At 58.6% G+C, this 85,353-nt stretch carries 74 protein-coding genes and 2 tRNA genes (1 of these 76 running past the window's edge); 12 read left to right on the top strand and 64 right to left on the bottom strand.

Features of this window, described 5'->3' with window-relative positions; translation table 11 throughout:
* Nucleotides 1-241: 241 nt before the first annotated feature.
* On the top strand, nt 242-1,480 hold the full coding sequence (locus ACTQV4_RS02500) for a DUF4368 domain-containing protein (protein WP_441569237.1): 1,239 nt from the start codon (nt 242-244) through the stop codon (nt 1,478-1,480).
* Nucleotides 1,481-1,708: 228 nt separating this feature from the next.
* Here the strand turns inward: ACTQV4_RS02500 and ileS are convergent, their stop codons facing one another.
* Nucleotides 1,709-4,486 (bottom strand): isoleucine--tRNA ligase, encoded by a 2,778-nt coding sequence (ileS, locus tag ACTQV4_RS02495; RefSeq protein ID WP_441569236.1) that lies wholly within the window; start codon nt 4,484-4,486, stop codon nt 1,709-1,711.
* 510 nt (nt 4,487-4,996) lie between these two features.
* Here ileS and ACTQV4_RS02490 point away from each other — a divergent pair.
* A complete protein-coding gene (locus tag ACTQV4_RS02490) occupies nt 4,997-6,085 on the top strand; it encodes an iron-containing alcohol dehydrogenase family protein (RefSeq protein WP_441569234.1) in 1,089 nt (362 codons plus the stop codon).
* 130 nt (nt 6,086-6,215) lie between these two features.
* Here ACTQV4_RS02490 and ACTQV4_RS02485 read toward each other — a convergent pair whose 3' ends face one another.
* Both ACTQV4_RS02485 and ftsH read right to left on the bottom strand, forming a co-directional pair.
* Entirely contained in the window at nt 6,216-6,668 is a 453-nt protein-coding gene (locus ACTQV4_RS02485) for a DUF523 domain-containing protein (RefSeq protein WP_441569233.1), read from the bottom strand.
* 75 nt (nt 6,669-6,743) lie between these two features.
* On the bottom strand, nt 6,744-8,636 hold the full coding sequence (ftsH, locus tag ACTQV4_RS02480) for an ATP-dependent zinc metalloprotease FtsH (protein ID WP_195838531.1): 1,893 nt from the start codon (nt 8,634-8,636) through the stop codon (nt 6,744-6,746).
* A gap of 92 nt (nt 8,637-8,728) precedes the next feature.
* Here ftsH and ACTQV4_RS02475 point away from each other — a divergent pair, with 92 nt between their 5' ends.
* Nucleotides 8,729-9,214, top strand: a complete 486-nt coding sequence (locus tag ACTQV4_RS02475; RefSeq protein WP_441569232.1) for a cob(I)yrinic acid a,c-diamide adenosyltransferase — start codon at nt 8,729-8,731, stop codon at nt 9,212-9,214.
* 85 nt (nt 9,215-9,299) lie between these two features.
* Here ACTQV4_RS02475 and ACTQV4_RS02470 read toward each other — a convergent pair whose 3' ends face one another.
* The 4 genes from ACTQV4_RS02470 to thyA form a co-directional block, all read right to left on the bottom strand.
* On the bottom strand, nt 9,300-10,649 hold the full coding sequence (locus ACTQV4_RS02470; protein ID WP_441569231.1) for an MATE family efflux transporter: 1,350 nt from the start codon (nt 10,647-10,649) through the stop codon (nt 9,300-9,302).
* 126 nt (nt 10,650-10,775) lie between these two features.
* On the bottom strand, nt 10,776-11,690 hold the full coding sequence (locus ACTQV4_RS02465; protein WP_441569230.1) for a TrmH family RNA methyltransferase: 915 nt from the start codon (nt 11,688-11,690) through the stop codon (nt 10,776-10,778).
* A 109-nt stretch (nt 11,691-11,799) separates the two neighbouring features.
* Nucleotides 11,800-12,318 carry a dihydrofolate reductase gene (locus ACTQV4_RS02460; protein ID WP_441569229.1) on the bottom strand — a complete coding sequence of 173 codons (519 nt, stop codon included), beginning with the start codon at nt 12,316-12,318 and terminating at the stop codon, nt 11,800-11,802.
* Between the two features lie 9 nt (nt 12,319-12,327).
* Nucleotides 12,328-13,176 (bottom strand): thymidylate synthase, encoded by an 849-nt coding sequence (thyA, locus tag ACTQV4_RS02455; protein ID WP_154515464.1) that lies wholly within the window; start codon nt 13,174-13,176, stop codon nt 12,328-12,330.
* 216 nt (nt 13,177-13,392) lie between these two features.
* On the opposite strand from thyA, the gene ACTQV4_RS02450 reads away from it, so the two are divergent.
* Complete coding sequence (locus ACTQV4_RS02450) at nt 13,393-14,157, top strand: NifB/NifX family molybdenum-iron cluster-binding protein (RefSeq protein ID WP_154515461.1); 765 nt, start codon at nt 13,393-13,395, stop codon at nt 14,155-14,157.
* Between the two features lie 116 nt (nt 14,158-14,273).
* On the opposite strand, the gene ffh is transcribed toward ACTQV4_RS02450, so the two are convergent.
* The 27 genes from ffh to ACTQV4_RS02315 form a co-directional block, all read right to left on the bottom strand.
* Nucleotides 14,274-15,767 carry a signal recognition particle protein gene (gene ffh / locus ACTQV4_RS02445; RefSeq protein WP_441041149.1) on the bottom strand — a complete coding sequence of 498 codons (1,494 nt, stop codon included), beginning with the start codon at nt 15,765-15,767 and terminating at the stop codon, nt 14,274-14,276.
* Nucleotides 15,768-15,777: 10 nt separating this feature from the next.
* A complete protein-coding gene (gene ftsY, locus ACTQV4_RS02440; protein WP_271807278.1) occupies nt 15,778-16,695 on the bottom strand; it encodes a signal recognition particle-docking protein FtsY in 918 nt (305 codons plus the stop codon).
* Nucleotides 16,695-20,231: a chromosome segregation protein SMC gene (gene smc, locus ACTQV4_RS02435; RefSeq protein WP_441569228.1), complete on the bottom strand. Its 3,537-nt coding sequence runs from the start codon at nt 20,229-20,231 to the stop codon at nt 16,695-16,697. Before smc ends, ftsY begins: the two co-directional genes overlap by 1 nt.
* A 10-nt stretch (nt 20,232-20,241) precedes the next feature.
* Entirely contained in the window at nt 20,242-20,967 is a 726-nt protein-coding gene (rnc, locus tag ACTQV4_RS02430; RefSeq protein WP_154515455.1) for a ribonuclease III, read from the bottom strand.
* Nucleotides 20,968-20,970: 3 nt separating this feature from the next.
* Nucleotides 20,971-21,213: an acyl carrier protein gene (locus ACTQV4_RS02425; RefSeq protein WP_441569227.1), complete on the bottom strand. Its 243-nt coding sequence runs from the start codon at nt 21,211-21,213 to the stop codon at nt 20,971-20,973.
* 117 nt (nt 21,214-21,330) lie between these two features.
* Nucleotides 21,331-22,347, bottom strand: a complete 1,017-nt coding sequence (gene plsX, locus ACTQV4_RS02420; protein WP_154515449.1) for a phosphate acyltransferase PlsX — start codon at nt 22,345-22,347, stop codon at nt 21,331-21,333.
* 88 nt (nt 22,348-22,435) lie between these two features.
* Entirely contained in the window at nt 22,436-22,615 is a 180-nt protein-coding gene (gene rpmF, locus ACTQV4_RS02415) for a 50S ribosomal protein L32 (protein ID WP_022094017.1), read from the bottom strand.
* Nucleotides 22,616-22,679: 64 nt separating this feature from the next.
* The gene (locus tag ACTQV4_RS02410) at nt 22,680-23,234 is read right to left on the bottom strand and encodes a YceD family protein (protein ID WP_441569226.1); all 555 of its coding nucleotides are present in this window, start codon (nt 23,232-23,234) and stop codon (nt 22,680-22,682) included.
* On the bottom strand, nt 23,234-23,731 hold the full coding sequence (locus tag ACTQV4_RS02405) for an ATPase (RefSeq protein ID WP_154515443.1): 498 nt from the start codon (nt 23,729-23,731) through the stop codon (nt 23,234-23,236). The genes ACTQV4_RS02410 and ACTQV4_RS02405 overlap by 1 nt, the downstream gene beginning before the upstream one ends.
* A 68-nt stretch (nt 23,732-23,799) precedes the next feature.
* The gene (coaD, locus tag ACTQV4_RS02400) at nt 23,800-24,297 is read right to left on the bottom strand and encodes a pantetheine-phosphate adenylyltransferase (protein WP_154515440.1); all 498 of its coding nucleotides are present in this window, start codon (nt 24,295-24,297) and stop codon (nt 23,800-23,802) included.
* A complete protein-coding gene (rsmD, locus tag ACTQV4_RS02395; protein ID WP_441569225.1) occupies nt 24,290-24,934 on the bottom strand; it encodes a 16S rRNA (guanine(966)-N(2))-methyltransferase RsmD in 645 nt (214 codons plus the stop codon). Before rsmD ends, coaD begins: the two co-directional genes overlap by 8 nt.
* Nucleotides 24,931-27,108 carry an ATP-dependent DNA helicase RecG gene (gene recG, locus ACTQV4_RS02390; protein ID WP_441569224.1) on the bottom strand — a complete coding sequence of 726 codons (2,178 nt, stop codon included), beginning with the start codon at nt 27,106-27,108 and terminating at the stop codon, nt 24,931-24,933. Before recG ends, rsmD begins: the two co-directional genes overlap by 4 nt.
* A gap of 10 nt (nt 27,109-27,118) precedes the next feature.
* Entirely contained in the window at nt 27,119-28,780 is a 1,662-nt protein-coding gene (locus ACTQV4_RS02385) for a DAK2 domain-containing protein (protein ID WP_427728121.1), read from the bottom strand.
* A gap of 27 nt (nt 28,781-28,807) precedes the next feature.
* Nucleotides 28,808-29,197: an Asp23/Gls24 family envelope stress response protein gene (locus ACTQV4_RS02380; protein WP_187361832.1), complete on the bottom strand. Its 390-nt coding sequence runs from the start codon at nt 29,195-29,197 to the stop codon at nt 28,808-28,810.
* Between the two features lie 161 nt (nt 29,198-29,358).
* Nucleotides 29,359-29,433 (bottom strand) — tRNA-Asn (locus ACTQV4_RS02375).
* Nucleotides 29,434-29,466: 33 nt separating this feature from the next.
* A tRNA-Asn gene (locus ACTQV4_RS02370) sits at nt 29,467-29,541 on the bottom strand.
* A gap of 342 nt (nt 29,542-29,883) precedes the next feature.
* Nucleotides 29,884-31,227, bottom strand: coding sequence for an RNA polymerase sigma factor RpoD (rpoD, locus tag ACTQV4_RS02365; RefSeq protein WP_370450567.1), 1,344 nt, complete (start codon nt 31,225-31,227; stop codon nt 29,884-29,886).
* A gap of 110 nt (nt 31,228-31,337) precedes the next feature.
* The gene (gene dnaG / locus ACTQV4_RS02360) at nt 31,338-33,446 is read right to left on the bottom strand and encodes a DNA primase (RefSeq protein WP_441560406.1); all 2,109 of its coding nucleotides are present in this window, start codon (nt 33,444-33,446) and stop codon (nt 31,338-31,340) included.
* Nucleotides 33,439-34,446 (bottom strand): riboflavin biosynthesis protein RibF, encoded by a 1,008-nt coding sequence (gene ribF / locus ACTQV4_RS02355; RefSeq protein WP_441560407.1) that lies wholly within the window; start codon nt 34,444-34,446, stop codon nt 33,439-33,441. The genes dnaG and ribF overlap by 8 nt, the downstream gene beginning before the upstream one ends.
* Nucleotides 34,443-35,375 carry a tRNA pseudouridine(55) synthase TruB gene (truB, locus tag ACTQV4_RS02350; protein WP_441538344.1) on the bottom strand — a complete coding sequence of 311 codons (933 nt, stop codon included), beginning with the start codon at nt 35,373-35,375 and terminating at the stop codon, nt 34,443-34,445. The genes ribF and truB overlap by 4 nt, the downstream gene beginning before the upstream one ends.
* Nucleotides 35,376-35,390: 15 nt before the next feature.
* Nucleotides 35,391-36,434, bottom strand: a complete 1,044-nt coding sequence (locus tag ACTQV4_RS02345; RefSeq protein ID WP_427719632.1) for a DHH family phosphoesterase — start codon at nt 36,432-36,434, stop codon at nt 35,391-35,393.
* Nucleotides 36,427-36,837: a 30S ribosome-binding factor RbfA gene (gene rbfA, locus ACTQV4_RS02340; protein ID WP_006234038.1), complete on the bottom strand. Its 411-nt coding sequence runs from the start codon at nt 36,835-36,837 to the stop codon at nt 36,427-36,429. The genes ACTQV4_RS02345 and rbfA overlap by 8 nt, the downstream gene beginning before the upstream one ends.
* A gap of 11 nt (nt 36,838-36,848) precedes the next feature.
* Nucleotides 36,849-39,524 carry a translation initiation factor IF-2 gene (infB, locus tag ACTQV4_RS02335; protein ID WP_441033496.1) on the bottom strand — a complete coding sequence of 892 codons (2,676 nt, stop codon included), beginning with the start codon at nt 39,522-39,524 and terminating at the stop codon, nt 36,849-36,851.
* Nucleotides 39,525-39,615: 91 nt separating this feature from the next.
* Nucleotides 39,616-40,863: a transcription termination factor NusA gene (gene nusA, locus ACTQV4_RS02330; protein WP_441569223.1), complete on the bottom strand. Its 1,248-nt coding sequence runs from the start codon at nt 40,861-40,863 to the stop codon at nt 39,616-39,618.
* A gap of 1 nt (nt 40,864) precedes the next feature.
* The gene (gene rimP, locus ACTQV4_RS02325) at nt 40,865-41,359 is read right to left on the bottom strand and encodes a ribosome maturation factor RimP (protein ID WP_427747320.1); all 495 of its coding nucleotides are present in this window, start codon (nt 41,357-41,359) and stop codon (nt 40,865-40,867) included.
* A 256-nt stretch (nt 41,360-41,615) separates the two neighbouring features.
* Nucleotides 41,616-44,192, bottom strand: a complete 2,577-nt coding sequence (gene leuS / locus ACTQV4_RS02320; protein WP_441569222.1) for a leucine--tRNA ligase — start codon at nt 44,190-44,192, stop codon at nt 41,616-41,618.
* A 259-nt stretch (nt 44,193-44,451) separates the two neighbouring features.
* Complete coding sequence (locus tag ACTQV4_RS02315; protein ID WP_154515410.1) at nt 44,452-45,963, bottom strand: IMP dehydrogenase; 1,512 nt, start codon at nt 45,961-45,963, stop codon at nt 44,452-44,454.
* Nucleotides 45,964-46,156: 193 nt separating this feature from the next.
* On the opposite strand from ACTQV4_RS02315, the gene ACTQV4_RS02310 reads away from it, so the two are divergent.
* Nucleotides 46,157-46,501 (top strand): winged helix-turn-helix domain-containing protein, encoded by a 345-nt coding sequence (locus ACTQV4_RS02310; RefSeq protein ID WP_441569221.1) that lies wholly within the window; start codon nt 46,157-46,159, stop codon nt 46,499-46,501.
* Between the two features lie 104 nt (nt 46,502-46,605).
* Here the strand turns inward: ACTQV4_RS02310 and ACTQV4_RS02305 are convergent, their stop codons facing one another.
* The 12 genes from ACTQV4_RS02305 to ACTQV4_RS02250 form a co-directional block, all read right to left on the bottom strand.
* Complete coding sequence (locus tag ACTQV4_RS02305; RefSeq protein ID WP_441569220.1) at nt 46,606-47,595, bottom strand: PLP-dependent transferase; 990 nt, start codon at nt 47,593-47,595, stop codon at nt 46,606-46,608.
* A 96-nt stretch (nt 47,596-47,691) separates the two neighbouring features.
* Nucleotides 47,692-47,805 (bottom strand): hypothetical protein, encoded by a 114-nt coding sequence (locus ACTQV4_RS02300; RefSeq protein WP_441569219.1) that lies wholly within the window; start codon nt 47,803-47,805, stop codon nt 47,692-47,694.
* A gap of 186 nt (nt 47,806-47,991) precedes the next feature.
* Nucleotides 47,992-48,219: a hypothetical protein gene (locus ACTQV4_RS02295; RefSeq protein WP_441560417.1), complete on the bottom strand. Its 228-nt coding sequence runs from the start codon at nt 48,217-48,219 to the stop codon at nt 47,992-47,994.
* Entirely contained in the window at nt 48,216-48,755 is a 540-nt protein-coding gene (locus tag ACTQV4_RS02290; RefSeq protein ID WP_441569218.1) for a hypothetical protein, read from the bottom strand. Before ACTQV4_RS02290 ends, ACTQV4_RS02295 begins: the two co-directional genes overlap by 4 nt.
* Entirely contained in the window at nt 48,733-49,317 is a 585-nt protein-coding gene (locus tag ACTQV4_RS02285; RefSeq protein ID WP_441569217.1) for a hypothetical protein, read from the bottom strand. The genes ACTQV4_RS02290 and ACTQV4_RS02285 overlap by 23 nt, the downstream gene beginning before the upstream one ends.
* A 157-nt stretch (nt 49,318-49,474) precedes the next feature.
* Nucleotides 49,475-49,927 (bottom strand): hypothetical protein, encoded by a 453-nt coding sequence (locus ACTQV4_RS02280; RefSeq protein ID WP_441569216.1) that lies wholly within the window; start codon nt 49,925-49,927, stop codon nt 49,475-49,477.
* Complete coding sequence (locus ACTQV4_RS02275) at nt 49,924-50,313, bottom strand: helix-turn-helix transcriptional regulator (protein ID WP_441569215.1); 390 nt, start codon at nt 50,311-50,313, stop codon at nt 49,924-49,926. The genes ACTQV4_RS02280 and ACTQV4_RS02275 overlap by 4 nt, the downstream gene beginning before the upstream one ends.
* A 33-nt stretch (nt 50,314-50,346) precedes the next feature.
* A complete protein-coding gene (locus tag ACTQV4_RS02270; RefSeq protein ID WP_441560427.1) occupies nt 50,347-50,760 on the bottom strand; it encodes a hypothetical protein in 414 nt (137 codons plus the stop codon).
* Between the two features lie 916 nt (nt 50,761-51,676).
* Entirely contained in the window at nt 51,677-52,576 is a 900-nt protein-coding gene (locus ACTQV4_RS02265; RefSeq protein ID WP_441569214.1) for a hypothetical protein, read from the bottom strand.
* Entirely contained in the window at nt 52,569-53,075 is a 507-nt protein-coding gene (locus ACTQV4_RS02260) for a hypothetical protein (RefSeq protein WP_441569213.1), read from the bottom strand. Before ACTQV4_RS02260 ends, ACTQV4_RS02265 begins: the two co-directional genes overlap by 8 nt.
* A gap of 641 nt (nt 53,076-53,716) precedes the next feature.
* Nucleotides 53,717-55,528: a UvrD-helicase domain-containing protein gene (locus ACTQV4_RS02255; RefSeq protein ID WP_441569212.1), complete on the bottom strand. Its 1,812-nt coding sequence runs from the start codon at nt 55,526-55,528 to the stop codon at nt 53,717-53,719.
* 5 nt (nt 55,529-55,533) lie between these two features.
* Nucleotides 55,534-57,255: an ATP-dependent nuclease gene (locus tag ACTQV4_RS02250; RefSeq protein ID WP_441569211.1), complete on the bottom strand. Its 1,722-nt coding sequence runs from the start codon at nt 57,253-57,255 to the stop codon at nt 55,534-55,536.
* Between the two features lie 313 nt (nt 57,256-57,568).
* Between ACTQV4_RS02250 and ACTQV4_RS02245 the strand changes: the two genes are divergently transcribed.
* The 3 genes from ACTQV4_RS02245 (at nt 57,569) to ACTQV4_RS02235 (ending at nt 59,232) form a co-directional block, all read left to right on the top strand.
* Nucleotides 57,569-58,411 (top strand): hypothetical protein, encoded by an 843-nt coding sequence (locus ACTQV4_RS02245; protein ID WP_441569210.1) that lies wholly within the window; start codon nt 57,569-57,571, stop codon nt 58,409-58,411.
* Between the two features lie 3 nt (nt 58,412-58,414).
* On the top strand, nt 58,415-58,870 hold the full coding sequence (locus tag ACTQV4_RS02240) for a transglutaminase domain-containing protein (protein WP_441569209.1): 456 nt from the start codon (nt 58,415-58,417) through the stop codon (nt 58,868-58,870).
* A gap of 164 nt (nt 58,871-59,034) precedes the next feature.
* Nucleotides 59,035-59,232 (top strand): hypothetical protein, encoded by a 198-nt coding sequence (locus tag ACTQV4_RS02235; RefSeq protein WP_368144376.1) that lies wholly within the window; start codon nt 59,035-59,037, stop codon nt 59,230-59,232.
* 70 nt (nt 59,233-59,302) lie between these two features.
* Here the strand turns inward: ACTQV4_RS02235 and ACTQV4_RS02230 are convergent, their stop codons facing one another.
* The 17 genes from ACTQV4_RS02230 to ACTQV4_RS02150 form a co-directional block, all read right to left on the bottom strand.
* Nucleotides 59,303-60,757 carry a sugar nucleotide-binding protein gene (locus ACTQV4_RS02230; protein WP_441569208.1) on the bottom strand — a complete coding sequence of 485 codons (1,455 nt, stop codon included), beginning with the start codon at nt 60,755-60,757 and terminating at the stop codon, nt 59,303-59,305.
* 16 nt (nt 60,758-60,773) lie between these two features.
* Nucleotides 60,774-61,796: a dTDP-glucose 4,6-dehydratase gene (gene rfbB, locus ACTQV4_RS02225; RefSeq protein WP_441569207.1), complete on the bottom strand. Its 1,023-nt coding sequence runs from the start codon at nt 61,794-61,796 to the stop codon at nt 60,774-60,776.
* A gap of 19 nt (nt 61,797-61,815) precedes the next feature.
* Nucleotides 61,816-62,715 (bottom strand): glucose-1-phosphate thymidylyltransferase RfbA, encoded by a 900-nt coding sequence (rfbA, locus tag ACTQV4_RS02220; protein WP_441569235.1) that lies wholly within the window; start codon nt 62,713-62,715, stop codon nt 61,816-61,818.
* A 255-nt stretch (nt 62,716-62,970) separates the two neighbouring features.
* Nucleotides 62,971-64,425, bottom strand: a complete 1,455-nt coding sequence (locus ACTQV4_RS02215; RefSeq protein WP_441569206.1) for a lipopolysaccharide biosynthesis protein — start codon at nt 64,423-64,425, stop codon at nt 62,971-62,973.
* A 240-nt stretch (nt 64,426-64,665) separates the two neighbouring features.
* Nucleotides 64,666-65,463, bottom strand: a complete 798-nt coding sequence (locus tag ACTQV4_RS02210; protein ID WP_441569205.1) for a glycosyltransferase family 32 protein — start codon at nt 65,461-65,463, stop codon at nt 64,666-64,668.
* Nucleotides 65,464-65,476: 13 nt separating this feature from the next.
* Nucleotides 65,477-66,472, bottom strand: coding sequence for a DUF6625 family protein (locus ACTQV4_RS02205; RefSeq protein WP_441569204.1), 996 nt, complete (start codon nt 66,470-66,472; stop codon nt 65,477-65,479).
* Complete coding sequence (locus tag ACTQV4_RS02200; RefSeq protein WP_441569203.1) at nt 66,469-67,686, bottom strand: hypothetical protein; 1,218 nt, start codon at nt 67,684-67,686, stop codon at nt 66,469-66,471. Before ACTQV4_RS02200 ends, ACTQV4_RS02205 begins: the two co-directional genes overlap by 4 nt.
* Nucleotides 67,687-67,846: 160 nt before the next feature.
* A complete protein-coding gene (locus ACTQV4_RS02195) occupies nt 67,847-68,860 on the bottom strand; it encodes a glycosyltransferase family 2 protein (protein ID WP_441569202.1) in 1,014 nt (337 codons plus the stop codon).
* A 19-nt stretch (nt 68,861-68,879) separates the two neighbouring features.
* Nucleotides 68,880-69,956 carry a glycosyltransferase family 4 protein gene (locus ACTQV4_RS02190; protein ID WP_441569201.1) on the bottom strand — a complete coding sequence of 359 codons (1,077 nt, stop codon included), beginning with the start codon at nt 69,954-69,956 and terminating at the stop codon, nt 68,880-68,882.
* Nucleotides 69,949-70,521, bottom strand: a complete 573-nt coding sequence (locus tag ACTQV4_RS02185) for an acyltransferase (RefSeq protein ID WP_441569200.1) — start codon at nt 70,519-70,521, stop codon at nt 69,949-69,951. The genes ACTQV4_RS02190 and ACTQV4_RS02185 overlap by 8 nt, the downstream gene beginning before the upstream one ends.
* Nucleotides 70,522-71,667, bottom strand: coding sequence for a radical SAM protein (locus ACTQV4_RS02180; protein WP_441569199.1), 1,146 nt, complete (start codon nt 71,665-71,667; stop codon nt 70,522-70,524).
* A 5-nt stretch (nt 71,668-71,672) separates the two neighbouring features.
* Nucleotides 71,673-72,968 carry a glycosyltransferase family 4 protein gene (locus ACTQV4_RS02175; protein ID WP_441569198.1) on the bottom strand — a complete coding sequence of 432 codons (1,296 nt, stop codon included), beginning with the start codon at nt 72,966-72,968 and terminating at the stop codon, nt 71,673-71,675.
* Complete coding sequence (locus ACTQV4_RS02170; protein WP_441569197.1) at nt 72,965-74,089, bottom strand: glycosyltransferase family 4 protein; 1,125 nt, start codon at nt 74,087-74,089, stop codon at nt 72,965-72,967. Before ACTQV4_RS02170 ends, ACTQV4_RS02175 begins: the two co-directional genes overlap by 4 nt.
* Complete coding sequence (locus ACTQV4_RS02165; protein WP_441569196.1) at nt 74,090-74,839, bottom strand: sugar transferase; 750 nt, start codon at nt 74,837-74,839, stop codon at nt 74,090-74,092.
* A gap of 81 nt (nt 74,840-74,920) precedes the next feature.
* On the bottom strand, nt 74,921-75,511 hold the full coding sequence (locus tag ACTQV4_RS02160; protein WP_441569195.1) for a hypothetical protein: 591 nt from the start codon (nt 75,509-75,511) through the stop codon (nt 74,921-74,923).
* A 325-nt stretch (nt 75,512-75,836) separates the two neighbouring features.
* Nucleotides 75,837-77,600 (bottom strand): threonine--tRNA ligase, encoded by a 1,764-nt coding sequence (gene thrS / locus ACTQV4_RS02155; RefSeq protein ID WP_035138071.1) that lies wholly within the window; start codon nt 77,598-77,600, stop codon nt 75,837-75,839.
* A gap of 259 nt (nt 77,601-77,859) precedes the next feature.
* Nucleotides 77,860-78,291, bottom strand: coding sequence for a double zinc ribbon domain-containing protein (locus tag ACTQV4_RS02150; RefSeq protein WP_006234085.1), 432 nt, complete (start codon nt 78,289-78,291; stop codon nt 77,860-77,862).
* Nucleotides 78,292-79,088: 797 nt separating this feature from the next.
* Here ACTQV4_RS02150 and ACTQV4_RS02145 point away from each other — a divergent pair.
* From ACTQV4_RS02145 to ACTQV4_RS02130, 4 genes are all read left to right on the top strand, one after another.
* On the top strand, nt 79,089-80,561 hold the full coding sequence (locus ACTQV4_RS02145; RefSeq protein WP_441569194.1) for an NAD(P)/FAD-dependent oxidoreductase: 1,473 nt from the start codon (nt 79,089-79,091) through the stop codon (nt 80,559-80,561).
* Between the two features lies 1 nt (nt 80,562).
* Nucleotides 80,563-81,984, top strand: a complete 1,422-nt coding sequence (locus ACTQV4_RS02140; RefSeq protein ID WP_441569193.1) for an NAD(P)/FAD-dependent oxidoreductase — start codon at nt 80,563-80,565, stop codon at nt 81,982-81,984.
* 2 nt (nt 81,985-81,986) lie between these two features.
* Nucleotides 81,987-82,385, top strand: coding sequence for a DUF1667 domain-containing protein (locus tag ACTQV4_RS02135; RefSeq protein ID WP_441569192.1), 399 nt, complete (start codon nt 81,987-81,989; stop codon nt 82,383-82,385).
* Between the two features lie 466 nt (nt 82,386-82,851).
* On the top strand, nt 82,852-83,940 hold the full coding sequence (locus tag ACTQV4_RS02130) for a M24 family metallopeptidase (protein ID WP_441569191.1): 1,089 nt from the start codon (nt 82,852-82,854) through the stop codon (nt 83,938-83,940).
* A 239-nt stretch (nt 83,941-84,179) separates the two neighbouring features.
* On the opposite strand, the gene ACTQV4_RS02125 is transcribed toward ACTQV4_RS02130, so the two are convergent.
* On the bottom strand, nt 84,180-85,353 hold the 3' portion of the coding sequence (locus ACTQV4_RS02125) for a bifunctional folylpolyglutamate synthase/dihydrofolate synthase (RefSeq protein WP_441569190.1). The gene runs 170 nt beyond the window's last position; only the last 1,174 of its 1,344 coding nucleotides appear in the window; its start codon lies beyond the right edge, outside the window; it ends in the stop codon at nt 84,180-84,182.

Raw genomic sequence — 85,353 nt, 5'->3', positions numbered from 1 at the left:
GGCAGCCCAAGGCAAGGGCCGCGCCCGTGAACAAGACTGGTTTCGGACGAGCGCGCCGGACGGAGAATCGAAATGCGGTGGGGTGCGCGGACATACCGGGCTGACCGCCGGAAGCGCGCCCGCAAGAGCCCGCGGATATTAGCTTGCCAGGCAAGCGTCGACTAAACGTGCAGCGTGCGCGGGCCCTCCCGACGGGAAACGAAAAAGCCCGGTTTAAAACCGGGCTCGAACAAACACGCCTATTGACAATGGCTTTCTCATATTAAAAGGCGAGCGCGTCAACGGGGAATATCCATACGGCTATATCCCAGACCCGAACAACCGCCACCACCTTATACCCGACCCGGAAACCGCGCCGATTGTCAAACAGGTTTTCGCTATGTTTGTTAGCGGCGTGCGTATGTGCGAAATCCAAAAATGGCTTGCGGAAAACAAAGTCTTGACGATTGGAGCGTTGCGCTATCAGCGTACAGGACAGGCGCGGTATCAGCGGGCAATGATCGCCCCCTATACTTGGCCGGACAAAACGCTCTATGACATATTAGCAAGGCAGGAATATTTAGGGCATACCATAACCGCGAAAACTCACAAGGTATCCTACAAGTCGAAAAAGACCCGGAAGAACGAAGAAGAACAACGCTATTTCTTCCCAAACACCCATGAGCCGCTTGTTGACGAGGAAACCTTTGAACTTGCGCAAAAGCGGATTGCTACCCGCCACCGCCCGACAAAAGCAGCGGAGATTGATATTTTTTCCGGCTTGCTGTTTTGCGCTGGTTGCAGACATAAGATGTATTACCAACAGGGCGTAAATATCGAGCCGCGCAAGTTTTCCTATTCTTGCGGCGCATGGCGCAACAGGGCAAGGACAGGCAGCGAGTGTACCTCTCATTATATCCGCAAAAACGTACTTCTTGATTTAGTGCTGGAAGATATGCGGCGGGTTTTGCGGTATGTTAAGGAACACGAACAGGACTTTATCTGTAAAGCTACCGAGTACGGCGACATGGAAGCGAGAAAGGCATTAGCGCAGCAGCAAAAGGAACTTTTCAAAGCACAGGCGCGTATGACCGAACTTGACACGCTTTTCCGCAAGCTGTATGAGGACAACGCATTAGGCAGACTGACAGATGAACGGTTTGTGTTTCTAACTTCCGGCTATGAGGACGAAAAGAAATCCCTTGCCGCAAGGATAGACGAGTTACAACAGCAGATCGCAACCGTTACCGAGCGAAAAAGGGATATATCAAGGTTTATTCAGATTGTCGGGAAATACAGCGACATACAGGAATTGACCTATGAAAACGTCCATGAGTTTATCGACCGTATTTTGATACATGAATTAGACCGGGAAACCAACACCCGGAAAATCGAAATCCATTATAGCTTTGTCGGACAGGTTGATACCGAGCAGGAGCCGACGCAAGTTGTCAACCATGACCGCCGCAACATGGTAGATGTAAAAAGTATCGCTATCTAACCCCAGCAAACGGCAGGCCCCGCCGACCGATTGCAAGCGGTCGGCGGGGCCATTGTGGCTCTTGACAGCGGATTGGGTCATATGAGCGAAAACCCGCCAGAGCGAGCAGGGCGCCTTGAAGCAAGGCGGCATAGACCTTCTGGTCATGCCGCCGAAGCTGAAAGGCAGATTGCCGCTCTGGCGGGTTTGCAGCGTCAACCTGTTACGCGGTTTGGTAAAACCGCGTAACTACAAGGCATTCGCGCAGCGCTTGCAGATATGCGCGTGACCGTTGTACTCGCCGACGGTGGTGCGATAGTTCCAGCAACGGTCGCAGCACTCGCCCTCGGCGGCCTCAATAGCGACGGAAAGCTCCTCGCCCTGGGTTAGCTCAACATCGGAGACGATGTAGAACTCGGCCAGATCGACGGCCTTGTCGCCGGTCAGCAGCGCATACATCTCGGCGGGAACGACCGCCTTGACGCGGACCTGCTGGCTCTTGGTGAAGGTGCCGGCGGAGCGGGCATCCTCAAGGGCCTTGGTCACAGCGCTACGGAGCTCGAGCGAGGCCTCGAGCACGCCCTCGAACTCATTGGCCTCGTCGACCGTGATGGGCGACTTGTACCAATCGAGCAGCGCGGCGTACTTCTGGTGATCGACGCAGCCGGCGGGCGCATAGGCCATGGCCTCGTCGACCGTGTAGGACAGGATCGGCTGCAGGTCGCGCATGAGCATCGAGAAGAGCTCGGCCAGCACGGTCTGGGCGCTGCGGCGCTCGAGCGAGCCGGGCTTGTCGCAGTACAGGCGGTCCTTCAGGGCGTCGAGGTACACGTTGGAAAGCTCGGTAACCACAAAGTCGTAGAGCGCACGGTAGGCGCGCGGGAACTCGTAGCTGGCGTAGGCGTCGTCGACCTCGGCCTGGACCTGGGTCAGACGGGCAACCATGAGCTTGTCGAGCGGCAGCAGGTCGGCAAAGGCGACGCCGTCGGTCTCGGGCTCAAACTGACCCTCGAGCTCGGAGAGCAGGAAGCGCAGCGTGTTGCGGAAACGACGGTAGGCATCGGACGTACGAGCAAGGATCTCGTGGTCGATGGAGACGTCGGAGCTGGTATCGACCGAGGCGACCCACAGGCGGATGATATCGGCGCCCATCTCGTCGCAGACCTTGTTGGGGTCGATGACGTTGCCGAGCGACTTGGACATCTTGCGGCCCTGGCCATCGAGCGTGAAGCCCTGCGAGACGACCGCCTTGTACGGAGCGTGGCCGTTGGCACCCACCGAGGTGAGCAACGAGCTCTGGAACCAACCGCGGTGCTGGTCGGAGCCCTCGAGGTACACATCCGCCGGGTACTCAAGCTCGGGGCGATACTCGCAGACGGCCTTCCAGGACACGCCGGAGTCCCACCACACGTCGAGGATGTCCTTATCGGCCTTGAGGTGATGGCCGCCGCACTTGGGGCAGACGCAGGCCTCGCCCAGATAGCTCTCGGGAGCGTCGGTGAACCAGGCGTCGGAGCCCTTCTCGTGGAAGAGCTTGATGACGGCGTCGAGCGTGGCGTCGTTCATGACCTTCTCGCCGCAGTCGGCGCAGGTGTAGCTGGGGATAGGCACGCCCCAGTTGCGCTGACGGCTGATGCACCAGTCGGGACGCTGCTCGACCATGGCACCGATGCGGTTGGCCGCGTGGGCCGGATACCACTTGACGTTCTCGCGGATCTCTTTGCCAGCCTGCTCGCGCAAACCGGTCTTGTCCATCGAGACAAACCACTGGTCGGTAGCACGGAAGAGCACCGGGTGCTTGCAGCGCCAGCAGTGCGGATAGCTGTGCGTGATCTTCTTCTCGAGGACCAGGGTGCCGCGCTCGCGCAGGAACTCGATGATGTGCGGATTGGCCTCGTCGGTATCCATACCGCTGAAGGGGCCACCGGTACCAAACTCCTCGCCGGTGTAGAACTTACCGTCGTCATCAACCGGCATGCAGATATCGGTGATGCCCTCCTTGAGGCAGGCGAAGTAGTCGTCAACGCCATGGCCGGGCGAGTTGTGGACGATACCGGTACCGTCATCGACGCCGACGTAATCGGCCAGCAGCGCCACGCCCTCGACACCGTCAAAGATCGGCTGCTTGTAGTGGATGTGGTGGAAGGTCTCAGCGGGAACCACATAGGGCTTACCGTCGACCATGACCGGGGTGTACTCCCAGCCAAACTCCTCACAGCACTTGGGAGCCAGCTCCTCGAGCATAACCTCGGCACGGCCATCGTGCTCAACGGCAACATAGGCGGCGCCGGGCTTAAGGGAAACGGCCTGGTCGGAGGGGATGGTCCACGGCGTGGTCGTCCAGATGATGAAGTCAACCGGGCCGTCGAAGTTCTCGAGACCGGCAGGCTTAGTGGTCATCTCAAAGCGCACGAAGATGGACGGGCTCGTCTCGTCGGAGTACTCGATCTCGGCCTCGGCCAGCGCGGTGTGGCAGTGCTTGCACCAGTGGACGGGCTTATGACCGCGATAGATCATGCCCTTGTCGAACATGGCCTTGAAGACCTCGATGTCGGCGGCGTCATGCTGGTGATAGAGCGTCAGATACGGGTTGTCCCAGTCGCCAAGCACGCCCAGGCGACGGAAGCCGGCCTTCTGCAGCTCGATGTTCTCGACAGCGAACTTATTGCAAAGCTCGCGGATCTTAGCCGTGGAGGTCTGGTTGAACTTCTCGGTGCCGAGCTTCTCCTCGACCTTGTGCTCAATCGGCTGACCGTGGCAGTCCCAACCGGGGACATAGGGAACCTCATAGCCCTGCATCATCCAGTAACGGTTGATCATGTCCTTAGAGATCTTGTTCATGGCGTGGCCGATGTGGATCGGGCCGTTGGCATACGGAGGGCCGTCGTGCAGCACGAACTTCTTGTGACCCTTGTTCTTCTTTAGAACTTGCTCGTAGACCTTGTTGTCCTGCCAGTCCTTGAGTCGCTTGGGCTCGGACTTGGAAAGACCGGCACGCATGGGAAAACCGGTCTTGGGCAGATTCATCGTCTGCTTGTACTCGTTTGCCACGGTACCCCTTTCTTGTCATGGGCGCGCACGCCCTCTGGGCACCAAAAAAGCGCCCGTCCCTGCAAGCTGGGACGAAGCGCCACAAGACAGGCAGTCTGCCCGTAAAAGCTCTTCGCTTAACCACCCAGCTTAGATGCCCTCGCCCGCGTCGCCGCGCGCTCGCATCCGTTACTCGGCTGGCCTGTATCGACGACCATCTCGGCGATATCTACTAAGACGTGCCTTAGCGGCACGTCCGTTGGGACCGCAGCTCCGGGGTGATTTTCATCGGTCGCATGCACGGGTTCTCAGCGCTCCCCGCTCTCTGTAGCATGCGGACGGCCGACTACTCGTCCCCATCAACGCTTATGCGAAGTATGCTAGCACGTTCCGCGCCGACGAAAAACCCTCAACACTGGTTTTATACGTTCGAAATTTCTCGCGGCCGTGGACCTTCTCTAGGAGCAAAATACCTGAAAGCACTTTATCGGACGAAAGAAGGTTGCTATGCGCACGATCGGAATGAGCGACTATACCGTCGGCGAGGACTGCTTCGACGAGCTGCCCGGCGCGCTGGCCGAATACGGTGCGACCAAGGTCGCAATCATCGGTGGCAAGCGAGCACTGGCTGCAGCACTTCCCGGTATCGAAGCCGCGCTGGCAGGCACCGGCGTCGAGGTTCTGGAGAGGCGCGTCTACGGCACCAACAGCACACGCGCCAATATCGCCAAGGTCGTAAACTCCCCCGCCTGCCAGGAAGCCGACGTGCTTATCGCCTGCGGCGGTGGCAAGGCACTCGACACCGTGAAGACCGCAGCTATCGAGCTCAAGAAGATCGTCTTTACGGTCCCGACGATCTGCTCTAACTGCTCCGCCGCGACCGCCATTGCCGTTGTCTACAACGACGACGGCTCGCTCGAGGGCTATTCGTACCCCAACCGCCCCGCGCACATCTTCATCAACCCCAAGATCATCGCCGAGGCGCCAGCAGAGTACTTCTGGGCCGGCGTAGGCGATGCCCTGTCCAAGCAGCCCGAGGTCGAGTACGCCACGAGCGCCGGAAATTTGGAGCACACCGCCGGTCTTGGCCTGGCACTCGCCCACACCTGCTCCGAGCCGCTGTTTACCTATGGCGTCCAGGGTCTTGAGGACGTGCGCCAGGACCTGTCGAGCGAGGCCGTCAAGCAGATCGCGCTCGACATCGTGGTCAACACGGGATATGTCTCGAACCTGACCAACCAGAACGATTACTACTACAACTCGAGCGTGGCACACGCGTTCTACAACGCCACTTGCAGCATTCCGCGTGAGGGCACCTACCTGCACGGCGAGGTCGTAAGCCTGGGCGTGCTCGTGTTGTTCGCCTACACGGGCGACACCGAGAACCTTGAACGCTACGCGGCCTTTAACAAGCAGATGGGCCTGCCCGTGACGCTTGAGCAGGTCGGGCTTTCCGAGGCCGATATCCCTGCCCTGTGCGAGTACGCGCACGCCACCAACGAGTGGAAGCAGGGTAACCCCGAGCCCTTCACCGACGAGAAGTTCGCCGCCGCCATCAAGGCCGCCAACGCCTACGGCCACACCCTCCTCGCCTAACCTACCAAAAAGGGACAGGTTTATTTTGGCAGGTTTTATCTGGGCAAACGCCATTGAATATCTGTTGAAATCGTTTAGCTTGCCAGTAAAGGGGGCGACCATCTACTCGATGGCCGCCCCCTTTCATTTGCTATTCCAACATGCTCGGGTCAAATTCACTTGCGGGAATCACGCGATACCCGTGGCGCAGGAGCAGGTCGACGAAAACGCCGTTACCCGGTATGAGCGTGCCGCTAAAGGTGCCATCGTAGATGCGACCTGCACCGCACGAGGGGCTACGGTCCTGTAAAATGCACGCGGCGATCTCTTCCGGCCCGCCCGCCTGCTCGCACATGTCGAGTGCGCGCTCGGCACCCAAGCGAAACTCACGATCGACCGAGACGCCCTCGCAGGTACGGACTTCGCCGTTCACAATTTCGGACGGCTTGCGCGGTGTGGGCAAGCCGCCAAAAACCTCAGGGCACACGAGGAGCACCTCGGTTCCCGTGCGCTCGCAAGCCTCGACCAGCTCGCGATGGTAATTATCGAGCCCGTTATACTTGCAGCTCTCGCCCATCAAGCAGGCACTTACCACGATCTTCATATACAACTCTTCCCAAGCGAAACGCCCCATTTGAGATGGACACTCAAATGGGGCGAAAGCACTGCGCAACTAGTATTACTGCTGCTTTGGCATCAGCGGATTCTCACGCGTGAGGAGATTCATAAACTCCTCGCCCGTGATCGTCTCCTTCTTGTACAGATAACGAGCCAGCTCGTGGAGCTTAAACTTGTTCTCCTTCAGGATCTGCAGGGCGCGGTCGTGCGCATCCTCGATCAGCTTGGCGACAATCGCGTCCACGCGCTCGGCCGTACCGGGGGCGCAGGTGAGCGACGTATCCTGGTTAAGGTACGCGTTCTGCACGGTACCGAGCGCCATCATGCCAAACTCATCGGACATACCAAAGCGCGTCACCATGTTACGGGCGAGCTTGGTGGCCTGCTCGATATCGTTGGCGGCGCCGGTCGTCATCTCGCCAAAGATGAGCTCCTCGGCAGCACGGCCACCGCAATAGACGGCGAGCTTGTCCAGGATCTCCTGGCGCGTGGTCAGGAAGCGCTCATCCTCCTCGACCTGCATGGTGTAGCCCAGAGCGCCGCTCGTGCGCGGCACGATGGTGATCTTTGTGACCGGCGCAGAGCCCTTCTGGCGAGCGGCAACGATGGCATGACCGATCTCGTGGTAAGAAACGACCTGCTTCTCGTGGTCGGACAGCACCGTGGACTTGCGCTGCTGACCGGCGATGACGACCTCCACCGACTCCTCAAAATCGTCCTGCGTGGCGCGCTTGCGACCCTCGCGGACGGCTCGCAGGGCGCCCTCGTTGATAATGTTGGCCAGGTCGGCGCCCGAGGCACCGGGCGTGGCGCGGGCAATCGCGGTCAGGTCGATCGGCGGCTGCGTCTTCACGCTCTTGGCGTGCAGCTCAAGAATGTTCTTACGGCCGGTCAGGTCGGGCAGCTCAACGGGGATGCGGCGATCAAAACGACCGGGGCGCAACAGGGCCGGGTCAAGGCTGTCGGGACGGTTGGTGGCAGCGAGGACGACGATACCCTTGTGGTTATCGAAGCCGTCCATCTCGGTCAGCAGCTGGTTGAGCGTCTGCTCGCGCTCGTCGTTGCCACTAAAGCCGCCGCCGTCGCGCTTCTTGCCAATAGTATCGATCTCATCGATAAAGACGATGCACGGGGCCTTTTCCTTGGCCTGCTTAAACAGATCGCGAACCTTGGCGGCGCCGCGGCCGACGAACATCTCGACAAACTCAGAGCCCGAAATACTAAAGAACGGCACACCCGCCTCGCCGGCCACAGCCTTGGCAAGCAGAGTTTTACCGGTACCCGGAGGGCCGACAAGGAGGGCACCGCGCGGCAGCTTGGCGCCAATCTCCTCGTAGCGCTGCGGCTTCTCCAGAAAGTCGACGACCTCCTTGAGGGACTCCTTGGCCTCTTCCTGGCCAGCGACATCCTTAAAGGTCACGCCCACATCCTTGGAGGCAATCACGCGCGCGCCGGACTTGCCCAGTCCACCGCCGCCAAAACCGCCGCCGCCAAAGTTCATCGACGGGCCGTCATCACCCATGGCCTTCTTCATGCGGCGGTTGAGCCACCAGCCGATCAGGAAGAAAATCGCCATAGGAAGAATGAGGGTGAGCAGGTAGTAAGTCATCAGACCCGAGTTCTTATCGGGAACGACCGACTCAAGCGAGGCGCCAGATTCAAGCACGCGATCGGTAAAGCCCGCATCATTCGGCACACCGGTCGTCTTGTAGGCGATGTTCTCGTCCTCGCCCTTCTTGGTGTAATAAATCGAGTAATCGTCCGTGTTGTACTCGACCTTATCGACGCTCTTCTTGTCGAGCGCTTTGACAAACGTCGAGTAATCGGTCTTCGTAATCTGCTGCGTGTGACCGATGTTGGGGAACAGAACGGTCGAGAGCACGAGGTAGACGACGAAGGCGATGAGCACGTAGAGGATCATATTCCGTCTACGTTTGTTGTCATCCATCTCCATCTGCTTGAACTCCATCTACTGGGGTTGATAATGCTAACTAGAATACCCAACCCGGCCGGCGATAAACCGACACCGGGCACGAAAGGACAGAGATGGCATCACTGGAAGTCGGCAAGGTTCAAATCTATACGGGCGACGGCAAGGGCAAGACGACGGCTGCGCTGGGGCTCGCGCTGCGCGCCACGGGCTATGGACTTAACGTGCTCATGCTTCAGTTTGCCAAGAAGCTGCACTGCGCCGAACATGACGCAGCTCCTCGATTGGGACTTTGCATCGTACAAGCCGACCGCGACACGCCCGAAGCCTGTGCCGCACAGATTATGGAGCTGGCGCGCGAGCAGATTAGCCAAGTCGACGTGCTGATCTTGGATGAGCTGGGAGAAGCCATGCGACGGGGCTTTGTGACGCGCGAAGATGTCGAAGCGTTGATCGCGACGAAACCAACCACCACGGAGCTCGTGCTCACTGGCCGCGGCTTGCTGCCCCTCGCCGACCTTGCCGACCTCGTAACCGAAATGCGCCCCATCAAACACTACTTCGACGAAGGCCTCCTAGCCCGCCAAGGCATCGAATACTAATTGATCCAAAGGGGACGGAGGAAAACGAATCATCGACATCACCACGGAGAGCAATGATCCGTTTTCCTCTGTCTCATACGGATCATTAGGCAGTAGCGCGGCCTAGCCAGTTGCCGCTGTGGTGGTAGATGGTGAACATCGTGGCCGTGATGAGCCAGGTTACGGGGTAAACCAGCAGCAGGAGCTCAAGCGACGGATCGAAAGGCATGATCGCAAACACCCAGATCACCCTGAGCACGACGGTGCCGAAAATCGTGAGAATCATGGGCTGCAAGCTCACGCCGGCACCGCGAATGGAGCCCGACGCGTTTTCGATAATCGAGAAAATCGCATAGAACGGCGCAATAAAATGGATGATGGTCGTGGTGTACGCCGAGATCGAAGCATCGTCGACAAACAGACGCGACAGAGGACCCGAGAACACCAGCAGCACGGCAGACAGGCCACCAATGAGCATAAACGACAGCACGAGCGACGTATGGTAGCCCTTGCGCATGCGCTCGTAGTTGCGCGCGCCAAAGTTCTGTGCCGAGAACGTGGTGATCGACACGCCAAGCGCCTCGGTAACCATCCAGACAATGCCATCCAAGCGGCCCGAAAGACCCCAGGCCGTGGTGACATCGGCACCAAACGAGTTGACCGACACCTGAATCAAGACGTTGGAAATCGAATACGCAGCAGACTGAAAGCCAAGCGGCAGACCACACGAGATCATGCTCTTGCAAATACCAGGATCAATGCCGAGTTTGGACAGTGAAAGCCGCCACGCACCCGGTGCGTGCATCATGCGAATCACGATCATCGTGGCGTTGGAGCAAATGGTCAGCGCCACCGCGATGCCGCAGCCCAGAGCCTCCATATGAAGCACGGCAACGAAGATGACATCCAGTACCACGTTAATGAGGCAGCCGGAAGCGATGATCACGGCAGGGCCACGCGTGTCGCCCACGGCACGCAACAGCGCGGTGCCCATATTGAGCAGCAGCGCCGCAACCATGGCGGCAAAATAGCAACGAGCATAGGCCACACCCTCGGCCAATAGTTCATGCGGCGTATTCATAAGCACCAGCATGGGCTCAACGAACACTATGCCCAGAATCGAGACGACGATACCGCCCACCAGAGCGAGCGTCATGGCCGTATGGACCGAACGACTCAGTCGCTCATCATCGTGCTGGCCAAAATACTGACCCGTAATAACAGCACAGCCGGCGCCAACACCGACGCAAAAACCGATGCAGAGCTCCGTGAGCACCATCGTGGCCTGGATGCCGCCCAACGCGAGCTTTCCGCCAAACTGACCGACGATATAGGTACCGATAAGTGTGTAGGCCTGCTGAAAGAACGAACTAAAGAAGATGGGAACGCACAGCGAAAGCAACTGCTGCCAAATAACACCCTGTGTTACATCGATAGCCGTAGATTTCTTAGCCACACGCCCTCCCCACCAGCGCACGTCAAACAACAAAACGTCAATTTTATGACCAAAGCCGACACCAGCTTAGCACCGACCGGCGTCAACCGAAACACCCGGACTCAGAGCCCCGTGCAAAATATCTGCCTAGTGATACAGTCCCGGCTGGTAGTGATACTCGTTGCTCACGTGCGGACACAACTGCCAAAAAGCGACAGCACTCGCCGCGGCCACGTTGAGCGAATCGACCCCGTGCGCCATCGGAATACGCACAGCCCGGTCACAGCCCGCGATGGTCTTGGCGCCCAGGCCGGCGCCCTCGGTGCCCATAAAGATCGCCAACCGGTCAATCTCCAGCAACGCGGGATCGTCCAACGAAACCGAATCATCCGTCAATGCCATGGCGGCACACGAAAAGCCGGCATCGTGCAGCGCCGCCAGCCCATCATGCGGCCATACGCGCGCCTCGCTGCCAATGCGCGTCCACGGCACCTGAAACACCGTGCCCATGCTCACGCGGGCCGAGCGGCGGTACAGCGGGTCACAGCAAGTGGGGCTCACCAAAATGCCATCGACATTCAACGCTGCCGCCGAGCGGAAAATCGCACCCACATTAGTATGGTCGACAATACCCTCGAGCACGCACACGCGCACCGGGCGCTCACCCGCCACCTCGACGACGCCGTCCAAGAACTCATCAACCGGAATCTGACGCGGGCGACGGAACGCCGCGAGCGCACCACGCGTCACGTTAAAGCCCGTCAACTGCTCCATGAGCTCCATGGAGGCCACGAACACAGGAACCGGACCTGCGCCCTCGCGTACAACCAGACGCTCGAACAGCGGCATCATCTGATCGAGCCAGCGCTCACCCAAAAGAAAGCTCACCGGCTCGTATCCGGCACGCACCGCACGCTCGATGACCTTGGCGCTCTCGGCGATAAAGATGCCCTTTTGCGGCTCCAGCACGCAGCGCAGCTCGCGCTCCGTCAGTCGCACGTAGGCGTCGAGCCGCTCATCATTAAGGGAATCGATTCGCAGCACCTCAACGGCATCAGTCATAGCAGCCAGCCCGTACCCTTCTTTACAGCACATCTATACCAAACGAGGCGACGCTAAGCGCCGCCCCATGCATTCAATCAACCCGATGATACCGTTCACGCCAGACGATTTAAGCATCAACGCGACGATATGTCACGAACTCATAATCGAGGCCTTCGTCACCCTCGCCCGCGGCAATCGTGGCAACCCCGTCGCGCCGCGCAACTTCCCACGCAGGATCGACATCCAAATTGGGAAAATACGTGTCCACGGGATGGACACAGTGGTTATGCGTGACCTCGGCCTCCACGCAGTACGGCAAAAACTGCCGATAGACATCGCCGCCACCGATCACCCAGGCAACGGGCTCATCGGCAACCGCGGCGAGCGCCTCATCGATACTATGCACCACGTCGACGCCCTCGGGAGCAAAGCCCTCGTCGCGCGTGAGCACAATGTTGCGACGGTTCTTAAGCGGACGCCCGCCGGGAAAACTCAGCAGGGTCTTGCGTCCCATAATGACCGGACAACCCTTGGTGCACGCCACAAAATGGCGCATGTCGGCACGGTTGGACACGACCATGTCACCCTCGCACCCAATGCCCCAGTCATCGCACACGGCGACAATGGCAGAAAGCTTACACGTCATGCGCGTCACCTACACCGCAATGGGGATGTTCTTGACCTGCGGGCCGTGCTCATAGCCCTCAACGATCAGATCATCAGTCGTAAACGCGTAGAAATCATGCACATCGGGGTTGAGCGTTACCTTGGGCGCGGCAAACTGCGGACGCTCGATAAGCTCGCGGACGATATCGACATGACGGTCGTAAATATGGGCATCGGCGATCACATGCAGCAACTCGCCAGCGATCATATCGACCGACTGCGCGACCATCATCAGCAAAATGGCGTACTGGCACACATTCCAGTTGTTCGCGGCCAAAATGTCCTGGCTGCGCTGGTTGAGAATCATGTTGAGTGTGGGCTTGTCATCCTGCGGGCGCTGCGTGACGTTATAGGTCACGCTGTAGGCGCACGGATACAGGTGCATCTCGGACAGGTCGCTAAACACGTACGTATTGGTCATGATGCGGCGGCTGTACGGCGTGTGCTTAAGGTCGTACAGCACGCGGTCCATCTGGTCAAAGTCACCCTCGGCATAATGGCTCTTCTGCCCAATCTGGTACCCGTAGGCCTTGCCGATGGAGCCGGTCTCGTCGGCCCACTCATCCCAAATATGGCTGTTGAGGTCATGCACGTTATTGGACTTCTTTTGATAGATCCACAAGATCTCGTCCATGGCAGATTTGAGGGCCGTACGACGCAGGGTAAGCGCCGGAAACTCCTCACGCAGGTCGTAGCGTGCCGTAACGCCAAAGTTTTTAATGGTATAGGCAGGGGTGCCGTCCTCCCACACCGGACGAACCTTTTGGCCCTCGGTAGTGGTGCCATGGTCCAGAATATCGCGGCACATGGCTACAAACTGTTGATCAGCTTTGCTCATTGACCCTCCTGTCAGTCGCCTATAAGCGATTTTTATTGTAGCCCAGGCGCGCAGCATCGAATTGCACACTTGGGGCGGCACACGCAATGCACGGCAGTACGGCACCGCATTCGCAAATGCTGTAGCTTTAGCTTTTTTGACATATGCCAAAAATAGCTTGAACGGTTTCGTATACGCGCTATCCTATTGTTGACATATGTCAGATTTGGAGAGTGTATGGCAGGAAGACGCGAAAAATTGCGCCGTGTTGGGATCATTCCCGAATATCGCGGCTTTACCCCTGACGGCCTTGCCAGCGGAGACGCCATCGACATGACGGTCGATGAGCTCGAAGTCCTACGGCTTTGCGACCTGGAAGGCCTCAATCAGGAGGCCGTCGCCCAGCAAATGGGCATCGCCCGTGCCACCGTGGCGGCCATCTGCAGCCGCGCGCATCGCAAGGTGGCAAACGCGCTGGTCAACGGGCGAGCACTTAGTATCGAGGGCGGCAATATCGCATACTCCCCCACACCTACGACGACGGCCATATGGCCAGCAAAGGAGGTCGGCACCATGAGGGTGGCAACGACGTACGACAACGGCAACATCTTTATGCACTTTGGCCGCAGCGAGCAGTTCAAAATCTATGACATCCAGGATGGCAAGGTACTCAACGAGCAGGTCGTAGGCACCGGCGGCACTGGTCACGGCGCCCTAGCGGGTCTGCTCGCCAACGGTGGCGTCGATACGCTCATCTGCGGCGGTATCGGCGGCGGCGCCATCAACGCGCTCACCCAGGCAGGCATCACGGTCTATGCGGGCGCCCAGGGCAGCTGCGACGCCTGCGTCGAGGCCCTCATTGCCGGCACGCTCGCGCAGACCGGCGAGGCCACCTGCGACTGCCATGGGCACGAGCACGAGCACGCCCACGAGCATGGCGAGTCCTGCGGCTGCCACGGCCACCACGACCATGATGGGCACGAGGGCTGTGGCTGCCACTAGTGGCAAGCACCTCAACGTCAACACGCTTCCGCGCGTGAGAAAACCTGCGAACGAACGGCGAAGGCCGCCTGGAGTACCATCCAGGCGGCCTTCGCCATACTCGACTCAACCAGTCGTTACTTTTTATTACGCATCTGCGCTTCCATCTGGCGCAGCAGGTCCATATCGGACTTGGGACCACCTGTTCCCATGCCACCCAGGCCACCCAGGCCGCCCATGCTGCCCAGACCCATGGCATCCAGACCGGGAATATTGGGCATGCGCATCTTTTTGCCTTTTTTACCCTTCTTGCCCTTCTTGCCGCCGGCTTGCGCCTGGTTGGCCATCGAGCGCATGCGGCCCATCATCTTGTTCATCTCGCCCCACTGCTTCATAAGGCTATTGACCTCGGTGGGGGTCACGCCGGCACCCTTGGCGATGCGGGCGCGACGCTGGCCGTTGATGATGGAAGGACGCAGGCGCTCCTCCTTGGTCATCGACATGATGATGGCCTCGTTCTTGTCGAAGATGCCCTCATCCAGGTTGCCGCCCATCTGGTTGAGCGCGCGCTGGCCGCCGGGAAGCATGCCCAGAATGCCCTTCATACCGCCCATCTTCTTGACGGCCTTCATCTGGTCGAGCATGTCGTTCATGGTAAAGCCCTCGCGCAGCATGCGCTCGGCAGCCTCGAGCTGCTCGGCATCGGCTGCCTCCTGGGCTTTCTCGATAATGCCGACGACATCGCCCATGCCCAAGATGCGCTTGGCCATGCGGTCGGGATAGAACGGCTCCAGCGAATCGGGCTTCTCGCCCATGCTCACGAACTTGATGGGCTTGCCGGTCACCTGGCGCACCGAAAGCGCGCCGCCGCCACGGGCATCGCCGTCGAGCTTGGAGATGATCACGCCGTCAAAGTCGGTGCGCTCGGCGAAGGTCGAGACAACGTTGACGATATCCTGGCCGGTCATGGCATCGACGACCATCAGCACCTGATCGGGCTTGACGGCCTTCTTGATGTCCACGGCCTCCTGCATCATCTGCTCGTCGATCTGCAGACGACCGGCGGTATCGACGATGACCACATCGCGCAGGTGGTCGACGGCCTCCTGGATGGCGCCCTTGGCAATATCGACCGGGTGCTCTCCGTCACCGCGAAAGACCGGCACGCCGATCTCTCCACCAAGCGTGGCCAGCTGGTCGGCAGCGGCGGGACGGTAGACGTCGCACGCGGCGAGCAGCGGCGAGCGGCCCTGCTTCTTGAGCAGGTATGCCAGCTTTACAGCCGCCGTGGTCTTACCGGAGCCCTGCAGGCCCACGAGCATAATGACGTTGGGAATGCGGTTGCTAAAGACGAGCTTGCTCTCGGTGGAGCCGAGCATCTCGGTGAGCTCGTCGAGCACGATCTTGACGACGTTTTGCGCCGGCGTCAGCGATTCCATGACCTCGGCGGTCATGCAGCGCTCCTTGGTCTTGGCGACAAACTCCTTGACGACCTTAAAGTTGACGTCGGCCTCGAGCAGCGCCATGCGAATGTCGCGCATGGCCGAGGTGATATCGGCCTCGGTCAGCTTGCCCTTGCCGCGCAGGCGGTCAAATGTGTCGTTGAGGCGATCGCTCAGAGAATCAAACACTGGTCACTCCTTAGTTGGACTCGCCCACCAGGGCGCGGCAGAAATCTTTGGCATTAAACTCCTGCAGGTCATCGACCTGCTCGCCCACGCCCACGCGCAGGATCGGGAGCTTGAGCTTCTCGGCCACGGCCATGGCGATACCGCCCTTTGCCGTGCCGTCGAGCTTAGTCATGATAATACCGTCCAGACCCAGCGCCTCATTAAACTCGAGCGCCTGGTTCAGGCCGTTTTGGCCCGTCGCGGCATCGATCACGAGGACGACCGAGACGGGCATGGGGCCGGCGGCCATATTGGCGGCGCGCTTACGCGTCACGTTGACCACCTTGGCAAGCTCGCGCATGAGCTCGGGGCTCGTATGCAGACGGCCGGCGGTGTCGATGAGCACCAGGTCGCTGCCGCGCTTATCGGCCTCGTCGAGCACGTCGTAGCAAACGCTTGCCGGGTCTGAGCCGCGGTCGCGCTTTATGACGGGGACGCCGGCGCGCTGGCCCCACACATCGAGCTGTTCGATGGCGGCAGCACGGAAGGTATCGGCCGAGCCGATCACGACGTTCTTGCCACGGGCAGCCATGGCGCTCGCGATCTTGCCGACCGTAGTGGTCTTGCCGGCACCGTTGATGCCCACAAACAGCACGCAGCTCGGCGTGTCGGCGAACGGATCGCGCTCGACGGGTACAAAATGCTGCTCGAGCTGCTCGGCCAGGGCCCGACGGAGTTGCGGGGCGGTCTTGAGGTTCTTCTTGGCCGCGGCATCGCGCAGGTCGTCGGAGACCTGGATGGCGACCTCGGCACCCATGTCACCCATGACGAGGGTGTCCTCTAGGTCCTCCCAAAAATCCTCGTCGACCTCGCCGCCAAAGTAAAAGACCTCGTTGAGGGCCTCGCGGCTGCGCTCAAGTCCGCGCGAGAGAGCATCGAAGAATCCCATTATGCATTCACGACCTTTCCGGTTTCGCGATCGAGTTTTTGCGAGACGACGCGACTGACGCCGTCAGCTTGCATCGAGACGCCGTAGAGGACGTCAGCGTCCTCCATAGTACGGCGCTGATGCGAGATAACCAAGAGCTGCGTATCGGAACGCAGCACGTCGAGCGCGCCGATGAGCTTGGACAGGTTGGCGTCATCGAGCGCCGCCTCGACCTCGTCCAGCACATAGAACGGCACCGTACGCGTGCGATACACGGCAAAGAGCAAGGCGAGCGCCGTCAGGCTCTTCTCGCCGCCCGACATGAGCATCATCTTGGTGATGCGCTTGCCGCGCGGCTGCGCCACGACCTCGATGCCCGTCTCGGCCGGGTGCTCGGGGTCGGTCATCTCCAGATGTGCCTGGCCACCCGGGAACAGCATGGCGAAGATCTCGCGGAAGTTCGCATCGACCTTTTCGAAGGTCACCAAGAAGGCTTTGCGCATCTTGCGGTCGATGGCCACGGTAATCTTGGTGAGCGCCTTGCGCGCGCTCTCCAGATCGGCCAGCTGCTCCTCGATGTAATCGGCGCGGCGCTTGAGCTGCTCGTACTCCTCCATGGCAACCTGGTTCACAGGGCCCAGGTTGTTGATCTGGCGCACGAGCTGGTTGAGCTCGCGCTCGGCGGCGTCGCGGTCGGTGGGAGCAGGAAGCATGAGCGCTTCCTCAAGCACGGTGGTGCCATCGGCGGTAATGGCCTTGATGGCCGCCTCTACCTGCACCTCGAGCTTGCCGCGCGCGACCTTGAACTCGTTTTGAGTCGCCGTGGCGGCATCGACCCGCTCCTTGGCGCGGGAGACCTCGGCCTTGGCATCCTCGATGGTTTTCTTGAGCGAAGCCGAGTCTGCCTCCTCGAGTGAGGCCTGGTCACGCAGGCGCGCAGCCCAATCAGATGCACGCTCCAGCAGGGCCGAATAGCGCTCGTGCATAGGATCGACACGCAGGCGCAGCAGCTCGAGCGAGCGCGAAGCCTGACGTGTTCCGCGGATACGGCGGTCAATGCCCTCCAGGCGATGCTCCAGATCGGGCACGCGGCCCTTCAGCGAACGCAGGCGCTCGCTCGTCTGGGCCAGGCGCACCTTGGCATCGGCGAGCTTACCGGCTGCCTCGGAATCGTCACGGCGCACGCGATCGAGCTCGTCGTTGGCTTCGGCAATCTGGAGACCCAGGTCGCTTGCCTGCGCACGGGCCTCGTCACGCGAACGGGTGAGCTCGTCAACGCGCGGGCGCGCGGCGTTCACGGCCTCCGCCGCCTGCTCGCGGCGCCTGGAGATGCGCGCACGCTCGACCTCGGCGTTGTTGGCGCTTTGCTCCAGGCGGCCAATCTCGGAGAGCAGCGAGCGGCGCTCGCCCTCAAGACGGGCGATCTCGCCGGCGGCATCACCCTCGGCGGCACGCGCCTCCTCGACGGCCGCATTGGCCTCGGTAACCTGGTTCGACACATGCTCAAAAACTGCAGCCAAATCGGGCTCCAGGCCTTCGAGCTCGCGAATGCGGCGCTTCCGCTCCAGGGCACCCGAGGCCTCGCCGGCATCGAGCCCCACGCGCACCAGGCCACCAAAGCTCACGCGAGCGCCATCGGGCGTCACATAGGTCACACCGTCAACGACTGGTGCCGCCAGCGCACAAGGCAAGTCATCGACCACGTAATAGCCGCCGAGCAGCGCCTCGACAATCGGGCCATAACCGGCACGCACGGACAGGCAATCAACCAGACGCGAACCGGCAGCGCCCTCGGCAGCAGCAGAGCCGCTCACACCACGCGCCACCAGCAGTGCCTCGCCCGAGGCCTTCTTTTGGTCTAAAGCCGCACGACCGGCACGCTCAAGCGTGGCGGCGTCATCAAACAACAGGGCATCGATATCGCCGGCAAGCAGCTGCTCGACCAGGCCCTCAAGCTCAAGCGGCGCCTCGAGCACGTCGCCCAGACGGCCCGTTACGTCATCGCCCAATGCCCCTACCAGACGGCTCACCAACGGCGAGCTATCGGCCATACGGGCATCGAGCTTCTTTTGGCTCGCAAGCTCAGAGCGCACCTCGGACAGCTTGTTGCGCGACTCGCTCTCACGGGCGCGCAAGTCCTTCAACGCCGCACGGGCGACCTCGGTGGCCTGGCGCGCATCGGCCTGGGCTTGGCGAGCCTGATTGAGCGCGCCGTCGAGCTCCTCGGCGCGGTCGCGACGGCTCTCGAGCGAGGCCGTGACCTCCTCGAGCTGCTCGTCAATCTGCTCCAGGCGCGAGGCATACATGTTGTCCTCGACCTCGGCATTGCTCAGCGAGTCTTTCACCTTGGCAAGCTCGAGCGCAGCCTTGTCGGCCACGCGCTGCACATCGCGTTGCTCGCGCGTAAGCTGCGAAATCTGATTGTCGAGCGCAACACGGCGCTCGTGGAGCTCGGCGGCGGCAGGGCCGGCGGCGTCAACGTCGTCCTGGGCTTGCATGTGCGCACCGGTCACTTCCTCAAGCTGGGCACGTGCATCCTCGAGCTCCTCGACCACGCGACGACGCTGATGCTCGGAGCTCGAAATCTGGCCGCGCATATCGGACAGGCGCGACACCATATTGTGGCCCTTTTCCTCGAGCAGGCGCATATCGGAGTTAATACGGCCGACCACATCTTGCATATGACGGCGCTGTTCGCCCAAGTCACCCACAAACAGGCCCTTTTCCTCGAGCATCACCTGGAGCTTCTCGAGCTCGCGCTCCTTTTCGCCCAAGCGGTACTGCGCAAGCTCCAGCTCGGCGGCACCCTCTTTGGAACGGCTCTCCAGATCGTTCCACTGCGACTGCAGCGAACGAAGCTCGTCAACGGCCAGCATCTGCGTAAGCTCGTTCGCGCGCGAGGACAGCTCTTTGTACTTGCGCGCGCGATCGACCTGACGCTCCAACGGTCGCAGCTGACGGGCAATCTCCTTATTGATGTCGCGGGCACGAGTAAGGTGCTCGTCCATCGACTTAATCTTTTTGAGCGCACGCTCCTTGCGGCGCTTGTGCTTGGAAATGCCGGCAGCCTCCTCGATAAGGACGCGGCGCTCCTCGGGACGGCTCTGCAAAATGGCATCGAGCTTGCCCTGGCTGATAATGGAATGCGTATCCTTACCCAAGCCCGAATCGTGCAAAATGTCCTGGATATCCATCAGGCGGCACGGACTCGAATTGATGAGGTATTCGCTCTCGCCCGAACGATACATGCGGCGGGTGATAGCAACCTCGTCAAAGTCGACAGGCAGCACATGGTCCGAGTTATCGAGCACCAGCGTGACCTCGGCAACGCCCACCGGCTTGCGCGCCGACGAGCCCGAGAAGATGACGTCCTCCATGGCCTGGCCGCGCAGCTGCTTGGCGCTCTGCTCACCCAGTACCCACAGAATCGAATCGGAGATATTCGATTTTCCCGAGCCGTTAGGACCGACGATGACGGTCAGGCCCGGCTCAAACGTCATATGGGCGCGGTCGGCAAACGACTTGAACCCTTTGAGCGTAAGGGACTTGAGATACACGGTTCCTCGCTTAAACGGGCTTCTTGTTGAGAATCACACCGTTGGTGGTGTAACCCATGCGGTCGAGCGCCTCGAGTGCAGCGGCTCCCTCGGCCTCTTTCTTAGAGGCGCCGGTGCCGCGGCCCTGACGGATACCGTCGACAAGCACCACGGCGGTAAAGGTGGGCGCATGTGCCGGGCCCTCGGAGCCTACCAGCTTGTATGCCGGGGGCTCGTGACCGTCTGCCTGCACGCACTCCTGCAAGAACGACTTGGGGTTCGCGGGGTGCTCGGCACGCTCGGAGGCCAAATGGGGCTTAAGCGTGCGGTGGATGAACTCCGCCGCCGCATCCCAGCCGGCATCGAGGTACAACGCACCCACGAGCGACTCATAGACGTTCTCGAGCGCCGAGTTAAGGCCGCGCGCGCCGGTACCGGTCTCGGAGGCACCAAAGATGATGATGTCGTCGATGCCCAGCTCGTGCGAAACCTCGGACAGCGTGGCACCCGAAACAAGCGATACCTTCAGACGCGTGAGCTTGCCTTCATCGAACTCGGGATAAGACTCAAAGAGCGAACGGGCAACCACGGCGCCCAGAATGGAGTCACCCAAAAACTCAAGCCGCTCATAGCTGGCAGAGACCGGCTGCCCCTCTACTGCCGAGGGGTGGGTGAGCGCCGCGCGTAGCAGCACCTTGTTATTAAACTCATGGCCCAGGATTTCCTGAGCGCGCGTGAGTCGTTGAGATAAAGCCAAGACCTAGGCCTCCCTGGCGTTTTCGATAGCGTCGACGGCGTCGGCAACGGAGGTAAGCGACAACAGGGTCTCGTCATCGATCTCGAGGTCAAACTCGTCCTCGATGGCCGTCACCAGCTGCAGGCGCTCGAGCGAATTGGCATCGAGGTCGTCAAAAGTTGTCTCATCACTGATCTCGGCAACGTCAACGCCCAGCACGTCGGCAGCGAGCTCGGCGATCTTGTCAAAGATTTCGGAGCGATCCATAGCGCATCCTCTCATAAGTCGTGGAATACAATGTGTCGCGCGGGCGGAAGCCGCATTGCAGCACGGCTCCGATTCTACCCCACGATGCATAGCTTGAGCCACGTAACGGAGCTCTTGCTAAACGATACCTTCCATGGAATTGGCAATGCTTTCGATAAGCCCGGCTCGAACGGCCTGAGCCGCGGCGAGCGTACCGTTTTTAACGGCTTCGGCCGACGTGGCGCCATGGCCAATCAAAACGACGCCGCGAAGGCCCAGCAGGATCGCGCCGCCCTTGGCATCGCCCGAGAGCTTGGCTTTCATCTGGCGCATCTGCTTTTTGATGAGCAGCGCGGCGATCTTGGTACCGAGCGAAGACATAAAGGCGCCCTTGAGCTCTTGCAGCAAAAACTTGGCAGCGCCCTCGGTTGCCTTGAGCGCAATATTGCCCGACATGCCGTCGGCGACCACAACGTCAAAATTGCCCGACGTAAGATCGGTGCCCTCGCAGTTGCCCACAAAACCGGGGACCGCGGCTTTCATAGCCGGGAAGCACGCCTTGGTAAAGTTAGAACCCTTCTCGTCCTCGGTGCCGTTGCCAAGCAGGCCCACACGCGGATGTTCGATGCCCAGGACCACGCGGGCATAGGCTGCACCCATCTGGGCAAAGCGGACCATGTCGTCGACCTCGACATCGGGGTTGGCCCCCATGTCACATAGTACCGTAAGGCCACCGGCACGGTTGGGCAGCGCATTGGTGAGGCATGGGCGCACCGGCTGCTTCTTACCCTCTACCAAATATCTAAACGGCGTCACGTAGGCGGTGGCGGCAGCCGTCATGGCGCCGGTCGACCCCGCGGAGAAAAACGCGTCCGCGTTGCCCTTCTTAATAGCACGGCAGGCAAGCACAATCGAAGACTTACGCTTGGTCATCACGGCGCGGATGGGATCGTCGTCCATGGCGATGACATCGGGGGCCTCCAGAGCCTCCACGCGCGCGTGCGCCGCGGCAAAGGGGTTGACGATATCGGCGGGGCCAACAGCGATGACCTCGATATCGGGATCGGCGGCAAGTGCGGCCTCAATACCGTCGAGGACAACTTGGGGCTTCTCGTCTCCGCCCACAACGTCTACACAAACGCGAACGTTACTCATTTCAAGTGCTCCTTATACAAAAATGGCCGACTCATTGAGCCGGCCATTGTGGTTCCAGTTGGAACGGCATCGTATCCAGAGTATACAGTTACTCGGTAACGATAACCTCGCGGTCCTTGTAGAAACCGCAGCTGGGGCACACGTGGTGCGGGAGCTTGACAGCGCCGCAACGGGGGCACGTGGACTGAGCCGCAGCCGAGATCTTCATGTTGGCGGAACGACGGGTATGGGTACGGATACGACCCTGCTTTTGTTTAGGTACGGGCATAGTGACCTTCCTTATGAACTATCCAGTGTGGCGATTACGCGCAAGTAGCGATACTACCACATTTTTACTCATCAAGATTGAGATTCTTCAATGCTGCAAATGGATTTTCCGTGGCAGCGGCCCATTCGGCCTCGGCCTGGGCGGCGCAATCGCATTGCTCGACGTTGAGATTGATGCCGCAGGTGGGGCACAGGCCGCGGCAATCGGGCTTGCAGAGCACCACAAACGGCGTGTCCATGACAACGGCGTCGTTAATGGGCTCCCCCAGATCGACAATGCGGTCCTCGCCCAAAAGCTCGTAACCGTCCTCGTAGGCCTCGGGATCCTCGGGCTCATCAAAGAGGTAGAACTCCTCGATCTCGCCGGCGATATCAAACGAGGCGAGCTCAAGGCAGCGGTCGCATTCGCCGGTGACGTGCGCTCGAACCATGCCGGAGAGCAGAACACCGGTGCCCGCATTGGTAAAAACCACGTCGTAAGCAATGCCGTCCTGCAGCTGGTACTCCTTCTCGCCCACCGTGTAGGTGGCGACATCGACCTTGCCGGTCAGCGGATACGAGTCTCCGGGAAACTCAAGCTGCTCGGAAAGATCGACGGTAACGCTCGGGAACTCAGCCATTACCACTGACCGTTCTGCTGGGCGGCGCCCTCGTTGAGCTGCTGACGGCAACGGGTAACGGTGCCGGTCAGGCTCTTGAGGTTCTCCTCGAGGTGCGTAAAGACCTGCTCGGCATAATCCTCGGCCGCATAGCGCGTCTCGCGCTCGTACTGCTGGGCACGATCACGGATATCGTCGGCCTGCTGCTGCGCCAAGCGGACGATCTCCTGCTCACCGGCAATGGTGAGTGCCTGCTGCTGAGCATCGGCAATGATGGAATCGGCCTGAGCGGCGGCGGAAGCCATAAGCTCGTCGCGCTCCTTGAGGATGCGACGGGACTTCTGCCACTCCTCGGGGTAGCTCATACGGATCTCGTCAAGGATGTTAAAGAAGACGTCGGCATCGATAACCTTCATCTGGGCATTCTTGCCGAACGGCGTCTTAGCCTCTTCGATGAGCCCCTCGAGCTCCTCGACAAGGCTCACGATCCTGTCGCCAGGAAAATTCTCGCCCGGCATCCGGTCTCCTTTCATAGGTAACATGTCATCGTGTTAGTTTACCACATGCCATCAGGCAATATGAAACGTCACGAAAAGCGATGTTTAAGCGCTTCGACCACATTGGGCGGCACAAACGTCGACACATCGCTTCCGAGCGATGCGATCTGACGAACCACCGAGCTCGAGATATAGCCGTACTGCGGCGCACTCATGACAAAAATGGACTCAAGCTCGTTGTCCAGGCGATAGTTGAGGTCCGCCTGCTGCAGCTCGTACTCAAAGTCGGTCATGGCGCGCAGGCCCTTGACCACAGCACCCGCACCCTGCTCACGGGCAAAATCGACCAACAGGCCGGTAAAGGGCAGTACCTCGACACCGTCAATATCGCCCAGGGCCTCGCGGGCCAACGCCACGCGCTCATCGAGCATAAAGGTAGTGCCCACGCCGTTTTTGCCCTGCGACTCCGCCACGGCGACAATCACGCTGGGAAAAATGCGGCGGGCGCGGCGGATTACATCGATGTGACCAAACGTGATGGGGTCAAACGTACCCGGAACGATCACGCGGTTGATAGTGTCATTCATGGGTATCCTCCAAAGGCACGTCCTCGTCAATATCGCTGTCATTAGCATGGTCGCACTCGTCCGCGGCCATCCAGCGCAGCAAGTCAACCGAGGTAATGCCGTAGCGTTTCTCTCGCACGGTCTCAAAACCAGCTGGATGAGCGCCCGCGTCGCTTGCGGCATGCTCAAACAGGGCAAAGGCCCCTGGTGCCAGCAAGCCCTGCTGGGCAAGATTGCGCAGCAGCTCCTCGACCGGCTCGGCACCAAAGGCATAGGGTGGATCGAGCAGGACCAGATCAAAGGGGCCGCCCGGAACACGGCCGCGCGAGGCGCTCGCCAACACATCGCCGGTAACGACGCGCCAACGCGAGCGGTCGCGACACAGCGACTCGATATTCTTAGTGATCAGTCGGGCGGCATTGCGATCGATCTCGAACGTGATGAGCGAGCGAGCGCCGCGCGAGAGCATCTCGATTCCCAGGGCACCGGAGCCGCCAAAGGCATCCAGCACGCGGACCTCGTCCAGATCGAAATCGAATACCGACATGACCATGGACGCACATGCCTCGCGCACGCGGTCGGTCGTGGGACGGGTGACATCGCGCCCACGCGGCTCTTCGATCTTGCGGCCGCGCCATTCACCGCCGATGATTCTCATCCTCCGCTGACCTCCTTGAAGATATGTCGATAACGCGTGGCGACCGCATCGCGCAAGGGACGCGTCGCCACGGAGTCAAGGTTGCAAGCATACCGCAAGAGCTCGACCGCGTCCAAATGGGCCCATTCGATAAGATCCTCGTCGGCGTCCAGGTCCACAAAGCGCAGGGTCACACCGCCATGTTGGCGATAACCCAAAATTTCGCCCTCGTGGCGCAAACGCAGGTCCATCTGCGCAAGTGCAAAACCGTCAGAGGTCTTTTCGAGCGCCCGCAGGCGGTCTTGCGCAGCAGACACACCGCCATTGCCCTTGGAATGCGTCATGACCAGGCACGTGCCCGACACGCTGCCGCGGCCCACGCGGCCTCTAAGCTGATGCAGGGCCGCCAAGCCAAAGCGCTCGCCGTTCTCGATAACCATGACGGTGGCGTTAGGTACGTCGACGCCCACCTCGACCACCGTAGTCGAGACGAGCACGTCGATCTCGCCGCGCTTAAAGGCGTCGATCACGCGGTCCTTCTCCCCCGCCGGCATGCGGCCGTGAAGACGCTCGACGGAAAGCCCCGGCAATGCCAGACGCAGGCGGTCGAGCTCGGTCGCGGTGTCGTGTAACGGCACGGGCACCGTCACGCGACCTTCATCGTCGCGAGCAATGCCGGGAACGTCTTCCAAATCGTCCGCGGAGTCACTCGGCTCCACAAGCGGGCAGATAACGTAAGCCTGCTGTCCTTGGGCATGCGCCTCGCGAATGGCACCGTAGGCCAGGTCGCGGCTCGACTCGGTGAGCACGCGCGTCGAGACGCCGGCCCCGGGAACGGGGCGATGACGAATGATGGACGTGTCCAGGTCGCCATAGACCGAAAGCGCCAGTGTGCGCGGAATAGGCGTGGCCGTCATAACGAGCAAGTCCGCACCTGGGCCTTTGGCACGCAGGGCATTGCGCTGCCCCACGCCAAACCGATGCTGCTCGTCGATAACGACGAGTGAAAGATGTTTAAACGTTACGTTATCCGAAAGGACCGCATGGGTACCAAAGAGCACATCAAGCTCACCAGACTGCAGCTGTGCATGGATGCGCTCGCGCTCGGCGGCCGGGGTAGCACCCGTCAGGAGCGCCCAGGACATACCGGCCTGCGAGAGCAAAGGGCCGGTCTTATCGGCATATTGACGCGCCAGCACGCCCGTGGGTGCCATGACGCAGGACTGGGTACCCGAATCGGCCGCGACTGCCAGCGCGCAGGCGGCGACGGCGGTCTTGCCGGTACCGACATCGCCCAGCAGCAAGCGGTTCATCACGTGGTCGCCATCGCACATGTCATGCAGGATGTCTTGGAACGCGGCCTCCTGCTCGTCGCTCAGCGAAAACGGCAGGGCCCGCCTAAGCGCCGTCAAATGACCACCCGCGGTATGGGTGTAGGGAACCACCTCGACCATACCGCCGTCGTTGCGCAGACGAAGCGCCAGCTGAAGATAGAGGCATTCCTCATAGGCAAGCCGTGCGCGCGCGATATCGCGCTCGGCCATACTCGAGGGAAAGTGAATCGAACGCAGCGCACGGGCGCTGCTCATAAGGCGTCGCTTGGCGCGCAGGGGCGCGGGAATCGGGTCGAAGGGATTGCCGACAATCTCGAGCGCGCCGCTCACGATACGGCGCATCCAAGCCTGGCTTACACCGTCGCTCACATAGTGAACCGGAAGGATGGTGCCCGCGGCACGCCCGTCCTCGAGCTTTTCGAAATGCGGCGAGGCCATCTGCTTAAAGCCGTAGGCAAATTCGACCTTACCCATCACGGCCAGGCGGTCGCCCTGCTTGAGCTGCTGGGCAATCCAGGGCTGGCGGAAAAAAGCGACTTGCAGCACGCCCGTCTCGTCCACAAGCGAGACCTCGGTAACCTGCATGCGCGGGCGGGGCTGCTTTTGAACGATACGATCGACCGTGGCGACGATCGTGCACACCGCACCGATAGGCGCCATCTCGATGGACCAGGAGCGTGTAAAGTCCAGATATCGATGAGGGATATGGAGAAGGAGGTCCCCCACCGTCCTAATTCCCAGACGGCGAAGGGCCTCCTCACGTTTACCCGAAACATATTTGAGTCGCGCGATATCCTCGTCGAGCGCATTGCTCTGGGCAAAGCGCTCCGAGACGCGCGGCACGGAGCACAGCTCGGACATGGGCAGATGCCTACTCGATCGAGAAGATCACGGGATAGAGCGGCTGCTCGCCACGATGGGCGTCAATCTCCAGGTCGGGCTGAGCCTCCTCGATGGCGTCGACGATCTCCTGGAAGGCCTCATCGGACAGCTCCTCGCCGGCCAGAATCGTCAGCGCGTCGCCCTCCTCTTCCTCCTGCATGCGGTTGATGCAGTCGAGCGTGACCTGCTTCACATCGGAGCCGACCACGTCGATGGAGCCGGCAATGATACCCATGACGTCACCGGAGTGAATCGGCGAGCCGTCAGAGGCGCTGGAATCGCGCACGGCACGGGTGACCTCGCCATCGCGAACCTCGCTGATGGCATCGACCATGGCGGCGACGGCGTCCTCGAGCTCGGAATCGGGCAGCACCGCGAACAGAGCGGAGAACGCCTGCGGAACGGTCTTGGTGGGAACCACGGCGACCTTTTTGTCGGTGCAGGCAGAAGCGGCAGCCTCGGCAGCCATACGGATATTGCCGTTATTGGGCAGGATGATGACCGAAGTCGCGTTGACCTGGTCCACCGCGCCCAGCAGGTCGGCGGTCGAGGGGTTCATGGTCTGGCCACCCGAAACGACCACGTCAACGCCGAGGGACTTGAGGATGTCGGCCTCACCGGAACCGGCGGCAACGGCGACAAAACCCAGGGCCTTGGCGGGCTCGGCGGCCTTTTGCTGGTCCTCGTGGATCTTAGCGGTACGGTCGTGGGCCTCCATCTCCATGTTGTGGATAAAGACCTCGTAGATCTGGCCAAGCTGCAGCATGTGCTCGAGCACCAGGTTGGGGGTGTTGGAGTGCACGTGGATCTTGTAGTCGGGGTAGGCGCCCACGAGCAGCTCGCAGTCGCCCATGGAACCCAGGAACTTAAGGCACTCGTCCTCGTCAAACGGGGCGTCGGCCTTAAAGAGGAACTCGTTGCAGTAGCGGAACTCCGAGCCCTCCCAGTCGTCGTTGGCCTCGATCTCGACGCGACCGAGGGCCGCATCGCGGGCAGAGCCAGCGGAATCAAACGTTGTGGAGAAATCCTCGACAACGGTGCTGCGGCCCAGAGCAGCGGCAACGAAGTTTTCCAGGAAGATGGCGAAGCCAAAGGCGCCGGAGTCGACCACGCCGTTCTCCTTCAGAACGGGCAGCAGGTCGGGCGTGCGAGCCACAGACTGGTAGGCCTCGACGACGATGGCGTCGAGCGCGTCCTCGGCCGAGAACTTCTTCTTCTCGCACTCGTCGGCCTTGGTCGAGACGTCGCGCAGGACCGTAAGAATCGTGCCCTCGATGGGCTTGCGGACGGCCTGGAAGGCGACCTTGACGGCGCGACGGAAAGCATGCGCGATGTCGGCAGACGTGATGGGCTCATCGGCAGAGACGAGGCCCTCGGCCACGCCGCGCAGGATCTGCGAGGTGATAACTCCGGAGTTGCCGCGGGCGCCCATGAGGGAGCCGTGGGTGATGGCGCCGGCGATGGCCTCCATATCGGCATCGGCGGGAAGGGCGGAAAGCTCCTTGGTCACCGAGGCGAGCGTGAGCGACATGTTGGTGCCGGTGTCGCCGTCGGGCACGGGAAAGACGTTGAGTTTATTGATCTCCTCGGCCTTGTCGGAAACGGCAGCCGCAGCGATCGGAAAACAGGTGCGAATGGTCTTTACAATCATGAGTATTTGAATCTCCGTTTTCGGATGCTAGTTCAGACGGCTCTTGAGCGCGTCGATGTGAATGCCGATCTTAAGGCTGGCGGGATCGATCTGGGCGATCTCCTGCAGGGTGAAGGCAACGGAGCTCGAAAGATTGTGGCAGACGGACTTCATGTTGACGCCGTTCTCGAGCACGACGTGAAGGTCGACCGTAAGGCCGTTCTCGTCGGCGGAGACAAGCACGCCCTTGCGGAGGCGCTGACCGGCAAGCAGGCGCACGCTCTCGGCGCCCTGGAGCTGCTCGGCCATACCGACGACGCCATAGCACGTCATCGCGGCATAACCGGCAATATCGGCAATAACGTCGTTCGAGACGCTCAGGCTGCCGTTAATGGTCTCAGACACAAGAATCTCCTTATCTGGTGCTCGCGGCACCATGTCGTGGGAGCAATCATTGCAATATTCTACAACGACCGCGCCATGTTGAGGTGGTGGGTCGCGGGATTACATCCTCGACACGAAATGTTGATATGGCAACGTTTGCGTTAAGCAATCGCGGCATGAAAAAACCCGCCACAAAAGCGACGGGTTTTACAATCTGGCTCCCCGGGTAGGACTCGAACCTACAACAGCGCGGTTAACAGCCGCGTGCTCTACCATTGAGCTACCGAGGAATTTAAAGCCCAGCAGATTGGGCTGAGAAATTCTGGCTCCCCGGGTAGGACTCGAACCTACAACAGCGCGGTTAACAGCCGCGTGCTCTACCATTGAGCTACCGAGGAATAGGTGCATGCTCTCAAGCAACGAAGTTTATTATACGGACGAATCAGCTCAGGGCAAGAACTTTTTTGAGAAATTTTCCGACCCAGTCGTTGGGGACGTTCTTAAACGACTAGTCATTCAAGAACGTCCCCAACGACTAATTAACCAGACGCCCAGGGTAGTCTTTTTGGGACGGGGCTTTTTTAGCTACCCTATCTCAATGAGCGGCTCAAGCTTTAAAGGCCCCAGATTGGGTAGCTAAAAAAGCCCCGTCCCAAAAAGACTACCCGTGCCCCAACTGCCGGCCCTTGTTACATGAAAGCGCCCTCAAGCGGATGTGCTTGAGGGCGCTTCTTGCTTAACTAGCTTTCGATATAGTCTTTGAGCTTGCTGCTGCGGCTGGGGTGGCGGAGCTTGGCCAGGGTCTTGGACTCGATCTGGCGGATGCGCTCGCGCGTGACGCCAAACTCGCGGCCGACTTCCTCGAGCGTGCGGGGATGTCCGTCGACAAGTCCAAAGCGCAGCTCAATAACCTTGCGCTCACGATCGGCAAGCGAGTCGAGCACCTGGGTGAGCTGCTCCTGCAGCATGGAGAAGCTGGCGGCATCGGGCGGAACGATGGCCTGGGAGTCCTCGATAAAGTCGCCCAGCTGGGAATCCTCTTCCTCGCCGATAGGAGTCTCGAGCGACACGGGCTCCTGCGAGATCTTCTGAATCTCGCGGACGCGGTCGGCACTCATGTCCATCTCGGCACCGATCTCCTCGGGGGTCGGGTCGCGACCCAGATCCTGGAGGAGCTGGCGCTGCACGCGGACAAGCTTGTTGATGGTCTCGACCATGTGCACGGGAATACGGATGGTACGGGCCTGGTCGGCGATGGCGCGCGTGATGGCCTGACGGATCCACCACGTAGCGTACGTGGAGAACTTGAAGCCCTTCTGGTAGTCGAACTTCTCGACGGCGCGGATCAGACCGAGGTTGCCCTCCTGGATCAGATCCAGGAACAGCATGCCGCGACCGACGTAGCGCTTGGCGATGGAGACGACCAGACGGAGGTTGGCGCTGATGAGCGCCTGCTTGGCCTCGAGGCCCACGTTCTCGATACGAGTCAGACGACGCATCTCGGCGCGGGTGAGCTCGATCTCGCCCGCCTCGGCGGCCTCGAGCTTCTCGGTGGCCTCGAGACCGGCCTCGATCTTCATGGCCAGATCGACCTCTTCGGAGGCGGTCAGCAGGTCGACTTTGCCGATCTCCTTAAGGTACATTCGAACCGGGTCACCGGTCAGCATCACCGTGGAGGCATCGATGCCACGCACGCGAGAACGCGAGCGGGACGTGCGGACGGTGCGCTTCTTTTTGCTCTTGCAAGAACCCATCTCGGCATCGGCCTGACGGGCCATCTTAAGCTCGTGATCGTCGAGCGAGCCGGAATCGTGCTCCTCGTCGTCATCGAAATCGTCGGTATCGTTATCGTCATCGTCGACGTCCATGGGGGCGTCGTCGTTTCCGCTCGCGGAGATAATCTGGATGCCGCTGTTGCGCAGCGCGGAATAGACCGCGTTGAGCTGCTCGTCAGAAACATCGATATCCTTCAGGACGACCTGGATCTCGTCCTCGGTTACCGAAGTCCTGTTTGAGCCGTTGCCCATGAGCTTAGCAACGTAGGATTCCAGCCCAGTACCCGTGCTCTCAGTCTTATTTGGCACAGATTCTCCCTTCGTAGTCCACAGGACACATTACTTTAGCACACACTTACACGTCTATACCCAAAATTCAGACTGGATATAGCAGATAACATGCCGATTGACCACAACATCTAGGCCTGATCGGGACCCGCGGCCTCCAAACCAATCAACCGGAACGGATCGGCCACGCCGCCAATCGATTTCTGGAGCTCGCGCTGGCGCAAAGAATCCTGCGCGGCCTGCATGGTCAATGCACGGCGCGCGTCATCGTCGAGCGACCGGTCCTGGCGCAGCTTGGCCTGAGCAGCCCGCATACGGCGCTTGATGGTGTAAAGCTCAAGCGTATCGAGCATAAAGACGATGTTCGTCTCGGTGGGGTGCTTGCTCGTCGCCGAGATGCGCCCGGCGCTGACGAGCGAAGCCGCCTCGGGACACACCGCGCGCGCGGCGTCCATGCACGCCACGGGGTCGGTGCCCGGCGGCGTCGCGAGCACGGCCCACGCGATGGACTCGTGACGGGGGTCTACCCACTCGATCGAGCAGATGCGATCGGCGTACGTGCGGAATAGGTCGGGGTAGCTGGTGAGCATCGTCAACAGCTCGCGCTCCCCCGCCAGAGACTTCCGCTCCAGATCGGTCAGCACGATCGGCGTCGCCGGAACGGAAGCGGTCGAAGTAGACCCCGCGGGCGCCGCGTCCATGCCAGCAGGCACATCGATCGGCGGCATATCGTCGACGACCTCGACCGGCGCGGCCCCGTAGGCCTCGAGCGGCACATAGTCGTACGGTTCCTCCTCGACCGGTGCGGATACCGGCGGCGTCGTCCCCGACGCCCAGGCGCCGCGAGATACCCCCTGCGGACCGGACACCCGACCGCCCGCGCCTCCTGCGCGCTCGGCCTGTGCCCGCTGGCGCTCGTAGTTCTGCTCGCGACGACGCTCGGCGTCCTCGCGTTTGGCGACATCGCGAAACACACGGCCCGAGCTCGAGCGTACCGTCTCCAAATCCAGGCCCAAAAGGTCGGCTATCTGGATAAAGTACGTATCGATCATGTAGCTATCGCGCAGCGGATAGATGAGCGTCAGCGCATCCTCGAGCGCCTTGGCGCGACCGCCCGGCGTGGTAATGTCGCTCGACTCCTGCAGTGAGCGGTACACAAAGTCCATGAGGGGCTCGGCGGCGTCGATACGCGCCTGCAGTGCCTCGCCACCATGCGCCGTGATGAACTCCATAGGGTCGTTGCCGTCGGGAAGCACCACGCAGCGCAGGTCCATCGAGTCCTGCTCGATAAACTGAATCGCGCGGCGCGCGGCCTTTTGACCGGCGGCGTCACCATCGAACATATACACAATACGCTTGGCAAAACGGGTGAGCGTCTTTACGTGATGTTCCGTCAGCGCCGTGCCCAGCGTGGCGACGACGTTTTTGATCCCCGCCTCCCAGCAGGCGATGCAATCGGTATATCCCTCCACCACGATGGCGGTATCCTGCGCGACGATAAACTCCTTGGCCCAGTTAAAGCCGTAGAGGTTTCTCTTTTTATGAAACACACTCGTCTCGGCGGTGTTGAGGTACTTGGGTTGGCCGTCGCCCATAATACGACCGCCAAAGGCGATGTTATGACCCTGTTCGTCAAAGATGGGAAACATCACGCGGTCGTAAAAACGATCGGCAAGCTGTCCGCGCCCGCGGCTCACGGCCACGTTGGCGTCGATCATCTCCTGCGGGGTAAAGCCCTTCTGCGACAGATGGGCCACCAACATATTGCGACCCGGCGCAAAGCCCAGGCAGTAGCGACGGCAGACGTCGCCACCCATACCGCGGCTGGCAAAGTACTCGCGCGGACGGCTGTCCTTACCGCGCATGAGCATGGTGTGATAGAACTGGGCCGTCTCGGCGCACAGGTCATAGATGCGGGCGCGCTTGGTGCCGCGATCGCGCTGCGCGCCGGTATCGTGCAGCTCAATGCCGGCACGATCGGCCAGGTAGCGAATCGACTCGGGAAAGCTCAGGTTCTCGCGCTTCATGATGTAGGTGAAGACGTCGCCGCCCTCGCCACAGCCAAAGCAGTGCCACACCTGCGTAGCGGGGATAATGTGAAACGATGGGGTCTTTTCGCCATGGAAGGGGCAGCAACCCCAAAACTCATGGCCGCGGGGCTTGAGCTCAACCGTTTCCTGCACAATGGCAACCAGGTCGGACGCAGCGCGCACCTGGTCTTTCTCCTCATCGCTAATCACGGATGCTCACCCCCTGCTCGCCCAAGTTATGACGGATATCATCAATATTACCTTCGACGGTCTCAATAAGCTCGTCCAGCGAATCGAACACGCGCGAAGGACGCAGCCAACGCGTAAACGCCAACGAAACCGAACGTCCATACAGGTCGCCCGCATACCCGATCAAGTTGGCCTCGAGATGCGCCGAGGCGGCATCGTCGGCATACGTCGGCGGCAGGCCCACGTTGACGGCAGCGGGCCACACGGTATCGTCGACCAGCACAAGGCCCTCGTAGACGCCATCGGCAGGCAGCTGAATTCCGTTTGGCACCAACAGGTTTGCCGTAGGAAATCCCATATCGGAGCCCTCGTGGCGACCGTGAATCACGCCGCCGCGCAGCATATAGGGACGGCCGAGTAGATCGGCTGCCAGCTCAACGTGGCCCAAGCTCAGCTCACGTCGAATGCGGGTGGCGCAGATAGCCTCGCCGGCCTCGCACAGCAAATTGTGCCCATACACGTCAACACCGCGCTCGACACCCCATGCCTGCATCTCGGCAACGCCCGAGGCACCGCCGCGGCCCAGCCTAAAATCGCTGCCAACGCGAATGGAGCGAATGTCGACAACATGCGCCAACAGCTCAAGAAAGCCCACGTGGTCGAGCGACGCTACCGCAGGCGTAAAGGGAACAGCCACCACGGCATCGACCCCAGTCTGAGCCAGGGCATGCAGGCGGTCGGCCGTCGTCATCAATTTTTGAGCGGGCGCAGGGCTCACCACAACATCTGGATCAGGGTCAAACGTTACGACAACCGCTTTGCAGCCGTGGACGCGCGCATCGCGAATGACCGCGTCGATCAGCTCACGATGTCCCCTATGCACGCCATCGAACACGCCGATGGCAATCGAGGCGGCACCCATAGACTCGCAGTCACCAAAAGCATCAGCCAAAACGATGCGGGCCTCCGCCGCCGCGCCCACAAAAAATGTGCGCGCGAGCTCGCGAGGGTCCAGCATCATCGAACACCGCCGATCGCCTGCGGAAAGACGTGCTCCATCACAAAGCGACCATCCTCGATACGAGCCAAAGCCTTGAGCCCGCCATCGAGCACCAGCGCAAACGGTGCCTTCGACGCATCGAAGCCGGCGAGCGCGCGATCAATAGGAATACGACGACCGCACAGCAGATCTTCCGCAAGATTGCCCGGCAAGTCGACACGCGTGGCGCCGAGGGCCGCAATGGGGTCCAAGGCAAAGCCGGCAGCGGACTCGGCAGAAAGCTCCTCGACCGCATGGCAGGCACCGATGGAGACAATGCCAGAAGCGGTACGGCGCAGCGCGGAAATATGCGCGGCACTATCGCAGGCGCGACCCAGGTCGCGAGCGAGCGCACGGATATAGGTGCCCTTGCTCACCGAGAAGGCAACGGTCCAAATGCAGGAATCGCCCTCGCCACTCACGGCGATCAGGTCGGCAGAATATACCTCGACCGGGCGCGCAGGCAACTCAACGGCATTGCCCTCACGTGCAGACTTATAGGCGCGCACGCCGTTGACCGAAATAGCCGAAAACGCCGGCGGGACCTGCATCTGAGGGCCCAGCATGGCGCTCAAGCGCTCACGGGCATAGGCCGGATCGCGCAGCTCGGGTGCAATGGCAACCGTACGGACGGCCTCGCCTTCCGCATCGTCGGTATTGGTCTCGGCGCCAAACGAGATATCGGCGACGTAACTTTTGGTATCGAGGGTAAGCATGCCCAGCAGACGCGTAGCCTGGCCCACGCCCACCACCATGACACCCGACGCCATGGGGTCGAGCGTGCCGGCATGACCGACGCGCCGCTCATGGAGGGCGCGCCGGCACCGCGATACCACGTCGTGGGACGTGCAGCCCACCGGTTTATCGACGGCGAGCAGCATATTCAATTGAGAAGGCGTACGACGAGCCATGTACCATCCAAAAAGTTAAAGCTCGACGGTCACCGAAGCGGGATCCTCCCCCACCAGCTCGGCCAGCATGGGAAGTGCCGCGGTGAGCGTCTCGAAAATCGTTCCGTTATTGGTAAAGCCGGCGGCAGCGTGATGTCCGCCTCCGCCAAAGTTGGCCGCAATCTCGGAGACATCCATGTCGCCCTTGGAGCGCAGGTTTCCGCGCACCTTGGTATCGCCCTCGATGCCCTTAAGGAACAGGCAGACCTCGACACCCATCACCGAGCGCACCACATCGACCAAGCCGTCGCACTCATCCGAGGTGACGCCACATTCCTTAAGGTCGCTTTCGTACGCGTAGCTATACGCCACGCGCCCGTGCGCGACCGTCTTGATGCGGCCCATGACGATGGACTTGAGGTGCAAGAACTCGACGCGCATGCTCTGATAGACCTCGAGCGCGACACGCGCCGGGTCGGCACCGTGCGCCACCAGGCGCGAAGCCGCATGGAACGCAGCGGCATCGGCATTCTGATACTGAAAACGACCGGTATCGGTAACCAGGCCACAGAGCAGACAGGTGGCGATGCGATCGCGAACGACAATGCCGCAATCATCCAGAAAGCGGTCGATGATCATGGCGCACGCCGCAGCATCGACACGCCTCAGGCTTACCTCGGCAAACTCCTCGCGCGCCGGATGGTGGTCAAAGCACACCACATGTTTGGAGCGGCGGAGCACGTCGGCCGAGTTGTTCAGACGCTCGACAACCGGCACATCCACCGAGATAAACAGGTCGGGATCGCCCGTAAAGCTCGAAGCCGGCACCAGACGATCGGCGCCTTCCATAAAGCGGTAAATACGCGGAACGGGATCGTCGTCTGCCAGCAGCAGCGCGATGTCCTTGTCGGGGAACGCCTTCATGAGCGAGAGACCCAAGCCCAACACGGAGCCCAGGGCATCGCCGTCGGGAGAGGTATGACCCGAGATCGCAATGGAGGACGCACCCTCGATAAGCTCGAGGATGCGTCGTTTAATATCTGCAGACTCGCACGAGACGAGGTCGGCGGAATTAGTCATCTAAAGCTGCCTCCTGGGCGGCATCCGCTATGGGATAGCCGTCCTCGTCCTTTTCGATCGCCAGCGTGGCCGGGACATTCTCCAGCGCACGCGTAATGCGCTCGGCCTCATCGGTCGAGCGATCGATGCGAAAATCGAGCTCGGGTGTGACGCGCCAGTCGAGCGAGCGAGCCAACAGGCTGCGAATGCGGCCCTTGGCGCTGGCGAGCGCCTCCATGACCTCATCGTAGCGGCTCGCATCGCACGACACGTACACGCGCGCGAACGAACGGTCCACCGCGACCTCGACCGCGGTCAAGGTGACCAGGTCGAGACGCGGATCGGAAACCTCAAAGAGAAGGATATAACCGAGCTTCTCGCGAAGCTGCTCGCCCAGACGGCGGGTTGCCTGCGTTTGCTTCATAGCGCTACCCCCTACTCGGTACGGGCAACCTGGTCGATACGGTAACCCTCGATCTGGTCGCCGGGCTTGATGTCCTGGAAGTTCTCCAGGCCAATGCCGCCCTCGGAACCGCTCTTGAGGCTCTTGGCCTCGTCCTTGTAGTGGCGCATCGAGGCGATCTTACCGTTAAAGACAACGATGCCGTCGCGCACCAGGCGCACGGAATCGGTCGCGGCAATCTCGCCCTCCTCGACGCGGACACCGGCGGCGATACCGACTTTGGGCACCTTAAAGGTGTCCAGGACGGTCGCGGTACCCGTGGAGACCTCGACCTCGGTGGGCTTGAGCATGCCGATACGGGCAGCGTCGAGCTCCTCGAGACACTTGTAGATAACGTCGTAGCAACGAATCTCGACGCCCTCGCGCTCGGCAGCGGAGCGGGCCTTACCGTCGGGACGCACGCCAAAGCCAATAATGATGGCGTTGGAGGCATCGGCCAGGACGACGTCGGTCTCGTTGATGGCACCGACCGCGGAGTGGATCGTGTTGATGCGGACCTCGGACTGATCCATCTTGTCGAGCGAGTCCTGAAGGGCCTCGATGGAGCCCTGGACGTCGGCCTTGATGATCAGGTTGAGCTCCTTGACCTCGGCGTCGGCGATGGTCTCGAAGAGGTTCTCGAGCGTGACGTGCTTCACGCGGCTCTGCTCCTCGATGCGGGCCTTGAGCGAGCGCTCATCGGCCAGGGCGCGCGCCTCGCGCTCGTCCTCGAACACGCGGAACTCGTCGCCGGCGTTGGGGACGGACTGCAGGCCCAGGATCTCGACGGCGTCGGAGGGACCGGCCTCGGTGACGGCGCGGCCCTTGGGGTCGAGCATGGCGCGGACGCGGCCATAGGTAAGGCCGGCTACCAGCGTATCGCCCACGTGCAGGGTACCGCGGGTCACGAGCACGGTAGCGACCGAGCCGCGGCCCTTGTCGAGCTTGGCCTCGAGGACGTTGCCCGAGGCGAAGGTATCGGGGTTGGCCTTGAGCTCGAGCACGTCGGCCTGGAGCAGCACGGTCTCCAGAAGGTCGTCGATACCGATCTTCTGCTTGGCCGAGATGTTGACGAACATGTTCTGTCCGCCCCACTCCTCGGGGATAACGCCGTACTCGGTGAGTTCCTGGCGCACACGGTCGGGGTTGGCGCCGGGCTTATCGATCTTGTTGACGGCGACGACGATGGGAACGCCGGCGGCCTTGGCGTGGTTGATCGACTCGACCGTCTGGGGCATGACGCCGTCGTCGGCGGCGACGATCAGGATGACGATGTCGGTCACCTTGGCGCCACGGGCACGCATGGCCGTAAAGGTAGCGTGGCCCGGGGTATCGATGAAGGTGATCTTGCGGTCGTTGATCATGACCTGCGATGCGCCGATGGCCTGGGTAATGCCGCCAGCCTCGCCGGCAGCAACGCCGGTGTGACGGATGGCGTCGAGCAAGCTCGTCTTGCCGTGGTCGACGTGACCCATGACGGTGACGACCGGGGCGCGGGGCTTAAGGTCGGCGGGATCGTCGTAGAACGAGAAGGTGTTCTCCTCCTCGGGGGTGATGATCCTGATCTGACGGCCCAAGTCGTCGGCAACGAGCTCGACAAGGTCGTCGGACATAGACTGCGTCATGGTGAGCGGCGTGCCCAGCAGGAACAGGCGCTTGATGATGTCGTTGGCCGGAACGTCGAGCGCCTCGGCAAGCTCCTGGACGGTAACGCCCTGGGAGACCTTGATGGCGTCGAGCTCCTCGGGGTTCACGCCCTGGGCCAGCGCCTCCTCAATCTTGCGCTCCTCCTGAGCCCTAGCGGCCTCGCGCTCGCGCTTCTCCTTGCGCTTCTTGCGGCGACCGGTGGACTCGCGAGAGGCCTCCTCGACGGCGGCACGGGCCTCCTCGAGGACCTTCTCGCGGCTGTACTCCTCGGCCTCGCGCGCCATGCGGCTGTAGTGGTCCTCTTCGCTGTTGTGACCACCCTTGCGCTTCTTGCCCTTGCCCTGCTTATCGGGGTTGGGAAAATCCATGCCGGCAGCGACATTGTTGCTGGCGTTGGTGCGATGGCTGTGCGGGCGGTTCTCGGAGGCGTTGCGGTCGTTGCGACGGCCGCCACGACGATCGTTGTTGCCACCGCGACGGTTGCCGCGCTCGGCCTTGGCCTTGTCCTCGGCGTCCTTCTTCTCCTTGAGCACGGTCTCCTGTGCGGCGATCTGATCGAGCAGCGAACGGAAGCGCGAACCGGAGTCGGATGCGGGAACGGCGCGGCGCTGGGCCTCGCGAGCAGCCTCCTCCTTCTCGCGGGCAAGGCGCTCCTGCTCGGCCTTCTTCTTGGCCTCGGCCTCGGCACGGGCTGCCTCCTCGGCGGCCTGGGCGGCGGCAAACTGGCGGCGCTCCTCCTCGCGTGCCTTCTCGGCGGCGATGCGCTCGCGCTCGGCCTCGGCGGCACGCGCTGCCTCCTCGGCGGCGGCAGCCTCCTCCTCGGCCTGCTTGGCGGCCTCGACTTCCTGGGCGCGGGCCTCGATCACCGAGGCAAGCTGCTTGCGGACCATGGCAACATAAGCGTCCTCCAGGGCGGAGGAAGCAGACTTAGCGGGAATCTTCATTTCGGCGAGGTGACCCATCAGTTCCTTGGAGGTCATGCCGAACTCTTTGGCCAGGGTGGACACACGGACTTTTGCCATATGACTTCACCTACCCTTTCTGGCACCTTGGGTGCCTAGAGACTGAACGAGCGTGGGATGTGCGCCGGAACCTGTCCAGCGCAACCGCGCGCTAGATCAGGTCCTCCGCATCATAGAAGGCGTCGGTGTCGTGGACACCGCAGAAACGGGAACCGGGACGGGCCTGGTTGCGGCACTGGATGCCGTCCTCGGACACGTACTCGCAACGACGGGCGTCGTCATCCTCCTCGTCACCGATCAGGTCGGCGGCAGGCTCCTCGTGAACGGGAACGTTCTTGAGGATGTCGGCGGCAAGGGTCTCGGACTTAATGTCGATGTGCCAGCCGGTCAGGCGTGCGGCCAGGCGGGCGTTCTGGCCCTCCTTGCCGATGGCGAGCGAAAGCTGGTCGTCGGGCACGATGACGCCGGCATAGGCCTTCTCCTCGTCGATAAGGACGCGAGTGACCTTGGCGGGCGACAGGGCGTTGGCGACGTAGACGGCCGGATCGGCATCCCACAGGATGACGTCGACGCGCTCACCGCGCAGCTCACCCACGACGGCGCGCACACGGCTGCCCTTGGGGCCGACGCAGGCGCCCACGGGATCCAGGCGGTCGTCGAGCGAGTGGACGGCGACCTTGGAGCGCTGGCCGGGCTCGCGGGCGATCGACTTGATCTGGACGGTGCCCTCGTAAATCTCGGGCACCTCCTGCTCAAACAGACGACGCATGAGCTCGGGGTGGGTACGCGAGATAACGATCGGCGGACGGCTGTGCTCGCCGCGAACCGGCGGAAGCGTGGAGTTGGGGTCGCGAACGTCAATGATCACGGCCTTGATGTGCTGGTTGTGCAGATAGCGCTCGCCCATGGGGCGCTCGTTGCGCTCGTTCTCGTAGCGGCGCTGATCAAAGTGCGGAAGCTCGGCCTCGACGCCTTCGCGGATCTTGACGATCGTAAAGTCGGGTGTGGACTGCAGTACGGTACCGCTGATGAGGTCGCCGATACGGCCGGAGAACTCCTCGTAGATCTGCTCGCGGGCGGAGTTGCGCACGATGGCGTTGATCTCGGCCTTGGCGTGCTGGGCGGCGATACGGCTGGTGTTCTTGGGGGTGACGTCGATCTCCTCGAACTCGGTGAAGTTGCCCTCCTCGTCCATGGAATCGTCGATCGGCTCCAGGCGGTAGACATAGATCTTGCCGGTGGTGCGGTCGATGGTCACCTTGGCGCCCCACTCAAGATGCAGGATCTCGGCATAGCTCTTGGCGAGCGACTGCTCCAGGCGGTCGATCAGGTAGAGCTGGTCGATGTGCTTCTCCTGGCAAAGCTCCATCAGGGCGGGCATCATGTCGGATGCTGCCATGTTAGTTTCCTTCCTTCGCGGGCTTGAAGTCATAGACGGGCTTCAACTTGCACTTTTTAACATCGGAATAATCGAGGGTGACAGACTCGCCGTCCTCGAGCTCGAGGGTTACGTTGGTCTCGGTCGCGGCGGCAATCTTGCCGGAGTACTTGCGACGGCCCTCGGTGGCGGTGGAGGAAAGCTCGCAGTCCTCGCCCACAAAGCGGGCAAAGTCACGCGGACGGCGCAGCGGGCGCGCCATACCCGGGCTCGACACCTCGAGCGTATAGCTCGAAGAGATGGGGTCGAGTTCCTCGATCACGTCGCCGACCCACTTGGTGTTGGCCGTGACGTCGTTGAGCGACAGGCTCTGACCCTCGGCACCCTCGATACGCACACGCACGCAGGGGGCCTTGGTGGCACCCACGAGCTCAACGTCGACAATATCGACATCGTGCTGGGGAGCGACGGCCTCGAGCGCGTCGATGATCGCCTGCTCGGTCTTGGTCTTGACCATTGCGGCACCTCCATCCATACAAAAAAGAAGCGGGGCCGAAACCCCACTTCTTTCAATTACAACTTCATTTGCAAGCAAACTATACCAATACCTGCGAAAACGTGCAACCATAGCACAAACCCGCAGGTCAGCGTGAGCACAGGTTCTCCACAAGAAATGGATAATTGGGTGTAGTCGCAAGTATCCACATCCAAAAAGAGGGACGACCCAGCCGGATCGCCCCTCGTCTATTGTGCATCAACTATATGCGCAAGGTTTACTTTACCACCAGGTTGACCAGCTTGCCGGGCACGCAGATGGCCTTGACGACCGTCTTGCCCTCGAGCCACTTGGCAACAGCGGCCTCGGCGGCAGCCTGCATCTCCTCGTTGGAGGCATCGCGGGCCACATCGATGCGGCCGCGGACCTTACCGAGCACCTGGACCACGATCTGTACCGTGTCCTCGATGGACTCGGCCAGGTCAAACTCGGGCCAGGAGGCGGTGTAGGCGTTGCCCTCGCAGCCGAGTGCCTCGTGCCACAGCTCGTCGGCCCAGAACGGGCAGATGGGGGCAAGGACGCTCACGATGTCCTTGGCCACGCCGTAGCACAGTGCCTTGTCGCGCGATGCGCCCTCGGTGGCGTTGAGGTAGGCGCTCGCCGCGTTGACGAGCTCCATGACGGCCGAGATCGCGGTGTTAAACTGGCCGCGATCGAAGTCCTCGGTGCACTTGGCGATGGTGCGGTGACGCTCGCGATAGAGCTTCATCGCGGTCTCGTCGAGCACGGACTTGTCGAAGGCAACGTTGGCGTCACCCGACTGGACAAGCTGCCACACGATACGCCAGGCGCGCTTGATAAAGCGGTTGGCACCCTCGACGGCCTTGGGATCCCAGTCAAAGTCCTTCTCGGGCGGGGCGATAAACAGGATCGCCAGACGCATGGTGTCGGCGCCGTAGGGCTCGATAACCGAGCTCGGAGGCACGACGTTGCCCTTGGACTTGGACATGGTGTCGCCGTTCTCGTCCTTGACCATGCCCTGGCACAGCAGGTTGGTAAAGGGCTCGTCCACGCTCAGCAGACCCAGGTCGCGCAGCGCCTTGGTAAAGAAGCGGCTGTAGAGCAGGTGCAAAATGGCGTGCTCGATGCCGCCGATGTAGTTATCGACGGGCATCCAACGGTCTGCCGCCTCGCGGGAGAAGGGCAGCTCGGTGTTGTGCGGGTCGGTATAGCGCAGGTAATACCAACTGGAGCAGGTGAAGGTGTCCATGGTATCGGTCTCGCGCTTGGCCGGGCGGCCGCAGACCGGGCAGGTAGTCTCGTAGAAGTCCTTGCACTCCGCGAGGGTCTCGCCGGCGCCCAGGTCCAGGTTCTCGGGCAGCATCACCGGCAGCTGGTCCTCGGGCACGGGCACAATGCCGCAGTGCTCGCAATGGATGGCCGGGATGGGGTTGCCCCAATAGCGCTGACGGCTGATGAGCCAGTCGCGCAGGCGGAACTCGACCTTGCGACGACCGCAGCCCATGGCCTCGAGGTCGGCCACGATGGCAGCCTCGCCCTCGGAGTGCTTACCGCCGCGCATGCCGGTGTACTTGCCGGACTGGACGAGCGTGCCCTCGGCAGCGTGGGCGCAATCCCAGTCGACGGTCTCGGCATGGAAGGTATCGATGGTCTCGCCACTGGCCTCGACGGCAGCGCGGTCGTCATCGTCCAGGATGATCGGGACGATCGGGAGGTCGTACTTGCGGGCAAACTCAAAGTCGCGCTGGTCGCCGCAGGGAACGGCCATGACGGCGCCGGTGCCGTAATCGGCAACGACATAGTCGGCGACCCACACGGGAACCTTCTCGCCGTTGACGGGGTTAACCACGTAGCGGCCCGTAAAGGCACCGTGCTTCTCGAGGGTGCCCTGGGCACGCTCGACAGCAGAGATATGCTTGGAGTCCTCGACGATCTTGGTAACGGCCTCCTCGTACTCCGTGCCCTCGACGAGCTCGTGCAGACGAGCGTACTCGGGAGCCAGGACAAAGAAGGAGACGCCAAAGAGCGTGTCGGCACGCGTGGTGAAGACGGTGATCTTGCCCTCGTCGCCCTCGATGGGATCGCCGTTGGCATCACACAGGGTAAAGTCGACCTCGGCGCCCTCGGAGCGGCCAATCCAGTTGGCCTGCATCTGCTTAACGCGCTCGGGCCAGCCGGGGAGCTTCTCCAGATCGTCGAGCAGCTCCTGGGAGTACTCGGTAATCTTGTAGTACCACTGCTCAAGGTCGCGCTTCTCGGGCTCGGTGCCGCAGCGCCAGCACTTGCCCTCGGTAACCTGCTCGTTGGCCAGAACGGTCTTGCAGTTGGGGCACCAGTTGACCGGGTTCTTCTTGCGGTAGACCAGGCCCTTTTCCCACATCTTCTCAAAGATCCACTGACCCCAGCGGTAGTAGTCGGGGCTGCAGGTCTTGACCATGCGATCCAGATCGTAGGAGAAGCCCATGCGCTTCATCGTGGCGAGCGCCTGGTCCATGTTCTTATACGTCCAGGCGGCAGCCTGCGTGTTGTGCTTGATGGCGGCGTTCTCGGCGGGCAGGCCAAAGGCATCAAAGCCAATGGGATGCAGCACGTCAAAGCCGCGCATACGGGCCTGACGGGCCATGGCATCGCCGATGGTATAGTTGCGCGCGTGGCCCATGTGCAGGTCGCCCGAAGGATACGGGAACATCTCGAGCACGTACTTCTTGGGCTTGCTGGCGTCGGTGTCGACGGCAAAGAGGTTGGAGTCCTCCCAGGCCTTCATCCACTTGGACTCAATGGCCTGCGCGTCGTAGGCAGGGATCTCGTCCTTATGATCTGTGCAATCGCACATATCAGCTCCTTTAATCTTAGCTGGGGTCGGTCGGCTTGGCTTTGTTCGCTACTGCGGACAGTCCTGCGCAAGACGAAGAGCACATTAAGTGCTCTTCTTTGCGTGCGGAACTTGTAGCGAACAAAGCCAAGCCGACCGACCCTAAGGTTAACTTGACTGATGATAGCAAATACGACAAGCGAGATGCCTGCGACTTGCAGGCATCTCGCTTTATCTTAATAACGTGGTTGGAACTCAACCTTTATGTGCGGCTCTTATCCTATCGATAAGACACAGACTGCTGCGAATCCTTGACGACTACGTCGTGGGCGCCGCCTTCGACGATCGAGGTCGAGCTCACCAGGGTCAGGCGTGCCTTTTTCTGGAGCTCGGGAATCGAGAGGGCACCGCAGTTGCACATCGTGGACTTGATCTTGTAGAGCGTGCCGCCCACGCCGTCCTTAAGGGAGCCGGCGTAGGGAACGTAGGAGTCGACGCCCTCGACGAAGCTGAGCTTTGCGGCGCCGCCCAGGTCGTAGCGCTGCCAGTTGCGGGCACGCGCAGAACCCTCGCCCCAGTACTCCTTCATGTACTGACCGTTGACGTTGACGCGCTCGGTCGGGCTCTCGTCAAAGCGGGCAAAGTAGCGGCCCAGCATCATAAAGTCGGCACCCATGGCAAGGGCGAGCGTCATGTGGTAGTCGTAGACGATACCGCCGTCGGAGCATACGGGCACGTAGACGCCGGTCTCCTCGTAGTACTCGTCGCGAGCGCGGCAGACGTCGATCAGCGCGGTGGCCTGGCCACGGCCGATACCCTTGGTCTCGCGGGTAATGCAGATGGAACCGCCGCCGATACCGACCTTGATAAAGTCGGCACCGCAGTCGGCCAAAAAGCGGAAGCCCTCGGCATCAACGACGTTGCCGGCACCGACCTTGACGTCCTCACCGTAGTTGGCGCGAATCCACTCGATGGTGCGCTTCTGCCACTCGCTGAAGCCCTCGGAAGAGTCGATGCACAGGACATCGGCGCCGGCCTCGATGAGCAGCGGCACGCGCTCGGCATAGTCGCGGGTGTTGATGCCGGCGCCGACCATGTAGCGCTTGTCGCCGTCGAGCAGCTCGTTGGGGTTGGTCTTGTGGCTGTCGTAGTCCTTGCGGAAGACAATGCCCATAAGGTGATCGTTGTCGTCGACGATGGGCAGGGCGTTGAGCTTGTTGTCCCAGATGACGTCGTTGGCAACCTTGAGGCTGATGTTCTTGTCGCCCACGATGAGCTGCTCACGCGGGGTCATGAACTCGGAGACCTTCTTTTGGTGGTCATCGCGGCTGGGGCGATAGTCACGGCTGGTAACGATACCCAGGAGTTTGCCCTTGGGAGTGCCGTCGTCGGTGACCGGCATGGTGGAGTGACCGGTCTTCTCCTTGAGCTCGATGACCTGCTCCATGGTCATGTCGGGGGTCAGCGTGGAATCGGACTGGACAAAGCCGGCCTTGTGATCCTTGACGGCCTTGACCATGGCGGCCTCGGACTCGGGGGTCTGGGAACCGTAAATGAAGGACAGGCCACCCTCGGTAGCGAGCGCGACACCCATGTCGACGCCCGAGACGGACTGCATGATGGCGGAAACCATGGGGATGTTCAGGGTGATTGCCGGCTTCTCGCCGCGCTTAAAGCGGGTCAGCGGCGTCTTAAGAGAGACGTTGTTGGGGATGCACTGCGAGGACGAGTAACCAGGGACCAGCAGATACTCCGAAAACGTGTGGGACTCACCGGGAAAGAACGTAGCCATGTTTCTCCTTTTTCCATGCGACCGGTCGGCTGCAGGCCTCGTAGGACCCAGCCCAACCTTGGGCGCCCAATACTGGGGAAGTATCTTAACGCACTTTGACTGCTACAATGCATGATTTAAGAAGAGCACACGAGGGTTTGACGCAGGCTTTGCGTTTGCCCAGCAAACACTTTAGCGGAGAGACGTGGAGCGTATGGAGTACAAGACGACGGCGCGACTGGTCATTCAGTCGTGCGACAAAGATCTGCCGGGCGTGTTCGGCCACGGCTGCGTCTTACTGCTGCAAGGTATCGCCCGCGAGCACTCGCTCAACCGTGCCGCCAAGAGCATGGGCATGGCATATTCCAAGGCCTGGCGCATTGTAAACGAGGCCGAAGGGCAGCTGGGATGCAAACTCATCGAGCGCGACGGCGCCCGCGGGAGCTCGCTCACCCCCGCCGGCGAGCGAGCCATAGCGGCCTACGAGGAGCTGCAGGCAGAGATCAACGAAGTCATAGCCGCAAGGGCCAACGACCTGATCGGCACCATCAAAGAGTAGCTAATTTGGGACGGGGCTTTTTTAGCTACCCATCCAGAGCATTCTTAACTCATAGCCAAAAATTGACATTGGGTAGCTAAAAAAGCCCCGTCCCAAATTAGCTACTATCGGAGGGCGTTATCGAGGGCGGCGGCTACCGTCAGGGGATCGTCGGTGCCGGCGAAGAGGCGGATGGTGCTCCCCTGCTTGCCACGTGGAGCAGAAAGGCGTGTTATTGCACCGCCGGCGGGCGATGTGCGAAACTCCCCCGGCAAAGCATCGAACAGCTCACCCGCGCTACGCTCGATAAGGCCAAACTCAACTGCCGGGCCAAAGCCATGCTCAAGGATTCCCGTTGCAACCGCATGGTCGGGATGCGAGCTCAACCCGGGATAGCGAACGTTGCGCACCATCTCGTTGGCGACCAGATACTCGGCCAGCGCACGGGCGCGGTCGAAGTGAGCCTGCATGCGGGCATCGAGCGAGTCCAGCCCGCGCTCCAATACACCGGCCTCGTCAGCAGGCAAATCAAGCTTGTCCAGGCCACAGTCCTCAAGCAGGGCATGCGCGCACTCAGCCGCGGCATCCACGCGATGGCGCTTAAGCTGCGAGCGCGCCACCGAAGCGGCAACGAGTTTGCGCGGAGCATCACCGGCACATACGCGGTCGAACGCCTCCAGCGATAACGCAGCGCCCAGCCGCAGCGGATCGCAGCCAAAAGCTGACGCCACGGTGTTATCCACCACGAGCAGCGCATGAGCCTCACGCGCGGCGCGGCCTAATGCGCGCAGATCGGGCACGCGCAGTCCAAACCCGCCAATAGAGTTGACGAACCACCACAGGTGCGGCCCCTCGACCTCAAACGAAGCATCAAAGCCCTCGGATGCAGCAGCAAACGCCGCAACCGACGGTTCCCCCACCATAGCCATGTCGCAGCCATCAAAGCCGCGCACAAAAGCTTTGGCAAAGTCATCCGCAAAGGCCACCAGGCGGTCACCGGGGCGCACAATCCCCAACAGCGCAAGCGCCGCCGGCACATGCGAGGCCGCAACAAGACGCGCCTCACGCGCACCAGCCCTTACAGCCCAGGCCCCTTCTAGCTGCTGCACTTCCACACGGCACCGTCCCTTCATAAGCAAAAACCCACGATGCGGGTGTTCCCCGCATCGTGGGCAACGGCTGCAGTATAGCGCCGATATGCGACGAGTCGCCTAGATGTTGAGCGCATGGTAGGTCACGTTCGCGCCATCGGCGTCAACGGACACGCCATAGGTCGCAGGGTAGCTGCGCGTCGAGAACACGAGCGCACCATCGTTCACAAGCACCTCGACCGACGAGACATCGCCAACAATGCGTACGTTACGGACTCGGCCACATCCTTCATCTTTACCACGAGCACACCTGTCGTTGAAATCGCTTTCACCATGATACCTGTTCGTTCCGGCGTTCTAACGAACGCCGGACTGCTCGACCAGGACCGCCCCTCTTTGTGCAATCTACTCGCTAGGGTTCTAGCCGTGGTATTCGCCGTTGTATTGGATGAGCGTTAGGTCCTCCACGCCATCGAGGGCACGGATGGCGTCGGCATAGGGCATATCCACACCGTCAGAGAGCACCTCGACGGTCATCTCGACCTTGTCGCCGCGCATGGTCTTGGACTTAACGGTGAACCTGGTGCGCCCAAACGCGCGCACGATATCGTCGCCAGCGGTCTGGCCCGTGTAGTGAATGACCATCATGCCTGGAAGGTATAGCCATACTGGGTAAAGTAGCTCACGGCCAAGCCCACCGATGCCAGCAGCGCCGCAACCAGGCCAAAGTCCAGGCCATACAGCGTACCAATGAGCACGACGTAGAGCAGGCGATAATCGAGCACGTTGAGCTGGGCCGACTGGGAGAACAGATGCTCCAGCACCTCAAACAGGACCCAGGCAACGCCCGTCTCTAGGCATTTAATAGGCAGCGTGCGCGTCTGGATGCGGTCGATGGCGGCGCGCAAGGGGTTGACCTTCTTTGCACGGCCAGCATCCCAGCGAGCCTGAATGGTCGAAAGATCGCGCAGCAAGTCGTAGCGCTGAAACCAGCCATAGCGAACGCGAACGATGTCGCTGACGGGCAGGGCATAGCCGGCAGAATCGCCATAGGCAACTGAGAGCCCTGGGAACAGCGCCTTGAGAGCCTCTCCCAGGCCGCCCGCCGTGTGATGGAAGGTATCGGCAACATCGAGCGTCTCAAAGGAGGCATCCCAGCTATCAAAGATGCGGCGCACCAGCACCGCGAGCTCCTCGGCGCACAGCAGGGGAAACGCCGCATCCTCCGCTCCCTGTAAAGCAACCGATCCGGTTGAGCATGCGTCGAACAACGGCGCCAAAAACGGATCTTCCAGTGCGGCAGAGGCAGTGGAAAGGCGCGCGCAGAATCTTTACCTGAACGTCTTCGCGCGCAGCGTAATGGCGGCACAGGTCGTTAGCCACTCGGGCGATAATTCCCTTTCCCGTTTGCTCTGCGGCATCGGCGGCACCCTCAGCGCCCGCGGGCCCGGCTACATACAGCAACTGAACCCGGCGCCCCATGCACGCACGAAAGACCGAGCGGAGCAACTCGATGTCGCCAAAGTTCTCGGTATGCGGCGTGAGGTAGTTAGACAGATAGACCACGCGGTCGAACTCATAGGCCTGATCCAGGTGTTGCAGAAGCTCTTTCCATGAGGCATGGGGCGACGACTCGTCGCGATGTGCATCCGCGGCGGCTACGACCTTAACGTGGTCCCCGGGGAACGCCTTGGCACAAAAGTCATCGTCAACATATGCAGTGTTGCCAACAACCAGCACTTCCATAGCGCACCCCTCCCCTTTATTCCACATTTGCCATAGTCAAACGTTCGTATTGTGCGCCGTCAATGTAGGTCGAAGGCAACTATTAAAACTGTTTTAAGAACATCTTCAGAGGATGTGAGAGTGGCAACCTATTCGACTTAGATTCATCGAGGAAATGCTATTCGGCCTGAAAAGGCACATCGCAATCTGCTGACAGCTCCGCAGGGAGAATGGCAGGCAATGTAAGCGCCCCCATGGGCGAAAGTCCAGTAACAACCATCAAATAGCTCTTTGCATGGGCATATGCCATCGAAATGGCATTTGAAAGAAGGTAGTGACGCGCCTCGTCATCAGGGGAACTCTTAGGTATTTGCGCCGAAACCGAGATGGATACCGTAACGCCAGCGCGCATCTTCTCCTGCGCATCACCATCCCTGTCAACGAGACTGCCAGATACGCACATCTTTAAACTTGCGTGCGCGCCGCTATCGTTTTTCCAAAGGTGAACATCCTGATAGCTGACGTCAACTTTTAAATCCATATTATCCGAGGGCGAATCTTCGATATGAAAATCGGAGTCAACGACGAACAAATTCACGATCTGAATTGGAGCAATAAAATCCCTACTCATGCTGCCAAACCTCCGGAAATCATCTCAAGATTCGCATGCGAGGACGGGCGCTCGCTCCTGAATGACCATTGCTCTCGCACAGAATCGTTGGATGAAAGAAACGGTAGCTCTTTAGAATAGCTAACGGTAACCTTAGGAACGATATTGATACCCAAAGCGAGCTCGAACCTAGCGATCGTCTTCAACGTCATATTGGGCTGAGAATTCAACAGCTTCGAAAGCGACTGAAGGCTCACGCCCATACGCTTTGCCAAATCGCTTTTGCTTAAACCCAAATGCTTCATCTCGCGATGAACAATAAACTCGATATCTAGCGCGTGTTCATAAGCGCGTGTTTCGCTAGTTTCTGTCTCGGCGTAAAAATCAGATAAATCTACTTTATTCATTGTGTTCTCCGTTTCGAAAGCCAAGTATAAAAGTCAACGCTCAGATTCCAGAAGCTGACGCGCTATTACGGCTAATCGCTTGGCCCGCTCGATTTCTTTACTGATATTTCCTGATCCCTGATGTCCTTTAAACCAAAACAATAGAACAATTTTGTCTACGCCCTGACATATGGCATAAATCATCTCTCGATTTGCCCCGTCAAACCCTTTTAGTTCATAGAGACCAATCTTAGAATCGATACGTCGCAGCTTCGAGGTCCCACTCGCAACCTTTAAACCGTAGTCGTAGATTTTTGAAATCTGGTCGATCATTTTACGAGCGACAAATTTCCGTTTAGGGTCTGACATCATCTTCTGAAATTGAGAGTTGTCAGGAGAAGTCGTCAACTCCCAAAACGGTCGGCCCTTGGGGTCTCTATATTCGACAAGTTCATATCCTGCTGCCAAGGGCCACCCCCCTTTCTAGATACACTTAACTTATAAGTTAAGTGTATCTATTTAAATACAAATAACAAGGTATAAACTAGATTCCGCAGCCCCAAATCGATAAACAATCCAGTCGAGTTTGTGCTCAATCCGGAAGTGCGGTGAAAAGCAAAGATCGACCGACCGGACTCCGGTTTTGAGCTTCGGCGACCTGCAGTTTTACTGGAAAATGCGGGGGGGGGTGCTCGGCGGTTTCCGATTATCCCTGCACTTCCGAAATACGCGATGAAACCCGCCGACCTAAAGCGGAAACGTGACAAATATCCTTTAGAAAACAGCCCCTTAAAACGCGAAAACCGCCTTTCGGCGGTTCCCACGGACCAAGCCGGACGTACCGTCGCAAGGCCTCATCACAATTCACACTCTAAGGAAATACACAGACCCGGTCAATCCTCGGCAAAGAATCCGTTGCAAATTAGGGCCAGGGAAAAGAGTGTCAGTAAAGTTACATGCGAGCAGAAAATCACACGCAATTTCGCCTTTTCTCAATTGAGATGTAAGTTTTGACAGGCCGAATCTTACATTCAAACAAATAGGGGCCGACGTATCAGCCCACTTCAGGTGTCGCCCGAAAGCCTCCGCTGCAATTGGGTTAATTCCAATCGACATCAATTGTTGCCCACGGTCGCGTCATCCAGCAGAAACCGCGCATACTCGACCACCCCATTGCCGGAATGACGTTTAGCCGGCTCGTCACTCATCGCATGCGTGAAAAAAGGGCAACACTCTCCAACAGAAAGCGTCACCCTTAAAGCTCCCGCAGAGCTTTTGTATTACAAGACAATATCCTACACCATCTCAATGAGATGAAAGGACACATCTAGGCCTGTCCGGTAAAAGCGTAGGCAGGCCACGAATGAACGAGACGACAGCAGGACTAGCGGTCGCCGCAATCAAAAGAGCCCAAATAATGCAGCACGCCCTTCGCTCGCGGAGCATTGGGGTCATCACCCAAGAAATTGACGCAATAAGAAGGAGATCCAACGTAAACATGAGTCTTACCGGTCTCGCAACAGAACAGAATGTCGTCAGCGCTGTTTTGCGTCAGAGTGTTGTAATTCGAGTAATACTCAAGCTCGTCTGACGGGGCCTCTCCCACAACGATCAACCGAGGCTCCAACTTATCTAGCCATGTCTTAGGAACGCGACCAGACTTCCGTCCATGATGCGGTGCAAAAAGAATGTCCACAGGCGAAAGTGAGATGTCGTCTTCAATCGCCACCATGTAGTCATTTTCCATGTCACCAAGCCAAAGCGCACGGACCCCTTCCTCAAGAGAGTAGACAATCGCAGGACTAATATTATTGGGATTATCAGAGCTTTCGGCATCCCGCAAAGCATCCTGGAAGGTCTCATTATTCACATCGGGCCAGAGGACGCTAATCCCAGCAGAGCCGCGCTCACCATCAGAAACGTTCATCCATTTACGCTTACACCCCTTGTATATTTTGTAGGCGCACGACGACCCCTTCAGATCTTTATACTTTTTAAAACTCTCTGACTCCGTGGACTTAGAGACATCATTGTCAACGTAATAAAAATTCGGAATGAGCTTAAGCTCATCAAGATACTCAATACCCTGAATATGATCTTGGTCCGGATGTGTGCTAATAAAACGCACGATACACTTATTACCTGCAAGGTTTTTAATCTCATCAAGGATTTCCGACTTACGCTCATCGGTAATATTGCAGTCAATTATGCTGAAGTTGTCAGTATTGTGATTGATGTAAAACATGTCACCGTTGCCAACGGACAGAGACTTAATCTCACTCATGATTATCACGTTCCTCAAGATTGAAGTTGATCCGCTTTTCTACATACCGTTCCTGCTTGATCCAGGAGGCAATAAATAAGGCGATAAAAGAGCACAGAGCCGCCGGAAGCCGATGAGATTCCGGCAACAATGATGCAAACAGAATAATGACGAGCAGGACACCGGCCCCCGCCAGGCTGCGATACATGTTTGAAATCATCAAGAGCTGCTCGACCTTTGGATCGCGTTTCTGAGCATATGCAAAGGCAGAATAGTCACGCTTTTCGGTCGGTTTCAGCTTGCGGGCCAACGGCTCAATACAGAGAGAGCCAATCCGCGACGCAATGAGACCGAGGACATAACTCAGTACAAATAGTGCCAGCCAGTTGGAGCAGTCAATACAACTGCCCAACGGCATCTGGCTGACGGAATATGTTACAAGTGCGCCCGGAATGAGTACATTGAACAGATCGTACGCAGAGATTTTCCCAAGAAGATTATCTAGATAGTTATTGGCCAAAAATTACGCACCTCCAAGAATCCAAGAGCCATCCCTCGAATTTTTACGGACTAACCCGCCCAGCCACACAAGTGACAGGTTCTTGAAGAAAAGCTATTTGGAAATGATTTGAGCATACGGGGGCGCATACTGCTGTTGATCTATAAGCGCACGCGCCCCCAAAGAATCTTAGTGGACCATCAACATGGCCTCGATTTTGACAGCTATCCCATCCAGCTCCTTTCGAACAATTAAGTTGTAGTGGGGAAACGACGTTTCACGTTAAATTAATTGTAGCCGCAAACGCAATCTATATCCTGTATTGTTTTTTGAAGCTGAACACAATATGTTGTGTTTTAGCAGGTAGATACGATTAAAGTTTTTGCAGTATAAATCAACAGCAATAAGTGAGCCGTCTAATCCACCCTAGAGGCAGCTTCGCTGACCAGCATAAATTCAAACTAGGTCCCACGTATTTGCACACGGCGAAAACCCATACATATCGAATACCTGTTCGAAATTAACAAAAGATTTTGCTTGACCAACATGTTGGGCGACCCCCTATTGCCCCACTGCCCGTCATAATCAAACAGGGCACGAGTTACGCCACAAAACTCATCATGATTAAACGTCGGCCTCCGCCTCTTACGCCGAACACTTAATCACCCCTCCCCGTCCATGACCTTCCAACTCACGGGCTCAATGCCCGGAAGAGACGTTAGGCAAGAGGGGCAGGCAACCTGATAGTTCCCGTTATTTGTCCTGCGCTGCATAGAAGCGGAGACATATACCGCTTTGCGGGCGCGAGTGACGCCGACGTACAGCAGGCCTATTTCCTCAATAAGCCCATCTGGCATTTTCTTCGCATCAGCAATCTGGCAACCTCGCGCAGAACGTAAGCATATACCAGCATTTTCACAACGAGAGCAAATCCCTCCAGGCCAATCGAAACGCGTAACGCCCGGAATGAAAACAGTGTCCCACTCGAGCCCCTTAGCGGAGTGAATGGTCATGATCGAGATGTCTGCATCAAGGTAATCGGAGAAACGCCGCAGGGAGCCCTCGGAAAAGATGCTAACGATATAGTCGAAGCGCTCAGATGGATCCATCGCGACGCAGTCAGTTTTAAGGTGTTTCCGCAGCGCCCCAAGAAGCATGGCATAGGACCGCCCATACTCGAATCTCCTGGAGCCAGTCAGCAGTTCATTAGAGACGGAGTCAATTATTTTGTCCGCAGCAGACAGACTGACGCCCTTTTCTCCAGACGCTGCATCGGTAATCCTGGATAAAGCAAACACATTGAATTCAATGAACTCTGGGGCTGTATCAGAGAAAAGCCCGTTGAAGTATGGCATCTCCTCCTTAACCAATTCGTTCATAATGAGATCGGCAAGGGCACCACGCTTACGAACAAGAATCGCGATCTTCCCGCCACCGACTTGGATGAGCGCCGTAACCTTGGAAACAATGGCTGTCGCTTCGTCCTGCTGTGCAGCGCCAACAAATATGGGAAGTCGGGGCGTACCGCCGACAATGGCACCCTTCATGTGGGAGCGAATCGCAGCACCGAGCTCTCCAACGATAGATCCCCCAGAAAACCTATGATTATGTTCGAGCTCCAGCGGCGATAGACACAGGTCGGTAGTGGCCTTTGCCTTTAAGCCTTCCATTGCGCCAATAAAACCATAGACACGCTGAATAGGGTCACCGAACATGCAGATTCCTGATTTATCAGAAACCAAGCCATTTAGAAAGATATAACACAACGCATTCGTGTCCTGCGCCTCGTCGACGAGCACGACAGGGTACGCTGACGACAGATAGGACCTTAACTTGGGAAAATGAGAGAGCAATTCAATTGCAAGGGAAATCATTCCAGAATATGGCAAGAGACCGTTCGGCACGAACCGATCCCTGATGATCCTATTAAAGGAAAACATCACGCGCCTCAAGTCCATGTCCTGACCGTTTCTCATAAAGCGGAGGAAGTCGTCAACGGCATTCTTTTCATTCCAGGTCAGCCTGACACCTCGCAAAACCAGCTCGTTAACGGCGCCGTTGTCATCAACCATAGAAAGCTCGTCAACGTTTACTGGGAGCGAGAGCGATCTCCAGTATCTGCGCAGCAGAGCCCAAGCAAAGCCGTGGAAGTTAGTCGCCATGACGCTGTCCTCAAAACGCTTGGCCACGGGACCAGGAAGCGCCGACATAGTGGCGCTTAAATCCGTACGCATTCTCCGCGCGGCAGCGACGCTGAAGGTTAGGGACAAAATCCTTTTTGGCGGCTGGACTTCCCCAGATGCCAGCAACCAGCAAGCTCGCCCAGTCATCACTGTGGTTTTCCCGTATCCTGCCGGGGCCTCTACGAATACCCTCTTCGATGGCGCAAAAATCGCAGAGCACTGTGATGTATCTCCGCCACAGCGCACCTCAATCGCAGCTCTAACACTATCCCGTAAGTCAGCCTGACTCATCACCATTAAAGCCCCACGGCCTTACAAATAATAGTTTTATAACATGCGGGAACGCCATCGGCACCAAAAACCTCCGCGAGGGCAACGCCAGACCCAACGCCCTTGTTCGATGAAAGCCATGCATACATAAGCGCACGCGATTCGGGTGTGTCGGCGAATAGTCCGTCAAACTCCGATCCCTGGAAATCATACTCAGGGCCCGTCAAGCTAACACCGTAGACAGCGCAGGCATTTTTCAATGCTTTGCTATTGCCCTTGATGGAAGTTGCCCTCTGACGATCCGTCGCCTCAAGAAGTGTAATAAACGAGCTTTGGTTCCTATTAACGAAAATAGTTTCGATGACCTCAGCTTCAAAATCCCGTTCAGTTGTCGTTATGTGGTCTCCAGAAGTTTCTAGCGAATCGTTATCTCTATCGACAATGGAATAATTTGGAATCTCAAACTTGTTCAGAAGTTCACAGAGCGGCTCGACGTTCTTTTTCCCGCCAGCCCTGATAGGCACAACTCCATAATCATCCAGATCCATCCCAAGGTTGCGTGCAAAGACCGGAATGGCCCCAGACTCTGTCTGCCCTTCAAAAGCCAATACCGACCGCGCGAAAAAAGCCTCTCGTATTGACTCAAAGTTCAGCATAAGATGCTTTTCAACCTTGTCAGAAAGGTTAATATCCTTGCCGCACATGACCCTTGGAGAATCTTCGCCCTGTCCAAATCGCACAATGTTCTTATAGCCGCGAGCAAGAATGTTTGGCGAATGCGTCACCATGATCAGCTGAGCTTTGATTGAATCAATCCCGAAATACTCCTTTAGAAGGGCGTTAAACTTGGTGTCCTCCCCTTCGCAAATCCTATGTAAGCTCTTCGAGAGCCGTCTTTGCATATACGGATGAAGATGAGCTTCGGGTTCGTCATAAGCCAGCACGGCATGCAGCACGTGCTTGTCATCGCCATCCGAGCAGAGGCTCTCTTGAAGGCGTTTAGGCGAAAGTCGCATAATGCTCTCGATTATCGAAAGCGAGGCAATGGCGAGGTACTGCAAGCCTACCCCCGCCTTTTTAAAATGAACGCCTCTCTTATCAAGCAAGGTAACCAAACTTCCAAGCGTTCCGCTATCCGATGAGTCGACGCCCGTCCTCACACCATATGATGACAAGATGGGTACGTCACCGACAATCGCACCGAGATCTTCAAGCAGACCTTCGAGCTCATTCCCGTCTAGAAAGTCAAAGACCTCTTTGCCCTCCTTATCCAGGTAAAGAGAGATACCTTTGGAGAGAACTTTACCGACGCCGCGCGTACCGTCAAACGCCAAGTCTCCCCTATTGAAAGATGCAGTAGAGTACCTGAACATATGAACGGATCTCATAAAAGAAGGGGGGATCTTTTCCCCGCTTTCCTCGGCCACAAACTCTATTCGAGAATCCGGATCGTCAGCAAAGGCGCAGACGGTAATGGTGTTTCCGGTCGCAGGATCGATGTCGATCCCCGATATTCCGATCTCGCCCTCGTCCATCTTTAAAGTTACTACAGCACCTGATCGCCTTTCGGTGTCTGCGAAATCTTCTTCGCTGATCATCGCTTGGTTGAAGATTGTATTGAGCAAGTCGAGCACATTCGTTTTGCCGAGATTGTTCTCGCCGACAATATAGGTCACGTCCTCGTCAAAACTAATCGCAACACCATCGAGATTCCGATAGTTCTCAATCTTCAGTTTAGAGATCCTCATGCAGCCTCCCGACCGTTAGGGTTTATGGCTACCAATAATCTAGCACGCCTCGTGTTTTACCGAGTGTGAGGCGCAACCGCTTCGAGTTGCTTCTAAATCGCAATAGCAATCCTAAGAAGGTTATTTGCACGCAAGGCCCCGTCTCTTATGAACACCAATCCCCAGTCTGCTCCCTCCCCCTCCCCAACAACCCCCAGAAAGTTCGCTGATGTTGACTGGGGTTCCCGTAAAATAAACCGAAACAAAATATGCGCGGAGTGCTGGCCTGGAGCTGCCTTCGGACCCTATTGGCTGCTCACCGAGAGGCTCCGCTATGAAACGACCCCTTTACTACCTGCTCTGCGCGATCGCGTGCACGTCCATGGTCGGCGCGACGATGCCCATGGAGGCCATTGCGGAAGCCATCCAGCCTCCAGCAACAGCCGAGCAGCAGACGCAAGCCGACGCCACGAACAGCGACACAGACAAGGTGGAAACCGGCACCAACACAAATGCGACAGCAGATACCGTAGAGGACAGCACCGCAACATCCACCGGCACCAGCGCAGTCAACACGGAAAGCGCTGGCGGCACCACCGCCGCTAACGCCGCAGACGCCGCCACCCCCGACACCACCGCCGCAACCGACACGGCCACCACAGCCCCCGCCCCATCCCTTCGCGCCCAGACCACCCCCACGCCCGCCGCGATCCCCGCCACGTCACAAACCGGCTACGCCCACTCCGTCACCGCAACCCAAAACGGCGTCACCTTCAACGTCTCGTGGAACGACGCCCCCGCGGGCACTGCGACGACCTTCCACGTAACCCAAGCCAACGGCTCGTCCCAGGCCAAGGCGCGCATGGACGTGCCCACCTACTGGGACGGCGGTAGCCATGAGAGCGTCTGCGACCCGTCGCGCCAGGCATGGTCCAGCTACTACAGCCTGGGCACCACAGGCCACGACTTTACCTTTGACTTCACGGCGTCGGGCACGTACCGCATCTACTTCTACTTTATGGACAACGACAGAAACGACCCCCAAAACGACAAGGGGATCTACTACCTGCGCACCACGGCGGAGGTAACCGTAAACGACGCCGCCCGCCCAAGCGTCACGCAGATCGTCAACGACGCCGTGGACCTGTGCAGGCAAGAGACAAACGGCTCGGAATAGGACATGGCGCTGTGGCTCCACGACTGGACGCTCGACCAGCTGGAGTACGACCACAGTCTCAACTGGTGCTCGGCCGAAAGCGGCCTCACGCACCACCAGGGCACCTGCGAGAGCTACCAGCGCATCTACTCCAAGCTCCTTGACGCTGCAGGCATCGCCAACGGGCGCATCACCGGCAACGGCCACACCTGGAACGCCGTAAAGATCGACGGCAAATGGTGCCAGATGGACCTAACCTGGGACGACACCAGCGACAACTGGTACGGAGACCTGGAGCAACGCCTTACCGTTGCGCGTGCGGCCTACTCCGGCCACCCGTGCTTTTGCTCGATGAATGCACATCGGCCCTCGACCCCAAGACCGAGCGAGAAATGCTGGACCGCATGCGAAATCTCGGCCGTACCGTCATCATCGTCACTCATCGATCTGCTGCGTTGGAGGTTTGTGGTCGAGTTGTAAGCCTTTAACCTAAATGAAGAGTGAGCCGCTGCGGTCGTTTTCGACAGCACTCTCGCAATACTCATTAATTTGAGAGACACAAGGTGGCTCAATCCCGCACGATGGTATTTGACAGATAGCCGAATATATGGGTTGTAAATCAAGCCCCGAAAGGAGGTAAAGATATGGACGAGACGACTCAGCACTATTTGAACTCGCTGCGTGCAATTGCGTTTCCAAATGGCCAGGCCTTTGTTGAGCGCAGGGACATACCATTGGCAAAACAACTTATAGACCTTGGATTGGCCAAAAATCGAATCGAGTATGCTGACTGCAGCGGAAACTGCTGGATTTGGATGAACATATCGGCAAGAAGGCCCTAAGTCGTGATGCAAATTGCTCAAGACTAAATAAATAGTGGCTCGCCGGGTTTCCCGACGAGCCACTAAGCTGCTAGAGCGTCTTGAGATACTCCCCCAGCTCTTCCTCCCAGTCGGGCATATGGAAGCCGACGGACTCGAGCCTGGACAGGTCGAGCGCGGAGTGGACCGGGCGCGGGGCGACGGGGCCGGCGGCGCTCGCGTAGTAGTCGGCGGTCGATACCGGCACGACCTTCTCGCCGTTGCCGTTGGCTGCCTCGAAGACGGCGCGGGCGATGTCCGCCCAGGACTTGACGGCGCCGGAGCCGGTGCAGTTATAGGTCCCGTAGGGGGCGTGCGAGCCCAGCACGTGGAAGATGGCCTCGGCCATGTCGCGCGTGAAGGTCAGGCGGCCAAGCTGGTCGTCTACTACGGTGACCTTGTCCAGTTTGTCATCCGGGTCGGCGACGCGGTCAGACAGGCCCTTCATGGTCTTCACGAAGTTGTGGCCCTCGCCGATGACCCAGCTGGAGCGCATGATGTAGTGGCGCGGGCACCCTGCCACGGCGATGTCGCCGGCGGCCTTGGTCTGGCCGTAGACGGAAAGCGGGCTGAGGGGCTCCCACTCGGTATGCGCCTCGGCGGCGCCGTCGAAGACGTAGTCGCTGGACACGTGGACGAGGGTGATCCCGTGCCCGGCGCAGGTGCGGGCCAGAAGCGCCGGCCCGGTCGCGTTGGCCTTCCAGGCGGTCGCGCGGCCCTCGGGGGTCTCCGCTTTATCCACGGCGGTGTAGGCGCCGCAGTTGATGACCGTGCCGTAGAGCGACCAGTCGTACTGAGCGTAGGACTCCGGGTCGGACATGTCGAAGGTGTCGATGTCGCAGAAGTCGAAGTCCTTGGCGATGCCGCGCTCCTCGGCGAGCGCACGCACCGCGCAGCCCAGCTGGCCGTTGCAGCCGGTGACCAGCGTCCTCCTGGGCGCCATGGGGACGACGTCTTTCAGCATCGGATGTTTCAGGTCGGCCTCGGAGAGGGTGGCCTGATCCAGCGGGATCGGCCACTCGATGGCGAGCTCGGGATCGGCGAGGTTCACAAAGGTGTAGGTCCTCTTGAGCTCCAGCGACCAGTGGGCGTCCACCAGGTAGGTGTAGGCGGTGCCGTCCTCGAGCGCCTGGAAGGAGTTGCCCACGCCGCGCGGGACGTAGATGGCCCTGGACGGGTCGAGCGTACAGGTGAAAACCTTGCCGTAGGTGGCGCTGCCCTCGCGCAGGTCCACCCAGGCGCCGAAGACCGAGCCGCGGGCCACGGAGATGAACTTGTCCCAGGGCTCCGCGTGGATGCCGCGAGTGACGCCCCTCTTCTCGTTGTAGGAGATGTTGTTCTGGACGAAGCGGAGGTCGGGGATGCCCAGAGCGGTCATCTTGGCGCGCTGCCAGTTCTCCTTGAACCAGCCGCGCGAGTCGCCGTGGACGGCCAGGTCGACGAGCTTGAGGCCCTCGATGCCGGTCTCGGCGACGGAGAGGTCCTTCTCGAATGCGATGTCTGCCATGTTGGTCTCTCCCCTCCTACTGGCCCTGCGCGCGGTAGCGGGCCTCGGTGGCCTCCTTGGCCGGGCGCCACCAGGACTCGTTGGCGACGTACCAGTCGATCGTCTGCTTCAGGCCCTCGGCGAAGTCGGTGTGGGCCGGCCTCCAGCCGAGCTCGCGCTGGAGCTTCGTGCTATCGATTGCGTACCGGCGGTCGTGGCCGGGGCGGTCGGCGACCCAGTCGAAGTCGTCCGGATCCTTTCCCATCGCCTCCAGGATCATGCGCAGGACGGTGATGTTGTTCTTCTCGCCGTCGGCCCCGATGAGGTAGGTCTCCCCCATGCGGCCCTTTGTGAGGATGTCCCAGACGGCGCTGGAGTGGTCCTCGGTGTGGATCCAGTCGCGGACGTTCTCGCCGCGGCCGTAGAGCTTGGGGCGCACGCCGTCGACGATGTTGGTGATCTGCCTGGGGATGAACTTCTCCACGTGCTGGTAGGGGCCGTAGTTGTTGGAGCAGTTGGAGATCGTGGTGCGAAGGCCGTAGGTGCGGGTCCAGGCGCGCACGAGCATGTCGGAGCTCGCCTTGGTGCTCGAGTACGGGCTGCTCGGGTGATACGGCGTCTCCTCGGTGAACTTGGCGGGGTCGTCGAGCGCCAGGTCGCCGTAGACCTCGTCGGTGGAGACGTGGTGGTAGCGGACGCCGTACTTGCGGACGGCCTCCAGCAGGCGGAAGGTGCCCTCGACGTTGGTGCGCAGGAAGGGCTCGGGGTCGGCGATGGAGTTGTCGTTGTGGCTCTCGGCGGCGTAGTGCACGATGGCGTCGTGGCCCGGGACGATCTTCTCGAGAAGCTCGGCATCGCAGATGTCGCCCACGACGAGCTCCACGCGGTCGGAGGGCAGCCCGGCGATGTTATCGGGGTTGCCGGCGTAGGTCAGCTTGTCCAGGACGGTCACGTGCACCCCGGGGTGGTTGTCGACCACGTAGTGCACGAAGTTGCTGCCGATGAAGCCGCAGCCGCCCGTGACGATAATATTTTTCGGGGAGAAGGTCTCCTCTGCCATGTTCGTATCTCCTCAGTTCCTAGTACTCGCGCGGGCTGTTGACGATCTCGCCGGCGGCGACCTTCTTCAGGTGCCGGCCGTAGACCGACTTGCCGTAGGCCTCGGCGGCCTCCTTGAGCCCCTCGGTGGTGATCCAGCCGTTCTCCCAGGCGATCTCCTCGGGCACGGACACGGGCAGGTCCTGGGAGTGCTCCACGGCGCGGACGAACTCCGCGGCCTCGTGCAGGCTCTCCATGGTGCCGGTGTCCAGCCACGCGTAGCCGCGGCCGAGGGTGACGACGGACAGCGTCCCCTCCCCCAGGTACATCCGGTTGAGGTCGGTGATCTCCAGCTCGCCGCGCGCGGACGGCTTGACCTCATGCGCCTTGGCGGCCACGTCGCCCGGGTAGAAGTACAGGCCGGTGACGGCGTAGGAGCTCTTGGGGCGCTCGGGCTTCTCCTCGATGGAGACGGCCCTCCCCTGCGCATCGAACTCCACGACGCCGAAGCGCTCGGGGTCGTCCACGTGATAGCCGAAGACGGTGGCGCGGCCCGACTGCGCATTCTCGACGGCCTTCTTCAGGTGGCGCGACAGGCCGTTGCCGTAGAAGATGTTGTCGCCGAGCACCAGGGCGCACGGCTCGCCGTTAATGAACTCCTCGCCGATGGTGAATGCCTGGGCCAGACCGTCAGGGCTCGGCTGTTCGGCGTAGGAGAGGTTCACGCCGTAGCGCGAGCCGTCCCCGAGCAGGCGCTCGAAGTTGGGCAGGTCGGTCGGCGTGGAGATGACCAGGATGTCCCGGATGCCCGCCAGCATGAGGGTGGACAGCGGGTAGTAGATCATGGGCTTGTCGTAGACCGGCAGCAGCTGCTTGGAGGTCACGAGCGTGAGCGGGTACAGGCGGGTGCCGGACCCGCCGGCGAGGATGATGCCTTTCATATATTCCGAAATACCTTCCCAACAGTATTCAGACAACAGTGCTAACAATAGATTTTTGGAATCTTCAGCCTTTACATGCCACGATTACATTGCTCTTAGGTCCTACTAGCCCTCTGCATATAAGGCATCAAAATCCGAGCATCATTTATCTTCCCCATATATTCTGAAATTTGAGGCACTTCGTAGGCGCGCACAAACCTTGGAGACAGAATAACGTGTCGGCAAACCCTTTCTGAGAAATGCTCAGCGGCAAGCTCATTGGTTAGCCTTCATTTTCGAGATTAGGTCAAATACAACACTGCGCTTTAAAATCCCAACCACCATAAGAGCAAGAATGCATGCGTATCGCACAGGGGCATAAAAATACGTGAAGGATACCCCTATGCTCAAAATGAGGACGGCCAACGATATTCCGACCACCAAACACATATCGAACGGAATCTCCCTATCTCGTGTCTCTTTAGAAATATGCTTCATCGCCAAATAATGAAATATGGAAAGAGCAATATAGCAAGCTAGGGTGGTATATCCAGCGGCAACAAAACCGAATACCGGAATTAGCAGAAGATTGAGTCCAATATTAAGAAATGCAGCAGTAATTGACGCAAGCATGATTAAGCCGCTGCGTTCGTAATACAGTTCGTAATTCGAGAACAACGTGTATAAAAAGACGAAATAGACGCCCGCCGAAACAGCTGGCATTACCCAAACGCCTTCCATATATTTCTTCGACCCAAGTAGTTGAATAACTTCAGGGCCAAATAGAGCCGGCAAAAGTGAACAGCCGCCGACAAAAACAAGCAGTGCAGCGGATACGGTCTTGATAGCCCCATAGTCGCGAGCAGACATACTCTGATAAAACCAGGGAATATAGGAGCCATTTATGCTTGAAATAAGCATATTGAGAATTCCGGCGATATTATAAGACACGCTATAAAAAGCTGTAAAACCAGCACCACATATATTCGAAATTATAATACGATCAGAAGATTCAAGAACTGACATGGAAAGATAGTGCGGAATGAGGGGCAAATCAAGCCTAAGAGCAAATCGCCAGTACTCAAAGCAAACAAACTTTCGACTTTTTCGAAGAATTGAGATATAGATACAAAGACCGACAACAACATTGATGAGAACCAACGACGCAATTCGCGCGATGACCTTATCGTTACAAAATATAACAGCAGCGACGCCAAGCACAGAAGACAGAAAGGCTGACCCGAGAGTTATTAAAGTAAGTTTTCGATAGCGATAGAAGAAACGTTCTTTTACGCCCCAGAGAGACAGTGCCTGGTAAAAGAAGTACTGTAGAAACATAAGAAGAAACAAAGGGGTGTTAAGCCCAGAAACAGCATTAATCCAATTACGTAGCGACAAATAGAGCAAGAACAGCACTGCTGTACACACATTAGAGAGGCCAAGCATCGAAGTTGTATAGCCATCTCGATCAGTCTCATACCTAACAAGGCCATTATTGAAAACCTGATAATTGAGATTCAGTGTCGCGAAAATGACAAGTACGCTATCCCAAGATTGGTATAGAGCATAAATACCATATTGCTCCGTTGACATAAGCCTAGTGAAAATGGGCACCGTGATAAATGAAATGCCCTTCTGTACAAAGCTGCAAACTGTAAACCATAGCGACGCCTTAATAGGTGCGCTAAGTTCCCCGTACTTCTCTTTTATCTTGGACAGAACAATAGGCATGCCCTAATAGTCAACTCCTCAACTAGAGCAGGAATCAATCTCTTATCCTGCTTGCAAGCAATTAATAAAGGGAAGAACCAGCGCGCGGCTTTCTTGGAGTGGCAATTCATAAATTGCTAATTGTATGGTCCTTCACCGAACGTTATTTGCAATCGACCCTAATCGTAAAATATGGGAAAAACAATCAAAAAAGCAAAGCAGCCACTGGAAGAGCGCTACGAGCCGAATCCTTTACTCAGCTTATTGGAATAGTGTACAGATCTTACGCATCAGTCGCGTGGGGACAGTCAGGCATCGCGCAAAGAAATGCCCCGCGCGGTAGCCCAACTTCGAAATTAGCTTCCACTCCATGTCCAGCTCGCGACGGACTGCTGGTTCCATCCAGGTCATCGAGAAATGATGGATGCTCACGGTATTGGGAGTTAGCACCGTTTCACCCGTAAGCTGCGATTGCGGAGAAAACCAATCCTCTGGATATACTTCAATATCCTCGAATGATTGACGCGTGGCGCTCGAAACATCCAAACCATGTCGCCTGAGTACGTCGGTTTGATACGCAGGACAAGCAAGAAGGTTTAATGTGCCATCTTCTCTAACAAAATCAAGAGTTTCATATAGGTTAAGTATCTCGATTAAGACAGGATGCGAAGCAATCGCGCCAAAACCCAAGCCAAACGCAACAGAATTATCAAAGGCTACGTTATTGTCGGCCATTCCATTGCGATTTTCCCAACCACAAAATAAGCCGCAATCCAAGAGCTCATCAGGGGAACGAACCAGCTCAACATCCGTATCAAAATACAGGCCGCCAAATTGATTGACGACATCGACCCTCGCATAATCGGAAACAAATGCCCACTTCTTGTGATCGTAAGCGTCGCTCATGTATTTATTTTTCCTGACATCATAGTTAGTCTCGTCCCAACGTTTTATTTCGTAATCAGGACAGAACTTCTTCCAGGATTCTATACAGGCACGCTCCTTCTCACCTAAAGGAACACCGCCAAACCAGCAATAATGAATGATTTTAGGAATCATGGAGATCCACTTTCTATATATAGGGGAGATAGGGATCAATATTCGAAGGGTCGGTATCGGTGTTAATAATTGATACTTTGATCCTCCGTAAAGCCAGGCGCATCGCTTTATAAGAGGGAAAACTAGAATGCAGCCCAGAGGGAACCCCTGAAGATCCAGTAGATTCCTCAAGTGTGGCAAACCAGTCAGGACCAATTTGAACCGATGAATCCAAACTTCCGTTGGCCGGTATGCGCATTTTACGACCTTGTAGATGTGCGTAGATATACGACTGCACCTTGGAGACTCCGCTTGATTGATAGAAGCCATGTATACCAGACGCATCAACCCAAAGTGCCTTCGGAGTCTGATTCTGGACTATCCACCTTCGAACGTTAGGATCATAGTATTCGCGTCGAAGTTCAAAATACTTCGTTGAAGCGTTAAAAGACAGGTCATCCTCGTATACAGACGCACCCTGTTCGATGAAAAGCGTATGAATGTTGCGCGCCCACAGCATCTCATCGAAAGCAAATGACTCCAAATGAGAAAAAGCCATACGATACATGCTTTCGCCATCACAGTCGCGTGACATAAAGAGCCTATTTACTTCAGGGACATTGCGGTAAATCGTTAGGTGGCCAGCAGCGAACAATTTGTCGTACCCAGAATCAAGCAACGGCTCAAGATATTGATCCAATTGTCCGAACACCAAGTCACAATCGCAGTGAGCCCAATACTCATATTCCTTTAATTTATCCTCAAGAACATACCCAAGTGCTGGCTTAAAATCGCAAATCTTATAAGGTCTATTAAGGGCAAGAGGAAAGTCGAACTTCGACTGGACGTATGCTTGAAATTCGGGGAATGTCATAGATACGATCTCAACATTCCCGGGAACCTCGGGTATCGTTTGATCAGTTATCAGAAGCCAATCATAATTCGGATTAGCTTCACACGAACGCAAAAATAAGCTGAAGTAATTCCGTAAAGGACCAAACCAAGGCAAAATAAAAACGCAACGTTTCACCGTGGCACCTTCTCCTCTCTAGCAGAAGACGCAATAAAACCTATAGCTAACGAAAAGAAAAGCAGGTAGCACATGTCAACTTTTAAGGTAGCGTTGTACCAGATCGAAATAACCGTGCAGATGACAAGCGCAAAACCACAAGTTAGATAAGGAAGCAGGTCTCGGTTAACCTTGCGACGCAGGTTTAAAAGACATAAACCAATAACCAAAAAGAAGCCAAGATAGCATGCAAAGCCAAGGTAACCACATTCCAGAAAAACCCACTGATGTGTGAACCAGCGATAGTTTAAGTAGCCATAAAGGGCGTAGTATGGGCCAACAAGAAAGGAAAAGGTGGACGTTTCTCCATTACCAAAACCTACACCAAGTAGATTATGTATCGCATCATGTTTAAAAAATAAAGATTGGATAATCGGAAAAGACCCAATCCTTGGAAGCATATATCCCGATTCATAGCTCGTCATCAGGTAATCTTCCATTTTGTCTATGGAACTCATGACGTCGAACATCGCTGGATACATACTCTTCAGTATGGTTAAGCCGATCCAGCCCGCAGCAACGACGACAAAAACAGCAACCGTCAACCTAAAACTTGTTTTGCTCAATAGAATGCTAACGCAAGCAATGATTATGAAATATACAAAGGTGATTTTTTCCTCAGCGATTGCTGCAATTACAAGCGAGGAAATGAGGGCAAAGCCCAACTTTCCAAGGCTAGTCTTGCCAGCTAAATATTGGTTGAAGAAAAATGAAAACAGCAACGCATTAAATGGATTTACACCCGCTCCGTTACCATGTCCAAAAATACCGCCAGTTTCATCCATATTCAAACCCAACATAAAATGCTGGTATAAGACTAGGACAACACTGATTCCCTGAAGCAAAAGAAATGCGTCGAAAATACCAGTAAGATCTTCCTTACGGAGATAAATGACGCATGCATAAAAGAACGCAATGCCTCGAAAAGTATTTCTTACAGCCCAAAGATAAAGCGGCATTCTGACGTCATTTACAACGGCGCTTAGGGTGAATATCAAAAATAGTACTGCCGTTGACAACGCGATAGGAATACCAACGCTTTTAACAACGTGGCCAGGTCTCAACAGCATACCTAACATCAATATCAGAATAAGCACGTCGTTAAAATATCTAATGGTAGCCGGGAAACCGAGCTCCGCGATCAGACACTCCATCACAATCGTAAAGAAGAGCACAAAGAGCGTAAACGTCTTTCCTGTTAGAAGGGGGTAGTCTACTAATCTATTGTTTATCGCAACAATCTTTGTCAAGTTTGTTCACGCCCGTTTCTCATTCCCAATAGTTATAGCAGTGCGGTAATTAGATACTCGTGCCATAGATTTCAACCGATCAGTTTCATCCGCAAACACAGAGCAATTGAGCAAAACCAATTCCTCGACCGTGAAGCAATCGCAGCAGCAATCTTCGCTTCCATCCAAAATGGGAACTTCCACACGCTTTGCTTCTAACCTCATTGAATAACGAGTCGTTTGCCAGCTCTGTAAAATAGACCCTTTTTACGGCTTGCGATTCGCTAGATTGGGCCAAATCTTTTAGAGCTGCTATAACAAAAGAGACATAGGGCTCCATCAAGCGGTCCCGAACGTTCTCGGAATAACCGCATTCAATTGATAGCTTACGGCAAGCTATGTAAAACTCTTTTATTCGCGATAACCTATCGGGTCGATATACGTGAGTCAGTGACTTGGGATTAGTTCGATAATTATAAAAAGCCCTACCGATAACAGAAACGCGGCGCACATATCGAAACAGCCCGAGCATTGAATACACGTCTTCAGATATTATCTCCCTCTCGGACACAAACTGAAATTTGTTTGAAGTCAGTAATTGACGATCAATCATGCAATCCCAGGCCGTAGCCATCAAATTCCAGTTTTCACCGGTATCCCAATTGGCACCGATATAGAAAGGAAGAAAATCCGCTCGGATCTCTTCGCCTTCAAATACTTCTTTAGGGCATCGTGGAATCACTTCGTTTAAGATGCTGTTGCCGTCTGTAGAGACAGAGCGCATTCCGAACAAAACAAAATCAGACCGATCGATTACAACCCGAGAAACGCACTGTTCAATTGCATCCAAATCGATATAGTCATCACTGTCAAAGAAGCAAATATAGTCACCTGTAGCTATCTCGATACCGCTATTGCGGGCCATGCCGAGGCCTTGGTTTTTCTTATGAATAACCTTTACTCTCGAATCCTCCACTGCCCAGAGATTGCATTTCTGCGGACAAGAATCCTCGGATCCATCGTCAACAAGAATGACCTCAAGATTTTTGTATGTCTGGTTCAAGACGCTTGAAACACATTGATCAAGATAACGTTCAACGTTGAAGATGGGCAGAACCACGCTTACCAGGGGCGTTGAGTTATACATTTGTCCCCCTCAACCATTTACAAAAACAACTTTCAATTTCATGCGCCATTTTCTCCTCGTTGCGCTCATCCCTTAGCCAAACAGGGGCGAGGGACCCAATACGCTCGCGATAGTCTTTATTCTCAATTACTGAGCGTAATTTCTTTGAACAATCGTCTACATCTAAGGGTCGATAGAAAACCGCGCTTTCCCCGTCAACCGCATAATCAACAAGACTCGGAGCTTCTGCGGCGACCACGCATTTTCCCATGGCCATTTGCTGCATTAGCGTCATCTGGCCATACGAATAGTTATAGACCTCGAGCGGAAGAACACAGAACAGGGCGCCCTTGATATAGCTGCGCATTTCTTGAACAGGCACAGCGGGAATCATGTCAACGCCCGGTATCCCAAGATATTTATCATCGACGTAGCCGATTATCTTAAGACGCAAATCGGTTTTCAACGAGCGATATGCCTCGACCACGGTATCCCAGTCCCTCTTCGCAGACCCGATACAGGTGCAGTAGGGACGTCCATCAAAGAACGGCGAAACATCATCGGCCTCAAAGAACTCAAGGTCAGTCCCGAATGGAATGAACTGAGCCTTATCTACAAGCCAAGGAAAAAACTTTCGATAATACGTAATTTGGCTGCTCGTATGATAAATAAGCCCGTCAATAGACTTACTTGCCATCTGCATCAACTTAAGGGCCATGCCTTCCTCGGATGCGCTAGCAAACGATCCGATATCGAAAACAACATGCTTCGCCTTCGTCTTGAACAGCCTTCGCCAAAGACTCAAGAGCACGCCCGATTGCATTCCGTGGGACACGATCAGGTCATACTCGCCGAGCCGCGGTATGACACGCAAGGTCTGGATGATATAAAACCGTAGATTCTCTTTTTCAAATCGCTCTATCGCGGGTAGGGAGCGAACGTCAACGACATCCACATCCCAATCGCCTTTGAAATAACGGAAAAACCAATAGGGCTCTCCCTCGCACACGAAATCGGGCGGCTGAAGATCGGAGGGTTCCTCTTTGCAGTAGCGAACCTTCCAATTAACAAGCATAAGAACTTTATTCATAATAGCCACGCACCCAAGATAAGGTCGATGAGTCCCAGCACTTTATAATCCGCGCAGGCGCACCAGCCACGACACAATAATCCGGCACATCGTGAGTCACAACTGAATTAGAACCAATGACACAGTGCTTTCCAATATGGACATCCCCGACTATCGAACAGTGAGCACCCACCCAAGAGCCCTCTCCGATTCGCAAATCAGAGTGACCATTTCTCCTAGGCGCATAAGTGCCCTGATCCATAACCGGAATAGACACATCCGCATAGCGATGATCTTCGGAAGAGATGTAGTTATCAGGTCCAAGCAATACCGCCTGGCCAAGGACAATATTCCCATCGAGACGACAACGGGTCCCTATATCGCACCTATTACCAAGCACGATGCCACCCCCCCCCGCAAACAAATCGCAGAAGGGCCGAATCTGAACATCATTTCCGATTGCAAGAGAAGCACCGTTAACGATATGAACATGAGTGCCTATATATACTCTTTCACCTACATTGGCACCGGCAATCACACCTCGAAAAGCACCAAATAGGTTTTTTATGGTCTTCTTTGGATTCACTTACAGCGCCTCATGCGTCTCGTACACGTGGGCGTCAGCCTTCGACGCCTCGGACAGGCCGTCATTGATCTTTGCGCACAGGTCGCAGGTTGAGCAGGCGTCGAGCTGCTCCTTGGTCACGCGACCCTCCTCGTAATCGCGCACGACCTTGAGCTCGTGCATGTCGTAGGGCCTCTTGGTAAACAGGGCCTTCACCTTGTGCTTGAGCACCCACCAGCCGGGCTTCCAGATGTACTTGTGCATGGCCGGGCTCACCGAGCCGATCATCCAGCAGTTGCGGTCGCAGTGGCGGACCTTCGCGCGGACCTTCTCGGCCTGGTCGGAGTTCCAGAGCTCGTCCCAGGACTCCTCGTTGAGGTTGCCCATGACCTCCTTGTCCTTGGTGCCGTTGCAGGGCATGACGTCGCCGTAGGGGTCGATGAAGAAGGTGTCGAACGCCATATCGCAGGGCAACAGGCGCGGCTGGCCGTAGATATAGTTGATGAGGCCGTGGTTGAAGTAGGCGCGGAACCACTTCTTGGGGCTGTTGGACCTGAGCAGCTCGTTGACCAGGTCCTCGAAATTCTTGGCCACCATGGGGCGGTCGTGGATGATGTTCTTGGCCTCGACGAAGTAGAAGCTGTTGTGCAGCGACGCCGTGGCGAACTCCATGCCCAGCTCGTCCGAGATCTTGTAGAGGGGCACCAGGTCGGGCGCGTTGAGGTCCTGCACCGTCATGCCGAAGCCAACGTCGGGGTGCTTGAGCTCGACGAGTTTCTTGAGCGTGGCGTAGCCGCGGTTGTAGCCGTTCTCCAGGCCGCGGATCTTGTCGTTGGTCTGCTGCAGGCCCTCGATGGAGATGCGGATGCCGACGTTGGGGAACTCCTCGCACAGGTCGATGATGCGGTCGGTGAAGAAGCCGTTGGTGGAGATCACGATGCGGTCGGACTTCTTGTAGAGCTCGCGCACGATGTCCTTGAGGTCCTGTCGGATGAAGGGCTCGCCGCCGGTGATGTTGGTGAAGTACATCTTGGGGAGCTTCTTAATGGTCTCGATGGAGAGCTCCTCCTCCGGGCGGCTGGGAGCCTTGTAGCGGTTGCACATGGTACAGCGCGCGTTGCAGCGGTAGGTGACGATGACGGTACCGTTGAGTTTCTTTTCTGCCATGTGGGTTAGTTTCCCTTCTTGCTATCGATGAGCTCCCGGTAGAGAGCCACGAGATCGTTCATGTACTTGTCCTGCGAACAGCGGTCGAGAACGTAAGAGCGGCAGTTCGCCTGCATCGCCGCGTAGGCGTCCCTGTCTTTGACCAACGCCGCGCCGCGCAATATCGCCTGGGACAGAGAATCGACATCGCCCGGCTCGCAAAGAAGGCCAGTGCGCCCATCATCGACAAGCTCGGGGATACCACCGATGTCGGTCCCGATGACCGGGGTTCCCAACGCAAATGCCTCGACAATGGAATAAGGCATGTTCTCTCTCCAGCGCGAGCTCGCGATGGCCAGGGTGGCACGCTCCGTGTAGCGCCGCATGTCGGCACCGCTTTGAAAACCGACCAGCTCGATACGACCTGAAGCTTCGGGGCCCGCGGCCGCGATCCTGTCTTCGATGCTTTGCCTCTCGGGCCCGTCTCCTGCGATCACGAGTCTTAAGTTGTCGGGCAGGGACGGAAGCGCATTGATGAACGCTTCGACAAGTATGTCAACGCCTTTCTCGCTCGAGAGGCGCCCGAAGAACAGGAGGTAAGGATCGTCTCGATCGGTTCTATCTGTACCGTCTACCGCGTTGTCTAGAATCTCCTGTTTTGCGAAGTTCTGCATATAGACGACTTGCTGGGTGGGAAAACCGCCCTCGAGAAGCTTGTTCCTCATGAATTGCGAGGGAACAACGATGCAGTCGATCTTGCTGTACGAGCGATGCAGCTTAAGATAGTCCGCTTCGAGCATACCCATACCGCTCTTTGCGGTGGAACCCTTCACGCATTTACGCTTTAGGCAATTAGAGAAATGACCACCCAAACAGGCATCGCACACAGCGCCCGAGCCATCGAGCATCACGTAATTCGGGCAGACCAGAATGTAATCGTGGGAAGTGAACAGGACCGGAACCCTATGCTGTTTGAGATACGGGGCGTCCAGAATGGAGAGCGTGATCTGCCGATGCACGAGATTCATGTGCACGACGTCCGGGTGGACGCGCTCGCAGAGGGCTTGGAATTTATCCCTTGCCTCTTTTGAATAGATCAGTGAGGTCGCCGCCGTAACTTTCTGAGACAGCGACGTGGGACCGTTGTAGTCTTTTGCGGACACAAAGAGGTCGGAGTCTTCGCAGGGAACGTTCTCCGAACCCTCCATTGCAAAGAAATGTACCTCGTGCCCAAGGGCCTTCAGACCCTCAGCGAGTCCGAAGTAGTATGTCTCAGAACCGCCCTTGAGGTAATGGAACTTATTTACCAAGATAATCTTCATCGGGCACTCCCCTTGTAGAGCTCGAGGGCCCGCTCGACGACGGAGTCCCAGTTGTAGGTTTTCTCGGCATGCGCCTTGGCGGCGGCGCCGAGGGCGCCTGCGCGACCAGCGTCCGCGAGCAGGGCTCGCAGCGCGGACCGCAGGGAATCGGCACTCCCCTTCTCGAACGTCACGCCGTTGCCGGCGAGGACGTCCGCGCACTCGGGGATGTCGCTCGTCACGCAGCAGCGGCCGTATGCCATAGCCTCCAGCAGGCTCATGGGCATGCCCTCCACGTCGGAGGGCAACACGTAGGCATAGCAGTTGGAGTACAGCTCCTCCAAGGGCTCGCCGGTGACGAAACCAGTGAAGAGGACGCGCGGGTCGCCCTGCGCAGCCACGCGCAGCGAAGCCTCGTACTCGGATGTGTCCGAACCGCCGCCGGCGATGACGAGGCTCTTCTCCGTATCGAGCTTCTTGAAGGCCTCGATCAGGAGCTCGGGGCGCTTCTCGGGGACGAGCCTGCCCAGGTACAGCAGGTAGGTGCCCTCGTCGAGCCCCCACTTCTCCTTTATCTGGTTGACCGGTCTCGGACGCTTCGGCTCGATACCGTTGGGGATGAACGTCGCCGTGCGGCCGTAGACGTCCTCGAAGTAGGACTGGGCCGATTTGGACAGGACGATGAGGCCATCTGCTTTTGTGGCAGCCGCCCTCTCCCCCATCTTGATGTACGTGCTGGCGAGCTTTCCCCACTTGGCACGCTGCCAGTCCAGGCCGTGGATGGTAGCGACGGTGCGAATGCCCGCGCGCTTGGCCAGCGCAAGCGGCACGCAAGGACCCTCGGCGTGATAATGAATCACATCGGGACGGTCCTTGATAGCCACCTTGGTAGCACAATATGAGGACGAGAGGGCAGCGAGCCCCTTCTTGTCGATTGTCTTAACCGGCACGACGCGAACGCCGTCGACCATGCGTTCTCGGACGTCCGCGGCGTCGCCGGTCATGACGTCCACACCGGAACGGTCGTAGCAGGTAACCTCGTGACCGAGCGCCGCCATGCGGCGGGAGAGCTCGGTCACGACGACCTCTACGCCGCCCTCGCGGGAGCCGTATCTCTTGTGTCCGATCATCGCGATGCGCATCTAGCACGCACCTTTGCCGGTGATAACCTCGATCACCGTGAGGGCGACAATCTTGAGGTCGGTGACGACACCGCTGTTGGCGATGTACTCCAGGTCGCGCTGGACCATTCCGTCGAAGCCGGTCGAGTTACGGTCAGTAACCTGCCACCAGCCGGTGATCCCGGGCTTCACGGCCAGGCGCTGCAGGTCGAACTCGGTGTACTCCGCCACCTCGTTGGGCAGCGGCGGGCGCGGGCCAACGACGGACATCTGGCCCAGGAACACGTTGACGAACTGCGGGAACTCGTCGATGGAGTGCTTGCGGATGAACTTGCCGATCTTGGTGACGCGGGGGTCTTCCCTCATCTTGAACATGGCGCCGTCGATCTCGTTCTGCCCCTTGAGCTCGGCGAGGCGCTCGTCGGCGTCCTTGTACATGCTGCGGAACTTCCACATGCGGAAGGTGGACAGGCTGCCGTCGCGGTGGGTCTGGCCCACGCGGATCTGGCTGTAGAACGGGTTGCCCTCGCTCTCCAGGCGGATGGCCGCTGCGAGCACCAGGCTCGGTACGGCGATGACGGCCAGCACGCAGCCGCTGAACACGATGTCGAAGGCGCGCTTCACGGCACGGTAGCCCAGGCGCGTGCGGTCCCAGTCCTTCACGGCCTGCATGGCCTTGTAGCGCACGCTCACCTCGCCGCCACTCATGGCCTGGGCTATAAGCGCGGCCCCCACCGGCACGTTTTGCCCTGTCACTTCTTTAGTAGTCAAGTTCAAATCCACGTCCCTGTCCCCAGGGATCCCCCAATCGATGAATTCAAATTGCGAATGAATTGCCAGTGCGACGTCCCCTTACGTCTTGCTGAGCACGTCCAGCGGAAGCAGCTCCCTAAAAGCGGAGTCGCCTTCGCCCACGTCTACCAGGCACCAGCGCTTATGACGGTCGATCTTCTTTACACGGGCCTCTTGCCCCACCAAGGGCCCTTGCTCTATATGCAGCACGCCGTCTTCTATGCGGGCTACGCTGTTGCGCACCACGCCGTCGTCGTCGAGCACGCTGCGGTACCAGTCCTGTGCATCGTCCGGCATGGCCGCATAAGCCCGCTCCCTGCTGCCGGCAATGCGACAGCCAAAGCTCAACTGGGCCAAAGCCTTGTCGAGCATGGCGGCATCGTGCGTGGCGACGAAGAAGTATTCCTTGTACATGGGTTTGGTTTGGAGCGACCAGGCGCCGTCCCGCTTAAACCAGAACTCCTTTTGCATCACAAAAGCGTCCTGCATTAGCTCGTGCGGGATAATGCGGCGGACCTTTTCGCAGGTCTCGCGCTCTTTACCATTGGGGGTGTGGACCAGATACCAGCGGACGCGGCCGTGCTGGCTGTTGGTAGTAGCGCCACTAAAGGCACCGGGCAGCTGCTCTTGGCGCCGCATCGTCTGTTCCATCTCTCGCCCCCTTAACTTGCATCCGCGACACACGCGGATGAAGAGGCGTTAAGAACAGGCTTCTCGCTCGCAACTAGGCGCAGTCGCAAAAGTACAGGTTTTCGTATCTTTCGACGAAGCTCATTATACGAATAAATCCAGACCGTTTTCCCAGATTGCACAAATTGCGGCGCGAGCGGACACATCTCCATTCCCCACTACAAAAACCTGTACATTTTTGCGCAACAAAAAAGCCGCTCTAACCTGCGGCTCTTCTTCTATAGACAACAAAAAAGGCGACCGCCCGCGAGGACGATCGCTTTTGTTAATTCTTGTATTGATTGTGCTAGGCGCGAGTCTTGATCTCCTCGGTCACCTTGGCAACAAACTCGTCGACGCTCATCTGAACGGTCTCGTTGGAGCGGTCGCGGACGGAGATGTTGCCGGCCTCGACCTCCTTCTCGCCCAGGATGAGCATATAGGGCACGCGGTCGATGCTGCGGGCCTCGCGGATCTTGTAGCCGATCTTCTCGTCGCGGTCGTCGCAGACCACACGAATGCCGGCCTCTTCCAGCTTGGCGCACACCTCGTGGGCATAGTCGCGGCTCTTCTCGGAGACCGGAAGCGCCTTGACCTGCACGGGAGCCAGCCAGGTGGGGAACTTGCCCGCAAAGTGCTCGATCAGAATGCCAATAAAGCGCTCGATGGAGCCAAAGCACACGCGGTGCAGCATAATGGGGCGCTTCTTGGTGCCGTCGGCATCCACGTACTCCAGATCAAAGTTGAGCGGCATCTGGAAGTCGAGCTGCACGGTACCGCACTGCCAGGTACGGCCGAGCGAGTCCTCCAGGTGGAAGTCGATCTTGGGGCCATAGAAGGCGCCGTCGCCCTCGTTGACCTCGTAGTCCATGTGCAGCTGCTCAAGAGCGGTGCGCAGGCCCTCTTCGGCGCGAGCCCAGTCCTCGTCGGAGCCCATGGAGTCCTCGGGGCGGGTGGAAAGCTCAACGTGATACTTAAAGCCAAACTTCTGGTATACGGAGTCGATAAGGTTGACCACGCCCACAATCTCGTCGGTCAGCTGGTCGGGGCGCACAAACAGGTGGGCGTCGTCCTGGTTAAAGCAGCGCACGCGGAACAGGCCGTGCAGGGCGCCGCGCAGCTCGTGGCGGTGCACCAGGCCAATCTCGCCGGCGCGGATGGGCAGCTCGCGGTAGGAGTGCGGCTTGGAGGCGTACACCAGCACGCCGCCCGGGCAGTTCATGGGCTTAATGCAGTACTCCTCGTCGTCGATGACGGTGGAGTACATGTTGTCCTTGTAGTGGTCCCAGTGGCCCGAGGTCTTCCACAGCTGTTTGTTCATGATGAGCGGCGTGGAGATCTCCACGTAGCCGGCCTTGTGGTGGATCTCGCGCCAGTAGTCCAGCAGCGTGTTCTTAAGGATCATGCCGTTGGGCAGGAAGAACGGGAAGCCGGGGGCCTCGTCGCGCATCATAAAGAGGTCCATCTCGCGGCCGATCTTGCGGTGGTCGCGCTTCTTGGCCTCCTCCAGCATGTGCATATGCTCGTCGAGCTCTTCCTTGGTGGCAAAGGCGACGCCGTTGATGCGGGTGAGCATCTTGTTGTCCTTGTCGCCCTTCCAGTAGGCGCCCGAGACACCGGTGAGCTTAAAGGCCTTGAGGGCCTTGGTGTAGCAGATATGGGGGCCGACGCACATGTCGATGTAGTCGCCCTGCTGGTAGAAGGTGATGCGGGCGTCGTCGTCCAGATCGCCGATGTGCTCGACCTTGTACTTCTCGCCGCGCTCCTCCATAAGGGCGATAGCCTCGGCACGGGGCTTCTCGTACACGGTGAACTTGAGGTTCTCCTTGACGATCTTTTTCATCTCGGCCTCGATCGCGGGGAAATCGTCCTCGCTGATCTTGACGCCCTCGGGCAGGTCGACGTCGTAGTAAAAGCCGTTGTCGGTCGCGGGGCCGTAGGCAAAATCGGCCTGGGGGTACAGGCGTTTGATGGCCTGCGCCATGATATGCGCGGCGGAGTGGCGGATGACGTGCGTGACCTCGTCCTGCGGGAGCTCGGCCACCGAACCGTCATTGTAGAGTGCCTTCATGGGTATGTTTTCTCCTCTCGGATGCCTTGTGCAAGTGCTGCTTGGCGCCGTGCGGTGTGCATTGCGCTTGCCGGCGCGTGCGTTTTGACTTGCATCATTATAGGCAGGTTACCTAGGTATACAAGCGCCCGCCGCACCTGAATGGCACGGCGGGCGAATTTCTACGCATGCTTCATCGTGTGGGGCGCGTGCGGAGCGCGCGGCGTTCGCGTGGCGCGCGGCGTGCCCGTGGCTTGCGGCCGGCCCGGCGATGGATGCGTTACTGGATGCGAGTTCGGCAGTAGGGGCAGACCTTCCAGTGCGCGTCGAGCGGGCGATGGCAGCTGGGGCACACGTTGCGAACCTGGGTGTCGCAAACGGGGCAGACGACAAAGTCCTTCTCGATGGGGGCGCCGCACTGCGGGCAGGTGCCGTACTGGGCAAGCTGACGCTCGCGCAGGGCCATGTCCAGCTCCTGCTCCTCGCGGTCGGCCGCGTAGGAGTGCGGGCGCAGGACCAGGTAGGCGATGAGACCCACGAACGGGATGAGGGCAATGATGCCCCATGCCACGTAGGCACTGGCGCCGCGGCGGCGGGCGTCAATAAACACATAGACGACCGACAGCACGTACAGGGCGATGATAAAGCCAACAAAGGCATAGATGACGCCCATAAGCTGCGGCGACATGAGCTCGGAGATGTACTTGGACATTACGGGTACCTTTCGGGGTAGTTACAACTCGAGTTAGTGTAACACGGGGGTTAACGATTTGGCAGGTCGCAGGCATGGGCGGATAGAAACATCTCAATCTGTAACAGGTGAGAGCGGAATCCGGGTCCAGATGTTACAGAATTAGACAAACCGTTCTCTCCCCGACTACAATCTCGATCTGTAACATCTTGACTCCAAAATCAGTCCCTACTGTTACAGATCAAGATGAACGGTGAGCCCTCCGTTAAATATCTCAATCTGTAACAACTAGGGGCCAGAACCCCTTCTATCTGTTACAGATCAAGACAAAGGATAATGTCCAATCTCAATATCTCAATCTGTAACAACAACTCGGCAAAAACAGGTCTAACTGTTACAGATTTAGACATTCGAAACCGACCGATGGGTTCATCTAAATCTGTAACATCTAGACCCCAAAACGGTCCCGAGATGTTACAGATCGAGACAGATGACCCCTCCCTGACTTTAAATCTCAATCTATAACACATAGGACCGATTTTCTACTCTTACTGTTACAAATCAAGACAAACAGAGGGCCCGCCTGGCAAACGTCTCGATCTGTAACATCTGGAACCCAACTCTTCTGCTTACCGTTACAGAACGAGACAAACCTTTGACAACAGGGGTGCCAGACGAGGTCACCGATTGACCTGAGTCTCCCCTCGCCTGCCGTTGGCGGATGCAGCGGGACTGTTCGCCGCATTGCCGCTGCGCGGGGGATGCGCACACCGTAGGATAGCCTTATTGACAGCCTGTCAACTCGTCTTGGAGGCACTGTGACGGAAACGTTTGATATCGCGATTGTGGGCGCGGGCATCACCGGATGCGCCATCGCGCGGCAGCTCGCACGCTATGACCTGTCCATCTGCGTGGTCGAGGCGGCCAACGACATTGCCCTGGGCGCGTCGAAGGCCAACGGCGGTCTGGTGCACGCCGGCTACGATCCGGCGCCGGGCACGGTTAAGGCCCAGGTCAACGCCCGCGGCTGCGAGCTATATGGCACGTGGGCCCAGGAGCTGGGCTTTTTGTTTTGCCGCACCGGGTCCATGGTGCTGGGATTTAGCGACCAAGACCGCGCGCAGCTGGAGCAGCTGCAAAGCAACGGGCTGGCAAACGGCGTACCCGAGTTGGCGATCATCGGGGCCGAGCGCATCCACGAGCTGGAGCCGCGCGCCAGCGCCCAGGCCACGTGCGCGCTGTGGTGTCCCTCGACCGGCTATGTCGATCCGTTTGAGGTCGCCATCGCCGCGATGGAGAACGCGGTCGCCAACGGCGTGACGTTTGTGCGCTCCGCACCGGTGGAGACGATCGAGGTAGCTCCCGGCGCTGGCGACAGGAGCGGTGACGGGACCGCTCGTTTTACGCTGGTAACACCGGCCGGTGATGTGCGCTGCCGCTATTTGATTAACGCGGCGGGCAACGGCGCCGCAGACATCTCGCATATGGCGGGCGCCGAGGAGTTCCAGATGGTCTGGCGCCAGGGCAACATTGTGGTGCTGGACAAGGAGCCGCGCGCACTCATGCCGCTCTACCCCGTTCCCACGCCGGTTTCCAAGGGCGTCATCGTTACGGGCACCGTCCACGGCAACACGGTGATCACCGCGACGGCCGCTGTGCGCGAGGCGGGCGACACGCAGACCTATGCGGGCGACGTAAGCGCGCTGTTGGGCGGCGCGCGCAAGCTGGTGCCCGATCTGGATACGCGCCGCGTGGTGCGAGCGTTTGCCGGCGGGCGTCCGGTCATTAAGGGAACGAACGACTTTTTTATTGGACAGTCCGCTGTGGTGCCGGGGCTGTTCCAGGCGGCGGGCATTCAGTCGCCGGGCGTAGCGAGCGCTCCGGCCATTGCCGAGCGAATGGAGCAGGTGCTGCGCGAGGCGGGTGTTGCTTTGCGCGAGCGGGCCGAATGGGATCCGATTCGCCGCGCGCCGGACGACTTTGACCGCGCTCCGCTTGCGCGCAAGGAAAAGCTGATCGAGTCCGACCCCGCGTGGGGGCAGATTGTCTGCCGCTGCGAGACGGTGCCCGAGGCCGAAATCGTGGCCGCGATCCGACGCCGCCCGGGTGCGGTTTCGGTCGAGGGCGTCAAACGCCGCTGCCGTGCCGGCATGGGTCGGTGCCAGAGCGGCTTTTGCCAGAGCCGCGTGGTGCGGATTCTGGCCCGCGAGCTGGGCTGCGATCCCAGCGAGGTGCTGCTGGAGGACACTGGCTCGTGGCTCGTTGAGGGACCTTTGAAGGGGGTGCGCTAGGATGGCGACGAGTATCGATATGGGTGCGGTATCGGGCGTCGAGTGCACTTGCGCAGATGCCGACAAGGTATCAATTACCGCCGGCGCCGTGCAGACGCAGGCGTTCGACGTAGTCGTTATCGGCGGCGGACCTGCCGGCATGGCGGCCTCACTTGCTGCACACAAGGCCGGAGCGCGCGTGGCCATCGTAGAGCGCGAGCAGCACCTGGGCGGCATCCTGCGCCAGTGCATCCACCCGGGCTTTGGCCTCTCACACTTTAAGCAGGAACTGACCGGTCCCGAGTACGCACAGCGCTTTATCGACCAGGTGCGCGAAACCGATATCGCACTGTTCCTGGACAGTACGGTGATTGGGATCGACTCAAGCGAGGACAAAGTCGCAGGCACGGGCGCAAGTGGCGCGGCGAGCGATGCCTCGGCACACACCGTCACGCTCATGAGCCCCGCCGGCATGTTGCAGCTCACCGGGCGCGCCGTCGTCCTTGCCATGGGGTGTCGCGAGCGCACGCGCAGCGAGATCAAGATTCCCGGCAGCCGCCCCGCCGGCGTGTTTACCGCCGGCCTGGCGCAGCGATACATCAACATCGACAACCTCAAGCCCGGCTCGCGCGCCGTCATTTTAGGCTCGGGCGACATTGGGCTCATCATGGCGCGTCGCTGCACGCTCGAGGGGATTTCGGTCGAGGGCGTGTACGAGCTTATGCCATACGCCAACGGCCTGCGCCGCAATGTAAAGAATTGCCTGGACGATTTTGGCATTCCGCTGCACCTGTCCACCACCGTCACACGCGTGATTGGGCACGACCGCGTGGAGGCCGTCGAGGTGAGCCAGGTCGACGAAAATCTGGCGCCCATTCCGGGGACCGAGCGCATCGTTCCGTGCGACACACTGCTGCTTTCGGTAGGTTTGATTCCCGAGAACGAGCTTTCGGTAGGCGCGGGTGTTGAGCTTGACCCGCGCACGCGCGGCGCCGTGGTGGACCAGAGCCTGCAGACGGGCGTGCCAGGCATCTTTGCCTGCGGCAACGTGCTGCACGTGCACGACCTGGCCGATAACGTGACGGCCGAGTCCGAGCGTGCCGGTGCGGCTGCAGCGGCGTACGCGCTGGGGACCGGCGCGGATGTCGAAACGGGCGCTGGCTGCCAGCTCACGATCTCCCCTGCCGGCATCGCCGGCTACGCGCTGCCGGGACGCATTACGGCCGTGGCACTCACCAGGCTCAACTTCCGCGTGCGCCGGCCGGTCGATGCCGCCCGCGTGCGCATTCTGGCGGGCGACGAGGAACTGCTTACGGGCAAGGTCCGCGCGTTTAAACCGAGTGTTATGGAAAGCTTCCCGCTGCCGGCAAAGGTGATACAGCGAGCGCTCGACCTGGGTGCCAGCGAGATTATCCTTTCCGTCGAGCCCGTCGAGGAGGCATAGCCATGAGCACAAATGCGATCGAGACGCTACAGTTCAACTGCACCACCTGCCCATCCGAGTGCCTCCTTACGGTGGAAGTGGAGCGCGGGGCCGACGACCGCGTGGCGACGGTGCGCGCCGTGACCGGCAACAGCTGCCCGCGCGGCGATAAGTTCGCACATCAGGAGCTCACCTGCCCCATGCGCGTCCTCACTACCACCGTGGCGGTATCAGGCGGCGACGAGGCGCTGCTGCCCATTCGCACGGCCGAAGCCATCCCGCTCGAACTCCATGCCCAGACCATGGACCTCATCCGCGGCTTGGTCGTCCAGGCCCCCATCCGCATGGGCGACGTCGTGCTGGAGGACCTCCTCAACACCAACATCGACCTCATCGCCAGCATGGACATCGACCCGGCCTAAGCAGCTCGTTTGGGACGGTGCTCTTTTAGCTACCCCGCATCCGCCCCGCCCCTCCTCAATTGCGGTGAAATAATTCCCGATTTCCGCCAAAACCCCGGCATCAAGGAACTATTCCACCGCAACTTGCCTTGGGATCGGTATTTAGCTTGTGCCTACTTTAGTGCCATTTCAAAACTATGCCGGATTACGGGGCTGATTCGGAGACCCCCACCCATACCGGCAATTTTCGATTATTGATAAGCCTTCTACCTGCGGTTTTAATTTCGCGATTTTTCCCATGGTCAAGTAATACAGGTCCAGCCCCGTAATCCGCCATAGTTTTGAAACCAGCCCATTTGGGACGGGACCATATTGACTACTTTTACCTATCAGCTCGCATGTTTGACGCAGCTAAAATAGCCCCGTCCCAAATTGACTACCCTGGCATTGGGGATACCATGGTGGCAACCTAACGAAAGGACGATGTATGGCACATGTCGATGACCAGCGCGTGGCACGCGTGCTCGATGCGCTCGAGGCTCAGCACCCCGGCGCGCAGCTGCTCGTAAACGACCCGTGGTCGATTTATTACCTGACCGGCTTTTATGCCGATATGTTCGAGCGTTTTTGCGGCGTACTGCTCGCACGCGGTAGCGAGCCCGTGATCTTGGTCAACGCGCTGCATCAGCTGCCCGAGTATGACAATGCCCGCGTCGCGTACCACACCGATACCGACGTCGTGGCCGACGCCATCGCTCGCGAGGTTGATCCGACCAAACCGCTCGGCATCGACACCGTCATGCGCTCCGGCTTCTTGATGCCCCTTATGGATCGTCGTGCCGCGAGCGAATTCTTCCTAGGCGATTATGCCGTGACCGCCGCGCGAACCTACAAAGACGCCGCCGAGCAGGAGCTTATGCGCGTGTCCTCGGCCGCTAACGACGCCGTGATGGCCGACGCGATCGAGCTCGTCCACGAAGGCGTGACAGAGCGCGAGATCGCCGACCAGATGCTTGGCCTGTATCGCAAGCACGATTGCGAGGGCTTTAGCTTTCCGCCCATCGTGAGCTTTGGCGCCAACGCCGGCGACCCGCACCACGAGCCAGACGATACGGTACTCAAGCGTGGCGACGTGGTGCTGTTCGACATTGGCGGGCGTCGCCGCAACTATTGCTCGGACATGACGCGCACGTTCTTTTGGGGCGAGCCGGACGAGGAGACGGCACGCATCTACGACATCGTGCGCCGCGCCAACGAGGCCGCCGAGGCGCTCATCGCCCCGGGCGTGCGCATGTGCGACCTGGACCGTGCCGCGCGCGACGTGATTGAGGACGCGGGTTATGGCAAGTACTTTACGCACCGTCTGGGACACTCGATCGGCCTGCAAGACCACGAGCCGGGCGACGTCTCGCTCGTCAACGAGCAGGTCGTGGAGCCGGGCATGACGTTTTCCATCGAGCCGGGCATCTACCTCCCCGGCCGCACCGGCGTCCGCATCGAGGACCTTGCCCTGGTCACCGAGAGCGGCGTCGAGATCCTCAACGCCTACCCCCACGATCCGGTCCGCCTAGACTAGGCAATGCGGCAAAGGGACAGCCCCTTTGCCGCATCACATGAATGCCGCCACGAAATGGGCCTATCTACTACGTTTAACCCGCATGGGGCGACCATACGGGTATTTTTTGAAAATTGACAAGCCTTCTACCTGCGGTTTTGCTTTTGCGATTCTCGGCATGGTTGAGGGTAGCCGGTCAAACGTAGTAGATAGGCCCATTTCGTGGCGAGCAGGCAAACTAGATACCCTGCGGAAGGGATCTAGCGGAGCAGACCGGCAACTTCGCCGGCCAGGGTGATGGTACCTGCTGCTATGAAGGGCTCGCCTGTGGCCTCAAAGGCTGCGAGGGCCTCGGACACGCTGGGGTACACGCCTGCGAGCTTATCGGAATCCACCAGGGCAGCAAGCTCCTCCGCCGGCAGGGCGCGATCGGAATCGGTCTGCGTGACGACCACGCGCGGGAAGGCCGGGATCAGCACGTCGACGATACCCGCCACGTCCTTATCTGCCAGCGCGGCGCACAGCAACGTGGGGCGATTCTCTACGCACGGATCGATCTCGTCCAAGGCGCTCACAAAGTTCTCGCAGCTCTGGGGGTTATGGCAGGCGTCGATCAGCTTGAGCGGGTCGGTTCCCAACACATCAAAACGGCCCGGCGTAGGGCAGCCCATAAGCGAAGCATCAAGCGCCTCGTGGTCGAGCTCGCGACCCAGATACCCCTCGCAGAGCATAATCGCGCACGCGGCATTCTGCGGCTGATACGCCGGCTTAACCATGCTCGACGTATAAATCGCACGCGGCGTGGCACAGCTAAACTCAACCGTATCGCCCACATGCGCCGGCACCTTGGTCGTGGCGTGGCTCACCACCAGCGGCACCACACCACACTCGCGACAACGGGCATCCATAACGCGCTGAACGCTCGGCTCATGCGTGCCCTCGCCCAGCACAACCAGGCGTCCGGGCTTAATGACGGCGGCCTTCTCCCCCGCAATGGCCTCGAGCGTATCGCCCAGAATGCGCGTGTGATCGAGTCCGATGCCCGTGATGGCAACGGCAACGGGATCGGTCGCGCTCGTGGCGTCCCAGCGACCGCCCATGCCGACCTCGAGCACGGCAACATCCACGCGAGCCTCGGCAAACACCACAAGCGCGGCGGCCGTCAGCAGGTCAAACGGCGTGATGGTATAGGCACGCTCCCCCGCCACCACGCGGCGCGCATTCACTCGATGCCCCGCCTCAACAGCAGCAGAAACGCCACGGGCAAACGCCTCATCGCTCACGACGTGCCCATCGACCTCCATGCGCTCGGGATAGCGAACAAGCTGCGGCGACGTATAAAGCGCAGCCTTGAGCCCCTCGCCGCGAAGGATAGCAGCCGAAAAACGCGCCGTCGAAGTCTTGCCATTGGTACCGGCAACCTGAATGCAATCA

Origin of the sequence: Collinsella sp. LCP19S3_B11 (assembly GCF_052121915.1) — a bacterium.
Lineage (GTDB): Bacteria > Actinomycetota > Coriobacteriia > Coriobacteriales > Coriobacteriaceae > Collinsella.
This window is presented reverse-complemented; position numbering and strand designations above follow the sequence as displayed.

Excerpts from the sequence above, each read along its gene's own strand:
- ACTQV4_RS02280 (WP_441569216.1), bottom strand. The coding sequence starts at position 49,927 with ATGAGTAGGGATTTTATTGCTCCAATTCAGATCGTGAATTTGTTCGTC.
- nusA (WP_441569223.1), bottom strand. The coding sequence starts at position 40,863 with ATGGCAGCATCCGACATGATGCCCGCCCTGATGGAGCTTTGCCAGGAG.
- ACTQV4_RS02175 (WP_441569198.1), bottom strand. The coding sequence starts at position 72,968 with ATGAAGATTATCTTGGTAAATAAGTTCCATTACCTCAAGGGCGGTTCT.
- ACTQV4_RS02295 (WP_441560417.1), bottom strand. The coding sequence starts at position 48,219 with ATGATGGTCATTCACTACACGGGCCAGACCGCTGGCGACGATATCGTG.
- ACTQV4_RS02215 (WP_441569206.1), bottom strand. The coding sequence starts at position 64,425 with ATGCCTATTGTTCTGTCCAAGATAAAAGAGAAGTACGGGGAACTTAGC.
- ftsH (WP_195838531.1), bottom strand. The coding sequence starts at position 8,636 with ATGGAGATGGATGACAACAAACGTAGACGGAATATGATCCTCTACGTG.
- ACTQV4_RS02405 (WP_154515443.1), bottom strand. The coding sequence starts at position 23,731 with ATGCCGGGCGAGAATTTTCCTGGCGACAGGATCGTGAGCCTTGTCGAG.
- ileS (WP_441569236.1), bottom strand. The coding sequence starts at position 4,486 with ATGAATCTGCCCAAGACCGGTTTTCCCATGCGTGCCGGTCTTTCCAAG.
- ACTQV4_RS02130 (WP_441569191.1), top strand. The coding sequence starts at position 82,852 with ATGGCACATGTCGATGACCAGCGCGTGGCACGCGTGCTCGATGCGCTC.
- ftsY (WP_271807278.1), bottom strand. The coding sequence starts at position 16,695 with ATGGGATTCTTCGATGCTCTCTCGCGCGGACTTGAGCGCAGCCGCGAG.
- ACTQV4_RS02310 (WP_441569221.1), top strand. The coding sequence starts at position 46,157 with ATGGAGTACAAGACGACGGCGCGACTGGTCATTCAGTCGTGCGACAAA.
- recG (WP_441569224.1), bottom strand. The coding sequence starts at position 27,108 with ATGTCCGAGCTGTGCTCCGTGCCGCGCGTCTCGGAGCGCTTTGCCCAG.
- rbfA (WP_006234038.1), bottom strand. The coding sequence starts at position 36,837 with ATGAAGCAAACGCAGGCAACCCGCCGTCTGGGCGAGCAGCTTCGCGAG.
- coaD (WP_154515440.1), bottom strand. The coding sequence starts at position 24,297 with ATGAATGACACTATCAACCGCGTGATCGTTCCGGGTACGTTTGACCCC.
- rfbB (WP_441569207.1), bottom strand. The coding sequence starts at position 61,796 with ATGGCAGAGGAGACCTTCTCCCCGAAAAATATTATCGTCACGGGCGGC.
- ACTQV4_RS02250 (WP_441569211.1), bottom strand. The coding sequence starts at position 57,255 with ATGAGGATCTCTAAACTGAAGATTGAGAACTATCGGAATCTCGATGGT.
- ACTQV4_RS02275 (WP_441569215.1), bottom strand. The coding sequence starts at position 50,313 with ATGAATAAAGTAGATTTATCTGATTTTTACGCCGAGACAGAAACTAGC.
- ACTQV4_RS02410 (WP_441569226.1), bottom strand. The coding sequence starts at position 23,234 with ATGGCTGAGTTCCCGAGCGTTACCGTCGATCTTTCCGAGCAGCTTGAG.
- ACTQV4_RS02235 (WP_368144376.1), top strand. The coding sequence starts at position 59,035 with ATGGACGAGACGACTCAGCACTATTTGAACTCGCTGCGTGCAATTGCG.
- ACTQV4_RS02285 (WP_441569217.1), bottom strand. The coding sequence starts at position 49,317 with ATGGAAGTGCTGGTTGTTGGCAACACTGCATATGTTGACGATGACTTT.
- ribF (WP_441560407.1), bottom strand. The coding sequence starts at position 34,446 with ATGATGCTGGACCCTCGCGAGCTCGCGCGCACATTTTTTGTGGGCGCG.
- leuS (WP_441569222.1), bottom strand. The coding sequence starts at position 44,192 with ATGTGCGATTGCACAGATCATAAGGACGAGATCCCTGCCTACGACGCG.
- ACTQV4_RS02345 (WP_427719632.1), bottom strand. The coding sequence starts at position 36,434 with ATGACTAATTCCGCCGACCTCGTCTCGTGCGAGTCTGCAGATATTAAA.
- ACTQV4_RS02180 (WP_441569199.1), bottom strand. The coding sequence starts at position 71,667 with ATGGCAGAAAAGAAACTCAACGGTACCGTCATCGTCACCTACCGCTGC.
- thyA (WP_154515464.1), bottom strand. The coding sequence starts at position 13,176 with ATGAGCAAAGCTGATCAACAGTTTGTAGCCATGTGCCGCGATATTCTG.
- ACTQV4_RS02240 (WP_441569209.1), top strand. The coding sequence starts at position 58,415 with ATGGCGCTGTGGCTCCACGACTGGACGCTCGACCAGCTGGAGTACGAC.
- ACTQV4_RS02150 (WP_006234085.1), bottom strand. The coding sequence starts at position 78,291 with ATGTCCAAGTACATCTCCGAGCTCATGTCGCCGCAGCTTATGGGCGTC.
- infB (WP_441033496.1), bottom strand. The coding sequence starts at position 39,524 with ATGGCAAAAGTCCGTGTGTCCACCCTGGCCAAAGAGTTCGGCATGACC.
- thrS (WP_035138071.1), bottom strand. The coding sequence starts at position 77,600 with ATGAAGGCACTCTACAATGACGGTTCGGTGGCCGAGCTCCCGCAGGAC.
- ACTQV4_RS02465 (WP_441569230.1), bottom strand. The coding sequence starts at position 11,690 with ATGACTGATGCCGTTGAGGTGCTGCGAATCGATTCCCTTAATGATGAG.
- rsmD (WP_441569225.1), bottom strand. The coding sequence starts at position 24,934 with ATGAGAATCATCGGCGGTGAATGGCGCGGCCGCAAGATCGAAGAGCCG.
- ACTQV4_RS02380 (WP_187361832.1), bottom strand. The coding sequence starts at position 29,197 with ATGGTGCCGCGAGCACCAGATAAGGAGATTCTTGTGTCTGAGACCATT.
- ACTQV4_RS02450 (WP_154515461.1), top strand. The coding sequence starts at position 13,393 with ATGGCAGGAAGACGCGAAAAATTGCGCCGTGTTGGGATCATTCCCGAA.
- ACTQV4_RS02460 (WP_441569229.1), bottom strand. The coding sequence starts at position 12,318 with ATGACGTGTAAGCTTTCTGCCATTGTCGCCGTGTGCGATGACTGGGGC.
- ACTQV4_RS02190 (WP_441569201.1), bottom strand. The coding sequence starts at position 69,956 with ATGAATAAAGTTCTTATGCTTGTTAATTGGAAGGTTCGCTACTGCAAA.
- ACTQV4_RS02140 (WP_441569193.1), top strand. The coding sequence starts at position 80,563 with ATGGCGACGAGTATCGATATGGGTGCGGTATCGGGCGTCGAGTGCACT.
- truB (WP_441538344.1), bottom strand. The coding sequence starts at position 35,375 with ATGGCTCGTCGTACGCCTTCTCAATTGAATATGCTGCTCGCCGTCGAT.
- rfbA (WP_441569235.1), bottom strand. The coding sequence starts at position 62,715 with ATGAAAGGCATCATCCTCGCCGGCGGGTCCGGCACCCGCCTGTACCCG.
- ACTQV4_RS02170 (WP_441569197.1), bottom strand. The coding sequence starts at position 74,089 with ATGCGCATCGCGATGATCGGACACAAGAGATACGGCTCCCGCGAGGGC.
- rpmF (WP_022094017.1), bottom strand. The coding sequence starts at position 22,615 with ATGCCCGTACCTAAACAAAAGCAGGGTCGTATCCGTACCCATACCCGT.
- ACTQV4_RS02255 (WP_441569212.1), bottom strand. The coding sequence starts at position 55,528 with ATGAGTCAGGCTGACTTACGGGATAGTGTTAGAGCTGCGATTGAGGTG.
- ACTQV4_RS02160 (WP_441569195.1), bottom strand. The coding sequence starts at position 75,511 with ATGGAACAGACGATGCGGCGCCAAGAGCAGCTGCCCGGTGCCTTTAGT.
- rimP (WP_427747320.1), bottom strand. The coding sequence starts at position 41,359 with ATGGTCAAGACCAAGACCGAGCAGGCGATCATCGACGCGCTCGAGGCC.
- ACTQV4_RS02385 (WP_427728121.1), bottom strand. The coding sequence starts at position 28,780 with ATGATTGTAAAGACCATTCGCACCTGTTTTCCGATCGCTGCGGCTGCC.
- ACTQV4_RS02265 (WP_441569214.1), bottom strand. The coding sequence starts at position 52,576 with ATGAGTGAGATTAAGTCTCTGTCCGTTGGCAACGGTGACATGTTTTAC.
- plsX (WP_154515449.1), bottom strand. The coding sequence starts at position 22,347 with ATGAGTAACGTTCGCGTTTGTGTAGACGTTGTGGGCGGAGACGAGAAG.
- ACTQV4_RS02230 (WP_441569208.1), bottom strand. The coding sequence starts at position 60,757 with ATGGCAGACATCGCATTCGAGAAGGACCTCTCCGTCGCCGAGACCGGC.
- ACTQV4_RS02490 (WP_441569234.1), top strand. The coding sequence starts at position 4,997 with ATGCGCACGATCGGAATGAGCGACTATACCGTCGGCGAGGACTGCTTC.
- ACTQV4_RS02210 (WP_441569205.1), bottom strand. The coding sequence starts at position 65,463 with ATGATTCCTAAAATCATTCATTATTGCTGGTTTGGCGGTGTTCCTTTA.
- ACTQV4_RS02485 (WP_441569233.1), bottom strand. The coding sequence starts at position 6,668 with ATGAAGATCGTGGTAAGTGCCTGCTTGATGGGCGAGAGCTGCAAGTAT.
- ACTQV4_RS02135 (WP_441569192.1), top strand. The coding sequence starts at position 81,987 with ATGAGCACAAATGCGATCGAGACGCTACAGTTCAACTGCACCACCTGC.
- ACTQV4_RS02425 (WP_441569227.1), bottom strand. The coding sequence starts at position 21,213 with ATGGATCGCTCCGAAATCTTTGACAAGATCGCCGAGCTCGCTGCCGAC.
- ACTQV4_RS02315 (WP_154515410.1), bottom strand. The coding sequence starts at position 45,963 with ATGGCTACGTTCTTTCCCGGTGAGTCCCACACGTTTTCGGAGTATCTG.
- ACTQV4_RS02475 (WP_441569232.1), top strand. The coding sequence starts at position 8,729 with ATGGCATCACTGGAAGTCGGCAAGGTTCAAATCTATACGGGCGACGGC.
- ACTQV4_RS02245 (WP_441569210.1), top strand. The coding sequence starts at position 57,569 with ATGAAACGACCCCTTTACTACCTGCTCTGCGCGATCGCGTGCACGTCC.